Source organism: Edaphobacter dinghuensis (assembly GCF_014640335.1).
Classification (GTDB): Bacteria; Acidobacteriota; Terriglobia; order Terriglobales; family Acidobacteriaceae; genus Edaphobacter; species Edaphobacter dinghuensis.
Genome location: NZ_BMGT01000001.1, coordinates 288357 through 403699, shown reverse-complemented (window position 1 = coordinate 403699; position 115343 = coordinate 288357). Strand labels below are relative to the sequence as shown.

At 57.8% G+C, this 115343-nt stretch carries 95 protein-coding genes, 1 tRNA gene and 1 other RNA gene (2 of these 97 cut by a window edge); 45 read left to right on the top strand and 52 right to left on the bottom strand.

The genetic code is table 11. From position 1 onward, the window contains the following. Both IEW09_RS01550 and IEW09_RS01545 read right to left on the bottom strand, forming a co-directional pair. Window positions 1–320 carry the 5' portion of a YbhB/YbcL family Raf kinase inhibitor-like protein gene (locus IEW09_RS01550; protein WP_188552403.1) on the bottom strand. 247 nt of this gene lie to the left of the window's left edge, so only the first 320 of its 567 coding nucleotides appear in the window; its start codon is at window positions 318–320; its stop codon lies beyond the left edge, outside the window. Window positions 321–378: 58 nt separating this feature from the next. Next, window positions 379–1896 carry a sialate O-acetylesterase gene (locus IEW09_RS01545; RefSeq protein WP_229739111.1) on the bottom strand — a complete coding sequence of 506 codons (1518 nt, stop codon included), beginning with the start codon at window positions 1894–1896 and terminating at the stop codon, window positions 379–381. A gap of 189 nt (window positions 1897–2085) precedes the next feature. On the opposite strand from IEW09_RS01545, the gene IEW09_RS01540 reads away from it, so the two are divergent. The 4 genes from IEW09_RS01540 to ychF all read left to right on the top strand — a co-directional run bounded on the left by IEW09_RS01540 (window position 2086) and on the right by ychF (window position 6533). Next, window positions 2086–2580: a DinB family protein gene (locus tag IEW09_RS01540; RefSeq protein ID WP_188552401.1), complete on the top strand. Its 495-nt coding sequence runs from the start codon at window positions 2086–2088 to the stop codon at window positions 2578–2580. Between the two features lie 248 nt (window positions 2581–2828). Beyond that, window positions 2829–4385 carry a tannase/feruloyl esterase family alpha/beta hydrolase gene (locus IEW09_RS01535; RefSeq protein ID WP_188552400.1) on the top strand — a complete coding sequence of 519 codons (1557 nt, stop codon included), beginning with the start codon at window positions 2829–2831 and terminating at the stop codon, window positions 4383–4385. Window positions 4386–4435: 50 nt separating this feature from the next. Further along, window positions 4436–5308, top strand: coding sequence for an aldo/keto reductase (locus IEW09_RS01530; RefSeq protein WP_188552399.1), 873 nt, complete (start codon window positions 4436–4438; stop codon window positions 5306–5308). Window positions 5309–5432: 124 nt separating this feature from the next. Beyond that, entirely contained in the window at window positions 5433–6533 is a 1101-nt protein-coding gene (gene ychF / locus IEW09_RS01525; protein WP_188552398.1) for a redox-regulated ATPase YchF, read from the top strand. A gap of 85 nt (window positions 6534–6618) precedes the next feature. Here ychF and IEW09_RS01520 read toward each other — a convergent pair whose 3' ends face one another. Continuing rightward, window positions 6619–7998, bottom strand: a complete 1380-nt coding sequence (locus tag IEW09_RS01520; RefSeq protein WP_229739005.1) for a DUF4382 domain-containing protein — start codon at window positions 7996–7998, stop codon at window positions 6619–6621. Between the two features lie 545 nt (window positions 7999–8543). Here IEW09_RS01520 and IEW09_RS01515 point away from each other — a divergent pair. Together IEW09_RS01515 and IEW09_RS01510 are read left to right on the top strand one after the other, a co-directional pair. Further along, window positions 8544–8933: an RNA-binding S4 domain-containing protein gene (locus tag IEW09_RS01515; protein WP_188552396.1), complete on the top strand. Its 390-nt coding sequence runs from the start codon at window positions 8544–8546 to the stop codon at window positions 8931–8933. A gap of 114 nt (window positions 8934–9047) precedes the next feature. Further along, entirely contained in the window at window positions 9048–9740 is a 693-nt protein-coding gene (locus IEW09_RS01510) for a hypothetical protein (protein ID WP_188552395.1), read from the top strand. 23 nt (window positions 9741–9763) lie between these two features. On the opposite strand, the gene IEW09_RS01505 is transcribed toward IEW09_RS01510, so the two are convergent. Continuing rightward, window positions 9764–10825: a glycoside hydrolase family 43 protein gene (locus IEW09_RS01505; protein ID WP_188552394.1), complete on the bottom strand. Its 1062-nt coding sequence runs from the start codon at window positions 10823–10825 to the stop codon at window positions 9764–9766. 145 nt (window positions 10826–10970) lie between these two features. Between IEW09_RS01505 and IEW09_RS01500 the strand changes: the two genes are divergently transcribed. The 9 genes from IEW09_RS01500 to IEW09_RS01460 all read left to right on the top strand — a co-directional run bounded on the left by IEW09_RS01500 (window position 10971) and on the right by IEW09_RS01460 (window position 21653). Next, window positions 10971–13424 (top strand): RelA/SpoT family protein, encoded by a 2454-nt coding sequence (locus tag IEW09_RS01500; RefSeq protein ID WP_188552393.1) that lies wholly within the window; start codon window positions 10971–10973, stop codon window positions 13422–13424. Between the two features lie 65 nt (window positions 13425–13489). Then, on the top strand, window positions 13490–14836 hold the full coding sequence (locus tag IEW09_RS01495; protein WP_229739004.1) for a multicopper oxidase family protein: 1347 nt from the start codon (window positions 13490–13492) through the stop codon (window positions 14834–14836). Next, the gene (locus IEW09_RS01490) at window positions 14829–15668 is read left to right on the top strand and encodes a hypothetical protein (protein ID WP_229739003.1); all 840 of its coding nucleotides are present in this window, start codon (window positions 14829–14831) and stop codon (window positions 15666–15668) included. The genes IEW09_RS01495 and IEW09_RS01490 overlap by 8 nt, the downstream gene beginning before the upstream one ends. 235 nt (window positions 15669–15903) lie before the next feature. Continuing rightward, entirely contained in the window at window positions 15904–17148 is a 1245-nt protein-coding gene (gene trpB / locus IEW09_RS01485) for a tryptophan synthase subunit beta (RefSeq protein ID WP_188552392.1), read from the top strand. Further along, entirely contained in the window at window positions 17132–17890 is a 759-nt protein-coding gene (gene trpA / locus IEW09_RS01480) for a tryptophan synthase subunit alpha (RefSeq protein WP_188552391.1), read from the top strand. The genes trpB and trpA overlap by 17 nt, the downstream gene beginning before the upstream one ends. 130 nt (window positions 17891–18020) lie before the next feature. Then, window positions 18021–18284 (top strand): chorismate mutase, encoded by a 264-nt coding sequence (pheA, locus tag IEW09_RS01475; RefSeq protein ID WP_188552390.1) that lies wholly within the window; start codon window positions 18021–18023, stop codon window positions 18282–18284. A 64-nt stretch (window positions 18285–18348) separates the two neighbouring features. Next, window positions 18349–19368: a 3-deoxy-7-phosphoheptulonate synthase gene (gene aroF, locus IEW09_RS01470; RefSeq protein WP_188552389.1), complete on the top strand. Its 1020-nt coding sequence runs from the start codon at window positions 18349–18351 to the stop codon at window positions 19366–19368. A gap of 17 nt (window positions 19369–19385) precedes the next feature. Continuing rightward, window positions 19386–20240, top strand: a complete 855-nt coding sequence (locus tag IEW09_RS01465; RefSeq protein WP_188552388.1) for a prephenate dehydrogenase — start codon at window positions 19386–19388, stop codon at window positions 20238–20240. Between the two features lie 180 nt (window positions 20241–20420). After that, window positions 20421–21653: a threonine ammonia-lyase gene (locus tag IEW09_RS01460; protein WP_188552387.1), complete on the top strand. Its 1233-nt coding sequence runs from the start codon at window positions 20421–20423 to the stop codon at window positions 21651–21653. A 9-nt stretch (window positions 21654–21662) separates the two neighbouring features. Here IEW09_RS01460 and IEW09_RS01455 read toward each other — a convergent pair whose 3' ends face one another. Together IEW09_RS01455 and IEW09_RS01450 are read right to left on the bottom strand one after the other, a co-directional pair. Beyond that, window positions 21663–22769 carry a D-alanine--D-alanine ligase family protein gene (locus tag IEW09_RS01455; protein ID WP_188552386.1) on the bottom strand — a complete coding sequence of 369 codons (1107 nt, stop codon included), beginning with the start codon at window positions 22767–22769 and terminating at the stop codon, window positions 21663–21665. 162 nt (window positions 22770–22931) lie between these two features. Next, window positions 22932–25817, bottom strand: a complete 2886-nt coding sequence (locus tag IEW09_RS01450; RefSeq protein ID WP_188552385.1) for an aconitate hydratase — start codon at window positions 25815–25817, stop codon at window positions 22932–22934. A gap of 346 nt (window positions 25818–26163) precedes the next feature. On the opposite strand from IEW09_RS01450, the gene IEW09_RS01445 reads away from it, so the two are divergent. Further along, entirely contained in the window at window positions 26164–27183 is a 1020-nt protein-coding gene (locus tag IEW09_RS01445) for a ComEC/Rec2 family competence protein (protein ID WP_188552384.1), read from the top strand. Between the two features lie 140 nt (window positions 27184–27323). After that, the gene (locus IEW09_RS01440) at window positions 27324–28940 is read left to right on the top strand and encodes a YXWGXW repeat-containing protein (RefSeq protein ID WP_188552383.1); all 1617 of its coding nucleotides are present in this window, start codon (window positions 27324–27326) and stop codon (window positions 28938–28940) included. Window positions 28941–29088: 148 nt separating this feature from the next. On the opposite strand, the gene IEW09_RS01435 is transcribed toward IEW09_RS01440, so the two are convergent. From IEW09_RS01435 to IEW09_RS01415, 5 genes are all read right to left on the bottom strand, one after another. Next, window positions 29089–30795, bottom strand: a complete 1707-nt coding sequence (locus tag IEW09_RS01435) for a rhamnogalacturonidase (RefSeq protein ID WP_188552382.1) — start codon at window positions 30793–30795, stop codon at window positions 29089–29091. Between the two features lie 170 nt (window positions 30796–30965). Then, window positions 30966–32423: an efflux transporter outer membrane subunit gene (locus IEW09_RS01430; protein ID WP_188552381.1), complete on the bottom strand. Its 1458-nt coding sequence runs from the start codon at window positions 32421–32423 to the stop codon at window positions 30966–30968. After that, window positions 32423–33652 (bottom strand): efflux RND transporter periplasmic adaptor subunit, encoded by a 1230-nt coding sequence (locus IEW09_RS01425; protein WP_188552380.1) that lies wholly within the window; start codon window positions 33650–33652, stop codon window positions 32423–32425. The genes IEW09_RS01430 and IEW09_RS01425 overlap by 1 nt, the downstream gene beginning before the upstream one ends. Beyond that, complete coding sequence (locus IEW09_RS01420) at window positions 33649–36822, bottom strand: efflux RND transporter permease subunit (RefSeq protein WP_188552379.1); 3174 nt, start codon at window positions 36820–36822, stop codon at window positions 33649–33651. Before IEW09_RS01420 ends, IEW09_RS01425 begins: the two co-directional genes overlap by 4 nt. Window positions 36823–37012: 190 nt before the next feature. Next, window positions 37013–38230 (bottom strand): acyltransferase family protein, encoded by a 1218-nt coding sequence (locus IEW09_RS01415; RefSeq protein WP_188552378.1) that lies wholly within the window; start codon window positions 38228–38230, stop codon window positions 37013–37015. A 345-nt stretch (window positions 38231–38575) separates the two neighbouring features. Between IEW09_RS01415 and gyrB the strand changes: the two genes are divergently transcribed. After that, the gene (gene gyrB / locus IEW09_RS01410) at window positions 38576–41221 is read left to right on the top strand and encodes a DNA topoisomerase (ATP-hydrolyzing) subunit B (protein ID WP_188552377.1); all 2646 of its coding nucleotides are present in this window, start codon (window positions 38576–38578) and stop codon (window positions 41219–41221) included. 102 nt (window positions 41222–41323) lie between these two features. Here the strand turns inward: gyrB and IEW09_RS01405 are convergent, their stop codons facing one another. Beyond that, window positions 41324–42634 carry a hypothetical protein gene (locus tag IEW09_RS01405; protein WP_188552376.1) on the bottom strand — a complete coding sequence of 437 codons (1311 nt, stop codon included), beginning with the start codon at window positions 42632–42634 and terminating at the stop codon, window positions 41324–41326. A gap of 170 nt (window positions 42635–42804) precedes the next feature. Between IEW09_RS01405 and IEW09_RS01400 the strand changes: the two genes are divergently transcribed. Together IEW09_RS01400 and IEW09_RS01395 are read left to right on the top strand one after the other, a co-directional pair. Continuing rightward, window positions 42805–46404 carry a TonB-dependent receptor gene (locus tag IEW09_RS01400; protein ID WP_188552375.1) on the top strand — a complete coding sequence of 1200 codons (3600 nt, stop codon included), beginning with the start codon at window positions 42805–42807 and terminating at the stop codon, window positions 46402–46404. Window positions 46405–46478: 74 nt separating this feature from the next. After that, window positions 46479–47849, top strand: a complete 1371-nt coding sequence (locus IEW09_RS01395; RefSeq protein WP_188552374.1) for an alkaline phosphatase family protein — start codon at window positions 46479–46481, stop codon at window positions 47847–47849. Window positions 47850–47873: 24 nt separating this feature from the next. Here the strand turns inward: IEW09_RS01395 and IEW09_RS01390 are convergent, their stop codons facing one another. Both IEW09_RS01390 and IEW09_RS01385 read right to left on the bottom strand, forming a co-directional pair. Further along, window positions 47874–48782: a metallophosphoesterase family protein gene (locus IEW09_RS01390; RefSeq protein ID WP_229739002.1), complete on the bottom strand. Its 909-nt coding sequence runs from the start codon at window positions 48780–48782 to the stop codon at window positions 47874–47876. A gap of 68 nt (window positions 48783–48850) precedes the next feature. Then, window positions 48851–52240, bottom strand: a complete 3390-nt coding sequence (locus tag IEW09_RS01385; RefSeq protein ID WP_188552372.1) for a TonB-dependent receptor — start codon at window positions 52238–52240, stop codon at window positions 48851–48853. 493 nt (window positions 52241–52733) lie between these two features. On the opposite strand from IEW09_RS01385, the gene IEW09_RS01380 reads away from it, so the two are divergent. Continuing rightward, entirely contained in the window at window positions 52734–54023 is a 1290-nt protein-coding gene (locus IEW09_RS01380; RefSeq protein ID WP_188552371.1) for a hypothetical protein, read from the top strand. Between the two features lie 114 nt (window positions 54024–54137). Here the strand turns inward: IEW09_RS01380 and IEW09_RS01375 are convergent, their stop codons facing one another. Together IEW09_RS01375 and IEW09_RS01370 are read right to left on the bottom strand one after the other, a co-directional pair. Next, a complete protein-coding gene (locus IEW09_RS01375) occupies window positions 54138–54911 on the bottom strand; it encodes a LytR/AlgR family response regulator transcription factor (RefSeq protein ID WP_188552370.1) in 774 nt (257 codons plus the stop codon). Next, complete coding sequence (locus IEW09_RS01370) at window positions 54908–56068, bottom strand: sensor histidine kinase (RefSeq protein WP_188552369.1); 1161 nt, start codon at window positions 56066–56068, stop codon at window positions 54908–54910. The genes IEW09_RS01375 and IEW09_RS01370 overlap by 4 nt, the downstream gene beginning before the upstream one ends. Window positions 56069–56323: 255 nt before the next feature. Here IEW09_RS01370 and IEW09_RS01365 point away from each other — a divergent pair, with 255 nt between their 5' ends. Together IEW09_RS01365 and IEW09_RS01360 are read left to right on the top strand one after the other, a co-directional pair. Continuing rightward, window positions 56324–57607, top strand: coding sequence for an efflux RND transporter periplasmic adaptor subunit (locus IEW09_RS01365; protein WP_188552368.1), 1284 nt, complete (start codon window positions 56324–56326; stop codon window positions 57605–57607). A gap of 37 nt (window positions 57608–57644) precedes the next feature. Continuing rightward, entirely contained in the window at window positions 57645–60731 is a 3087-nt protein-coding gene (locus IEW09_RS01360) for an efflux RND transporter permease subunit (protein ID WP_188552367.1), read from the top strand. A gap of 165 nt (window positions 60732–60896) precedes the next feature. Here the strand turns inward: IEW09_RS01360 and htpG are convergent, their stop codons facing one another. Both htpG and IEW09_RS01350 read right to left on the bottom strand, forming a co-directional pair. Continuing rightward, window positions 60897–62768, bottom strand: coding sequence for a molecular chaperone HtpG (htpG, locus tag IEW09_RS01355; protein ID WP_188552366.1), 1872 nt, complete (start codon window positions 62766–62768; stop codon window positions 60897–60899). A gap of 52 nt (window positions 62769–62820) precedes the next feature. Next, window positions 62821–63552, bottom strand: coding sequence for an SDR family oxidoreductase (locus IEW09_RS01350; RefSeq protein WP_188552365.1), 732 nt, complete (start codon window positions 63550–63552; stop codon window positions 62821–62823). Window positions 63553–63594: 42 nt separating this feature from the next. Between IEW09_RS01350 and IEW09_RS01345 the strand changes: the two genes are divergently transcribed. Genes IEW09_RS01345 through IEW09_RS01330 form a run of 4 tightly spaced genes read left to right on the top strand, consistent with a single transcriptional unit; the run spans window position 63595 to window position 65930 of the window. Next, entirely contained in the window at window positions 63595–64383 is a 789-nt protein-coding gene (locus IEW09_RS01345) for an ATP-binding cassette domain-containing protein (protein WP_188552364.1), read from the top strand. A 47-nt stretch (window positions 64384–64430) separates the two neighbouring features. Then, on the top strand, window positions 64431–65210 hold the full coding sequence (locus IEW09_RS01340) for a sulfite exporter TauE/SafE family protein (RefSeq protein WP_188552363.1): 780 nt from the start codon (window positions 64431–64433) through the stop codon (window positions 65208–65210). A 1-nt stretch (window position 65211) separates the two neighbouring features. After that, a complete protein-coding gene (locus IEW09_RS01335; protein WP_188552362.1) occupies window positions 65212–65502 on the top strand; it encodes a SemiSWEET transporter in 291 nt (96 codons plus the stop codon). Continuing rightward, complete coding sequence (locus IEW09_RS01330; RefSeq protein ID WP_188552361.1) at window positions 65499–65930, top strand: DUF971 domain-containing protein; 432 nt, start codon at window positions 65499–65501, stop codon at window positions 65928–65930. Before IEW09_RS01335 ends, IEW09_RS01330 begins: the two co-directional genes overlap by 4 nt. Here IEW09_RS01330 and IEW09_RS01325 read toward each other — a convergent pair. From IEW09_RS01325 to IEW09_RS01305, 5 genes are all read right to left on the bottom strand, one after another. Further along, window positions 65839–66375 carry an RrF2 family transcriptional regulator gene (locus IEW09_RS01325; protein WP_188552360.1) on the bottom strand — a complete coding sequence of 179 codons (537 nt, stop codon included), beginning with the start codon at window positions 66373–66375 and terminating at the stop codon, window positions 65839–65841. The two genes, IEW09_RS01330 and IEW09_RS01325, sit on opposite strands and share 92 nt — an antisense overlap. A 21-nt stretch (window positions 66376–66396) precedes the next feature. Next, entirely contained in the window at window positions 66397–67635 is a 1239-nt protein-coding gene (gene hmpA / locus IEW09_RS01320) for an NO-inducible flavohemoprotein (protein WP_188552359.1), read from the bottom strand. A 116-nt stretch (window positions 67636–67751) separates the two neighbouring features. Then, the gene (locus IEW09_RS01315; protein ID WP_188552358.1) at window positions 67752–68297 is read right to left on the bottom strand and encodes an LOG family protein; all 546 of its coding nucleotides are present in this window, start codon (window positions 68295–68297) and stop codon (window positions 67752–67754) included. Between the two features lie 109 nt (window positions 68298–68406). Continuing rightward, entirely contained in the window at window positions 68407–68745 is a 339-nt protein-coding gene (locus IEW09_RS01310; protein WP_188552357.1) for a hypothetical protein, read from the bottom strand. A 213-nt stretch (window positions 68746–68958) separates the two neighbouring features. Beyond that, the gene (locus IEW09_RS01305) at window positions 68959–69303 is read right to left on the bottom strand and encodes a hypothetical protein (protein ID WP_188552356.1); all 345 of its coding nucleotides are present in this window, start codon (window positions 69301–69303) and stop codon (window positions 68959–68961) included. Window positions 69304–69591: 288 nt separating this feature from the next. Here IEW09_RS01305 and IEW09_RS01300 point away from each other — a divergent pair, with 288 nt between their 5' ends. The 4 genes from IEW09_RS01300 to add all read left to right on the top strand — a co-directional run bounded on the left by IEW09_RS01300 (window position 69592) and on the right by add (window position 75326). Continuing rightward, window positions 69592–72357: an ATP-dependent helicase gene (locus tag IEW09_RS01300; protein WP_188552355.1), complete on the top strand. Its 2766-nt coding sequence runs from the start codon at window positions 69592–69594 to the stop codon at window positions 72355–72357. A 41-nt stretch (window positions 72358–72398) separates the two neighbouring features. Next, window positions 72399–72554 (top strand): hypothetical protein, encoded by a 156-nt coding sequence (locus IEW09_RS01295; protein ID WP_188552354.1) that lies wholly within the window; start codon window positions 72399–72401, stop codon window positions 72552–72554. Window positions 72555–72749: 195 nt separating this feature from the next. Beyond that, on the top strand, window positions 72750–74228 hold the full coding sequence (locus tag IEW09_RS01290) for an amino acid permease (RefSeq protein ID WP_229739001.1): 1479 nt from the start codon (window positions 72750–72752) through the stop codon (window positions 74226–74228). A gap of 57 nt (window positions 74229–74285) precedes the next feature. Further along, window positions 74286–75326: an adenosine deaminase gene (gene add, locus IEW09_RS01285; RefSeq protein ID WP_188552353.1), complete on the top strand. Its 1041-nt coding sequence runs from the start codon at window positions 74286–74288 to the stop codon at window positions 75324–75326. Window positions 75327–75329: 3 nt separating this feature from the next. On the opposite strand, the gene IEW09_RS01280 is transcribed toward add, so the two are convergent. From IEW09_RS01280 to ssrS, 6 genes are all read right to left on the bottom strand, one after another. Beyond that, complete coding sequence (locus IEW09_RS01280) at window positions 75330–75917, bottom strand: hypothetical protein (protein ID WP_188552352.1); 588 nt, start codon at window positions 75915–75917, stop codon at window positions 75330–75332. A gap of 100 nt (window positions 75918–76017) precedes the next feature. Next, on the bottom strand, window positions 76018–76695 hold the full coding sequence (locus IEW09_RS01275; RefSeq protein ID WP_188552351.1) for an O-methyltransferase: 678 nt from the start codon (window positions 76693–76695) through the stop codon (window positions 76018–76020). Window positions 76696–76720: 25 nt separating this feature from the next. Then, entirely contained in the window at window positions 76721–77800 is a 1080-nt protein-coding gene (locus tag IEW09_RS01270; RefSeq protein ID WP_263369027.1) for a VWA domain-containing protein, read from the bottom strand. Window positions 77801–77805: 5 nt separating this feature from the next. Continuing rightward, entirely contained in the window at window positions 77806–78915 is a 1110-nt protein-coding gene (locus IEW09_RS01265) for an RluA family pseudouridine synthase (RefSeq protein WP_188552350.1), read from the bottom strand. Continuing rightward, window positions 78905–79651 carry a prolipoprotein diacylglyceryl transferase gene (locus IEW09_RS01260; protein ID WP_188552349.1) on the bottom strand — a complete coding sequence of 249 codons (747 nt, stop codon included), beginning with the start codon at window positions 79649–79651 and terminating at the stop codon, window positions 78905–78907. Before IEW09_RS01260 ends, IEW09_RS01265 begins: the two co-directional genes overlap by 11 nt. A gap of 50 nt (window positions 79652–79701) precedes the next feature. After that, window positions 79702–79890: non-coding RNA, 6S RNA (gene ssrS / locus IEW09_RS18925), on the bottom strand. A 189-nt stretch (window positions 79891–80079) separates the two neighbouring features. On the opposite strand from ssrS, the gene IEW09_RS01255 reads away from it, so the two are divergent. Then, window positions 80080–80919, top strand: a complete 840-nt coding sequence (locus tag IEW09_RS01255; RefSeq protein WP_188552348.1) for a hypothetical protein — start codon at window positions 80080–80082, stop codon at window positions 80917–80919. A gap of 26 nt (window positions 80920–80945) precedes the next feature. Here the strand turns inward: IEW09_RS01255 and IEW09_RS01250 are convergent, their stop codons facing one another. The 5 genes from IEW09_RS01250 to IEW09_RS01230 all read right to left on the bottom strand — a co-directional run bounded on the left by IEW09_RS01250 (window position 80946) and on the right by IEW09_RS01230 (window position 85066). Further along, window positions 80946–81581: an FMN-binding negative transcriptional regulator gene (locus tag IEW09_RS01250; RefSeq protein ID WP_188552347.1), complete on the bottom strand. Its 636-nt coding sequence runs from the start codon at window positions 81579–81581 to the stop codon at window positions 80946–80948. Window positions 81582–81611: 30 nt separating this feature from the next. Next, window positions 81612–81962, bottom strand: coding sequence for a cell division protein ZapA (locus tag IEW09_RS01245; protein ID WP_188552346.1), 351 nt, complete (start codon window positions 81960–81962; stop codon window positions 81612–81614). A 22-nt stretch (window positions 81963–81984) separates the two neighbouring features. Continuing rightward, window positions 81985–82242 (bottom strand): hypothetical protein, encoded by a 258-nt coding sequence (locus IEW09_RS01240; RefSeq protein ID WP_188552345.1) that lies wholly within the window; start codon window positions 82240–82242, stop codon window positions 81985–81987. A 123-nt stretch (window positions 82243–82365) separates the two neighbouring features. Next, the gene (pheT, locus tag IEW09_RS01235; RefSeq protein ID WP_188552344.1) at window positions 82366–84450 is read right to left on the bottom strand and encodes a phenylalanine--tRNA ligase subunit beta; all 2085 of its coding nucleotides are present in this window, start codon (window positions 84448–84450) and stop codon (window positions 82366–82368) included. Between the two features lie 49 nt (window positions 84451–84499). Next, entirely contained in the window at window positions 84500–85066 is a 567-nt protein-coding gene (locus tag IEW09_RS01230; RefSeq protein WP_188552343.1) for a pyridoxamine 5'-phosphate oxidase family protein, read from the bottom strand. A 177-nt stretch (window positions 85067–85243) separates the two neighbouring features. Here IEW09_RS01230 and IEW09_RS01225 point away from each other — a divergent pair, with 177 nt between their 5' ends. Both IEW09_RS01225 and IEW09_RS01220 read left to right on the top strand, forming a co-directional pair. Then, window positions 85244–85600 (top strand): phage holin family protein, encoded by a 357-nt coding sequence (locus IEW09_RS01225; protein ID WP_188552342.1) that lies wholly within the window; start codon window positions 85244–85246, stop codon window positions 85598–85600. A 70-nt stretch (window positions 85601–85670) separates the two neighbouring features. Continuing rightward, window positions 85671–86108 carry a universal stress protein gene (locus tag IEW09_RS01220; protein WP_188552341.1) on the top strand — a complete coding sequence of 146 codons (438 nt, stop codon included), beginning with the start codon at window positions 85671–85673 and terminating at the stop codon, window positions 86106–86108. A gap of 79 nt (window positions 86109–86187) precedes the next feature. Here the strand turns inward: IEW09_RS01220 and IEW09_RS01215 are convergent, their stop codons facing one another. From IEW09_RS01215 to IEW09_RS01205, 3 genes are all read right to left on the bottom strand, one after another. After that, a complete protein-coding gene (locus tag IEW09_RS01215) occupies window positions 86188–86817 on the bottom strand; it encodes a PEP-CTERM sorting domain-containing protein (protein WP_188552340.1) in 630 nt (209 codons plus the stop codon). A 302-nt stretch (window positions 86818–87119) separates the two neighbouring features. Continuing rightward, entirely contained in the window at window positions 87120–88235 is a 1116-nt protein-coding gene (gene pheS, locus IEW09_RS01210; RefSeq protein ID WP_188552339.1) for a phenylalanine--tRNA ligase subunit alpha, read from the bottom strand. Between the two features lie 99 nt (window positions 88236–88334). Then, window positions 88335–88421 (bottom strand) — tRNA-Leu (locus IEW09_RS01205). 155 nt (window positions 88422–88576) lie between these two features. Between IEW09_RS01205 and IEW09_RS01200 the strand changes: the two genes are divergently transcribed. Continuing rightward, complete coding sequence (locus IEW09_RS01200; RefSeq protein ID WP_188552338.1) at window positions 88577–88852, top strand: hypothetical protein; 276 nt, start codon at window positions 88577–88579, stop codon at window positions 88850–88852. Between the two features lie 82 nt (window positions 88853–88934). On the opposite strand, the gene IEW09_RS01195 is transcribed toward IEW09_RS01200, so the two are convergent. After that, window positions 88935–89516 (bottom strand): response regulator, encoded by a 582-nt coding sequence (locus IEW09_RS01195; protein ID WP_188552337.1) that lies wholly within the window; start codon window positions 89514–89516, stop codon window positions 88935–88937. 149 nt (window positions 89517–89665) lie between these two features. Here IEW09_RS01195 and infC point away from each other — a divergent pair, with 149 nt between their 5' ends. The 3 genes from infC (at window position 89666) to IEW09_RS01180 (ending at window position 92231) form a co-directional block, all read left to right on the top strand. After that, complete coding sequence (gene infC / locus IEW09_RS01190; protein WP_308420531.1) at window positions 89666–90316, top strand: translation initiation factor IF-3; 651 nt, start codon at window positions 89666–89668, stop codon at window positions 90314–90316. A 711-nt stretch (window positions 90317–91027) separates the two neighbouring features. Next, window positions 91028–91204: a hypothetical protein gene (locus IEW09_RS01185; protein WP_188552336.1), complete on the top strand. Its 177-nt coding sequence runs from the start codon at window positions 91028–91030 to the stop codon at window positions 91202–91204. 118 nt (window positions 91205–91322) lie between these two features. Next, window positions 91323–92231: a hypothetical protein gene (locus IEW09_RS01180; protein ID WP_188552335.1), complete on the top strand. Its 909-nt coding sequence runs from the start codon at window positions 91323–91325 to the stop codon at window positions 92229–92231. A gap of 88 nt (window positions 92232–92319) precedes the next feature. Here IEW09_RS01180 and alaS read toward each other — a convergent pair whose 3' ends face one another. Continuing rightward, complete coding sequence (alaS, locus tag IEW09_RS01175) at window positions 92320–94998, bottom strand: alanine--tRNA ligase (RefSeq protein ID WP_188552334.1); 2679 nt, start codon at window positions 94996–94998, stop codon at window positions 92320–92322. A 15-nt stretch (window positions 94999–95013) separates the two neighbouring features. Continuing rightward, on the bottom strand, window positions 95014–95994 hold the full coding sequence (locus tag IEW09_RS01170; RefSeq protein ID WP_229738999.1) for a DUF429 domain-containing protein: 981 nt from the start codon (window positions 95992–95994) through the stop codon (window positions 95014–95016). 47 nt (window positions 95995–96041) lie between these two features. On the opposite strand from IEW09_RS01170, the gene IEW09_RS01165 reads away from it, so the two are divergent. Continuing rightward, window positions 96042–96233, top strand: coding sequence for a hypothetical protein (locus IEW09_RS01165; RefSeq protein ID WP_188552333.1), 192 nt, complete (start codon window positions 96042–96044; stop codon window positions 96231–96233). 31 nt (window positions 96234–96264) lie between these two features. Here the strand turns inward: IEW09_RS01165 and IEW09_RS01160 are convergent, their stop codons facing one another. Next, complete coding sequence (locus tag IEW09_RS01160; RefSeq protein ID WP_188552332.1) at window positions 96265–96858, bottom strand: regulatory protein RecX; 594 nt, start codon at window positions 96856–96858, stop codon at window positions 96265–96267. A gap of 206 nt (window positions 96859–97064) precedes the next feature. Here IEW09_RS01160 and IEW09_RS18645 point away from each other — a divergent pair, with 206 nt between their 5' ends. Further along, window positions 97065–97661, top strand: a complete 597-nt coding sequence (locus IEW09_RS18645; protein WP_229738998.1) for a PEP-CTERM sorting domain-containing protein — start codon at window positions 97065–97067, stop codon at window positions 97659–97661. Between the two features lie 37 nt (window positions 97662–97698). Here IEW09_RS18645 and IEW09_RS01150 read toward each other — a convergent pair whose 3' ends face one another. Both IEW09_RS01150 and IEW09_RS01145 read right to left on the bottom strand, forming a co-directional pair. Further along, window positions 97699–99924, bottom strand: coding sequence for a S9 family peptidase (locus IEW09_RS01150; RefSeq protein ID WP_188552331.1), 2226 nt, complete (start codon window positions 99922–99924; stop codon window positions 97699–97701). Window positions 99925–99978: 54 nt separating this feature from the next. Continuing rightward, window positions 99979–101328, bottom strand: coding sequence for a sensor histidine kinase (locus IEW09_RS01145; RefSeq protein ID WP_188552330.1), 1350 nt, complete (start codon window positions 101326–101328; stop codon window positions 99979–99981). Window positions 101329–101438: 110 nt separating this feature from the next. Between IEW09_RS01145 and IEW09_RS01140 the strand changes: the two genes are divergently transcribed. After that, window positions 101439–102362, top strand: a complete 924-nt coding sequence (locus IEW09_RS01140) for a LolA-like protein (protein WP_229738997.1) — start codon at window positions 101439–101441, stop codon at window positions 102360–102362. Window positions 102363–102510: 148 nt separating this feature from the next. Here IEW09_RS01140 and IEW09_RS01135 read toward each other — a convergent pair whose 3' ends face one another. The 5 genes from IEW09_RS01135 to IEW09_RS01115 all read right to left on the bottom strand — a co-directional run bounded on the left by IEW09_RS01135 (window position 102511) and on the right by IEW09_RS01115 (window position 106623). Then, window positions 102511–102777, bottom strand: coding sequence for a hypothetical protein (locus tag IEW09_RS01135; protein ID WP_188552329.1), 267 nt, complete (start codon window positions 102775–102777; stop codon window positions 102511–102513). Between the two features lie 240 nt (window positions 102778–103017). Then, a complete protein-coding gene (locus IEW09_RS01130; RefSeq protein ID WP_188552328.1) occupies window positions 103018–104358 on the bottom strand; it encodes a M56 family metallopeptidase in 1341 nt (446 codons plus the stop codon). After that, on the bottom strand, window positions 104355–104744 hold the full coding sequence (locus tag IEW09_RS01125; protein WP_188552327.1) for a BlaI/MecI/CopY family transcriptional regulator: 390 nt from the start codon (window positions 104742–104744) through the stop codon (window positions 104355–104357). The genes IEW09_RS01130 and IEW09_RS01125 overlap by 4 nt, the downstream gene beginning before the upstream one ends. Before the next feature lie 586 nt (window positions 104745–105330). After that, window positions 105331–105990, bottom strand: coding sequence for an HNH endonuclease (locus tag IEW09_RS01120; protein WP_188552326.1), 660 nt, complete (start codon window positions 105988–105990; stop codon window positions 105331–105333). A 27-nt stretch (window positions 105991–106017) separates the two neighbouring features. Continuing rightward, the gene (locus IEW09_RS01115; RefSeq protein ID WP_188552325.1) at window positions 106018–106623 is read right to left on the bottom strand and encodes a ComF family protein; all 606 of its coding nucleotides are present in this window, start codon (window positions 106621–106623) and stop codon (window positions 106018–106020) included. Window positions 106624–106869: 246 nt separating this feature from the next. Between IEW09_RS01115 and tsaA the strand changes: the two genes are divergently transcribed. Continuing rightward, on the top strand, window positions 106870–107577 hold the full coding sequence (gene tsaA / locus IEW09_RS18640) for a tRNA (N6-threonylcarbamoyladenosine(37)-N6)-methyltransferase TrmO (protein ID WP_229738996.1): 708 nt from the start codon (window positions 106870–106872) through the stop codon (window positions 107575–107577). An 85-nt stretch (window positions 107578–107662) separates the two neighbouring features. Continuing rightward, window positions 107663–109945, top strand: a complete 2283-nt coding sequence (locus IEW09_RS01105; protein WP_188552324.1) for an OPT family oligopeptide transporter — start codon at window positions 107663–107665, stop codon at window positions 109943–109945. A gap of 20 nt (window positions 109946–109965) precedes the next feature. On the opposite strand, the gene IEW09_RS01100 is transcribed toward IEW09_RS01105, so the two are convergent. The 4 genes from IEW09_RS01100 to IEW09_RS01085 are packed head-to-tail and all read right to left on the bottom strand — an operon-like array spanning window position 109966 to window position 113326. Next, window positions 109966–110988, bottom strand: a complete 1023-nt coding sequence (locus tag IEW09_RS01100) for a HEAT repeat domain-containing protein (RefSeq protein ID WP_188552323.1) — start codon at window positions 110986–110988, stop codon at window positions 109966–109968. 38 nt (window positions 110989–111026) lie between these two features. After that, entirely contained in the window at window positions 111027–111995 is a 969-nt protein-coding gene (locus tag IEW09_RS01095; RefSeq protein ID WP_229738995.1) for a HEAT repeat domain-containing protein, read from the bottom strand. 9 nt (window positions 111996–112004) lie between these two features. Further along, complete coding sequence (locus IEW09_RS01090; RefSeq protein ID WP_188552322.1) at window positions 112005–112745, bottom strand: hypothetical protein; 741 nt, start codon at window positions 112743–112745, stop codon at window positions 112005–112007. Beyond that, window positions 112742–113326, bottom strand: a complete 585-nt coding sequence (locus IEW09_RS01085; RefSeq protein ID WP_188552321.1) for an RNA polymerase sigma factor — start codon at window positions 113324–113326, stop codon at window positions 112742–112744. Before IEW09_RS01085 ends, IEW09_RS01090 begins: the two co-directional genes overlap by 4 nt. A gap of 185 nt (window positions 113327–113511) precedes the next feature. Here IEW09_RS01085 and IEW09_RS01080 point away from each other — a divergent pair, with 185 nt between their 5' ends. Together IEW09_RS01080 and IEW09_RS01075 are read left to right on the top strand one after the other, a co-directional pair. Beyond that, the gene (locus IEW09_RS01080; RefSeq protein WP_188552320.1) at window positions 113512–115278 is read left to right on the top strand and encodes a metallopeptidase TldD-related protein; all 1767 of its coding nucleotides are present in this window, start codon (window positions 113512–113514) and stop codon (window positions 115276–115278) included. Further along, on the top strand, window positions 115275–115343 hold the start of the coding sequence (locus IEW09_RS01075; RefSeq protein ID WP_188552319.1) for a metallopeptidase TldD-related protein. Its footprint extends 1614 nt past the window's final position; 69 of the gene's 1683 nt are visible here — the first part of the coding sequence; the start codon lies at window positions 115275–115277; its stop codon lies off the right edge, out of view. Before IEW09_RS01080 ends, IEW09_RS01075 begins: the two co-directional genes overlap by 4 nt.

The window sequence follows — 115343 nt, the reverse complement described above, 5'->3', positions numbered from 1 at the left end:
TCCGGCAGCTCGCTGGCGCTCCCCGGAATATTGAAGATCATCCAATGCAGCACCTGGTTCGTCGTCTTCTGCAGCGACGTATCCGGATCGTGCAGAATCAGCGCGAAGCTCACCGTGCCATCCGGTACATGCGTCCACATCAACTTTGGAGAGACAGGAGCCTCGACGGCGCGCGAATATCTATCGGGAATAATCCCGCCATCCTCAAACGCGGAAGAGGTCAGAGTCAGCCCCGGCTTGGCCGCCGCAGGAGCAGCCGGAGTCTGAGCGGTCGCTACGAACGACGACATCAGAACAGCGCACATCAGAATGCTTTTCATTCCTCACTCCCTCAACTTGAGATCAAATCAAAACCCAGCTTCGGCTAAATTTACACCATCACTTACCGGTAAACTCTGCTGCAATCGGTGTCAGAGCATCCCATTTGTCCGTTCGAAACGGAGCCGCCGGAAACCCCGCACCGTTGTATAGATTGCAGCCCTCCGGATAATCGGCCCACGCATATCGCACCGCCACCGGTGCGCTCACCTGCGCACTCGTCACGATGATCTTGTTGCCCTCGATCTTCGCCTCCGCATCCACAAACTTCTGGTCGGCGCCCGCAATCTGAAACCACTTCAGCGGCCCGTTCTTCGCCGTCAGCCCTTTGTCATGCGCAAACTTCAGCTCAATCGCGTTCCCCTTCACCTTCATCGACTCGTACACCGGCCCCGAATACTCCATCTTTCTGCCATAGGTCTTCGCCAGTGCAATCGCTGTCAGCCGCTCTCCCAGCGGCTCCTTGTTCTTCGGATGCACCAGCTTCGGGTCACCGATATCGATCGTCACCGCCATCGCCGTCTTCGGCAGCTTCAGCAACTGAGCCTGCGCCTCACGCACTGCAGGGTTGTTGCTTGCATTTTGTAACGCTGCCAGTTGCACATAGTAAAAGGGCAGTTCGCCCTCGCCCCAAAGCTGGCGCCACTCCTTCACCAGCGTCTCCATCGTGTGCGGATAAAGCTCCACTCCGGCCTTTCCACCCACAATCGACTCTCCCTGGTACCAGAGAACTCCGCGAATCGCATACGGCAGCACCGGCTGAATCATTCCATTGAACAGCACCGTCGGTTGGTGCTGGTCCTGCACCGGATCGCGCATCTTTGCGGGCTTTGCCCCGGCCTTGGCTGGCCGCGCGTTCAACGTCTGTGGCCCCGCTGGCGCGTCCGCATCCAAGCCACCCGGATGCTCTCTGTAATAACTCACCCGCGCATCGAACTTATCCAGCAGCGGCTTCAGCATCGGATCCCCCGCCACCGTCGGCCGCGGCAGCCACGACTCTGCCGTGCTCGCTCCATACGCCTCCAGCACAATGCCCACCGGCACCTTCAGCTCTCGCTGCAGGTCGCGTGCAAACAGATATCCCACGGCAGAAAAGTCGCCCGCAGTCTCCGGACTGCACACCTTCCACTCGCCCACAATGTCGGTCTGTGGCTCATACGCTTTGGTCGCCTTACCGGTAAACATCCGTATCTGCGGATAGTTTGCCGCTGCAATCTCGCCCTCTTCGTCGAGCATCCCCGCCCACGGATTGCTCTTCTTCGACACCGTAAACACCATGTTCGACTGGCCCGACCCCAGCCACACCTCGCCCACCAGAACGTCCTTCACCGTCACCGTGTTCTTCCCGGCGATGGTCATCTCGAAGGGGCCGCCCGCCTTCAACTTCTTCAGCCGCACCATCCATCGGCCATCCGCTCCGGTCGTCGTCGATGCGCTCACCCCGTGCAGCGTCACCGTCACCTTCTCGCCCGGATCAGCCGTTCCCCACACCGGCACTGACATCCCACTCTGCAACACCGCATGATCGCTGAACAACGACGCTGGCTTCACCTCTGCAAAACCCACGGCCGACATCATCAAGCAAATTCCGGCGACTAAAAATACCCTGCGCATAAGCTCCTCTTGAATTTCATGAAAAACGTTACCTGACAGGACGTACCCTAGGCAATTCTCTTTTGAAATAATTTCCAATTCAAGAAAACGCCCTGTTATCCCTCCTCTCACGTCACTCGTAAAATAGAAGGGCTGGAGTTTAGGAGCGATCCAATGAATGAACTCGCCCAGGCCCTCATCGGCGACAGCTATGCAGCAAAACCGGCGCACATCGTCGAGGGTCTCAGCGACGATCTCGTCCACAAGAAGATTCCCAATACCCCTCACACCATCTACGAAGAGCTCTGGCACATCGCCTTCTGGCAGCAGGTCACACTCGACTGGGTCCAAGGCATCGAGACGCCATTCCCCGACAAGCCCTCCGACGGCTTCCCCTCCGAATTAGAGACCGCCTCCGAGACCTGGGACCAACTCTGCAAGCGCTTCCTCCAGACCGCCGAACAAGCCGCCGCCAGTGCCCGGGATACCCGCAGACTAGACGAGCCCATCCGTTGCCCCTCCCGCCCCGGCTCACCCGTTCGCATCATGTCAGTCCGCGATCAACTCATCAGCCTGGCCTCTCACAATGCCTACCACCTCGGCCGCATCGTCGTTCTGCGTCAGCTTAATCAGGCATGGCCTCCGGCCTCGGGTGGCTATTCCTGGTAAAAAATAACAGCTATTTGTCTTGAAAGAACGACAGCTATTTGTCTTGAAATAATCACAGCTATTTGGTCTGTCGAAACTTGACAAACCTGTTCTTCAGAAACCCCGTCCATCGCATGACGGTTGGACAGGTCCCACCGGGGGTATACTCGAAGTCCAGACTTAACCCTCATATCTTGAAGACTTTAGGACTTTAGTCCGGGGAGGGGGGGGTACATGCTCCCGTCCTGCAAAAAATGACAAGGAGAACCGTGCGAAATCCCAAGGCCTCGCTCCCATTCGCAATCTTTCCCATTCTCGCCCTGCTTCTCCTTGCGACGTCACTTCCTGCTCAACAGTCCTGCAAAGACCTCATTAGCCTCCAGCTTCCCGAAACCGTCATCACCTCCGCCACAACTGTTTCGACAGGAACATTCGCCGTGCCCAAAACCACCGCGTCAATCGGCGGCTTGCCACCGTTCTGCCGCGTCGCAGCCACGACCAAGCCTGCGATCCGCTTCGAGGTCTGGATGCCGCTGCACACATGGAACGGCAAGTTTCAGGGCGTCGGAAACGGCGGCACTGCAGGTGTCATCAGCTATCGCGCCATGGCTGCCGCACTAAGACGCGGCTACGCGGTTGTCAGCACTGACACTGGCCACGTCAACAACCCGCCCAGCAACGGCTTCGACTCAACCTGGGCTTTGCATCACCCCGAGCTCGTCGCCGACTTCGGCTACCGCGGTCTGCATCTCGCTACCGTCAACGGCAAGCAGATCACGCAGACCTTCTACGGCAAAGCCTCCGCGCACTCGTACTACGTTGGCTGCTCTAAAGGCGGCGAACAAGGCTTGATGGAAGCCCAGCGCTTCCCCGACGACTACGACGGCCTTCTCGTTGGCGATCCCGCCAATAACTGGACTCGCCACTACGCCGGCGCTCACCTCTGGTACTCCATCGCAACCCTCAAAGATCCGGAGAGCTACATTCCAGCTTCAAAGGTGCCACTGCTGGCCAATGCCGTTGTTGCAGCCTGCGACGCCATCGATGGAGTCGTGGACGGCGTGCTCGACGACCCGCGCAAATGCCACTTCGACCCTGCTGTGCTCACCTGCAAAGAAGGCCAGCCCACGTTCTCCTGCTTTACTCCTAAACAAGTCAAAGCCATCAAAAACATCTGGGGCGGCGCGCATGACTCCCATGGAAATCTCATCTACCCCGGTCTTGTTCCCGGTGGCGAAAACGGCTCCTCGGGCTGGTCAAGCTGGATCACAGGCAACAAACCCTTCGCCGCAACTCATTGGAAGGCTGCCGACGGCTTCTTCCAGAACATGGTCTTTGAAGATCCCCGTTACAACGCTCTTAACTTCAACTACGACACCGACATGAAGATTGCGCTGGCCAGAACCAGCCGCTCGCTCGATGCCGTCGATCCCGATCTGCGGCCCTTGCAGCGGCGTGGCGGCAAGCTGATCCTCTATCACGGTTGGAGCGACCCCGACATCTCGCCGCTCAACACCATCAACTACTACAACCAGGTGCAGGCGACTGTCGGCAGCAGTACGCCGCAGTTCCTGCGTCTCTTCATGGTCCCCGGCATGAACCACTGTGGCGGTGGTCCCGGCCCCACTCATTTTGATGGAGTTACGGCGCTCGAAGAGTGGGTAGAAGACGGAGACGCACCCGAAAAGATCATCGCCTTCCACACCACCGAGGGCGAGATTGACCGCACGCGGCCACTCTGCCCCTACCCGCAGGTGGCCGTTTATAAAGGCAAAGGCAGTACCAACAACGCACACAACTTTGCCTGCAGATTGCCTGCAAAGTAACACCATCGCTTCACAAAATCGGCGTATCCTATCTCGCAAAGGAGTACGCCATGCTGAGAAGAGATTTTCTGCGTCGTACTGCCACCGGATTTGGCGCGGCACTGTTCGCCACGAAGCTTGCTCCGGCGGCCTCCCTCGAAACCGAACCTCTCCCCCGCAAGTTCAACGCGCACGATGAGGTCGTCCTCGGCAAGACTGGCATTCGCACCAGCCGCCTCGCCATGGGCACTGGAACCATCGGCGGCGGCGGAGCCTCCAACCAGACTCGCCTCGGCAACAATCCCTTCGTCAGAATGCTGCTCAACGGCTATAACGACAACGGCCTACGCTTCTTCGATACCGCCGACTCCTACGGCAGCCATCCTTACGTCGCCGAAGCCATCAAGCAGCTCCCGCGTGACAAGGTGACTGTCCTCACGAAATCCGACAATCGCGACCCGGCAGGTTTGCGCAAAGATATCGACCGTTTCCGCAAAGAGCTGGGCACCGACTACATCGATATCCTTCTCGTCCATTGCGTCACCGAAGGCGACTGGACGACGCGTTATCGTGGCGTCATGGACGTTCTCTCCGAGGCCAAGCAGAAGGGAGTTATCCGTGCCCACGGATGTTCCTGTCATACTCTGCCCGCTCTGCGCGCGGCGGCTGCATCGCCGTGGGTCGAGGTCGATCTCGTTCGCCTGAATCCTGTCCAGTCGCACATGGACGCCGATCCGAAGACCGTCATCGGCGTCGTTCAGCAGATGCGTGCCTCGGGCAAAGGCATCGTCGGCATGAAGATTCTGGGACAGGGCGACATGCGCGACCGCCCCTCCGAGGCGATTCGCTACGCGCTCGGGAGCGGTGTCCTCGATGCCTTCACCATCGGGGCCGAGTCGCAGGCCGAACAAAACGACCTCACCCGCCGCATCGCCGCTGCATAACCGGCACTAGTTGGGTGCCCCACGTCCGGCACTTGAGGACGTGGGTGTGGAGCGCCACGAACCTCGGCATCGCTCATCATCCGCATCGGCATGTTTCAATAGAAGGTAAGGACCTCATAGAAAAATGCCTCTCAATTGTGGAATCGTTGGCCTGCCCAACGTCGGAAAAAGCACCATCTTCAACGCGCTCACCTCTGCCAAGGCCCAGGCGGCCAACTATCCGTTCTGCACCATCGACCCCAATACCGGCGTCGTCACGGTGCCCGATGAGCGCCTCGCCAAAATCTCCGCGCTGATCCAGCCCAAGTCGCTTGTTCCCACCACGATGGAGTTCATCGACATCGCCGGTCTGGTCGAAGGCGCGAGCAAAGGCGAAGGCCTCGGCAACCAGTTCCTCGGCCACATCCGCGCCACCGACGCCATCGCGCACGTCGTCCGCTGCTTCGATGACGCCGAGGTCGTCCACGTCGCCGGAGGCGTCAATCCTCTGCACGACATCGACATTATTAACACCGAGCTTCTGCTCGCCGACCTCGACACCGTCGAGAAGCGCTACGCTAAAGTCGAAAAGCTCAACAAGCCCGCCAACGCCGACCATAAGGTCAAAACCGAGTTCGCCGCTCTCACCAAGCTCAAGGACGTCCTCAACGCAGGCAAGCCCGCCCGCACCGCCGACCTGACGGACGAAGAGAGGCTGATCGCCCGCGAGCTGTTCCTTATCACCGCCAAGCCTCAGCTCTACGTCGCCAACGTCGATGACTCCGGCATCATCGATGGCAACGCCTACACCGCCGCTGTCGAAAAGCGCGCCGCAGAAGAGGGCGCACAGGTCGTCCGCATCTGCGGAGCCATGGAATCCGAGATCGCACAGCTAGAACCAGCCGAGCGCGACGAGTTTTTGAAGGACATGGGTCTCTCCGAGCCGGGCCTGAACCGCCTCATCCACTCTGCCTATCGCCTGCTTGATCTCATCACTTATTTCACGGCGGGTGTGCAGGAAGTTCGCGCCTGGACGATCAAGCGCGGTACCAAGGCCCCCGGCGCGGCAGGCGTCATTCATTCCGACTTCGAGAAGGGCTTCATCAAGGCCGACTGCTATGCCTCCGACGACCTCTTCACCTACGGCAGCGAACAGGCGGTCAAGGAAAAGGGCCTGCTCCGCTCCGAAGGCAAGGAGTACATCGTCAAGGACGGCGACATTCTCTTCTTCAAGTTCAACGTATAACGCAGAGAACCTTCAGCCATGCAAAAAAGGCCACCCACAGCGGGCGGCCTTTTTGCTGCTACAACCTTCTCTGAGGCTTTCCAGGCTACTGACATCCTGCAAACGCCAATGTGGAAACCGGCAAAGGAGCTCCGGGAGCCGGCATCACCGCAGTAGCTTTCAACTCATTGGGCGAGCAGTCCAGCGTTCCGCCCGAAGACGGCACAAACGCGATTCCATCCACCGTATACGAGGCTGGAAGCGTGCTCTGCGTCAACGTCGTTCCGCCGGCAGCGAAAGCGCCGACAAAGGGTGCGCCTGCTGAAACGCTCAGGCTGTAGTTTGCGCAGTCAGTATTGGTGGGGCATGCTGAATTGCTTGCCGTGGTAATCGCGGCCACAACGCTTGACTGGGTCGTACTCGGAACGAGAGGCACGGTCACTGTCAGCGTGCTGCTCACAGCTTCCAATGTGCTCAACTGAGCATCAATCCCCGTTGCTGCTGCCGGATTCGCGGCGTTCTGCGAGGTCACCTGTCCCTGCAGCGTCGCTGAACCCACAGAGACGACAGGCAACGCATGTAATGCCACGGTCGATACCGCCGATCCTGTCGAAACTCCCGTAACGACGGTAGGCGAATAAACGACTCCAGAAGTATTCTGCCCCACAATCACCACATCATAAGTTCCCTGTGGCAGTGGACAGAAGACGAAGTGGCCGCTCGCATCCGTCAGCGTGCTCATAAAGACGCGATCGATTCCGCTCGAATCCGGTTGCTCCAATGCGACGGTTACTTCACCATCAATCTGCTTGTTTGTCGCGCTGTCCACCACGGTTCCGTTGATCGACGAAGAGGTCGTGCTCACCTCGCCTGCATGCAGCACGGGCTTCAGTCTGTACTGCCCATTTCCTTGCTCCACAATGGAAACGCAGGTGTTGAAGTCGATATCCAGGTCCTTCGTCTGTCCTGCGGCAATATTGAATCCGCCGCCCTCGATTTGCCCGGAAGGAATCTTGATGCCCGTTTTGGATTCGCTCGAAAGCTGCAAGGTATGTGTGCTGCCATCGCTCAAAACCAAGCAGTTGGCGGAGCTGGTGCAGGCATTGTTCTTAATATTGCTCGTAGCCGAATTGTCCGCCAGAATCACGCGAATCTGCTGATAGTTTCCTGCCTGTAGTTCCAGCGCATCGCCCAGGGTCGCCAGAAAACACTGGTTATTGGCCAGTCCCAGAAGATCAATCTGTTGTGGAGCTCCTGCCAGGCTCGGAGTCAGGTCGACCCAGCTTGAATCGCCATCGCCGGCAGTCGCATTCGTATTTGCCTTGATGTCGGTCACAGTGACATAAACATGTTGATAAGGCCCATTCGGGGCCATACATGTCGACGGATCACTCAGCATCACGGATACCTTTGCTGTGCCGGAGGAGGTGGTTGTTGAAGAACCACCGCTGCTGCAACCCACCACAATGGCCCCGGTCAGAGCCAATGCTATTGCAAGAACTGAGAAAATGACTGGGAGTGGAAATGGTTTTTTCGAGGTACAGCCAGATTGATTACTGTTTGATGACATTGGTGTGTTCCTTCTTTCGGAATAAGGTTGAATGTTTGCGCCTCAAAATGCCGCGCCACCAAAAACACCAAGGCAGTCAGTAAATGCCGGGTAAATCAGATAAAACCTCAAAGTAAGATGCATGAATATGCATCTTCTTGCATAGCAAAAAAATAAAATATTGGGGGCTGGAGCAACGAGACTACGGGCTGACCTTAGTAATTTTTAGGGGAGAAGGAGTAGGAGATTCTCCGGATAAATCGTTCATAATTAGATAGTTGCCGTCACCATTTCTTCGACTAGTTGCAGCAGTTCCTGACCGGGAACCAACCGGCCATCACGCTGTCCCTTCGATGGGGATACCGACAAGCGACTAAGACCGGATGACTTAGAAAACCATTGCTGGGCCCGCGTTGTCCAGAAAGTTCCCTTGTGGCTTCGCAGCATACTTCGGATAGAGAGCCCGTGTATGAAAATGAGTTATGGCAGAGATGCGAATCGACAAGTGGCTCTGGGCGGCGCGGTTCTTCAAGACGCGGGCGCTGGCATCGAAGGCATGCGAACTGGGCAGGATTGAGTCCAACGGCCAGCGCGCCAAGGCCGCGCGCGAGGTGCGCGTCGGCGATATGCTTCGCGTCAAAAACGAAGCTGGGGATTTTCACGTCGAGGTGCTGCTTCTCAGCGAGGTGCGCGGTCCGGCGGCGGTCGCGCAGACGCTGTATCGGGAGACCGAAGAGAGCCAGCAGGCCCGTCTCAAGGCCGCCGAGGAGCGCAAGGAGATGATGCGCATGGGAGCGGTGACCGAGGGCAGGCCCTCGAAGCGCGATCGCCAGGAACTCAAGCGGCTGCGAGGCAGAATCCATCGCTTCTGATTTGCGTTTGCAGTCCGGCAAGTCGCAACATATCCAAAGCAGCATCCAACCTAGAGACCGTTGTCCCTTGCTGAGCTTATCTGGTGGAGAGCGGAATGAAATAAGGGGTCTTCCGTGAAAATAAACGCTATGCGCCACCTTCCCTCTGCTGTTTTTCTTGTGACGATTTGCGCACCGTGTCTTGCATCGGCTGCGCAGCCTCCCGCCGCGCAGCCGCCAGCCGCCATGCAGTCACAGGGGGCCGCCTCTGCGATCATGCAGCCTTCGCTCGATACGCTGACGCAGGCGCTCGAAGTGTTGCGACCGGAAAGATGGAAGGCCCCCGATGCCATCAAGCAGGAGACCGGCTCTAACATCGACTCTATTCACCGTGATATCCAGACGACGCTGCCGCAGTTGCTTGCAACCGCCGATGCAGCACCCAATTCGGTCTCGCAGCTATTGCTCGCCTACCGCAATGTCGAGGCGCTCTACGATGTACTGCTTCGCGTCGCTCAGGTTGCGAACCTCGCCGCTCCGGGGCAGCAAAGCGCAGCGATCGATCACGCCAGGGCGAGCCTCGAAGATGCCAGGCGCACTCTCGGCGATCGGCTAAACTCCGCCGCTCTTGGACAAGACCAGCAGGTACACCGGTTGCAGGCCGCGCTGCGTGCCGTACCTCCACCTGCGGCTCCGGTCGTCTGCCCGACGCCTGCGCCGGTGAAGAAGCCAAGACGCCGCCGCAAGCCCGTGGCCAAGCCAGCCCCCAAGCCTGCAACGTCAACGCAACAGAGCAATCCGCAGAACGGAACGAGTGCTGCACATTAGCGGCAGCACTCGTCTCCACGCTGTTAGTTGTGTGAGGGCTTGCGGATCGCAGTCTCGGTCGAGAGCGGCTTGCCGAAGTTCGGCGTACCGTCTGCATTCCATGTAAAGGGCTGTATCCGCGGCGAGCGCATGCCTCCGCAACCCTCGCCTGAGCCCGGATTCGCGTGATAGATGATCCAGTCTTCTTTGCCGTCCAGCGATTTAAAGAAGCCGTTGTGGCCGGGGCCGAAGACGCCTGCCTCGCGGTCCTGCTTGAAGAAAGGATGGTCGAACTTCGACCATGATGCTGGATCGAGCAGGTTCGAGTTGGCGTTCGCCTTCACCACGCCCAGCTCGTAGTAGTCGGTCCAGCAGGCGGAGCCGGAGTAGACGAGGAAGATGTCCTGTCCATGCTGAAGGATCTCCGGACCTTCATTCACATTGACGTGCGGCATCTCGGGGCGATTGAGAAGGTCGCCGACGTGCTCCCACGGATACTTCGGATAGGAGAGCAGAACGCGCTTTGAGTCGATGGTCCAGGGGTTTTTGAGGTGCGCCAGGTAGATGCGCTGTTCGCCGTCGCTATCGCCCTCCCAGCCTGACCACACGATATATTTCTGGCCCTTGTTCTCGAAGACGGAGGCATCGATTGCCCATTTGTCGGTCGCGTCCGCAACTTTACCCTTGAAGGTGAAGTTGCCATCGAGTGGGTCGGCTGCCGCGTTTTCGACGACGTAGATGCGGTGCGACTCGTTCTGTCCGGCATCTGCGGCGAAGTAGATGTACCACTTGCCATCCATGAAGTGCAGCTCCGGCGCCCAGATGTCGTGCGAGTAGGGACCGGTGGCCGGGGGCGTCCACACGACCTTCTTCTCTGCATGGGCGAGGTCGGTGATGTCGCGTGTCTTCCACACCGTCAGGTTCCCGCCCGTGGTGTTCATGTAGTAATAGAAGCCGCCATAGGTAACCACCCAAGGATCGGGGCCGGTCTTGAGCAGCGGATTATGAAAGGTGTCGGCGTTCTGTGCCGTCTGACCTTGCGCCGTTGGCTGGAAGAACGGCAGCGCAGCCGTCGCGAGGAGAAGGAATCCTGTGAGCAGTTTCATGGCGGTCCTCTGGAGATGCTCGGCAGAATGGAGCGAGATCTCTGGGGTGTATTCGTTTACATAGCATCATCTCATCTCTCGTCGATCCCTTCGAGGCCGTTGGCCGGCGCAAACCGGGACTTGACGACGCAGCCTATAATGTCCTATGGTCACCGCCCATCCAGCCTCTTCAGAGGCTGCCCCGCCAAACAAGCCGAAGAAGCCATCGGAGATACCTGGTACCGATACAGGGATGGAGCTGGAAGCTGCTCTTCCTGTTGGAGTTACAGAAGAGGCTCCGGCTGTCGCTGAGCTGCGCGGCAAGGCGGCGGAGGTCGGGCCGGTAGAACCGTCGGTCTTCGATGAGTCTTCGGCATCTCATTTGGGCGACGTACCAGCGGCGGAGATCGAGACGGTCGACGCCAAGTTTCAAAAGCTGCTCGAGACGGTGCATCAGAACCGTCCCGCCGATGACCTCGACATTATCCGCAAGGCATGGGCGTTCTCTTTGCAGCAGCACGAGGGGCAAAAGCGGGCCTCGGGCGAGCCGTACATCATTCATCCGCTTGAAGTCGGGCAGGTGCTCGCCGAGTTGAAGATGGATTCGACCGCGATTGCAGCCGGTTTGTTGCACGATGCGGTCGAAGATACGGATGTCACCTCAGCCGAGCTGGGCAAACGCTTCGGCGACCAGGTGGCGCACATCGTCGAGGGTGTTACTAAGCTCGACAAGATCAAGTTCGCTAACCGCGAAGACCACCAGGCAGAGAACATCCGCAAGATGCTGCTGGCGATGGTAACCGACGTTCGCGTGGTCATCATCAAGCTGGCCGACCGCCTCCACAATATGCGGACGCTGGAGCACCTGAAGCCGGAGCGGCAACAAAAAATTGCGCGCGAGACGCTCGATATCTACGCTCCGCTGGCGCACCGTCTGGGCATGGGTAAGCTGCGCGGCGAACTCGAAGATCTGGCCTTCCGCTACACCGATCCCTTTGCCTACAAGCAGGTCTCGACCGAAGTGGATTCGTTGCGCGGAGCAGGCGAAGAGTTTCTGCACAAGATCGTCACCGAGCTCGAAGAAAAGCTGCACGAGCACCATATCAAGGGGCGCGTGGAGTGGCGTATCAAGCGTCTCTACTCCATTCAGCAGAAGCTGGAGTCGCAGAAGATTCCCGTCGACCAGGTCTATGACCTGCTCGCGGTGCGCGTCATCTGTCAGACCGTGCAGGACTGTTATGCGGTGCTTGGCCTTCTGCACAGCACATGGCGTCCGGTGCCTGGGCGCATCAAGGACTTCATCGCCATGCCGCGACCCAATCTTTATCAGTCGCTGCATACGACGCTGATTGCTCCGGGCGGTCACCAGTTCGAGGTGCAGATTCGCACCGAAGATATGCACCGTGTTGCGGAAGAGGGAATCGCGGCGCACTGGAAGTACAAGGCTTCCGACAACGTCACGTCGAAGGACGAGCAGCGGCTCGCGTGGATGCGGCAGTTGATGGAGTGGCAGCGCGAGATGCCCGACCCCAACGAGTTCATGTCGACGCTCAAGATCGACCTGTACCCGGAGGAGGTCTACACCTTCACTCCCAAGGGGAAGGTCGTCGTGCTGCCCAAGGACGCAAGCCCGGTAGACTTCGCCTACGCGATCCACACCGAGGTTGGCAATACGACCGTGGGCGCGAAGGTAAACGGCCGCATCGTTCCGCTGCGGACGCGGCTGCGCAACGGCGACATCGTCGAGATTTCGACGCAGACAGGACACGCTCCCAGCCGCGACTGGCTCAGCTTCACCAAAAGCTCGCGCGCGCGCAACAAGATCAAGCACTGGCTCAACGAGCAGCAGCGGGTACGCGCCATCGAGATCGGCAGAAAGCTGCTCGACCGCGAGGCGCGCAAATACAAGCTCTCGCTGGGTAAGTTTGGCGAGGCCGACTACGACAAGGTCGCCGGAGAGTACGGCCTCGGCACACAGGCGGAGCTGCTGGCTGGCGTAGGCTTCGGTAAGTTTTCCGCGCGGCAGGTGCTGAACAAGCTCGAGCCGGGATCGACGATGGCGGCAGAACCGGCACCCACCGAAGGAAGCATCGGCAACACCATCGGACAGATGTCCGATGCCGTGAAGAAGGTCTTCTTTGGCAAAGGGTCGGACTCGCTGCAGGTGGAAGGGCAGGACGATCTGCTGGTCTATCGCGCCCGCTGTTGTAACCCAATTCGTGGTGAAGAGATTATCGGCTACGTCACCCGGGGCAAGGGCGTAGCGGTCCATGCGCGAAGCTGTCCCAACGTGCAGAACCTGTTGTATGAGTCGGACCGGCGCATTCAGGTGGAGTGGGCGCCTTCGCCGGTTGAGCCAGGAACGACCAAAGCCCAGACTTATCCTGTGAAGCTGACCGTGCTCTGCGATGACCGCCCCGGTCTGCTCAAAGAATTTACGGCGATCATCGCCGACGATGGAACCAACATTCGCAGCGTCGACACGAAGGCCACTCCCGAGGGAACGATGGTGGTGGACTTTGTGGTGGAGACGGTGGATGTTCGCCACCTGAACAAGCTGGTGCAGAATCTGCGTAAAGTCCCCGGCGTGCGGGATGTGCATCGCGTTCAGAAGATCTAGCAAGAAGCGCCTGTGCCCATGTGCTTTCTTAAGTTGCGGTTAAGCAATCGTTGTTAGCATGGGGTGTGGTTACTCGACGTCGTTTGCTTCAGTGTTCGACGATGGCCGCCGGGGCTGCGGTGTTTCCCGGTGTCGCGTCTGCCCTTGCGGATGCCGACTATACGATCGATATCGCTCCATACTCGCTTGAGGTTGCGCCGCGACGTTTTATCAAGACCATTGCCTACAACCAACAGGTTCCGGGGCCGCTGCTGCGGCTGAAAGAAGGCGTGCCGGTAACTATCGATGTTGCAAATCACAGCGGCAACGAGGAGGTAGTGCACTGGCATGGCCTGTTCCTTCCCTCCGATGTGGATGGCGCGATGGAAGAGGGAACGCCGGCTGTGCCTCCCGGTAGCAAGGCACGTTATACCTATACGCCGCGCCCCGCGGGGTTTCGCTGGTATCACACGCACACCTTTGCCGGAGGCGACTTCAAGAAGGGGCTCTACACCGGACAGGAGGGCTTTCTGATGATCGAGCCGCGAGAGAACGCTGCCCGCTATGATCAGGAGTTTTTTCTGGCACTGCATGACTTTGGCGCGAACCTCGAAGGCAGCGGCGACGGCTCAATGAATCCCGCCTACGACGTTTCGACGATCAACGGCCGCACGCTCGGTTTCGGAGAGCCATTGCGCGTGAAGCAGGGTCAGCGCGTGCTGCTGCACGTCTTGAATAGCAGCGCGACCGAGCCGCACTGGCTGGCGTTCGCGGGACATCAGCTACGTGTTGTAGCGCTCGATGGGAACAAGGTGCCGCAGCCGAAGGTGGTGCCGATGCTCCGTCTCTCTCCGGCGGAACGCGTCTGTGTTGAGGTGGAGATGGACCGCCCCGGAGTGTGGGTGCTGGGCGAGGTGCGCAAGCATGTCATGGCTGCGGGAATGGGCATTGTGGTGGAGTACGCGGGCAGTAGCGGCAAACCGCAGTGGCAGCAGCCCGAGAAACTGGTCTGGGATTATCTGCAGTTTGGCGCAGCGAGTGACGCTTCGGCAGCAGAGAGCAAGGCCATCGAAGTCCCGTTGGTCTTTCAATCGAAGTTTGCCGGACACGGTGCGATGGACGAGTGGATGATTAATGGAAAGTCGTATCCAAAGACCGACACCGTGGCGCTGACGCGAGGCCAACGATATCGGCTGATGTTTATCAACAAAAGTCAGGATGATCATCCGGTGCATCTGCATCGGCATACGTTCGAGTTGAAGAAGATGGCAGGCCGCGACACCAGCGGCATTCTCAAGGACACGGTTCTGGTTACAGCAGGGACACAGGCTGAAGTTGAATTCACGGCGGACAATCCGGGCCTGACGCTCTTTCACTGCCACCAGCAGAACCACATGGATATGGGTTTTATGATGCTCTTTCGATATGCGTGAATTCTTAGCGAACCTGGGATTATTTCGTCGTCATCCAAAGACGATGCGTATTGCGTTGTCAATTGCCGCGCTTGTCTGCTGCGCGATCTCTGCGCGGGCGCAGGGAAACTACGAGATTCAGGTCTACGGGGCGGACACCGTCGCGCCAAAGAGCACGATGGTAGAGTTGCACTCGAACTTCACCCCTGAGGGACAAAAATATATCGTCGATGGCGTGTATCCGACGAACCACCAGCAGCACGAGACCCTTGAGATTACGCAGGGGTTGACGAGTTGGTCGGAGGTCGGTTTCTATGTCTTTACAAGCTGGCAGGACGGCCACGGTGTGCAGTGGGTGGGCGACCATATCAGGCCGCGTGTGCGTGTGCCCGACTCGTGGCACTGGCCTGTCGGTGTGAGCCTCTCGACCGAGGTCGGCTATCAACGAGCGGTCTATTCGCCGGATACGTGGACTTGGGAAATTCGGCCTATCGTGGATAAGGCGATTGGACGCTGGTACTTCGCCGTGAACCCGGCGCTCGAACGCACGTGGCATGGGCCGGATGTGAAGCAGGGTCTCGGATTTTCGCCCGGAGTGAAAGTTGGATACGACTTCACCAAGCAGATCAGCGGTGGCGTGGAGTACTACGCTGACTACGGAAGACTGGGCGCGTTCGACTCGCTGCATGACCAGCAACAGCAGATCTTTGCCGTCACAGACCTGAACGTCTCGCCGAAGTGGGAGATCAACTTCGGCGTTGGAGTAGGGCCAACAGCGGGCACAGACCATCTGATTGTGAAAGGGATTATCGGGCGGCACTTCAGTTGGGGAAGACAATCTCCTGTCGATTGATTTTTTCTGAAGTAAGAGCGGAATGTTGCACCCGCACCGCAATCCATGTATCTTTGAAATCAAGATGACGACCTTTTCCAGCCGATTTTGGTTTACCTTCCGCTACTGGCACACGGTAGCGGCATCGGCGGAGTAGCATCATCTGACACATCTGTAGAGTTCAGTTGATTCGATATCCACACGAGCCGCGACCCTTACGAGTCGCGGCTTTTTTGCGTAGCAGGGAGAGAAGCTGATGAGTGCAGCACCCACAACGAATTTGCCGAAGTCTGTAGCAGGACGGTTTGGAATATACGGCGGCCGCTATGTGCCGGAGACGCTGATGGCCGCGCTCGAAGAGCTGGAAGCGGCCTATGCGCAGGCCAAGGACGATCCCACCTTTCAGGCGGAGCTCAGCGATCTGCTGCACAACTACTGCGGCCGTCCCACGCCTCTCTACTTTGCCAAGCGCCTGACCGAGCAACTGGGCGGCGCAAAGATCTACCTGAAGCGCGAAGACCTGCTCCACACCGGCGCACACAAGATCAACAACGCCCTCGGCCAGGGACTGCTCGCTCGACGCATGGGCAAGCAGCGCATCATTGCCGAGACTGGTGCAGGCCAGCACGGCGTAGCGACGGCCACGATATGCGCTCTCTTCGGCCTCGAATGCGTCATCTACATGGGCGAAGAGGACATGCGCCGGCAGGAGCTGAACGTCTACCGCATGCGCCTGCTAGGAGCTGAGGTGCGCGGAGTCTCCGCAGGCTCTGCCACGCTGAAGGACGCTATCTCCGAGGCGATGCGCGACTGGGTCACCAACGTCCGCACTACCTATTACATCCTCGGCAGCGCTCTGGGAGCGCATCCTTACCCAACCATGGTGCGCGACTTCCATCGCGTCATCAGCCTTGAAGCCAAGGCGCAGATTCTCGAACAGGAGGGCAAGCTGCCCACCGCAATCGTCGCCTGCGTAGGCGGCGGCTCCAACGCAATCGGCGCTTTCTACGAATTTATTCCCGATGCCAATGTCGAACTCATCGGCGTCGAAGCAGGTGGACGCGGCACCGCGCTCGGGCAGCATGCAGCACGCTTCCAGAAGGTTGGCGGCGGTGTCCCGGGGGTTCTACAGGGAACCTACAGCTACGTTCTGCAGGACGACGCTGGACAGATATCGCTGACGCACAGCGTAAGCGCCGGTCTGGACTACGCCAGCGTAGGCCCGGAGCACGCCATGCTGCATGACTCCGGCCGCGCAAGCTACGTCTCCTGCTCAGACGATGCTGCATTGAAGGCCACGGTGACACTCGCGCGAACAGAAGGAATTCTTCCCGCGCTCGAAAGCGCCCACGCCGTAGCCGAAGCGATCCGTCTGGCTCCGACGATGGCGAAGACGGATGTGCTGATGGTGAACCTCTCCGGTCGAGGCGATAAGGACATGGGGATTCTGTCAAAGGAATTGGATCTGAAGGGAGCAGTGGCGAATGCCGATCGAGTTTAAGAAGAAGCCAGGGATCGTTGCGTATCTGACAGCAGGCGATCCTGACCTCGCCACAACCCGCGACATCGCTCTGGCAGCGATTGATAACGGTGCAGACGTCATCGAGCTGGGCGTTCCATTCAGCGATCCTCTGGCCGATGGCCCGGTGATTCAGCGCGCCAGCGAACGCTCTGTCGCACTTGGAACCACACTGACCGATGTGCTGGGATTAGCAAAAGAACTCCGCGCAGCGCGTCCAGCAGCGGGTCTGGTGTTGTTCTCCTATCTCAATCCGGTCGTGCGCATGGGGATGAAGACCTTCTGCTCGAAGGCAGCCGAAGCAGGCGCGGACGGTGTTCTTCTCACCGACATGATCGTCGAAGAGGCAGGCGAATATCTGGAGGCGATGCACGCGCACAAGCTGGCCCCGGTATTTTTGGCCGCGCCCACCAGTCCTGATGCTCGCCTGAAGGCAATCGCAAATGCCTCCGAAGGATTCGTCTACGCGATCTCCCGCGTCGGCATTACCGGGACGCAGCAGACAATCGCAGGTGATGCAGCAGAGCTGGTCTCCCGCCTGCGAAAGTTCACCAAACTGCCGATTGCCGTAGGCTTCGGCATCTCGAACGCCGAACACGTCAAGGCCGTCGGCGAGTTTGCTGACGCAGCCATCATCGGCAGCGCATTGGTGGCTCTGATTGAAAAAAGCACTCCGGCCGAAGCTCCCGCGGCGGTCGGTCAATTTATCGCGAGGTTACGGTGATGAAGATCGGGAGCGCAGTGAAATCAATCCGAACAAACACCCCCGTTTATCATGGTGCGTACACCAATTCCCCGCAGCGAATGACGCCAGCAAATGCCGGGCACATAACGTTGCAACGTGAGGCTGATGCATGGATATCTCCGACTGGCGAAAAAAGATCGACGAACTGGATGAACAGATTGTTCGTCTCATCAGCCAGCGTGCCGAGGCTGCCAAGGCCATCGGCGAGCTCAAGAAGACTGCAGACCTGCCGGTCTACGAGCCGAAGCGTGAGCAGAATGTCTTCGACCACGTTCGCGCTGCCAACCCCGGTCCATTGGCGGACGCCGAGATTCAGCACGTCTACGAGCGCATCATCGACGTGATGCGAACCTTGCAGCGGCGAGACCAGTAAAGCGCCGGATTCAGTTACAGAACCACAACATTTCAGTGATCTGATAGAGAGCGAAGCGAAGACAATGATCGTAGCGATGCAGGACCATGCAACAGAGGAAGATATCCAACGCGTGATCGAGCGGATGGTCGAGCTCGGCTTCAACGTTCACCGCACCACCGGCGCAGCCCAGACGATTCTGGCCGGCGTAGGAACGCCCGAGCACTTTGATGTCGCCGAGTTCAAGGTATTGGACGGTGTCCACGATGCCTACCGCATCTCCTCGCCCTACAAGCTGGCGGGCCGCAACTTCCGTCCCGAAGGCACGAAGATCAAGTTCCCCAATGGCGTTGTGGTCGGCGGCGAAGAGGTCGTCATCATGTCCGGCCCCTGCTCGGTCGAATCACGCGAACAGATTCTGCTGAGCGCGAAGCAAGTGAAGGCAGCGGGCGCGAAGTTCCTGCGCGGCGGCGCCTACAAGCCTCGCAGCTCGCCGTACAGCTTCCAGGGTATGGGCGTCGAAGGCTTGAAGCTGCTCCGTGAGGTCGCCGACGAGACCGGCCTTCTCGTCATCACCGAGGTTATGGAGATCTCGCAGATCGAAGTCATGCTGCCCTACATCGACTGCTTCCAGATCGGCGCGCGCAACATGCAGAACTTCAACCTGCTCCGCGAGCTGGGCCACGTCCGCAAGCCCTGCCTGCTGAAGCGCGGCATCGCTGCCACCATCGAAGAGGTTCTGCTCAGTGCGGAGTACATTCTCTCCGGAGGCAACTACGACCTCATTCTCTGCGAGCGCGGCATCCGCACCTACGAGACCTACACCCGTAACACGATGGACATCTCGGCAATCCCCGTCCTCAAGAAGTTGACTCACCTGCCCGTCTTCGGCGATCCCTCGCACGGCGTCGGCATCCGCGACCTGGTACCGTCCATGGCGCTGGCCAGTGTCGCTGCCGGGGCCGATGGCCTGCTGATGGAGATGCATCCCAATCCGGATAAGGCCATGAGCGACGGCGCGCAGAGCCTCTACCCTGAGCAGTTGGAGAAGCTGGTGGCACAATTGCGGCAGCTTGCACCGGTCGTCGGGCGTAAGATCGCTTAGCTATGCATGTCGGAGCAATGGAACGCGTTCTCATCATCGGTACAGGGCTGATCGGTGCTTCGACCGGTCTTGCGCTGCGGTCGGCGGGGTTTGCCGGACGGATCGACGGGTGGGATGGAAGTTCGCTGGAGCGGACGGCGGCAGTGCAGATGGGTGCCATCGACGCTGCCGCTGCTACGGCCGAGGACGCACTGGAGTTGGCGCGCAAAGCGAATGTGATCGTGCTCGCCGTGCCGGTACTGGCAGTCAAGGACTGGATGCAGCGCCTCGCCTCGGTCACCCGCTCCGGGCAACTGATTACAGATGTGGGCAGCACCAAGCTCGAGATCACCGAACTAGGAAAGACGCTGTTTACTGCCCCCGATGCGGCGAGGTTTTTACCGGGCCATCCGATGGCTGGCAAAGAATCCGGCGGAGCCATGCTGGCCGAAGCTGCTCTCTTTGATAACGCCATGTGGCTTTTTACCCCAGCCGCATCTGAACCTACCCCGATAGAAACGGAGTGGCGCAACTGGGTCGGCTTCTTCGGCGCACGCACGCTGGATATGGATGCCGCGCGTCACGACGAGCTTTGCGCTTGGGTCAGCCATCTGCCTCAGATGCTATCGACCGCGCTGGCCGCTCTGCTCGAAGACAAGTTCGGCGACGCTCCCGAGATCGGTGCGATCGGCGGCCGGGCATTGCGCGAGACCACGCGTCTCGGAGCCAGCCCCTACAGCATGTGGCGCGATGTTGCCATGACCAACACCGGCCCGATTGCGGACACGCTATTCGCCCTGGAGCAGCGGCTGGCCCATGTCCGTGAAAACCTCCGCACGCCGGAGCTGCGCGACGAGTTTGCCCTGGCCAACAAGTTCCGTCAGCGCAGATAGGCAATCTCCTACCACCAAAGCACGCCATCACTCCTGGCCCTAAAAGCACGTCATCTCGACCGGAGCGAAGCGGAGTGGAGAGACCCCTGTATTTGCCTTCTCTCTCAGCAGCACCCACTCTGCCGTGAAAATGCATAAACCTGTGCTCTGCCATTGCCCATCGGGTAACATCGGTACAGAGTGAGCAAATCCATCAACACCCCTAGCATCAGCCTCGCCGACGTGCAGGCCGCCCGTGAGCGGCTTCGCGGATCGATCTACTATTCGCCCTGCCCCCACTCGCAGATGCTCTCCGCGCTGACCGGCCAGCAGATCTATCTCAAACTCGAAAACCTGCAGATGACCGGCGCCTTCAAAGAGCGCGGTGCACTCAACCGCATTGCGACGCTCACGCCCGAACAGGCCGCTCGCGGCGTTGTTGCGGCCAGCGCAGGCAACCATGCGCAAGGTGTCGCCTACCACGCCACCAAGCGCGGAATCCGCAGCGTCATCGTCATGCCGCTGGCAACGCCGCTGGTCAAGGTAACCGCGACGCGCAACTTCGGTGCGCACATCGTGCTGCACGGAGCCAACTACGACGAGGCATACGAAGAGGCCAAGCGCATCTGCACAGAAGAGGGAATGACCTTCATCCACCCCTTCGACGACCCCCTCGTCATGGCTGGCCAGGGAACCATCGGCCTTGAGCTGCTGGAGCAGGTGCCCGAGCTGCAAGCAGTGGTCGTTCCCATCGGCGGCGGCGGCCTGATCGGCGGAATCGCCTGTGCCATCAAGGAATCGCGCCCCGACATCCGCGTGATCGGCGTGCAGACCTCGCGTCTGCCCTCGATGGCCGAAGCCGTCCGTCAGCATCATCCCGTCACGCTCGGTTCGGCAACCACCATCGCCGACGGCATTGCCGTGCGCCGCGCCGGAGAAGTAACCTTCCCCGTCATTGAAAAATATGTCGACGAGATCGTCACCGTCGACGAGGACGAGATCGCCTCCGCGATCCTTGTGCTTCTCGAACGCGAAAAGACGCTGGCCGAAGGCGCAGGAGCAACAGCGCTGGCGGCACTCATCCAGAAGAAGACCACGCTCAAAGAGCAGCACACAGCAGTCATCGTCAGCGCAGGCAACATCGACGTCACGCTGCTCTCGCGCATTATCGAGCGCGGCCTCGTGCAGGATGGCCGCCTCATTCGCCTGCGCATCCATCTGCTCGACAAGCCCGGAGCGCTGGCCGAACTGACGCGCCTGATCGCCGATCACCGCGCCAACATTGTGGATACGCTGCACAACCGCGCCTACTACGGCGTCAACCTCGGCGACACCGTGATCGACATCACGATGGAGACTCGAGGCCGCGAACAGGTAGAAGAGCTACTCGCAGCTCTGACCGCAGAGGGCTACAAGCACAGCCGCGTGATCTAGCTTCGTGAGCTAGTCGCGGCTGAAGCTAGTCTGCTGCTTTTCTTTCTGGCGTTCGACCGCCAGCGCGATCAGGCGGTCGATCAGCTTCTTATACGGAAGCCCGCTCGCCTCCCACAGCTTGGGATACATGCTGATGCTGGTGAACCCCGGCATCGTATTGATCTCGTTCAAGTAGATGCGCGCCTTCTTGCCCTTCCGCGCAGGCTCCATCAAAAAGTCGACCCGCGCCAGCCCGGCGCAATCGCAGGCGCGAAAGGCGGCAACCGCCATTGCGCGAATCTCTTTGACCTCGGCTGCCGTCAGCTTGGCAGGAATAATCGGCACGCTCGGATCGTCAGGCGAGTCGGCATACTTCGACTCGTAGTCGTAGAACTCCTTGTTCGGAACGATCTCGCCCACAACCGAAGCCTCGGGCGAATCGTTGCCCAGCACTGCCACCTCAAGCTCACGCGGCTTCGCCCCCGGCCCACCCACTCCTTGCTCGATGACGAGCTTGCGGTCGAAGCCTGCAGCAAGATCCATCGCCGCAGCAAGCTCCGAGCGGTCATGCACCTTCGAGATGCCGACGCTCGACCCCAGATTCGCGGGCTTTACGAACACCGGATATTGCAGCGCCTTCTCAATCAGTCGCGTGCAACGCTTCGGATCAGCCTTCCACTCGCTGCGAGTCAACGCGAGATGTGGTGTCTGAGGTAAGCCAGCAGCCGCAAACAACTTTTTCATCACATCCTTGTCCATGCCAGCGGCGGAGCCAAGAACGCCGGAGCCAACATAGGCGATATCAGCCAGCTCAAACAGCCCTTGAATCGTGCCGTCCTCGCCAAACGTTCCATGCAGCACCGGAAAGACAACATCGACAGTCTGCGTGAGATTACCGCTCTGATGAACAAGGTCCGCACCCGCGCTGAGCTGAAGCGGCTGCTTCGATTCACCCGCCAGCAAAGCCTGCGCGCCGCCAGCACTAAGCCACTGACCCTGCTTCGTAATTCCGATAGGCAGCACATCATATTTCTTTTTGTCGATGGCCTTGAGGATCGAAGCAGCAGAACGGAGGGAGACTTCGTGCTCGCCGGAGCGGCCGCCGAAGAGAATGCCAATACGTTGTTTTTTCTTCATGTCGTCTTTCAATTTTCCTACTCTAGTCTCCGACAGAATCGCGGCCATCTGCGACGGATCGTCTCCTCTTGAACCAAGGCTGCTACGGGTGTTCGCTCCAATACGGCATAAACAGCTCAGGCCCGGCATCATCGCCGGGCCTGAGCTGTTTGCAAAAGAGAATTACTTACCCGCCAACTGCCGCAGAACATACTGCAAAATACCGCCGTTCTGATAGTAGAGAATCTCCTGCGGCGTATCGATGCGCACGGTCACGGTGAACTCGATGGTCTTGCCGAGGTCCGACTCCGCAACGACAGTGATCTCCTTGCCATCGGCAAACTTCCCGTCGAGCATGGCCTTCAACGCTCCCGGAGTATCGCCGATCGCATAGACCTCTTCGCCCGTCAGGTGCAGCGATTCGGCGTTCTGTCCCGGCAGAAACTGCAAGGGCAGAATGCCCATGCCTACCAGGTTCGACCGGTGAATGCGCTCATAGCTTTCCGCAATCACAAAGCGCACGCCCAGCAGTAGCGGCCCCTTGGCAGCCCAGTCACGCGACGAGCCCGAACCGTACTCCTTACCCGCGAGGATCGCCAGCGGCGTTCCGCGCTCGGCATACTTTACCGAGGCATCATAGATCGACATCGGAACATCCTCAGGCAGCAAACGCGTCACGCCGCCCTCGGTCCCGGGGGCGAGCTTGTTACGCAACCGCACATTGGCAAACGTTCCGCGAACCATCACCTCATGGTTGCCGCGCCGCGAGCCGTAGCTGTTGAAGTCCGCAGGCTTCACCCCATGCTCGGTTAGATACTTTCCAGCCGGGCCATCCTTCTTGATCGAGCCAGCCGGAGAGATATGGTCCGTGGTCACGCTATCGCCCAATACTGCGAGCACACGCGCACCGTGAATATCCTTCACCGGCTCAGGCTGCGCGCCCATGCCGTCGAAGTAAGGAGCCTTGCGGATGTAAGTCGAATCCGGCTCCCATCCATAGGTGTTGCCCTCTGGAAACTTCAGGTGCTGCCAGTTCTGGTCGCCATCGCTGACGGTGCCATACTCATGGCGGAACATCTCAGAGTCAATCGACGAAGCAACCGTCGACGCAACCTCTTCCTGCGTCGGCCAGATGTCCTTCAGATAAACCGGCTGGCCGTCCTTGCCCTTACCCAGCGGCTCGGTGTCGAAGTTGTGTTTGATGTGTCCAGCCAGCGCATATGCGACCACCAGCGGAGGGCTCATCAGGTAGTTTGCACGAACCTCAGGCGAGATGCGCCCCTCGAAGTTGCGATTTCCCGACAGCACCGACACGGCGACCAGCCCATGATCTTCAATGGCCTTCGAGACATCCGTCGGCAGCGGCCCCGAGTTGCCGATGCAGGTGGTGCAGCCATAGCCGACCGTCTGGAAGCGCAGCGCATCGAGATAAGGCATCAACCCAGCCTTCACGAAGTAGTCCGTCACCACACGCGATCCCGGAGCCAACGAAGTCTTCACCCAAGGCGGCGTCGAAAGCCCCTTCTCCACAGCCTTTTTCGCCAACAAGCCAGCAGCGATCATCACATAAGGATTCGATGTATTCGTGCAGGACGTAATCGCTGCAATCACAATCGAGCCATGATCGAGATATTTATCGGGGTCGATGCCAAATCGGTTCTGGATAGAGACCGACGGCGCTTCCATCACCGCTGTTCCACCACCCTGTTCGACCGAGACTGTGGCCGAAGCAACCACCGGAGCCGGAGCGCCATTCGCACTGTTGACATCGCCGCCAGCGCTCGGATGCCCGCCCTCACCCTCCCAGCGAACCAATTGGCGCACGCCATTGGCATTCGCATTGGGTCCAAGCAGCGAGGGAAGCTGTTGCTGGAACGATGCTCCCACCTCGGGCAGCAGCACGCGGTCCTGCGGACGCTTCGGTCCGGCCACGCTTGGCCGCACCGTGCTCAGATCGAGCGAGGTCGTCACCGAATACACCGCCTCAGGCGCGTCGGGAGTGTGGAACAGGCCCTGCTCACGGTAGTAAGCCTCTACCAGCGCAATCTGCTCCTCGCTGCGTCCGGTCAGCCGCAGATAGTTCAGCGTCTCTGCATCCACTGGGAAGATGCCGCAGGTCGCGCCATACTCAGGAGCCATGTTGGCGATGGTCGCGCGATTGGCCAGCGGCAGCTCGGAGACACCCGAGCCATAGAACTCAACAAACTTGCCCACAACACCCAGCTTGCGAAGCTGCTCGGTCACCGTCAGCACCAGATCGGTGGCCGTAGTTCCTTCCTTCAGCTTGCCGGTCAGTTTGAAGCCCACCACCTGCGGCACCAGCATCGAAACCGGCTGGCCCAGCATGGCTGCCTCGGCTTCGATACCGCCGACGCCCCAACCCAACACGCCCAGGCCATTAATCATCGTCGTGTGTGAGTCGGTGCCGACCAGCGTATCGGGATACGCCGTGACCTTTCCATCGGCATCCGGCTGGGTCGTGAAGACTACGCGAGCCAGATACTCCAGGTTCACCTGATGGCAGATGCCCATGCCCGGCGGCACAGCCGAGAAGTTGCGGAAGGCCGTCTGTCCCCACTTCAAAAACGCATAGCGCTCGCGATTGCGCTGAAATTCCATCGCGGCGTTCAGGTCATAGGCGCGCACCGTGCCGAACTCGTCGACCTGCACCGAGTGGTCGATGACCAGCTCCGCAGGCTGCAAAGGATTGATCTTCTCCGGATCGCCGCCCAGCGTCCGCATGGCATCGCGCATTGCCGCCAGATCGACCACGGCAGGGACGCCGGTGAAGTCCTGCATCAGCACGCGAGCAGGCATGTAAGCAATCTCGCGCGAAGGCTCGGCGCTCGCGTCCCAGTTGGCGAGGAACTTGATGTCGTCGGCGGTAACGGTGCGGCCATCTTCGTGACGCAACAGGTTCTCAAGCAGGATGCGCAACGAAAAGGGAAGCCGCGTCAGCTTGACGCCGGCATCCTCCAGCGCGCGCAGGCGAAAGATGCGGTAGTCGGTCGAACCGGAGCGAAGGGTGGATTGACTCTTGAAGGAATCAGGGTGGGATTGGGTCGGCATGGTCTCTTCTCCAGAGAAGCGCTTCTTTCGTCTTTATCAGGAAGCGCGAAGTAAGGGCCGCAAGCGCGAAGGTCAACGCGAACGACAACGGTGGAAGCCTATCAAATATCGGTGAATTTCTGCGAAAGGAGGTAGCTAGCAGCGCCCGCGGTCAGGACGACCGTGGCGAAAGCGCTTCGTGCATGGAAGACAGCCAGCCATCGCCTCCATTTTACTTCGATTCGCTCCAATCGCGGAAGCCCGCGTCAGCGACCCAGTTTAATTCTTCCGACCTGCCCCATCTGTGCAATCATTTCCAGTGCCAGCCGGAATGCCCTGGCCAAGTTTTGATTTTCAGGAGAATGAAATGAAGCGTTTACTCGCCGCCGCTCTGCTCATGGCAACTCCCCTTGCCTTTGCCCAGAAAAAGTCCGGTGACCTCAAGGTCTACTTTGTCGACGTCGAAGGCGGTCAGGCCACGCTCTTTGTCCCGCCTACCGGAGAAAATCTGCTCGTTGACGCAGGCTGGCCCGGCGCCGCCAACGCCGACAAGATCGTCGCTATCGCTAAAGTCGCCGGTGTCAGCAAGATCGATAACCTGCTCATCACCCACTACCACATCGACCACGTCGGCGGTGTCCCCGATGTAGCCGCCCGCATTCCCGTAGGCAGATTCATCGACCACGGCATCAACCGCGAGACCAACGACAAGGCAACCGAGACCAGCTACCAGAACTACCAGAAGCTGCTGGCCAACGGTCACTACGCTCATCTCACCGCGAAGCCCGGCGTGATCCTTCCCCTCACCGGAATGCACGTCGAAGTCGTCAGCGCCGACGGCAACGTCATCGACAAGCCGCTCGCCGGAGCAGGCGCCACCAATGCAGCCTGCGCAGCCAGCCCTCTCAAGGACGCTGAGAACACAGAGAACGACCGCTCCATCGGCATGATGATCACCTTTGCCAGGCTGCGCATCGCCGACCTCGGCGATCTCACCTGGAACAAGGAGCGCCTGCTCATGTGCCCGGTCAACAAGCTCGGTAAGGTGGACGTCTATATCGTGTCGCATCACGGCTTCGACCGCAGCTCCAGCCCGGCGCTGCTCAACGCCATCGCCCCGCGTGTGGCCATTATGGACAATGGAGCCGTCAAGGGAGCCGAGGCCGGAGCATGGGACATCGTTGACCACTCGCCTCGCCTGAAAGACCTGTGGCAGCTCCACACCGCCATTCACACCGACGCCGCACACAACAGCAATGACTCCCGCATCGCCAACCTGCCCGGCCCCGATGCCTTCCACTATCTCGTTCTCACCGTGCATCCCAGTGGCAGCTTCGCCGTCACCAACTCTCGCACCAACCAGACGGTGGAATATCCGGCACGCTAGTTCACGCCTCAGATGCAAGATTGACGCAATTGGGATGCCTCCGATTGCGTCAATTTCGTTGGCTTTAAGCTGGCTTAAAATCGCATCATACACAGCAAGTCTGGGTTAAGACCGTAGCAGTAACAAGGAGATTGTGCGCGATGTCTACGCTTATCAAGAGAAGATCAGGTCGCAGCCGTTGGCTGGGATTCGTAGTGGGTGTCGCAATGGTTGCAGGCATGGCAGGCTTTTCGGGATGTCATCGACAGGTGGCAGGCCAGACGGCAAGTGACTCCGGCGCTGACCCCGCAGATGCCAACATGGCTCCCGTAGATAACAGCCAGCCGCAGGCAGCGGTACAGCCTCCGGCGCAAGGGCAGCCTATCGAGAACGAGAGCCAGCAACAGGCCCAACAGTATCAGCAAAACGGGGCCGCCCCGGTCGCTCAACAGCCCGAGCAGCAGGACCAGTCCTACGCTAACGATCAAAATAACGGTCAGGACTACCAAAATAACGATCAGGACTACGCCGACCAGAACAATCAGAACTATGACGATCAGGTCGATGCCGGACAGGAGGCTGTTGAAGATGCAGAGCAACCGCCACCGGCGCTGCCCACCTACGAGCAGCCCGAGGCCCCGGGCCCTAACTACATCTGGACCCCCGGCTACTGGAGCTATGCTCCTGTCGGCTACTATTGGGTGCCCGGCGCGTGGGTGATGGCGCCTTATTATGGTGCGCTCTGGACCCCCGGCTATTGGGGCTTCTACGGCGGACGCTACCGCTTCTATCGTGGCTATTGGGGCCTGCACATCGGCTTCTATGGCGGCGTGAACTATGGCTACGGATATACGGGCTACGGTTATCACGGCGGTTATTGGAACGGCAACAACTTCTACTACAACCGCTCCGTGAACCGGATCAACGTGACCCGGATCACCAACGTCTATAACCGCACCGTCATCGTCAACAACTACAACAACACCCGCGTCTCCTATAACGGCGGAAGAGGCGGCATCCAGGTGCAGCCGCGGCCCGCGGAGATGGTTGCCATGCGCGGCCCCAAGACGCGTCCGATGACGGCGCAGATTCAGAACCAGCGCCAGGCATCGCAGAACCGGCAACAGTTCTATAGCCAGAACCGTGGCCGCCCTGCCACTGTCGTCGCTCGTCCGATGGTCGCCGACAGAGGCATTCAGCGCCCGGTAGCCCGTCCTGTCCAACAGCAGCAGCAACGCCCGCAGCAGGTTCGTCCCGGCCAGCCTAACCAGGCCCGCCCGCAGAACATGCCTCAGAACCAGAACCGTGGACCGGCGCAGTTCCAGAACCGGCCCAACAACCAGCAGGTAAGGCCAAATCAGCCTGAGGCCAGACCGGTTCAACCGCAACAGGCGCGCCCGAACAACCAACTTCAGCAACAGCAGTTGCAGCAAAGACAGCAACAGCAAAGAGAAGTTCAGCAGAGACAACAACAGCAGGTCCAACAGCAGCAAAGACAACAACTGCAACAGAGACAGGCGCAAGAACAACGGCAGGTCCAACAACAGCAGCAACAACAGCGAGTGCAGGAACAACAGCGAGTGCAGCAACAGCAACGAGCGCAGCAACAGCAGTTGCAGCAAAGGCAGCAACAGCAAAGAGCACAGCAGCAGCAGCAACAACAGCAGAGAGCGCAGCAGCAGAGGCAGGTTCAGCAGCAAAGACAGGCGGCTCGACCTGCCCCTCAGGCTCCTCGGCCTGAGAACCGTGGCGGCAGCAACAACGACAACCGCCGCTGAAGCAGCTAACATCGCAAAACAAAAGCCCCTTCCATCGCAAGCAATGGAAGGGGCTTTTATTTACGACCAAAACAGCTTTATCGCTTATCTCCACGACTACTGCCGTTGCTTGTTCTGAGCTTGTTCAAGCACGGCAGAATACAGGTTCTTACAGCGTCTTATCGTCGGCGCTATCCACCTGCGTATCCTTTGCCGCACGGCTCAACAGAATGCGCAGATCGGTGACCTTATTCAGATGAAACGCCGGTGGGTTAGTCGGCGCAGTCACAGCGATGAAGTCGGCGCGATTGACCTCCTGCAATGAGAAGGACGGTCGCGGGTCGGCTTTCATCGGAGAGACTTCGACGTGGCTCAGTTCCAGGTTGTTGACGTGACGGAAGAAGAATCCCTGCGCAGGCATCGGTCCGAACATGCCGGGGTCCGGATACTTCTCTACCTCTTCCGGTGGAACGATGTTGACTTGGCTCGCATAATCTCCGCCCTGATGCTGGATGTAGATGTTCGAGAGCTTGATGTCCTTGATCGCGTAGCCGGGGATGCCGCTAAGGATCGAGCACACCTTGGAGTCATTGTTATAGCTGACGAAGTTGTCGACGAGGACACGCTGCAGCGTGCCGACGACCGTGCTCTGATTGCCCGTGCCCTTCGGTCCGCGTAAACGAGCGCCCAGACGGAAGAAGATTGGCGACTCGTAGACATCGCGCTGCGTGATGTTGGTGATGGTGATGTCTTCACAGAGAGCGCCGTCTTCAGACTCAAGTGCAAGACCGTGGCAGCCCTCGAAGACGCAGTTCGAGATGGTGATGTTCTTGAAGCCGCCGTTCGACTCGGTGCCGCACTTGATGCGTCCGGTGCGATAGACGTGGGCGTCGTCGGCGAACTTCTTCCAGGTGCCGTCAAGCACGGTGCCCAACTCGTAGGTTCCGGTGACGAAGCAGTTGGTGATGGTGAGGTTTTCGGTCGCGCGGTTGTAGCCGAGCGCAAAGCTCGACTTGGGGCAGATGCCGTCGTCCCACGGCGAGTTGACGGTGCAGTTGGAGACGCGAACGTTCTTGCAGCAGTCGATGTCCATGCCGTCGCGGTCGGTGTCGATCTTGAGATTGTCGATGGTCAGGTTATCGACACCGGTCAGCAGAAGGCCGAAGTGGCCGCCCTTAAGGATGGAGAAGTCGCGGAAGATTACGTTGCGGCAGTTCTTCAGCGCGATGGCCTTGTTGCCGACGCCAGCCTGCTCTGCCTGATACATCGGATAGTCGCCGCGCTTGCGGGGCACATACGCTCTGGGAACGACTCCAGCGGGACGAGGCGGTGCGCCGGGAGGACGGCCGGGGCCAGCGCCGAAGCTGAGCCCTTTGCCATAAATAAGGCCGGGGCCGGTGATGCTGAAGTCGTGAATGTCTTCGCCCCAGATGAGCGAATTGTGCCAGTGATTGTGGCCGTAGTCCTGAAAGGCGTCGTAGCTGGTCTTCGGCTCTGCCGCATCGTAGGTGCCGCCGTTGTAGCCCGTGGTCTGGCCGGGCAGCGGCGAGTCGGCAGCGAGGATCGTTGCGCCTTGTGAGAGGAAGAGATCGACGTAGCTCTTAAGATGGATCGAGAAACAGAGGTACGTTCCGGCAGGAAAAATCACTGTGCCTCCGCCTGCGGCCGCTGCGGCTTCGATGGCGCGGTTGATGGCAGGAGTATCTACAGTTTTTCCGTCTCCCGTTGCTCCATAGGTGCGAACGTCGAAGACGCCGGAGCTGCTGTGCAGCGTGGGTTTTGTAGCAGCGTAGGAAGGCAGGGTGGCAGCAGCGGCGGCTAATCCCATGCCGCCAAACTTGAGGAGATCGCGACGGGCAGAGCTGAAGGTGTCCATAGGTCAGCAATGCTAGCAGAAAATTGGTCTGACCAGAAAGGGGCTTCTCGACGATTACCGAACGTCTATAAGAAGTAGGGGGATGTAACCGTTTATTTAGCCTTTTACCGGTTACATGCAGTAGCGTGTAACCGGTAAAAGATGCTTTCAGTGGTTACAAGGGCCTTTGGTCAGAGTTTCGGCAGGTTTGTCGTGTTCCAGCCTCCGCCAAGCGCCTTGATAAGCAGGACGCTGGCGTCCATTTGGCGGCGCATGATGTCGATGTCGTTGCGCTCGTTAATGAGCGCGGTTGTCTGTGCAGTGACCACTTGAAGATAGGTGTCGATGCCGCCGACGTAGCGGTTGTTGAAGATCTGCTGCGCCGACTGCGCCGATTGCGTGGCCTGATGCTGGTGCGCCGCTTCCTGATTGAGAACGCGGAGAGCAGTCAGGTTATCTTCGACCTGTTGAAAGGCAGTGAGCGAGGTCTGGCGATAGTTGGCGACGGTCTCGTCATAAGAGGCAAGGGCCTGCTCGGATGCAGAGCGGCGGCGGCCTGCGTCGAAGAAAGTCTCAGAGAGCGTGGGGCCGACTGCCCAGAGGAAGCTGGAGCGGCTGAGGAGGTTCGACAGCGCGGTGGACTCGTAGCCTACGGCACCGTTGAGCGAGAGCGTGGGAAAGTAGGCGGCGCGGGCAATGCCGATGCGGTCGTTGGCCTCGGCGACGCGGCGCTCGGCGGCAGCAATGTCGGGGCGGCGCTCGAGAAGCTCCGAGGGAAGGCTGACGGGAATGGCCGGAGGACGCGCGTGGAGCGGAGTTGCTGCAAGCGAGAAGGTCGCGGGCGGCTGGCCGATGAGGACGGCGATGGCGTGCTCGTACTGGGCGCGCTGCAAGGTAACGTCGCTGACTTCGACGCGGGCGGCTTCTAGCTGGGTGCGGGCCTGATCGACGTCGGATTGCGGAGCCACGCCGCCTTCAAAACGATTATTAGTGATGCGATAGGCGTCTTCGTAGTCCTTAACGGTGTCCTGGAGCAGCTTCTCTTCGGCGTCGGCACTGCGGGCCTCGAAGTAGTCGATGGCCAACTCGGCTTGGAGGCTGAGCATGGCCGTCTGCATGTCGGCGGCGCTGGCCTGGGCCTCTTCGCGAGCGGCATTGACGCCATGACGGATGCGTCCCCAGAGGTCGATCTCGTAGTTGAGGTCGAGCGGGAGCTGGAGGTTGGCTTCGCCGTTGTTGGCGTTAGCGGCGTTGAAGTATGGCTGGTTCGCAGAGTCGCGAACGCCTGTCGCGGAGGGTGCAACGCCGATGGTTGGCGAGAGGTTCGAGCGGTTGTACTGGATCAGCGCACGGGCCTGGCGGAAGCGGGCCTCGGCCGCCTTGAGGTCCTGATTTTCGGCGGCTACCTTCGGCTCCAGCTCATTGAGCTGGGGGTCGTTGAAGATCGTCCACCAGTCGCCGCGCAGCACAGTGTCGGCAGGCTGTGCGGGCTGCCAGTCGGCGTCTTCCTTGAAGTTGATGGTCGCGGCAGTCGACTCTTTGTAGTTGGGCGCGAGCGGAACATTCGGCTTGGTGTATTTGGGGCCGACCATGCAGCCGGAGAGCAGTAGCGCGGCGAGCGTGGATGTCGCGATGAGGTAACGGCTCATTACTCACCCGCCTGTTTCTGCTGACTAACTGGAGTGACTTGGGCGACATGGACCTGTTGGCCTTCAATGAGAGAGTCGGAGGGATCGAGGATGACGTCGTCGCTGGGCTTGAGGTCGGAGGCGGCGATCTCGACGACCTGACCGGCATCGTGCGTGATGGTGATGGGAACAAGGATGACTTTGCTGTCGCGAACGACGCCGACGCGCAGACCCTCGCTGCGGAAGAGGAGCGTGTTCGAGGGGATGGTGAGGTTGGCGATGCGTTCAGGCACCTTGAAGTGGACGAAGACGTAGGCGCCGGGCAAGAGCTGGCCCTTGGGGTTATCGACATCGACCTCGACGTTCAGGGTGCGCGAGGCGGCGTCGATCATGTTGGAGTTACGAGCGATCGTTCCCTTGAAGACCTGACCTGGGTATTGGTCGAGCGTGAGGGTTGCGGTGCCGCCGTTTTTGATATCGCCCGCGTAGGCTTCGGGTACAGGAACGAAGACGCGAATCTTTTCGATAGATGCGAGGTGGAAGAGCTCCTTCGGCGTGGTGTTGGAGCCTGCGTCGATCAGTGCGCCTACATCGACGTTACGCACGGTGACGATGCCGTCGAAGGGAGCGTAGATCTTTTCGAACGACTGCAACTGCTGCAGGCGGCGAACGTTGGCCATGGCCGCATCGACAGCGGCTTTCTTTGCGGCGGCGTCGCCGGTGGCCTGATCGGTCTCCTGCTTGGAGACGGAGTTGGTCTTGAGCAGGTTGATGTAGCGGGCAGCGGTGGTGTTGGCGAGATCGAGGTTGGCTTGCGTGCTCTTGAGATCGGCCTCGGCGACTTGCAACTGCTGGTCAAGCTCGGGGGTCTCAATGGTAGCCATCAACTGGCCTTTGCGGACGCGGGCGCCGATGTCGAAGTACCAGTGCTTGAGATAGCCGTTGGTGCGGGCATAGATCGGTGTGTCGATGTAGGCCTGGGTGTTGCCGGGCAGCGAGATCTCAGGCGTCAGCGGAGCCGCCGAGGGATGGATGACGTTGACCGAAAGAATCGCCGCGGCCTCGGTGTGCTTTTCAAGAGCACGCTCGGCGGCGTTGCGTGAGGCGATGCCGTAGAGGATGACGGCCAGAAGGACGATGGCGACTACGGTCAGAGCGATCCAGACGCCCGCGGAGAAGCCGCGCTTCTCAGACTCGTTAGGCGGGTAGTGCGACGGGCTTGTCGTCTCGGTGTTCATTGCGCTGCTCATACTAGCTCCTGAAATTCTTGTCCGGTGATTGGCTTCGGGTTTCGTTTACGGCGGCCATGAAGAAGAGCAAAGACTGCGGGAACGAAGATCAGGGTGGCGACGGTGGCGCAGGAGAGGCCGCCGATGACGGCGCGGCCCAGGGGCGCGTTCTGTTCGCCGCCATCGCCGAGGCCGAGCGCCATGGGGATCATGCCGATGATCATCGCCAGCGCCGTCATAATGACCGGACGGAAGCGCGTTGCTCCTGATTCGAGTGCAGCGGTGACCGCATCGCCATGCTGCTCGAGGCGTTCTTTTGCGAAGGAGACGACGAGAATACTGTTCGCCGTGGCCACGCCCATGCACATGATGGCGCCCATCAGTGCGGGAACGCTGAGCGTTGTATGGGTAATGAAGAGGAAGAGCACGATTCCGGCCAGCGCCGCAGGCAGCGCGGTGATGATGATGAAAGGATCGAGCCACGACTGGAAGTTGACGACGATCAGCAGGTAGACCAGCACAATGGCGAAGCCAAGGCCCGAGAGCAGGCCGATGTACGAGCTGCGCATGGTCTCAACCTGGCCGCGGACACGGATGAAGCTGCCGCGCGGCAGCGACTTTTTGCTGGAGGCGACGATCTTGTCGATCTGACGCGAGACGGAGCCGAGGTCGCGGTCCTGCACGCCGCCGTAGATATCGAGCACGCGGCGCAGGTTGTAGTGGTTGACGACTGCCATCTCGGTGCCGCGATGAATGTTGGCGACGTCAGCGAGGATCTCTGGCGTCTTCATCGTTGGCGACGTGATGGGGATGTTGCGCAGATCGCTGAGCGACTGGATATCGTACTGCGGAGCCTGGGCGACGATGCTGTAGTTAACGCCGTTCTTCGTATTGAGGAAGAACATGGGACTGAGCTGCGAGCTTCCGCTGAGGATGTTGACGATGCTGCCGCCCACGTCGCGCTCGGTGTAGCCGCCCTGCGAGGCCTTGGTGCGGTCAACGCTGATGTTGAGCGTGGGGTAGTCGTCGGGCTGCTGGATGCGCAGGTCGACGAGGCCGGGCACCTGCCGCAACTGGCGCAGGATGTCGTTGGCGACCTTGCGGTTGCCGTCGATATCTGCTCCCTCCAACTGCACGTCGATTGGGGAAGGCAGACCGAAGTTGAGGATCTGGGTGACGATGTCTGACGGCAGGAAGTAGAAGATGGTGCCGGGGAACTCGCGGGAGAGCTTGTCGCGAAGGGCAGCGACGTACTTTTCGGTGGGGTGGTGATCTTCTTTGAGAGAGACGAGGATGTCGGCGTCACCGGGGCCGATGAGGCCGGAGGTGGCGTGCTGGAAGTTCATCGGGCTGTAGGGAAGGCCGATGTTGTCGAGGATGTTGTCAAGCTCGGAGGCGGGCACGGTGCGGCGAATGGACTGCTCGACGAGATCGCAGAGGCGGGCCGTCTCCTCAATACGGGTGCCGCTCTTGGCGCGCAGATGCAGGATGAACGAGCCGTTGTCGGTGTTGGGAAAGAAGTTCTGGCCGAGGAATGGAAGCAGGATGAAGGCACAGAGGCAGAGCACGATGAAGAGCGGAACAAAGAAGAGCCGCACTTCAACCAGGCGCTCGAGGACGCCCTGGTAGGTCACGCGGATACGCTCGAAGACGCGCTCGAAGGCACGCTGGAAGCGGGCGAAGGGATTTCGCGAGGGGGCGCCATGGCTATCGTGCGCTTTGAGCAGATACATCGCCATGGTGGGCACGAGGGTTCGCGACAGAACGTACGACGCGAGCATGGCGAAGACGACGGCCTCAGCCAGCGGAACGAACAGGAAGCGCGAGACGCCGCTTAGAAAGAACATCGGCAGAAAGACGATGCAGATGCAGAGCGTGGAGACGAGCGCCGGAACTGAGATCTGGGCGGCACCGTTGAGGATGGCTTCGTGGAGGGCCTGGCCCTCTTCGAGATAACGCTCGATGTTTTCGATGGTGACGGTGGCGTCGTCGACGAGGATGCCGACCGCGAGCGCAAGGCCGCCCAGCGTCATGATGTTAATCGTTTCGCCGAGCAGGCTGAGAACGATGATCGAGGTGAGAATCGACAACGGAATGGAGATGGCGATGATGACCGTGCTGCGCCAGCTTCCGAGGAAGAGCAGAATCATGAGGCCGGTTAGCACGGCAGCGATAATGGCTTCGCGAATAACGCCCTGAATGGAGGCGCGGACGAAGATCGATTGGTCGCCGATCAGCCTGATTTTGAGTTGAGGCGGCAAGGTCGTTTCAAGCTGAGGCAGCATGGCCTGGATTCCGCCGACCACGCTGAGCGTTGAGGCTTTGCCTGACTTCAGGACGCTGAGAAGGACGCCGCGGTGGCCATCCTGCCGGACGACGTTGGTCTGCGGAATACTGCCGTCGGTGACGGTGGCAACGTCGCGTATGTAGACCGTAGCTCCGTTGATCTGACGCACCGGGAGATTGCTGATGCCCTCAATGGTTAACGGAGAAGAGTTGAGGATGACGTCGTACTCGTCCATGCCGATCTTGGCCGTGCCGCCGGGCTGGACGACGTTTTGCTGCGACATGGCGGTGAGGACATCGGTGGGCGATAGTCCCTTGGACTGCAATAGCTTGGGGTTGAGCTCGATCATGATCGAGCGCTGCTTTCCGCCGTAGACGTTGGGCACGATGGCGCCGGGAATGGTGATGAGCTGGGGACGGACGAAGTTGAGACCGACATCGTTCAACTGCTGCTCCGACATGCCCTCTCCGGAGAGGCCGAGCTGAAGGATGGGAACGCTGGAGGCACTGAAGTCGATGATCTCCGGGGGGAGAATGCCGGGGGGGAGGGACTTCAGCATGTACTCGGAGACGGCGCTGACCTGGGCATTGGCGGTGTCGAGGCTGGCTCCGGGCTGGAGATAGATTTTGACGACGACCCAGCCGTTGATGGTGGTCGATTCGATGTGCTGGACGTTGTCGACGAGCGCGGTAACGGCCTTCTCAAAGGGAGTGGTGACGCGGCCTTCAAGCTCTTCGGGGTTGAGGCCGGTGTAGGCCCACGCGCAGGAGACGACCGGGATATCAATGTTGGGGAAGATGTCGGTCGGCGTGCGCAGGATGACGACAGGAGCTGCGATAAGGATGAGGATCGCCAGCACAATGAAGGTGTAGGGCCGATTTAGGGCTAGTTTTACGATCCACATTCAGGGAAGCCTCTTACGCTCGCAGGGGCAGCGTCACTTAGATAGAGTAAGCCAGCTTCGGCATACGGAGATTAGACACGGTACAAGAAGAGAAATATGCAGACTGCGCGATATTCGCATTTTTTGTGCGGATATCGTGGAATGGAACTCGTGCTCAGCTTTCTTTTTGGCCCGGGTAAGCGGGAATCAGCTAAGTACTGGAAACTGCCTTGCGAGCCGCAGCCGTTTCTGTTTTTGAAGCGGCGTGGCTTGGGCGGGAATACTCGAAATAACGCTTGAGCCCAAGAAATCGCTTCTCATACAGGTTGTAACTGAGGTAAGCCGCAGGGACGGAGAGAAGAAAGATGACTACGGCGCCACCGAGCACACCGATGATCTTATGGCCCGTATGCTGGTCGATCCATTCGCGAACGGGCGCAAGGACCAGCGAGAGAATGATGAGGTGGAGAACGTAGAGTCCGTAACTGTATTTGCCGAAGAACCGCAGCACGGGACGCTCGAAGAGAGCGCGCGGTACAGAGGAGGGCCGCAGGCACCAGGCGATGAGCGCAGCGCTGCCGAAGGCAAAAAGTGTATAGCGAAGCGCAAGATAGCTTGCGTCGAAGGGGAAGAGCCAATCCGGGTGCCGCTCGATGGCGATGCGTAGGAGATTGAGCCCTGCCGTGATTGCGACGGTCCACAAAAAAACAGGACGAGCATAGCGCAGAACGACATCGTGGAGAGAGCCGCGCAAGAGAATTGCGAGCATTGCGCCGATGAGCAAAGAATCAGCCCGGCAGGGGGTGGTGCGATTGATGACGTGGAAGATGGTGTGATGAAAGGCCAGAGATAACCGTAGAAGCAGTGCTGCCACGGACAAGGTCACGCTGGCCCAAAGGATCTTCTTTCGGCTCCTAAGCAAAAAGACGGCAAGCGGCCATACCAGATAAAACTGCTCTTCGACCGCGAGCGACCAGAAATGGTCGATCGAGACGCGACCAGCATGCCAGCGATAAAGAGGCATGACGGCGTTCGTGTTCTGGAGATAGAAGAGAAGCGACCACTGCATATGCTGCCAGTGGATGCGAAGCCAGGGCGTGAACACGAAGAGCACAATCAGGACGCCGTAGTAGAGCGGGAAGATGCGGAGGCAGCGTCGGGCGTAGAACTTGCGAAAGTAGCCGGTGTCGGAGAGCGAGTCGTAGAGGATGCCGGTAATCAGGAATCCGGAGAGAACAAAAAAGAGGTCGACTCCTGTAGCCCCAAATCGGAGGGATGACCCGATAGAACGAAGAAAGAAGCCACGGTCCGCCGTTGTTCCAGGGAAGAGGTGGGAGGCCATGACCGCGAGAACGGCCATGCCGCGCAACCCGTCGAGTGAACGAACGTGGCGAGAGTAGGGGCCCGCCTCCCGTTTGGAGATATCCATACTAGAAGGGTTTGACACTGGTTACTAAAGTTTAACCGATGTGGCTTATCGGTGTGAGAAGTGAGTGTGAAATAGAGATTTGGCGAGGGGCATCCAGATTGAAATCAAGGGCTTGTCCCGATTTTGGAAGCAGCGGCATAAGTAGCTAATTATCAGATGGATAGATTGCCTTTTCGGTTGCTCCTCTCCGCGCCCGAAAAAGCACTGTGCGTGGTATACTTGAGATATCGAAAACCACGTTTGAACGTGACGAAAACGCTGGATTGACGCGGCTTTTGCGAGTTTGCGGGCAGCATTGTTCCAAGCGGTTTTTCAAGCATCTCAGCTACGGCTGCATGGAGTTACATGGCAACGACGGCTATCCCCACCGACACCGAACTTTCTGCACTTCAATCCGATACAGCAACCCCCGCTCCTAAAAAGGAGAGTGGCGGATATTCTGCTGAAAACATCACGGTTCTGGAAGGTCTGGCGGCTGTACGCCTGCGTCCGGCGATGTATATCGGTTCGACCGGCGAGCAGGGGCTGCATCACCTGGTCTATGAAGTCGTTGATAATTCAGTCGATGAGGCGCTGGGCGGACATGCGACCCGGATCGATGTGACGATTCACGTCGATAACTCGATCACGGTGACCGATGACGGGCGTGGTATTCCGGTGGACGATAAGGTCATCAACGGAGAGAAGATGCCGGCGGTGCAGGTGGTTCTGACCATGTTGCATGCAGGTGGCAAGTTCGATGCCTCCAACTACAAAGTTTCGGGTGGACTGCACGGCGTCGGCGTGAGCTGCGTGAACGCGCTGAGCGAGGAGTTCGACGTCGAGATCTGGCGCGACGGCCATGCGTGGGAGCAGGATTATTCCAAGGGCGCGCCTACCAGCACGCTGCGCAAGATGGGGCCGAGCAAGCGCAAGGGAACGAAGATCCACTTCCTGCCGGACAAGAGCATCTTTACCGTCACCGAGTTCAGCTACGACACGCTGGCGCAGCGGCTGCGTGAGCTTGCCTTTTTGAATAAGGGGCTTGAGATTCACCTGACCGACGAGCGCACAACGGATGCGAAGACGGGCGAGAGCAAGCACCAGGAGTTCAAGTACGTTGGCGGCATCGCGGAGTTCATCAAGCTGCTGAACAAGGGCAAAACGGTACTGCACGAGAAGCCGATCTACATGGAGGCCGAGCGCGACAACGTGGCCATGGAGATTGGGCTGCAATATAACGACGCCTACTCCGAGACCGTGTTTACGTTTGCGAATAACATCAACACGATCGACGGCGGAACGCATCTCTCGGGCTTCAAGACTGCGCTGACGAGGACCATCAATGCGGCTGGGCAGTCACTTGGCTTGTTCAAAGACGTGAAGGAGAACCTGAGCGGCGATGACGTTCGCGAGGGGCTGGTGGTTGTTATCAGCGTGAAGCTTTCGCAGCCGCAGTTTGAAGGGCAGACGAAGGGCAAGCTGAACTCCGATATCGCTGGAACGGTGCAGGCATTTGTGAACGAGCGTCTGGGTGGCTTCCTGGAACAGAATCCTTCGGTCGCGAAGAAGATCATCAACAAGGCGATTGATGCTGCCCGTGCGCGTGAGGCTGCGCGCAAGGCCCGTGACCTGACTCGGCGCAAGGGTGCGCTCGATGGCGGTGGATTGCCGGGCAAGCTGGCGGACTGCTCGGAGCGGCAGCCTGATCGTTGCGAACTTTACCTCGTTGAGGGAGAGAGCGCAGGCGGCACGGCCAAGCAGGGACGCGACCGTAAGTTCCAGGCGATCCTTCCGTTGAAGGGTAAGATCCTCAACGTCGAAAAGGCGCGTTACGACAAGATGCTGGGCCATGAAGAAATTCGCGCCATGATTACAGCGCTTGGCTGCGGTATCGGCAAGGACGACTTCGACGCCAGCAAGCTGCGTTACGGCAAGCTGATTCTGATGACCGATGCCGACGTCGATGGATCGCACATTCGTACGCTGCTGCTGACCTTCTTCTTCCGGCATATGACGGAGCTGATTAAGCGCGGGCATGTGTACATTGCGCAGCCGCCGCTCTATCGCATCAAGAAGGGCAAGTTCGAGCAGTACATTAAGGACGACCGCGAGTATGTAAGCGTCATGGTCAAGCGCGCCTCCGACGGCATGGTGATTCGCTATGGCGAGGGCGGAGCGACGCTCGAAGGCTCGGCGCTGACCAAGTTCATGACGCAGTTGAACGACTACCTCGGCTTCTTCGATAAGGTGCAGAAGCGGTTGCGCAACGAAGAGGTGACGCAGGCATTTGCGGAGATCTTTGCGAACGAAGGCAAAGATTCGGCGCGGCGTGTGGACTTTGAATCTCCGGCGAAGCTGGAGGCGATGCATGCGCGGTTGCAGGCTGTGGCCAAGACGTACCAGTTCAAGCATGTGGGTGACGTGGTGCTGGATGAAGAGCACCGGATGTACTCGGTGAACTTCACCGATGCCCAGGGCGCGGTGCGGTCGATCGACTGGACGCTGGCTTCTACGGCGGAGAGCCGCCAGATGCTGGGCAAGCATGCGCAGATTCGCGAACAGTTGAAGGGGCCGTTCTTCATCGAGTACTCGGCCAAGACCAAGAAGGAAGCGGCCGCCGAAGAGGCAGAAGAGGCGGCGTCGGAAGAGGGCGTGGCCGAGACTGCGGCTGCTCCTGGCACCGCGCTTGAGGCCAAGCCGGGCAAGCGGGCGAGCAAGGCTTCGCACGATCCGGTGGAGAAGCAGACAGCGCGCGAGGTGTTCGAGTACGTTATTGAGCAGGGACGGAAAGAGTATCAGGTGCAGCGGTATAAGGGACTGGGCGAGATGACGGCTCCGCAGCTATGGGAGACGACGATGGACCCGGAACGGCGTACCCTGCTTCAGGTGAAGCTCGAAGATCTGGCTGCCTGCGAGGAGATATTTACCACGCTGATGGGCGAGGACGTCGAGAGCCGTCGCAAGTTCATCGAAGAGAATGCGCTGGATGTGAAGAATCTTGATATTTAGATTTTGATATTTGACGCACGAACGTCATATTTACAACTTTGCTTCTGCATCTCGGAGTTCGATTGATCTGAATGAAGGTGCTTCCTGGCTTCCGGTAGAAGTTCAAGGAAGGATGCGCCACGCAACTACGCTGTTTGTGGATGCGTCCCCACCTAGATTGCTTGTCCTTAACAGAACCTCGAAATGGGGAATATGTCGCACTGATTGTTCGGCCCGTCGCAAGAACTGGTTCATCTGGGTGCCATTGGAAAGGAATTCCCAGGCGCAGTCTGTACCGGCCATCGAGGTTCCTTCCAAGAGGAGAACGTTGCCTTCGCCAGCGCTGTTTGGAAGATAAGTCACCTTGCAGTACACGGTATGGAGTTGGCTAACGGGGTCAGAACTCCATGAGGCAGGCTCTCCCGTCGCAGGCTTGCGATTCTCAATCGTGTAGGTCGTACTGTCCTGATTCTTTCTCAGGATGAAATTCATCGGTGCCTCGAACATCTGAATCCATGGATTTGTTTCGGCGCTTCCGATCAAAATCACATTACTGTGCTTCAGATCATTCGGACGCACATCGCGCGCAAAGCGGACCAGGGGTGCAGTATTCAGGCCACTGGCTATTGCCGAAAGTTTCTGGACGATATCCAGATCGACCATCGAGGTGTAGCGTCGGGAGAGCAGCATATTGGAGGCTTTTAGTTCGACCTCGGAGCCTCGAGTTTCTTTTGCGAAGTTTCCCGAAAGATATTCGGAAAGATTAACGTTTCTTCTCTGCATCTCCTCCCACATCACCAGACTGCTATCTCCCGGCACGATAAGCGTCTGCCGAGAATCCGTGAACATTTCTTTCCATATTGAGGGTCGGAGAGATCTTTGTTTCCAGGTTCTGTAACCTGCTATGCCCGCGGCTACAGTGAGCAATAAAACGGTGACAGCGACTATCCATCTCCGTGGCTGCTTTGTTGCTTGATTCACTTTCACTGCCACCGTTCCGGGTATCTCTTGCCGGACTGCAGAGTCGGGTTCGTCTTCTGGTGCGGCTTCAAGCGATGTCGTCTGCTCCGGAATTGGATCTTGAGGGGACCCTCCCACTTCGAAGTGCGGTTGGTAGCCTCCTCGGGGGATGGAAACGCGCACCGTCTCCCTGCAACCTTCGCGCAGGTAATACAGTTCCAGCTTGCGGCGCAGGCGACTTGCATGAGATCGCACAATTCCGTCGATGCTTGGATCGAAATCCTCAGGGAGCTGAAAGACGTTGCGGCCAATATCGCGTTCGTTGAGCTCGGATGTCCGTCCCTCTATCTCCAACTCGCAAATATGCAAAAGAATGCTTGAGAGGCGAGATGATTTTTGGAAGTGTTTCGACGCAATGATTCGATGAATCGCTTCCCGCTTTACAAGCGGCGAAACAATCTCCTCTGACTGCATGGATGCGTCCCTTCCTCAAATGCGGATCGATCTCATCCTATGAGGCCTCCGTGAATAGAGTGCAAATACATTAAGGCTCGATGTTTATCTTCTCCGTTTAACATCACCGATCTATTTGAAAAGACAAAACCGTTCTTTTGTTTCGGTGAATTGTCTGGATGCTGCCGGTAATGTCTGGCTACTCTCTCTTCAACTACCGCGGCAAATCTTTCATTCTCTTCTGCAACATGTCTGCGGAGGATGAAGGAACTCTATATGTCGTTGGTGCAGACACTCTCGCTTTTCCTAAGACCAAGACCAAGGTGACTTCGATGCTGTTTCGATCCATTCGCAGAACTGTTATCGTTCTCTGTCTTCTCGCACTCTCCCATCATTCTCTTCTGAGTCAGGAGTTTCGCGGCTCCGTCTCAGGCAAAGTGACTGACACCGGCGGCTACTCCCTCTCTCAGGCGGAGGTTCAGGTTCATTCACACCAGGACGCAACCGATCAGACAGTCATGAGCAACACGGAAGGTCTTTATCGTGTGCCGTTCCTCAACCCAGGAACCTATGACATAACCATCAGCAAAGGTGGATTTAACACCACCAAGATGGTGAACGTTGTGGTTTCGCTTGCCCAGAATACTGAGGTCAACGCGATTCTGTCGCCGGCCACTGTCTCGCAGGAGATCGTTGTCTCTTCATCGCAGACTCTAGTCGATACGGAGTCGGCGGACCGCGGTATGACGGTGGAGCATACACGCGTGGATAACACGCCATTGCAAGGACAAAATATCTTCGCCCAAGCATGGTCAGCGCCGGGCGTCGCCGTGACATCGGCAGCGCAGCGCCTGCGCCCCTTTGACGTTAGCGGATCGACCAATATGTCTATCAACGGAGGGCAGCCCGGTGGTAACGAAGTACTTGTAGACGGCACATCTGCGCTTTCGCAGTCCAGCACGGTGGCGTATGTGCCGCCGGTCTCGGCCACGGACGAGTTCCGCGTGCAGACTTCGGTCTACGACGCGCAATACGGATGGACCAGCGGTGGCGTAGTCAATGTGGTCACCAAGTCCGGTACCAACCAGTTCCACGGCTCGGCCTATGAGTTGCTACAGAACACCGTTCTGGATGCCAATACCTACAACTCAAACTACACTGGTCAGCCCCGCGGATCTTCTCACATTAATACCTTTGGAGGTTCGATCGGCGGGCCAGTCTTCAAGAACCGTGTCTTCGGCTTCTTCGCATATGAGGAGCTGCGCCAGTTTATCCCCGATCCCTTTACTACCTCTGTTCCTACTCCGCTGGAACGCATTGGCGATTTCTCTCAAAGCTATTACGGAACTGACGGCAGCGGCAATAAGCTGCTCCGGACCATCTACAACCCCTATTCCACAAGACTCAATCCTGCGACGAACAAGTACGTTCGTGATCCTTTTCCCGGCAATGTCATCCCGAAGAGCATGATGAGCCAGGTTGCATTGAATGTACTTGCAGGGCTGCCTGCGGGCAATGTCGCCGGTAACTCCGTCACAAATCTCAACAATCTGGTCAACGGTCCCAACTCCCGGAAGTTCACAGACCTGTTTGATAACTGGGTCGCGCGTGGCGACTATGTGCTGTCTCCTTCCACACGCTTCTTCACACGATATTCGCGTAACAAGCTTACCGAGGCACGCGGCTTCATCTATTCCAGCAACAACAACATTAATCCCTTCGACACGACGAAGAATTCGCGGTACAACCGCGAGAACCACAATGCCACGGTGCAGTTCACCCACGTGCTGAATTCTCGAATGACCCTGGATCTGCGGACAGGCTTTGAGCGCTTTCTGCTGCGCAATGGCGCCTTTCAGGGTTTGAACTATGGGCTGCAGAAGCTGGGTTTCAGCAGTGACTTCGCTAACCTGGTTCCGGATAATATTCCTGCTTTCAATCTAGCGGGTTATGGCGGCGCTGGCGCTCAACCGCAGGGGATCAGTCCTATCTCGCAGGGAAATGCCTTCCAGGGGCTTTTGTATATGCAGGCTGGACGTCATACATTCCGCATTGGAGGCGAGGTGTATTTGAATCGCGTCTATTCCATCAACCCTGGCTTTAGTTCCGGCAACTTCAATTTCAATACGATTTTCACGGGCAGCGATCCGAACACCGCCAACTCCTTTTCCGGCAGTTCGGTTGCGTCCTTCCTTCTGGGCGCGCCGCAGTCAGGGTATGTCGACGTCAACACTACATCAGCCCGGCAGCAGTTGCTGAATTCTCTTTTCGTGCAGGATGACATTCATGTTTCAGACCGGTTGGTCATGAACGCCGGCCTCCGCTGGGATGTGATGACGCCTATGACCGATCGGCACAATGCAGTTGCCCGGGGGTTCGATTTCAATGCGACCAGCCCGCTAAGCGTTCCTGGTCTCACACTCAAGGGTGGGCTGCTCTATGCCGGTGTCAACGGCCAGCCACGAGGCATCTACAATCCCGACTGGACCAACTTCGGGCCACGGGCGGGCGCGGCATTCCGTATCAATGACAAGACTGTGCTGCGAGGTGGTTACGGCCTCGTCTATTCGCAGACCTTTGATGACCCCGGCAACGCTCCCGGCTTCAGCCAGGAGACGGCCATGGTTACATCAGTTGTCGCTGGAATACCCGCGAATACGCTGGACAATCCGTTTCCAAACGGCATTCAAAAGCCGATCGGCGCTGCGCTTGGACTTTCTGCAAACCTGGGTCAGAGCCTGACTTTCGCGGACCCGAACCGGCGCGTTCCATGGACACAGCAATATTCAGTAGAACTGCAACGAGAGCTTCCGCAGAAGGTACTGTTCACACTCGGCTATGTGGGAAGCCATACCTCCAGTCTGGGCATCACACGTTCCATCAACGAGATCTCAGCAGCTTCGCTGGCAATGGGGACTGCATATCTCTCGACCAGTGTTTCGAATCCGTTTGCAGGCCTGTTGCCAGGAACCTCGCTCAACTCTGCCACGGTGCAGCGACGTCAACTCCTTCGCCCTTATCCACAGTTTCTTTCCATCAGCGAAATGGCGAGCTCTGTTGGTAGATCCACCTACAACGGTATGCAGACGCTGCTACAGAAGCGTATGAGCAATGGTTCCAGCGTCAGCTTCTCATACACCTATTCGAAGACGCTCGGACAAAACTCGTTTGCAAATCCGCAGGATGCCCATCCGGAAAAGGTTGTGGCTTCGTGGGATGTGGCGAACAGCATTCAGATCAATGGTGTCTATAACCTTCCCGTCGGCCGTGGCCAGCGTTGGGGGGCAGATACTCCATCTGCCGTACGTGCTGTTATCAGTGGATGGCGTATCAGCGCGCTTTCCAGAATCCAGTCGGGCTTTCCGCTCACCACACCGACAAGCGTTGTGCCAACGGGTGTTTCTGCCAAACTCGCCCATCCCACACTGAATCGGTGGTTCAATACCTGCACACGGCTCAGTACGGGTGCGCTGCAAAACTGCCAGGGGGGAGAATCGCCTGTGTGGGCCACAAGGGCCTCGGATACGTTGCAGACGTGGAGCACGCGGCTTAGCTACGTGCGTAATCCTCCCATCCGTAATCTTGATGCCAGCATCATGCAGGAGACACCTATTCGTGACGGCCTAGCCCTAACGCTACGTGTAGACTTCCTCAATTTGATGAACACGCCACAATGGTTCAACGGACCGGTGACAGACTCAACCAGCAGCAACTTCGGCCAAATTGCTGGAGTGTCAGACCAATCGAATCTGCCGCGCGTGATTCAGCTTTCAGCGAAGTTCCTTTTCTAACCCAGCTCAAGAGGTTACCGAATGGAGAGAAACCCATACGGTAGCCTAAGCACGTTTTTCTATAAGGATCAAGAATGTTTAAATCGCTCATTCACGAATCTCGCCCGTACTGTCGCTCTATCGCCTCCGCTGCCTTCGTCTTCGCTGGATGTCTCTCGATGCATGCACAGGTGCGCCGGCCGGTACTCATGATTTCGATTGACGCACTCAATCCACATTACGTACTCAAGGCAGGTGATCGCGCCGGGGAAATTCCATTTCTGCGCAGTCTTCTGACGAATGGGGTGTATGCAGAGAGTGTCCTCAATGTTGTTCCGACCATCACGAATCCGAACCACGTTACGCTGATCACGGGAACGTGGCCAGAACGGCACGGAATTTTTAACAACATGCTTCAGGATCCCATTGCTAATACCCAAGGTCTGCAGATGGAGTACGGCAATGCAATCCGCGTGCGGACGCTTTGGCAGGCGGCCAAAGCCGCTGGACTGACAACAGCGAGCGTGGATTGGCCGGTGAGCCTCGGTGCGTACGGCATCGACTACAACATCCCATCCATCACGCTACCGCAAGCTCCGGAGGCTCACTACCTGCTCGAAGCCGTATCGCGCCCTGATGGCTTCCTGGAACATGTGGAGAAGGAGATCGGAACCTATTCGCCGACTGAGGACGAGGATAACTTCACAACGCACGCCGCACAGACGATCATCCGCGAGCAGCGGCCTTATTTCTTCACGGTCCATTTATCCGGCCTGGACGAAGCGCAACACCGTAGCGGTCCTGATACGCCCGATGCTTACCAGGCATTGGCGAGGATCGATGGGCTTGTTCATCAGCTTGTCGACGATGAGCGCAAGGTCTACCCGGATGCCGACATCGTCATCGTATCTGACCACGGTTTCTTCCCTGTCTCCCACGTTCTCAATCTAAACTCAGAATTCGTGCGACATGGGTTGATCACCATCTCGCAGACACCCTCGGAGCACATTGCATCCTGGAAGGCGTTCACCTGGACAGGCGGCGGAAGCGCTGTGATCCTGCTTCATGACTCGTCTGACACGGCAACGCGCGACAAGGTGGCAAATATTCTTGCTGACCTGCAAAAGAATCCCGCTAATGGGATTGCTCGCGTTCTGTCAAAGAAAGAAGCAGCGTCCTTCGGTGGCACACCACAGGCGGAATTTCTCATTGACTGCAGGCCGGGTTTCTATATTGGCCGAGGCCTCACTACGCCATTAATTACTAGCGCCAAGCAGAAGGGTACGCATGGCTTTCTGCCAACGCATCCTGAGTTACAGTCAGCCTTCTTCATGTTGGGACCAGGCGTAATAAGAGGCAAGAATCTTGGTGTAGTGGATATGCGGCAGATTGCACCCACAGTAGCAAAAGAGCTTAATGCCAATCTCCCAGAGGCGGAAGAACCACCGCTTTCCATTCGAAATTAATCGTGTTCTTACTCCCTGAAAATCTCAGGAGCGGAGGTTCCCGTGATATGGCTTACTATAGTGCGTTGACCACTCGACCAGGTCGGCATTGATGAATCGCCATGTCTGGCTGTGGGTATCAACTTCCATCAACATATATGCATTCGGGTCATATCGCGTTGCAGCCATGACATAGTGTGGAGGCCCAAAGGTGTGGGCGAAATCAACCCACTTATGCCAATGTCCTGTAACAACAAGTTGAATGGTCTCTCGATATCTCTGCAGGAGCGGATGCAGTCCATAATCTTTCATTTCTATTGGAGCGCACTGCCAAAGAGGAAAATGAGTAAAGACAAAGGTTGGCTTGTGTTCCCGCAGTTGGCTCTCAAACCAATTAAGTTGTTCTTCGCCAAATGAACCCATATCCAGGTCATAGTCTTTGGAAGTGGGCGACCAGGTATTGCCCAGAGCATTATTAAGGTGAATGAACTTCCATCCCTTGTGATCGACTGCATAGTAAGGCCTGAGCTGAAATTTTTCTGCAAATAGCCTGTGGCTCATCTCACGAGATATGTCAGGAACAGAATAATCGTGGTTCCCAAAGCCAACATGTACTGGCATCGCGAAACCATCTGTCAGATCTTTGGCGTAGTCCAGTCTGGTCTTGTTCCGAAAATAAAAGTCGTAGTCCTTCGATGGATAATCATGAAAGTAGTCGCCCACCAGGAAGACCCGCTCGATCTTCGGATGAAGGCTATTGATCAGCTCGCGCGCTGAAGTTAGTCTCTCCGCTGTGTGAAAGATGCTCTCCGTATCTTCGGGGCTATTTTCAGGCCCTTTATAGAACGGATCGATAATGTGTGTATCTGCGAGAACGGCAAAGTAAAAATACCGCCCGGTAGAGACAACCTGTGTCTCGCTAGCCCAAAGTTGTTGGGTCAATGCGGCGCCCATAGCTGCTGCGCCAAGCGAACTGAATTGACGTCGATTCATATACAGATTGCCTCTGCCGGAAGTAGTTGTTAGAAAACGAAACGAGCCACGATCTGCGCGACACGGCCGCCGCGATCCGCATTAAGAACTCCGAAGTTAGAGTTCCCAAGCCAGAACCCAGTGGGACTCGTCGTACCGCTGTCGACCAGGAAGTTCGTAGTATTGGTGGCGTTGAAGGCCTCCAGCCGGAGTTGCAGTTTTGCGCTATCGGTGAACGACACCTGCTTGGCGAGCGAGGCGTCGAACTGACGATGAGCTGGTCCGACGACGGAATTTCGGCGGGAATTGCCGACCGTGCCGTTTGCTGCGAACTGAAACGCATTGACGTTGAACCAATGTACCGCGGTGTTTGTCGGATCAACCTTTCGCGGTCCTTTATTCGGGTTTTGTCCAGGAACGACGTCGGGGCGCTGCCTGCAGGTGCCGCAGAAACTTCCCAGACCATTGTTGGCGCTATCGAAGTTTTGATTGACGGTGTACCAGTTACCACTCTCTACGGTGAGGATTCCTCCCAGTTGCCAACCTCCGATGAACGCATCCGCCATCCGGTTGATATTGCTGCCGAAGGTCTTGCCGTGGCCGAACGGTAGTTCATAGTGGAACGCTGTCACCCATCGATTTGTGATGTTCCAGTCTGAATTGCCTCTCTGGGCATTTTGATTCCAGGGATAATTACCGCGCCCGTTGTTGCCGACGCTTAAGCCAGAGTTGGTGATGTTGTCGATATCGTGAGCCCAGGTATAAGAGCTGATCATCGATAGGCCGTTCCTCATGTGGCTCTGGAACTTGAGGCCGAGAGCATTGTAGGTGCCCATGCCGTCGTTAGATGGCCCTTGAATCGCCGCTCCAGGCTGAAGATTGCCGTTCGCGTCGACGTCCGGAAAGGGTTGCCGTTGTGCGTATGGAACAGAGTTGTTGAGGGCAATGGCGGGAATGTTCCAGTCCATCGTCGTATACATTGCGGTGGTCTTTGACCCCATATACGCAATATCCAACGAAGTGTTTTCTGAGAGCTGCTGCTGAATCGTCGTATTCCACTGACCGAAATAGGGCGTTCGCAGATTGAGTTGAGTTGCGAACAGTGTGGTGCCAGTCGGGTTTGTCAATGCTGAGGAGGGGAAGCCAGTATCCATGGTCACCGGATTGAGCGTACCTGTGGAACTGTTGGCTGGTGCATAGGTGGCCTGTGCCAGGAACGGAGTTGAGAATCCGGGGCTGGGTTCGCCGAAAGGTCCGAGCTGCTCCGGTCCAAAGAACAGCCCATAGCCTGCGCTGAATACCGTTGTCGGGGTCACGAGGTAACTAAATCCAACACGTGGAGCGAAGTCGTGGCGATCTGGCTGAACGCCGAAATAACGGTTGGCATTGTTGTTCACCGTGAAGATTCCTGCGTTGATCTGACGCTGCGTCGAGTCAGGGAAAGCGCCCGTGTAATGGTCGAGATTAAGAACCCTGGTGTTGGGGTCGAGGATTGCACCATGATTATGTTGCTCCCAGACGGGGGTGACATAGTCCCACCGAAGTCCCATATTGAGAGTCAGCTTGGCTGTAGCTTTATACGTATCCTGCACAAACAGAGAATAGGCACGGCGCTGATAATCATTCGTATGAATGGCTGAAAGTCGCGACTGGTTCGGCAGATCCAGAAGGAAATCTGCGAAGGGATTGCCGACAGATGTTCCACCACCAGTGTAGTGACCGTCGAAGTCGAATTCGCCATTTGGGGCAAAGGAGCTAGCGGCACTCAAAAAGGCGATACGACGATATGTTCCACCCATTTTGAGCGCGTGTCGTCCTTTCATCCAGGTCACTGTATCTGAGACCTGGTAGGTGCCATTGAGGTCCTGCTCAGAGTAGGAACCGCCAAAACTGCTAAGACCGTTGCTAAAAGTGATGGAAGCGAGGCCGCCTGCAAGACCGCCTTGGACCGGCACCCCACCGATACCTACTTGCTCGTTTACATTTGTTGAATTGGCTGGGGAGTTCAACCAGTTGAGTCGTGTCCAGCCGAATCGTGCATCGTTAATTAAGTTGGCGCTGAGGGTGTGGATCCAATTTCCAACCACGCCCTGAGCATCGGCAGTGTTATTGTCGTCGCCTGTGAGGATCGTTCCCGCGAAGAGTCCCACCTGGGGCTGGTTCTGGTGTTGATACTGATAACGACCGAAGATCGTGTCTCGTTGGGTGAGCTGATGGTCGATGCGTACAGCAACGCGGTTATCGTCCGTATTCTGTGCGCCGCTGTGAAGATAATTGTTCGCCCCTGACAGATTTGGAGTCGGGATGGCAGCGGCAATCTTCGAGGCAATCGTGCTGATACGGTTTGTCGGAATCTTGTTGCCAGGGAAGGGCTTCCCCGTTGTGGGATCGTAGATGGTCGCGTCGCTGCTGAAATCTCCGGAGGCCTCTGCCGGCGTAGGTATCAGTCCTTTGTTGACGGCTCCTGGAGAACGGTACGGCTGCATCTCGAAGTCGGCAAAGAAGAATGTTTTGTCATGGCCGTTGTAGACCTTCGGTATCCAAACAGGCCCTCCCAGAGAAGCGCCGAAGATGTTCTTCTTATAGTCCGGCTTTGCAATCTTCAGTGCGTTGTTGAAGAAGTCATTGGTGTTTAGGGAACTGTTCTGAAGATACTCGTAAGCGGAGCCGTGAAAGTGATTTGAGCCCGCTTTTGTAATGACATTGATGACGGCTCCGCCATCCCTGCCGAACTCGGCGGAGTAGGAGTTGGTCTGGACTCTGAATTCGGCGATAGCGTCAAGGGAAGGTTCGATGGCCCATGTCCGGCCCTCGTTCACGTTCTGGTCGTAGCTGTTGTTGTCAGTTCCATCAAGGATGTAGTTGTTCTGATATTGACTAACACCGTTGGCAGAAAATCCGGTTCCACTGTCACGAGGCCCGGAAGGAGTTGTCATATTGACGCCGATGGTGAGTGGCGCAAGGTGGTTAAAGCTGCGATCAATGACCGGCAGGTTGTCTTTTAGAACAGCGTCGATCGTCTGGCCGACAGAGGTATCTTCCGTCTGCAATATAGGTAGCTGGGTCGTCACAACCGTCTCTTCTGCAACATTTCCAACCGCAAGAATGATGGGAACCCGCGTGTTCTGTTGAAGCTGAACCGTAACATGCGAGACGATCGTCCGGGAGAAGCCCTGTTTTTCGACAATGATCTGGTAGTCGCCGACAGGAAGCGGAGTAACAAGTACCGAACCAAGAGAGTTGGTCATAACGTTGAAGTGGGCGCTTGTGCCGTTGTTTGTGACAGCAATGTGCGCGTTAGGCAGCATTGCCGCTCCGGGGTCAGTCACCGTAACGACAATTCCTCCAGAGTCCTGCTGAGCCTGGGCAGCGGTACATATAAATAGGATCACTATTGCCAGCCATGATCCTCGATGACGATTGAACTTTCTGGTGGGCACTGGTCTATCTCCTCTAAAGTTGAACCTTTTGTCTTCCATTCAGATTGGCGCACTGCCCCATTGCCGACTCGAATAGGCGTAACTTCCTATTCATATTTCGCACCTAAAATCGGACTATTCGCGGGATCAGGTACCAGTGAATGAAGCAATACTAGGAGAAGGTTTCCTGCTTGAAAGGTGCATTAACCGTTGAAACCTGTAAACCAGGTGTTAAATGGTGAAGTCATTGATTTCAAAAGAGACAATGCATGGTAAAGCAAGCGATTGTATCCGCTGCAGCAAAGGAACCGAGGGTTTATAAACGGTTTATTCCATGTTTAGAGCTACCCCTGCCGGCGCAGTATTGCTCTCTCGGTCACAGAGAGGGCATCAAGATGCCGATCGGTTCGATTGAAGCGGGGTGTTTATGAGTGTTGCAGCGGAGAGCTCTCAAAGAAGGGAGCCCAGCGAATCCGATCCCACGGTGCCTCTATCCGAGATTGACTGTCGGGATTTGATTCGACGCATTGCAACGAGTGAACACTTCTCGAAGTCGGAGTTCCTGCCAAAATTTCTGTTGTATATCTGCGATCGCGAACTTCGAGGGATGACTGAGGCAATCACGGAGCAGCAAATTGGCGTCCAGGTGTTCAATCGTCCTGCCGATTACAATCCTGGCGACGACAATATCGTCCGCAACTATGCTGGACAGCTTCGAAAGCGCCTCGACTTATACTTTGCACGTGAAGGAGCAAATGAACGAATAAGGATCAAGATTCCGCGCGGAGGCTATGTTCCGGTCTTTCAAATGGCAGGGCTTCCCACCTCGGCCATCCATTCGCAGTCGCGGGCTCCGACCAGTCCAGAGGAGTCCAGGCAGAGAGAAACATCTGATCCAACTACAGAAGGAGGGGTCGTCGTTTCTGCTCTACCATCTCCTCGAACCCCGGATTGGAGGATGTTCCTGTTGGGAGCCGGGGGCTGTGTCTTACTATTTTGTGCGATGCTATTGCTGTTCAATCGCATCCGCGCGCTTTTTCCAAGTGCGCAACCGGCCACCCGTCCACTTTGGTCGGAGATATTCTCAAGAGACCAGGACACATTTATCGTTCCAGCAGACAGCGGTCTGGGTATATTGCAGAACCTCTCCAAACAACCAGCAACTCTCGCTGATTATGTGAGCGGAAAATATCTCTCTGAAGTAAATATCAAGGGTATCGATCTGGCGAACGTTGAGGATTTGCGTACTCAAAAATATAGCAGCATAGCTGATATCGATATCATTACAAAGTTGAGCCGTCTACCCGAAGTAGTCCCGGATCGTTTTGTTGTTCGATTCGCCCGCGACCTGCGAATGGATGATCTGCGAGATGGCAATGCCATTTTGCTGGGAGCAATTCACACTGATCCCTGGATCTATCTGCTCCAAAAGCAGCTCAATTTCCAATTCGTTTGCGAATCAAATGTTAACCATTGCTCCATCCTCAACTCACACCCCGCAAAAGGTGAGCGGTCGGTATATGAGAATGAATCGCAGCAACTATCGCATCAAACTTTTGGAGTGGTCGCATTTATTCCGAACCTGAACCGAACCGGACGAATACTACTCATTGAGGGGTTGAACATGGCTGCAACCCAAGCTGCTGCGGATACGATTCTGGACGAAGCCAGCATGCGTCCAATTATTCAGCGGGCTACCCTGCCGAATGGAACTGTCGGTCCCTTCGAAATCTTGATTGAGACGACAAGTCTTGATGCAGCACCGCTTCCGTCCCGGATTATTGCAACTCGATTTAGCCATTGATTCTCGAAACGCCGACGCATACTTGTATGACTCTGGGTTACGCTGATGCTGCTGAGAAATAACTGAATTGAAGTGGTGACAACACGGTGACGCGCACTGCTGTAGGAAGGGAGATCAGCTGCGTGTAACGACAAGCAGTTGCTGCCACCCGGCCCTGCTCATTTTTAGCCGTTGTCCGTTCGTCAAACTTACGAAGCCTTCGCTGCGTCCCTCGCGAAAGATTTCCTGGACTCTATCGACATTCACGATGATGGAGCGGTGGATACGCACGAACTTCTCGGGATCGAGGATTTCCGCGAGTTGTTTGATCGTCTCTCGCAGCATGAGGTTCTTAGACCCGACATGCAGACAACAGTAGTAGTCCGCGGCCTCGATCCATTCGATTTCGTCGACGTTGACGAAAGAATCTCTTCTGCCGCCGGGTATGAGCAGCCGTCTAGGATAGTCTCTTCTTGCTTTGGCGCCATTCCCAAGGCTTTGCAGAGCGGACTTCAGTTGCTCTTGATTAGACAGCGCGGCACTCGACGCAAGACGCTCCTTTACTCGTGCCAGAGTTGCCTGCAAGCGCTCTGGTTCAACCGGCTTGGTTAGGTAATCCAGCGCCTGGACCTCGAATGCCTTGACCGCGTGTTGATTGTGCGCCGTCACAAAGACTGTAACCGGCATGTGCGCGAGGCCGACCTGCTCGATAACTTCGAACCCTCCTCTGCCCGGCATCTGAATGTCGAGAAAAAGCACATCAATCCGCCGCTCCTTGAGTGCCGTGACGACTTCTCTTCCGTTTCGGCACTCGCCGACGACACAGATTTCTTCGTCGCTGGACAAAAGAAACCTCAGGCGCTCACGCGCCAGCGGCTCGTCGTCGGCGATGATGGTTGTTAGCTTCATCTTAGGCAGCGTTCGTAGGGGATAGAGATAGCTACCTCGAATCCTCCGGATTCTACGGGCTGCGCTTTCATCGAGTAACCGTCGCGATAGAAATGCGCAAGTCTGTCTCGCGTGTTATTGAGGCCAATACCGTGGCCATTTTGCGGCGACATCCTAAGACCGCTTCCTGAGTCGCGCACGCGGAGCAGCAATATAGCCCCATCGCGCCGCGCCGAGGCCTCCACCACTCCTTCGCTCTCACAGTTCGCAATCCCATGCCGGATGGCGTTCTCGACGATTGGCTGAAGCAGAAAACACGGGACGAGCCCGTCCAGGGCGCCCGGCTCTACTTTGATCTCGATGCGAAGACGATCGGCAAAGCGGACCTGTTCAATGGCGAGATAGTTTTCCATCATCTCCAACTCTTGTGAGAGCGGAACCTTCTCCGGAGTTGTTCTCTGCAGCGTGCTTCGCAGCATTGCGTTAAGGTGAGAGAGCGTCGCCAACGCTTCCTTTTGCCTTCCAAACTCTACCAGCGTGGTAATCGCATTCAGCGTATTGAAGAGGAAATGCGGCTCCAGCTGCATTTGCAACGCGCGTAGATGCGCGGCGGAGAGTTGCTTTCGCAACTCCATCGATTTCAGGGCATCTTGCTGCGCGCGAATCTGGAACTGAACGATGCCAATGATGCCGAAGAGAAAACCGTAGAGCAATACTTCTATGCCAAAGCGATTGATGTTGAGCAGGCTCGTCCATATCGAGAGCGCAGATGCATGCGCTCGCCAAGCTGAGTTCGTGAACCCGACGCTTCCCAACAGCAGCAGATGGACAATGCCGAGCGCCGAACCCGCAAACAGCTGAATTGAAATTGTCTTCAACGAGAAGTTTGAAGCAAACGGCAGCCGCGTGCTCAGCTTCCACATTCCGCTTGCAATGCAGCCCCACCAAAGCCAAAGCACTGCTCCATAAAGCAGCGAAGGAAGGTAAGTGATCGAATGGCATTCGGCGGCAGTGGTGAGACCGAGAAAAGTAGCCGCGGAAAAGATCACTGCGTGACCATTAAGACGCAGGCCTGTAAGCAGGCCGGCATCTACTTCCATGTCAGTGCTGTTCCCGCTGAACGGCGTCGTGATCGCATCGTTGCTGGGCATTGCCAGCGATAAGTCTGGTGCGTTCATATGCTTCCTTCCATCTGCCTTTCGTGCCTCGACAGGAATTTCGATGCTTCCAGAATCGTACTCCGGGGGTGCCATCGCCAGATCTTTGCAGGGAAGAGCGTCTTTTCTGCAGCAAGAATGCTAAATGCCAGCCGTGGTTCGAGTAGTTTGCGTCGGCTGCTTATTTTCAGGCCCTCGCTGCATTTAGATCCACTTCGGCTGCATGTCGATGGCTGCGCGCGAAAAAGACGCAGATGCTGACCCTGAGGTGTTGCGATGGTGAAGCTCCGCGGAATTTTGCCGTTTTTCCCATTGGCATGGCTCGCAGCACTGTTCTGTCTTCCATTGACATCCTGCACTCGCGTGGCGGCCAAGACAAACACTACGGCAACCGAGGCCATACCGGTTCGCGCTGTCCGTGCAGTTCGAGAAGACGTTCCTCTGGAAATTGAGGCCGTCGGTAATGTCGAAGCGATTGACAGCGTCGATGTGAAGTCGCGCATTGCAGGGCAGATCAATCGCGTCGCCTTCGCGGAAGGACAGAGCGTAAGCAAGGGCCAGCTTCTGTTCAGTATTGATCGCGAGACGCTTGAACGTCAGATGGGGGAAGAGCAGGCCAATCTGGAACGCGATGCCGCGATGGAGCAGCAGGCGCGTGCCGTGGTCGCGCGGGATGCGGCGGCAGAAAAACAGAGTCAGTCGGAGGCCGATGTCGCACGGCAACTCGGAACGCTGGGAGTGATCTCCAGACAGCGCGTAAGCCAGCTGATTACCACCAGCGACACATCTCAAGCGGCCCTGCACGCCGATCAGTCAGCAGTCGAGGCTGCTGCCGGTTCCACCAAGGCCGACCGCGCGCGCCTTGCCGAGACCCAGCTGCAACTTCGCTTCACCGATGTCGTCGCTCCCATCAGCGGGCGGGCTGGAGCGGTAATGGTGAAGGCGGGCAACATGGTGCGAGACAACGATACCACTCTCGTGACTCTACGGCAGTTGGCTCCTATCTACATCACCTTCGGGATTCCCGAGCAGAGTTTGGCCGAGGTTCGGCGTCTCAATGCGGCAGGACAGCTTACGGTGGACGCAAGCACTGACTCGACCAACGTCAGCGGCTCCGAAAGCGCCGATGGCCTGGTGAGGGGTGGTCATCTCGTGTTCATCGATAACACTGTAGATGCAACCACTGGCACGATCAGACTCAAAGCTATTTTTCCGAATACCAACAATGCACTCTGGCCAGGCGAGTTCGTTAACGTGCGCCTGCAACTAGGCATGGAAACCGGCAGAACGGTGGTCCCGGAGTCTTCAGTTCAGGATAGCCTGGACGGCAAATACGTCTGGCTAATCCAGTCCGGCTCGGCTTCCACTGCGTCCGTCACCGTCCTGCGCACTTACAGGCCGTCAAGCGGCCCCGAACAAGCAATCATCGGCAGCGGCATCAAGTCCGGCGACATGGTGGTGACTGAGGGGCAGCTCCGGCTAACAGATGGTGTGACCGTCACGCTCCTGAGTACGCCGGGCACTAAGCTATCCCACTCAAACCCGACTCTCACCCCGTGAGGGCATATGTCGCCAATGTAACGCAAGGTGCTAGTCTATGCGCTTTACCGATTTTTTCATCCATCGCGCGACCACTACCACGCTGCTGATCGCGGCCATCGCCGGCTTCGGGATTTTGAGTTATTGGTCGCTGCCCGTCAGTAACCTGCCCGAGGTCGAGTATCCGACCATCCGCGTCCAGGCCGAGCTTCCCGGCGCGAATCCCGACGCCATGGGATCGACGGTTGCTACTCCGCTTGAGAGCGAGTTCTCAACCATCCCCGGCATCGAGCACATGACCTCCACCAGCCAGTTGGGCGAAACCAATATTACATTGCAATTCGACCTGAACCGAGGTGTGGATGCGGCTGCGCAGGATGTCCAGGCCGCGATCTCGCGTGCTGCCGGCACGCTGCCGGCCAGCATGCCCTCTCCGCCTTCCTATTCGAAAGTGAATCCGGCACAAAACCCCATTCTGTGGCTCGAAATGTCCTCGAAGACTATTGCGCTTGACGATTTCGAAAAATACGCCAACCAGGTCTTCGCCAAGCGCGTCTCCATGGTGAGCGGGGTCTCCCAGGTCGAGGTGTATGGTCCCGAAGCACCTGCAATTCGGGTGCAGGCCGACCCGGCAAGACTGGCAGCTTACGGGCTCGATCTAGAGCAGCTTCGTACAGCGCTGACTAGCAACAGCGCCAACCTGCCATCGGGCACATTATATGGCGACAACAAAGACTTCTCGCTGCAGGCCAATAGCCAGCTCAGCTCAGCCGGGGAATATTCCCAAATGGTTGTTGCCTATCGCGACGGCTCTCCCATCCGTCTCAATCAGGTTGCCAACGTCTTCAATAGTTCAAGGAATGACAGAAGCCGATTCTGGATCAATGGGCGACGAAGCATTATCTTGGCAGTGCGCAAACAACCGGGCGCCAATACGATTGAAGTCGCCGACAAAGTAAAAGCGGTCATCCTGTCGCTGCGTAACTCCATGCCTCCTGGAGTCTCCTTCGGAAAAGTCGCCGACGATGCCGACCTGGTTCGCGATTCTATCTCTGAGGTCAACCGTACCCTTATCATCACAATCGGTCTCGTGGTGCTGGTCATATTTTTATTTTTGGGGACGGTCTCTTCAACAATCATCGCCAGCGCAACCATTCCTGTATCGATCCTCGGATCGTTCCTTGTGATGCGGTTGCTCGGCTATTCCGTAGATATGTTTTCGATGATGGCGATCACTCTCTCGGTGGGCTTCATTGTCGACGATGCCATTGTCATGATCGAGAACATTGTGCGTCATCGCGAGATGGGCAAGATACCTATGCAAGCTGCGCTCGACGGCGCCAATGAGGTTGGCTTCACAATTATTTCGATGACACTCTCGCTGGTCGCAGTCTTTCTGCCCATCGTCTTTCTCAACGGAGTTCTAGGGCGTTTGCTCCGCGAGTTCGCAGTGACGATCTCCGTATCGATATTGCTCTCCGGTCTTACTGCCCTGACACTCACACCGATGCTTTGTAGTCGCTTCCTCAGCTCGCGGGAGACAATGTCTAATTGGTTCCAGCAGCATACAGAAAGCTTCTATGCGAATGTGCAGGAGGCTTATCGTCGTTCGCTCGATACCGTTTTGCGTCATAGGCGATCGACCATTCTCGTCAGTATCGCCATGACCGCCCTCACCTTGTATCTCTTCTTCATCGTACCCAAGAGCTTTCTGCCCGCGGTAGATGTCCCGAACTTTCAGGGGACCCTGGAAGCTGCTCAGGACAATTCCTTCAACCGCATGGTTGCTTATGGCGAGGAAGTAAACAAAATTTTGGCGACAGTTCCAGGGATGCAAAGCAATCTGTCGGGTGTCGGATCGCAAAATGTCGGATGGTTCTGGGTCAATCTCGTTTCAGACAAACGCAGGCCAAATGTTAAAACGATCATTGCCGATCTGCAGAAACGGCTGGACAAAATCCCCGGACTCAATGTCTATATGCGTCCCGGTGACTACGTCGACCTAGGCCAAAATGAAGGCCGTTCGCAATACTCGGCTTCGATTGAGAGTCCCGACGCAGAAGAGTTGTACCGCTGGGCGCCGCTTCTGAAGGCAAAGATGCAGGCCCTTCCGGAATTGGTGCACGTCTCGAGCGACTTGCAGATGAGCGCCCCGCGGGTGAACGTCGACATCCGCCGTGATCTCGCTATGTCGCTCGATGTCGACCCAGAAAAGATTGCCAATACCCTTTACGATGCCTACGGAAACCGGCGCGCCAATACGATCACGTTGTCTTCTGAACGCTATGACGTGATTCTGGAGGTCGAGCGACAGTATCAACGAGATCCTGCAGCGCTGGCCGACTTGTACATCCGATCAAACAGCGGGCGGCTGGTACCGCTCGCTGCGGTTACAACGCTTACCCAGACAGTTGCGCCATTAACTGTTAACCACATAGGCCAATTTCCCGCAGTTACTTTTGATTTCGATCTCAAGCCTGGAGTCTCACTCAGCGCCGCAACCGAGATTGTTCGCAGAGCTGCCGAAGAGATCGGGATGCCGGCGACGATCAGCTTCGCGTTTCAAGGTACTGCAGCGCAGTTCCAGAGCTCGCTCAAAGGTCTCGGAGTTCTGCTGGTGATTGCGGTCCTTGTGATCTATCTGGTCCTTGGAGTGCTCTACGAGAGCTTCATCCATCCAATCACGATCTTGTCCGGCCTGCCATCGGCGGCTATTGGCGCTCTGCTAATTCTGCTGGCATGCGGCGAAGACCTGAACCTCTACTCATTCCTGGGCGTGATTCTGCTGATTGGCATTGTGAAGAAGAACGCAATCATGATCGTAGATTTTGCGCTCGATGCCGAACGTAACTCTGGTCTTAGCCCCGCGGCCGCCATCTATCAGGGTTGCCTGCAACGCTTTCGTCCGATCATGATGACCACCATGGCCGCGCTTCTTGGTGCACTTCCGATCGTCTTCGGAAGAGGTGTAAGCGGCGAAGCGCGCCGCCCCCTTGGCATAGCGGTCGTCGGAGGGCTCCTGCTTTCGCAATCGCTGACCCTCTACATTACGCCTGTTATCTACCTCTACCTTCATCGTTTTCAACAAAGGCGCACCAATCACGCCGAGAGCGAGATTTCCTTGCTGAGAACCGGGGTTACATAATCGGGCAGGGCAGGAGAATCGACGGAAGCGCATTTCGCGGTACTGAAACGCGGACAGAGAGTCCGGGAACTCCCCATCTAACCATTGCGCCTGGGATCTTGACTTCCCACGCGGAATAGAAGGGGCTGCGTGTGTGCGCAGCCCCTTCTTTAGTCTTGCTTATTTTTATATCGATAGATTCAGGACACGGTTGAGGCGCTGGACGAAGGCGGCGGGGTCCTGCAAGGTAACGCCTTCCATCAGCAGTGCCTGATCGAAGAGCATCCACGCTGCATCCTGTGTGACTGCGTCGTCGGAACGCGCAAGCAGCTTCTTGACGATCTCGTGATCAGGGTTGATCTCGAGCGTGGGCTTGGGTGCAGGGATGTCTTTCTGCCCCATGGCACGCAGCATCTGCTGCATCTGCAGCGAGGGGTCATCCTCGTCGGAGACGATGCAGGAGGGGCTGTCGGCGAGACGCACAGAGGCGCGCACATCTTTGACGCGGTCTCCGAGTGTGGCCTTCAGCTTGTCGAGTAGAGGCTTCAATGCTTCGGCTTTATCTGTCTCGGGTTCAGCTTCGTCCTTCAGGTCATCGCCGGTCGATGCCTTGTTAACGGCCTTGAGGTCGATGTCGCCGTACTTGTCGACACCGGAGAAGACGATCTCATCGACATCGTCGTCGAGGATGAGAACTTCGAGGTCTTTCTTCTTGTAGATCTCGAGCAGAGGCGATGTCCGCAGCAAGGATTCGGAGCCGCCGGTGATGTAGTAGATGCTCTTCTGACCTTCCTTCATGCGCGACTTGATCTCAGCGAGGCTGGTGAGGCCATCTGCCTTGGTTGTCTTGAAGCGAATGAGGTCGAGCAGCGTCTCGCGGTTGGCGTAGTCGCTGTAGAGGCCTTCTTTGAGCGGACGGTTGTACTGGGTGATGAACTCCAGATACTTTTCGGGCTGAGAGGATGCGACGTTCTTCAGTTCGGAGAGGATCTTTTTGACGCTGGCGGTACGGATGCTGGTGAGCACGCGGTTCTGCTGGAGAATCTCGCGGCTGACGTTGAGAGGGAGGTCTTCGCTGTCGATGATGCCGCGAACGAAGCGCAGATACTGGGGGAGAAGCTCCCGGGCATCGTCCATGATGAAGACGCGCTTTACATAGAGCTTTACGCCGACCTTGTATTCGGCCTGGTAGAGATCGAGCGGGGCCTTTGCAGGGATGTAGAAGAGCGTAGTGTAGTCCAGTGTTCCTTCTGCGCGGGTGTGGAACCAGAAGAGTGGGTCCTGCGAATCGCCGGAGATGGATTTGTACAGCTCTTTGTAATCCTCGTCGGTGAGCTCGTTTTTGGGGCGACGCCAGAGGGCGCTGGCGGCGTTGACCTGCTCGGTGGTACGGACCTTCTCCGACTTCTTTTCGGCTTCGTTCCACTCGCTCTTGTCGTAGGTCAGGAAGATGGGGAAGGCGATGTGGTTGGAGTACTTCTTGACGATCTCCCGCAGACGCCAGCTATTGGCGTATTGCTTGCCTTCTTCGTTGAAGTGAAGAAGGATCGTGGTGCCAGCGACGGAGCGCTCGGCGGGTTCGATCTCGAAGCCGGTCTTGCCGTCGCTCACCCAGCGCCAGGCCTGCTCTTCACCTGCCTTGCGGGAGACGACTTCGATGCGGTCGGCGACCATGAAGGCGCTGTAGAAGCCTACGCCGAACTGGCCGATGAGATTGGAGTCTTTCTTTGCGTCGCCGGAGAGCTGGGCGAGGAAGTTCTTCGTTCCAGAGCGGGCGATGGTGCCGAGGTGGGAGACGAGGTCTTCCTCGTTCATGCCGATGCCGGTGTCGGCGATGGTGAGGGTGCCTTTTTCTTCATCGAGCTCGAGGTCGATACGAGGAGTGAAAGGGAGCGCTTTGTAGGTGTCGTCGACAAGTGTCAGGTGGCGCAGCTTATCAAGCGCATCGGAGGAGTTGGAGATGAGCTCGCGGAGGAATATCTCTGGATGCGAGTAGAGAGAGTGGATGATGAGCTGGAGGAGTTGACTGACTTCGGTCTGAAATTCACGCTTCGACATGACTTGATTATAAAAAATAGAAACGAGAAAAATTTGCCGCTCGTTGGCGAAATCAGCCCATGTGGCGGACGGTCATCTGCGGGATGCGCAGGTTGGGGGGCTGGAGGCAGGCGAAGACGATGGCTTCGGCGACTTCGTGCGGCTCCATCATGTGCGAGCTACGAACGTAGTCTTCGGTGCGGCCGTGGCCTACGGCAAACTCGGTTTTCATGCCTCCGGGGCAGATGACTCCTACCTTGATGCCGTGTTTGCGAAGCTCGGCGTCGAGCGACTGCGCGAAGCCTACCTGAGCGAATTTGCTGGCAGAGTAGACGGCTTCGCCAGCGACACCCTGTAAACCGGAGACGGACGAGATGAAGAGGATTGTGCCTTGCTTCTGCTCGATCATGTGCGGGACCGCGTGGCGGGAGAAGAGGAAGCCTGACCTTACATTGGCATTCATCAGGGCGTCGTACTCCTCGGCTGAGGTGTCGATGAGGTTCTTGTAGTTTCCTGCTCCGGCGTTGTTGATGAGGATATCGAGGTGGCCGAAGGTAGCGACGGCGAGCGCGATGGTTTGTTGCGCGGTGGCTTCTGCGGCGGCGTCTCCGGCAAAGAAGACGGCCTTTGTGCCGGTAGACTCGATCTCTGCGCAGAGCTGGCGGAGGCGCTCTTCGCGGCGGGCGGTAACGACGATGTTCGCTCCATGGTGGGCAAGCGCCACCGCAGTTGCCCAGCCCAGCCCGGAGCTGGCTCCCGTAACGAGGGCGGTTTTTCCGGCGAGGGAGATGGGGGATATCGTCATTGCGCTGAGCACGCTCCTGAATTTCGATGCTACCATCCGGCTATGTCGACGGATGCTGCGGTGCTGGTGGAGGCGCGAGGGCTGGTGAAAGAGTATGCGCGTGGTGGCGACTCGGTGCGCGTGGTCGACGATGTCTCGCTTGCGATTCACCGGGGCGAGACGATGGGGCTGGTTGGTGAGTCCGGTTCAGGCAAGAGCACGGTGGCGAGAATGTTGCTGCGCCTGATTGAGACTACGGCGGGGAGCATCGAGTACGACGGCGTGGATCTGCTTGCGGCCGGAGCCCATGAGCTGCGGGCGATGCGACGGCGGATGCAGATCGTCTTTCAGGACCCTTATGCTGCACTGAATCCGCGCATGACCGTCAGGCAAATTTTGGCAGAGCCATTCGCGATCCATGGCGAGCAGGCGTCTGCTTCGACGGAGCATTTGGCAGAGATGTTGCACCAGGTCGGGCTGGATGCTTCTGTGCTCGAACGGTATCCGCACGAGTTCAGCGGTGGACAGCGGCAGCGCGTCAATATTGCGCGTGCGTTGGCGCTGCGGCCTGAGTTTCTGGTGCTGGACGAGCCGGTCAGCGCGCTGGATGTTTCGGTGGGGGCGCAGGTAGTGAACCTGCTGCGCGAGTTGCAGAGAAAGTATGGGCTCACTTATCTGTTCATCTCGCATTCGATGCCGCTGGTGCGGTATCTGTGCGACCGGGTTGCGGTGATGCAGCGAGGACGGCTGGTGGAATATGGGGACTGCGAGCAGGTCTGCGAGTCTCCGCGGCACGAGTACACCCGCGGGCTGATTGCAGCTACGCCGGAGATACCCGTCTTTGTTGAGTAACGACTTCGCCGAGCGGAGACATAGCCAGCAAATACAATTGAAGATGGATGCTCTCCGGTTTTAGCTCGCATTGGCACTATCTGTGGCTGGTCACAGCCTCGTCGATCGCTGGCGTCATGAATGCGATGGCGGGCGGCGGCTCGTTTTTGTCGTTTCCGGCGATGCTGTCGATGGGAGTGCTGCCGGTTCAGGCGAATGCGACGAACACGGTGGCTCTGTGGCCGGGGCAGTTGACCTCGCTGGCGACGTTGAAGTCGGATGTACGCAAAGACTTGCTGCCGGTTGTCGTGCTCGCTTCAGTTCTTGGAGGGTTGACCGGCGCAGAGGTCTTGTTGAGGACGCGGCAGGTCACGTTTCTCTATCTCATTCCGTGGCTGTTGTTGATGGGAGCGGTGATCTTCGGTATCAGCGGGCCGGTATCGCGCTGGCTGCGCGCACGCTCTGCAGTGCCTCATGCGGAACGCCCTCCGCAGTACCTGCTGTTGTTTTGCTCGTTGTTTCCGATCTGCTTCTACATCGGATACTTCGGCGCCGGTGGCGGATTTCTGGTGATGACCGTGTTGGCTTTGTTTGGGGTAGAGGAGATGCACTCCCTCAATGCCATGAAGATCGTAGCCGCCTGTCTGTCGAACTTTGTGGCCATTATCACCTTTATCGTGCGTGGAGCGGTGCTGTGGCACTATTGCCTGATCTCGATGGTGTTTGCCGCCATGGGAGGGTATATCGGCGCTCGCTATGCGCGGCGCATGAACCCCGAGGTTCTGCGTATGATCGTGGTAATCACAGGATGCGTTATTTCGGCCTATTTCTTCTGGAGGCAGCACTAAAATGCAGCAGAATACCATCGACTTTATCGGCTACGTTGCAGCTACGTGCACCACGCTATCGTTTCTGCCGCAGTTGATCCGCGTGGTGCGGCTGCGCTCGGCACGTGAGATCTCGCTGGGTATGTTCCTGATCTTCTCGGTAGGAACGGCGTTGTGGCTGGCATACGGTGTGCTGGTACATTCCAAGCCGGTGATCGTAGCCAATGCCGTGACATTTGTGCTCGCGATGAGCATCCTGATGTTTAAGCTGCGCTTCGATCGCGACGCACTGAAGGAGGTAAAAGGGGTATGAGCCACGAAGGAATTCGGATTGTGAGTGCGGACGAGGCCCTGCGTGAGGCGGCTGAAGAAAAACAATTGCACGCGGACGCCGTCACTCCGAAAAAAGTGCGCGTGATGAAGACCGAGGGAACGGGCGTCGAGATCGACTGGAAGGATGGTCACCACAGCGCCTGGAACTTTGTGTGGCTGCGCAATGCCTGCCCCTGCGCGACCTGTCACGAAGAGCGCGAAAAGAGCGGGCGTAAGCCGGGTGTGGCCAAGCCCAAGGCACAGGTGCTGCTCGCGATGTACGAAGCGCCTGCGCGGCCGATCGAAGTGACTCCAGTAGGCAAGTATGCGTTGAAATTTAAGTGGAACGACGGGCACGAGTCCGGGATTTACTCGTGGGATTACCTGCGGCGCGTTTGCCAGTGCGCGGAGTGCGCGGCGAAGGGCTGACGCTCTTGACCTGTGGCTTGAGGTAGACCAGCTTTTGCAGACGCGGTGTGCGTGCGACTGCGGCGAGCGAGTATTCGTCGAGCTTGTCGAGGAAGGCGGCGTAGGCGCTATCGAGCGCGCCCTTAAGCAGACAGGCTCCGGCAAGGGGGCAGGGCTGCGAGTGGCAGTCGACGACGGAGTCTCCCGGTTCGACGACGCGCAGAATTTCGCCGACCGAGATCGACTCGGCGGCGCGCGCCAGGCGCAATCCTCCGCCTGCTCCTTTGGTGGTGATGAGAAAGCCCTGCTGTCCTAGTTGATACGCCACCTTCACCAGATGGTCGTAGGGAACGTTAAACATAACAGCCGCGGCGCGGACGGTGACCGTGGCCTGCATCGGCTCGGGGCGGCTGCTGAGGTACATCAGCAGCCGCAGGGCCAGGTCGGAAAAACGGTTGATGTGCATGAAAAAAGCAGCTCCGATAGTTTAGGCGTTCGCCAGCTCCGTCACGAAAGACGGATCAGGAGCGAATGCTTCACTATAACGGTCGGAGAGCGGAACGTTCAGCTCATCGAGAACGTTTTCGACGGCTGCCATGAAGCCAACGGGGCCACAGTAGTAGTAATCCGTTGCCTGCTCAAAAAGATGTGGGCGAAGTGAGTCGATCGTGATACGGCCTTCAAGATCGTAGTCACGGCCCTGCACGTCGGCAGGCGAGACCTTCTCGTAGTAGACCAGAGCGCGGGTATGGGGATAGGCAGCGGCAAGCGCGCGAACCTCGTCGCGGAAGGCATGATGCCTGCGCTGCGTGGTGGCATGAACAAAGAGTACAGGGCGCGAGTTGGAGTTGCGTGCAAGGTGCTCGGCCATGCAGATGGCCGGAGTGATGCCGACGCCTCCACTGAGTAGCACGACTGGCTTGCTGTTGTCGCGCAGGACGAAGTCGCCTTGCGGCACATGCGCCAGGATGGTGTCGCCCTCGTGTACCGATCGGTGAAGATGATTGGAGATGAGCCCGTTCTCCGCTGCCGCAATGTGCGGCGGTGCGGATTCGCGCTTGACGCTGATGCGGTAAGTGGTGCCGTTGGCAGCCTGCGAGAGACTGTACTGGCGGGTCTGCGTGAAGGCGGAGTCGGGAACCTGCGCTTTGACAGCAAGATACTGTCCCGGCAGAAACGAAGGCAGCGGCGCGCCTGTGGGCGATGCAAGATGGAACGACGTGATGGTCTCGCTCTCCACTACCTTGCGCTCGACCCTGAGCGGAGCGTATCCGGCCCATCCGCCGGGCTGCTCGCGGCCTTCGGTGTAGAGCTTCTGCTCCACGCCGGTCATGATCTCCGCGAGCTGGCCATACGCTGCGCCCCAGGCGTCGATCACTGCAGGCGTAGCCGCCTCGCCAAGCACGGTGCGGATGGCGCGCAGCAGATGGTCGCCGACGATGGGATAGTGTTCGGGCTGCACTTCGAGGCTGGCATGTTTGTGCGTGATGCGATTGACCATGCCGCCAAGCTGATCGAGCTTATCGATGTGGGCCGCATAGGCAAGAATGGAGGCCGCGAGGCTGCGCGCCTGGCCGCCGTTCTGCTGGTTTGCGGGATTGAAGATGTTGAAGAGCGAGGGATTTTCCTCGAAGAGCGTGCGGTAGAACTCCGTGGTAATCGTCTCGCCATGCTGCTGAAGAACGGGGACGGTAGCCTGAACGATTTCCTTGTGTTGTTGGAGCATAAATTTTTCTCCCTTTTAAATATGTATTTCAAATACATATTTATCTTCGAGATATAGCTCATTAAACGCAAGGAATAGGCGATAACCGCGCGCATTGAGGAAATTTATAGAGTCTATTATTCGATGTTCAGGGCAACGAGCGCTTCTTCGACACTGTTGGCGACGAGTAGGATCTGGTGGCTCTTCTGCTTCAGCATTCCCTCAGCGACAGCGTGGTCGAGAAAGCTCAGCAGCTGGTTGTAGAAACCGTTGATATTCAACAGGACGATCGGCTTGTTGTGCAGCTTGAGTGTTTGCCAGGCAAGCACTTCAAACATCTCTTCGAGTGTTCCAAAGCCGCCGGGCATGATAATGAACGCATCGGATTTCTCGCCCATCAGCGCTTTGCGCGTGTGCATGGTGTCAACGACGTGTAATTCGGTGACGCCGTGGTGCGCTACTTCGAGATCGACGAGCACCTCGGGAATGACGCCAACGACGCGTCCTCCATGTGTCAACGCAGATTCTGCAACAGCGCACATGAGACCTACCTTGGCTCCACCATAGATGACACCGATATCGTGCGCGGCCAGAGCTTCGCCCAGATCGTCGGCAGCTTTTTGATAGGCAGGGTCGGCACCGCTGGCTGAGGCACAGAAGACGGCAATATTGTGGATGGACATGCTTCCAGCATATCGTCCGCAAGCGAGCGAACGATAAATTACAAAGGCTGGAGTGATGAGGAAGGGCAGGGAAAGGCTACCTGCCCTGATGAAAATACCATGAAGAAAATTAGTTAAGGGTAACGGTCGAACCGTCGAACCCGGTTGAAACTTCAAGCACAAGGGTTCCGGCGGGGTGAGTAGCGGATGCCGAGTTGGTGACGATTCGTGTGCCGGCAGCCAGGTCGAGGCGAATGGTCTCGCCCGCCTTCAGCGTTACGATTTTATCGCCGGCCTTAAGTTCCATCGGTGAAGAGGAACCGTTGTGAAGCTGAAACTTCACTGTCTTCGATCGAGCGAACATGGCGTTGGCTGGAGCGATGATGTTGATCGGTGAAGCATACACAGCCTGCGATGCAACCAAGCAAGCTAAGGCGATCGGCGCGACAAAAAGTGAACGGCGAATCATAAGGACACTCCTGTTGATACGTCTGGATACGTTGGTGTGGCGATGTTTGAGAGACGAGGCCGCCCGTACGCGCGAGGAGCGCGGTTTAGCGTTAGCATGCGGAGAACTTCTCGCAGGCCGGACGTTTTAAGGCAAAGTACGAGTTAAGGCAAAGTACGAGCTACGCCCATCAGGATTGGGGTTTCGGAGACGCGGGGCCGAGTGAGCAGAAGCTTAGTCGACGTTGATAGTCTGGTTGGGGTGGCTCGCGTCCACGACCACAAGAACGTCACCGGGGTTATGAGTCTTCATGCTGCTGTAGACGGTGACAGTCGTTCCGGCCGGGATGGCGAGATGCGTGACCTTGTGCGAAGCGAGGGTTTTGACCTTCGAGCCCACTTTGATCTGGCGTGGATATTCCGCGGTGTTGTTGAAATCGACCGTGACATCCGCTGCGCTATTGCTTGCCGTCGCGGTGCTCTTATCTTTGTGGAAGATGCTGCCGAACGGCGCAGCGTAGAGCATCGTGGACGAGCAGGCGGCAGTGAGAACGAGGACGAGTGCTTTCTGACGGAACATGAGTTTCCCCCTAATGCTCGATTACGACGGGATCTCGCTGCCATGGAATCAGGAAACTCGTCGTTGTGTTGGTTACGCAGTTTGGATGTGGGTTGTTCCGAGTTCGATGAAAAAAAATTGTGCGATGCATCATAAAGATGAATCGGAGTTTGCTGGAATTATTCCGATAAATAGATCCACATCATGTGTCGTCAATGATCCACATCACATGTCGTCAATGTCGCGATGCATGCACGTAAAATCGAAGTTGGAGTCTTTTTAGAAATGCCATCGGAGTTGGTTGCAAATATGAACCCGCAGCAACGGGAGGGCGTCGAAGCCGTCGACGGCCCGGTGTTGCTGCTGGCAGGAGCGGGCAGCGGCAAGACCCGCGTGATTACACATCGCATCGCCTATCTCATTAAGGAGAGAGGAGTTTCGGCGGACTCGATCCTCGCCGTAACTTTTACGAATAAAGCCGCAAAGGAGATGGCCGAGCGTGTCGACAAGATTCTCGGGCACACTTCGCTCGCCAAGCCGATGCTGGCGACGTTTCACTCGTTCTGTGTCCGTGTGCTTCGTCGCGACATCGAGGCCATGCGCGTCAACGGCGTCGGACTGACGAAGACCTTCGCCATCTACGACGAGACCGACCAGCAGGCAGTTGTTAAACAAGCGTTAAAACGGTTAGCTATCGATGACAAGGCGCTTAAGCCGCGTGTGGCGCTGGGGCGCATCTCTTGGGCGAAGAACCACATGATCGACCCGCAGGAGTATTTTCTGGCGAGCGCAAACCCGATGGAAGAGAAGATTGCGCACGTCTTCGAGATCTATCGCAAGGAGTTGTTCAAGGCCAATGCACTGGACTTCGATGACCTGCTGCTAGAGACGGTGCGCCTGCTGAAATCTTCGAGCGAGGTAAGAGAGAGGTACAACCGCCGCTATCGCTATTTGATGATCGATGAGTACCAGGACACGAACCGTCCGCAGTACGAACTGATGAAGTTGCTAGCTGGGCCGGAAGGAAATGTCTGCGTCGTTGGTGATGAGGACCAGTCTATCTATAGCTGGCGCGGCGCAGACATTCGTAACATTCTGGAGTTCGAAAAAGATTTCCCCAAAGTCCAGACCATCCGGTTGGAGCAGAACTATCGCTCGACGCAGGTGATTCTCGAAGGAGCGTCGGCGGTCGTTGCGCAGAACACGCAGCGTAAGGGCAAAAATCTCTGGACCTCGCGCGAGGGCGGCTCGTTGATTGGTTACTACGAGGCTCCCGATGGTGAGAATGAAGCGCTGTTCATCGCGGACCGTATTCAGAAATATCTTCGCGAGGCTGGCGGTCAGGAAGATGCGCCGCGATGCGCTGTGCTCTACCGCACGAACTCGCAATCGCGATTGGTGGAAGAGGCGCTGCGGCGATATCAGATTCAGTACCACATGGTTGGAGGCTTCAGCTTTTACGACCGTGCCGAAGTGAAAGACATCATCAGCTATATGAAGCTGGTGCAGAATGTGCACGACTCTATCGCGCTGAGCCGTGTGGTCAATTCGCCGCCACGGGGCATCGGCAAGACGACGATGGAGACGCTGGAGCGCATGGCGCTCTCTTCAGGCATGAGTACATGGGACGCAATCGGCGTCGCCATTGAGGACAAGCTGCTGCCGCAGCGAGCGTTGATTGCGCTGGGTGGCTTTCGGCGTCTCATCGAAGATGCGCGAGCGATGCTCGGCCCGGGATTTGCCGAGAAGCTGGCTGCGGACGTGGAAGAACAGCAATCAGCCGACGAAGACGCCTCGTTCGATGTTGAAGAGCTGGAGGCTGCTCCCGCGGTTGACGAGGAGGCTGACACCTCGTTCGATACCAGCTTTAACTTCGGATTCGATTTCGGCCCCAGCGAGGAGATTTCTACCATTGCGCCGGAGAACGCTGTCGATTCCGATGCCGCTCACGAGATTGATGCAGTTTCGTTCAACCCTTTTGCGCCAGTGGTGTTGAAGAAGTCGGCTGCTGGGTCGCGCGGCAAAGCTGCCGCAGCGGCAAAGAGCGAAGTTGCTATACCTGAAGCGACAGAGGAGAAGCCTGCGTTTCGCAAGCCCGGCGATGCAGCTACCTTGCCTGAGTTGATCAAATTTCTGAATGATCGCAGTGGCTACATCCGTGCGCTTGAAGATGAAGCGACGCCAGAGTCCTTTTCGCGAATTGAGAACCTGAAGGAACTTGCCAACGCTGCGCAGGACGCGCAGGAGCGCGGAGAGACACTGCATGAGTTTCTCGATCATGCAGCGTTGGTAAGCGACGCTGACTCATATTCTGCCGACGCTCGCGTGACGCTGATGACGCTACATGCTGCCAAGGGATTGGAGTTTCCGCTGGTCTTTCTGGCGGGCATGGAGGAGGGCCTCTTTCCGCACTCGCGCACCTTTACCGACCCAACCGGCCTGGAAGAAGAGCGCCGCCTCTGCTATGTGGGCATGACCCGCGCGATGGATACGCTGGTGATGACGCGTGCCCGTTATCGTCGCCGTTATGGCAGCGATATGCCGGAGGCGAGCATTGCCTCGCGCTTTCTCGAAGAGGTTCCGTCGCGGCTGGTCGAAGACCTCGGCAGCCCTCCGGCTCGTCCGCAGTTCTCAGGTTCGGATTACGGAAATGTCTATGCGACGCCCTACCCCAGGGCGAATCGGTTTGGTGGCGGTGGCGCGGATTTCGGTGAACGCCATTACAGCTACGAAGACGAAGACCAGAGCGCCTCACGAGCGGGATCGGGCAGTGGCGCGACGAATGCCGGTCGCTCGAAGTTCAGCAGAACTGCCGCTCCGGGGCAGTCGATCGATAACATTGCCAGCTTTTTTGCAGCTCGCGGGCAGAAGATCGCACGGCCAAAGCTGGAGGTTGCCGAGGCTGCCGGAAAGACCGGTCTGAAGCAGGGAACCCGCGTCCGGCACCCGAAGTATGGCGAAGGAACCGTCTTTCGCCGCGAAGGTGATGGGGATGACGCGAAGATTACAGTACAATTTCAACAGCATGGCGTGAAGAAGCTGGTGGAGAAGTTCGCCCAGTTGGAGCGCCTCTAAAGTTCTGAAAATCGCATTTATAGAAAGATTGGCACCGAAACATGGCAAATACCAAGAACATTACCGATACCGAAGAGCGCAAGAAGGTAAAGCGCGCAGCACGTAAGAAGGCCGCCCCCAAGGGCAAGCGCACCGGCGCTCGCGGCGAGAACAAGGCCAAGGTCAAGAAGGCTTCACGCGGTCAGAGCAAGCGGTAACGGCACGAAGCTCTAAGCGGAACCGATAACGTGGCCCATGCGGCCCGGGGTTCCGTTTAGAGCAAGTTCCATTGGATAAGTATCGAGCTGCTCCAGATCAATTCTGTTTGAGGAGCAATCCCGCTGGCCAGACAGATATTTCGTACCAAATCGATCGACAAGCTGATCTCTGAATCGGAGAGGCCAGAGCACGCGTTGAAGAAGACGCTTGGTCCGGTCTCTTTGACTGCGCTTGGCATCGGCGCGGTGATCGGGTCGGGCATCTTTACGGTCATCGGCGTTGCGATTGGCGGAAACCCCGCTGCGCTTGCATCGTGGGCTGATTCGCCTGTCATCGATCTGATCCTGCATCATGGGGCCATCGCTGGACGCCCCGGCGCTGGACCGGCGCTGGCAATCTCGCTGGTGCTGGTGGCAATCGTCTGTGCGCTGACCGGGCTTTGTTATGCAGAACTGGCATCGATGATCCCCATTGCGGGGTCGGCCTACACCTACACCTACGCTACGCTCGGCGAGTTGGTGGCGTGGATCATTGGTTGGGATCTCATCCTCGAATACGCCTTCAGCAACATGAGTGTCAGCGTTGGCTTCGCGGCGCATGTGGTGGCGTTGCTCGATTGGATGGGACTGCATATCTCGCCAAAGTGGCTCTCACCCGCGTATCTGCCGCTGGGGTTGCAGGACCTTCAGGGGCACGACATCTACACCCCCGGATGGCATGCAGGCTTCAACATCCCCGCATTTCTGATCGTGCTGCTGCTGACAGTGGTGCTGGTGCGCGGCATCCGCGAATCGGCGCGTACAAACAACATCATGGTACTGGTGAAGATCGCGGCCATCCTGCTGTTCGTCTTCTTCGGCCTCAGCTTCATTCATCCGGCAAACTACACACCATTTTCGCCCAACGGCTGGAGCGGCATTCTCGCGGGCGGCTCCATCATCTTCTTCACCTACATCGGCTTCGACTCTATCTCTACGGCGAGCGAGGAGTGTAAAAATCCCCGCCGCGATGTCCCCATAGGAATCATCGCAACGCTGGTGATCTGCACCATCCTCTACATCGGTGTGGCTGCTGTGCTGACGGGGTTGGTCCCCTGGCAGTCCGTGGCTGGTGACGGCGCTCCCGTCGTCAATGCGCTTAAGAAGGTCGCCATGACCGCGCCCGGCGGTCACAGGCTGCATTGGGTCAGGCTTGGAGTATTGATCGGCGCGTTGGTTGGCATGATCTCGTCCATCCTGGTCTTCCAATTGGGACAGGCGCGCGTCTGGTTTGCGATGTCGCGCGACCGGCTGCTGCCCGATGTCTTCAGCCGTGTCCATCCCAGGTTCCGGACACCTGCCTTTGCTACCTGGGTCGCGGGAATTCTCGTGGCCATTCCGGCTGGCCTCTTCGATGTGGGCACCTTCGCCGAGATGTCGAACATCGGGACACTGTTCGCTTTTGTGCTCGTCTCGATCGGTGTGATCGTGTTGCGCGTCAAGCAGCCGGAGCGCCCCCGCGGATTTCGCGTCCCCTTTGGACCGATCATTCCAGTGCTATCGGTGTTTTTCTGCATCTTGCTGATGGCGGGGCTGCCAGCCAAGACATGGATTCGTTTCTTTGTCTGGCTGATTATCGGCCTGGTGGTCTACCTCTTCTACAGCCGCAAGCGCAGCGAGTTTTATAAGAGTTGAGCACCTTTGCCTCTCCTGCAAACAGAACTACAAGCGGCAGGACCTAAACTGGTAAGAATGGCGAAACGAACTACAAAGCGAGACGCAGAGATCGACGTCGTCGACTGGCTGCGCAAACTCCCCAAGGCGGAGCTGCACCTGCACCTTGAAGGCACTATCCTGCCGGAGACCCTGGTCGAGCTGAGCCGACGCCACGACGCCGAGCCTCTCACCCTCGAATCCGCTCGCGAGCTTTACAGGTACGAGAACTTCCTCGGCTTCCTCATGTCCTTCAAGGCTGTCACCGAGCGTCTGCGCGGGCCAGAGGACTACGAGCTGATCACCTACAACATGGTTCGTGAGCTGGCTGCTCAGGGCGTCGTTCACGCTGAGGTCTACATCTCCTTCGGCATCATCTTCTACTGGAAGAAGACCGAAGTTGAGCCTTATGTCGAGGCCATCGAGCGCGCGCGTATTCGCGGCGAGCAGGATTTCGGCACCACGGTTCTCTGGATCATTGACGCTGTTCGTCACTTCGGGGCGGACGAGGCAGCAAAGGTATTTCGCAAAGCAGCGGAGCTGCAGCCGAAGTATCCCAGCATCATCGGCATCGGTATCGGCGGCGATGAGGCACGCGGTGGTGCTGACCTCTTCCGCGAGCTATATGCAGAGGCAAAACAGGCTGGCCTGCGCCTCACCGCGCATGCAGGAGAATCGGTGGGCCCCGAGAGCATCTGGTCGGCGATCAACATCGGCGCCGAACGTGTGGGTCACGCTCTATCGGCACAACACGATCCTGAATTAATCGAGATCCTGGCCGAGAAGCAAATTCCGCTTGAGATTAACGTGACCAGCAATATCCGAACGGGCTGTTGCTCGAGCTTCGATGAGCATCCCTTGCGGCAATACTTCGACTCCGGCCTGATGGTAACGCTCAACTCCGACGATCCGCCGATGTTCGGCAGCAATCTGCTCGAGGAGTATGTTCTGGCACAGGAGCGTTACGGCTTCTCGCTGGAGCAGATGCGCGAGTTTGCAGCGAATTCCGTGGAGGCGAGCTTTCTGCCTCCGGAGCGAAAGCTGGAGCTACTGCGGCAAGTTGAGCAATACGGCTGGTAGAAGCTATCTTCCGTCAGGAGCTGGCTCCATCACGGCATTGGGATCGACCTTCGGGATACCGAAGTGGCCGCTGAGGTGGACGAGGTCGAGCGGGCGCAGATCACAGGTGATCTGGATAACGCTCATATCGCGTGGAGAGCGTGTGAGCACGACAACGCCACTGATATTCGGGCCGGAGTTATGCAGCCAGAGATCGGTGATAGGACCGCGAGGCTGCGCCGAAGACGCCGGTGACTGGTTGGCATTGACCAGATGCTTCCAGCCCGCTGCATGATAGCTGGCGATGATGCTGCTCATCACCTCGGGCGTATAGAAAGCAGGTTCCGAGTAGTGATAATTGTCCACAGCAATGCCGGTCAGTGCTGCGGCAGCGCGTTCCGGGGCCATTCCGCCGGACTGTAACAACGCCTGCGCAACCTGCATCATGGTGCGGTCGAAGCTAAAAGCAGTGTGGCTCGCAGGCTGATTTGCCAGCTCCGTCCATGCATTCTGGATTCCCGCAGGCTGCTGCGCGGATGCAAGCAGTGACGCACAAGCCGTAACGGCGAGCAAAGCGAAGGTGGGCAGTGCAAGGCGCAAACGCATATTCATGGGAGTTCTCCCTGCGTAGTTAGACACCGATGCAACCCGAGAGTTTCCTGTTTGGCCGCATAATTTCGCAGCAGGCAGAACTGGGGGAGACCGTCTGTTTCTACTCGACGACGACCGCCATAGCAAAGCCGTCATGGCCTTTGCTACCAATAGTTTGCAGCGCTGTAGCCTGCAGCCGCGGCTCCCGCTTCAGCGCGTCGAAGAGCTGTCGTGCGCCTTGCACATTCGGATCTTCGCTGGATGCGTCGATGACCTCACCGTCGCGGATAACATTGTCAACGAGGATGAGCGTCCCTTTGCGGGAGAGCTTCAAGGACCATGCCAGATAATTTGCGAGATTCTTTTTATCCGCATCGATGAATATAAGGTCGAACGGCCCCGCACCTTCTTTGACGAGAACCGGCAGCGTATCGAGCGCAGCTCCCAGCTGCACCGTAACCACTTTATCCAGCCCTGCACGAGCAATGTTCTTGCGAGCCACCTCGGCATGCTTTGCATCGAATTCGAGCGTCACCAGGCGGCCATCTTCAGGCAGCGCCCTTGCCAACCATGTGGTGCTGTAGCCGCCCAGTGTTCCGATCTCGAGAATCTTCTTTGCCCCCGCAATTCGCGCCAGCAGATGCAACAGCTTTCCCTGGTTCGGTGCGACATCGATGGTCGGCAATCCAGCAGCTGCATTGGCCGCCTGCGCTTCTTCGAGAATCGGATCGGCAGGAATCAAACGATCAGTGATGTACTGATCGACCTGTTTCCACAACTCTTCTGCGTCTTTAGCCATAGCTCGTGTTTCTCCAGCTTCTAAGTTATTGTGGCGGCTTCGGCGCGAAGTAGCCCTTCTGCGCGCGAACGTGATATCGCGGGTCCAACGCCTGCAGGTAAATGGTGCGGAAGGAGCCATCCTGCCTGAAGTCTGCCGGACGATAGACCAGCGAGTACTGGCTGCGCAGCTCCTGCTCGATATTGCGGAAGCCGAGAGCAACGTCTTCGATCTTGGTGGGATAGAAGGCCTGCCCGCCGGTCGCCTCCGAGATGGCCTTCAACACGTCGTCGCCCTTGTCGCGGCTGGGGCTGACGTTGGTGCTGATGGCATACACGATGGTGTTGGCGCGCTGGCACATCTTGATTGCATCGCTCTCCTGCGCCCGGCTGTAGTTATCGTCGCCGTCGGAGACAAGAATCAAGGCGCGCCGCACCGAACCCGGTTCCGGCAGATCCAGCATCTGGTCGCGGCAGGTCTTGTACAGTGCGTCATAAAGAGCAGTACCGCCGCCCGGCCGCAGCTTGCGAATTCCCTGGTTCAGCAGATCGACGTTGTTGGTGAAGCCCTGCGCTACGTCGGTCGAGATGTCGAATCCTTCGACGAACGCTCTGTCATTGAGGTGCAGTATCTGGAGCAGGAACTCGATCGCGGAGTCCTGCTCGAACTGGAAGCGCTGACGGATCGAACTGCTGGTGTCCAGCATGATGCCGACACGAAGCGGCAGGTTGGTCTGCTGCGTAAAGCCGAGAACCGCTTCCGGTGGACGCTGATCGTCGAGCAGGCCGAAGTTCTGGCGCTGCAGCCCGGTGATGAAACGGCCTTTCTTATCGGTCACGGTGAAGATCAGGTTAACTTCATTAACCTGTACCTGAATGGTTGTAATCGGCTCTTCCTGCGATGAAGGCTGGCCCGGGGTCGTCGTAGTCGGGGGCGTGGTCTTGGACGCCGCCGGTTGCTGTGCGGTGGGAGAGGTCTGCGATCCAGCAGTGGCTGCTGAGGCGGCGGGGGACGTCGCTTTTGTCTGCGCATACAAGGGCGCAGCGGCAAACGCAACTGGGAGCAGCAAAGCAAAGGTCAACAACCCGGGCCTACGATGGGTACGGTTAAGTGCAGTCACAAGCATTGATTTTACTCAACTCCGCCAAAACCCGTCCGAATCTTTGCCAGAAAGGTCTCCAATTCGATAGGAAGAGGAGCCTGTATGTCCATTGCCTTCTTACTTTGAGGGTGGGTAAAGGCCAGATGCGCCGCGTGAAGAAAATTTCGCTCCAACGATAGCGCGGTCTCGCCACCGCCAATGCGGTGCGGTGCGCCATAGAGGCTGTCGCCCACCACCGGATGCCCCAGCGACTGCATATGGACGCGAATCTGGTGCGTCCGCCCGGTCTCGATGCGCACCTCGACCAGCGTGAACAGCCCGTAGTCTGACTTGATGCGCTCCACCACCTTTACATGCGAGACAGCCGGGCGTCCATCCGCTCGCCGTGTCGTCATCCGTATGCGGCGAACCAGATCCCGAGCAATCGGCAGATTCACGGTCGTCTCGTCCTTCGCAAGGTTGCCGTGAACCAGAGCGATGTAGGTCTTGGCAACCTGGCGCTCGGAGAACATCTCTCCCAGCTTGCGATGGGTGCTGTCATCCTTCGCCACAACGATAATGCCACTGGTCTGTTTGTCCAGCCGGTGCACGATGCCGGGCCGCAGTTCGCCGCCTATGTCTGAGAGCTTTGCAAAGTGAAAGAGCAGGGCATTGACCAGCGTGCCGCGATTCCGCGCGTCCTCACTTGCACCCGAACCTGCATGGACCATCATGCCCGCTGGTTTATTGATGACTGCCAGATACTTGTCTTCGTACAACACATCCAGCGGAATATCTTCAGGAATCGCATGAAGCGGCGGAGGATGCGGTGCGCCATCGATCTCGATGGACTCGCCGCCATGCAATTTGTGCTTTGGTTTGGCGGCCTGCCCGTCGACGCGCACTTGGCCATTGTCGATAAGAAGCTGCACTCGCGCCCGACTGATGTCGGGAATCGCCTGCGCCAGATACTGGTCAAGCCGCAGTCCCGCGGCTGCTACGTCTGCCGTGAAGGTGCGAATGCCATCCTCGGCCTCATCTTCGATGTCGAGCATCGGCACCGGTGGCGGTGCAACCTCTTCGACGCCGCGTGTGGCCCGGTACTCCGCTTTGACGGAGCGCCGCCGTTGGCCTTTTGGCAACATATGTTTAGACGGCATCGAATACCAGCTTTCTTGGCCACAGCCAGATGATTCCAGCCGCGACGATCATTCCTATGGCAACCCATTGAATCGGATCGAGAAGATTGCCGAGCGTCTCGACCGAAGGATCAGGCTGGCGTAGAAACGTCAGCAAAAACTGTGCAATCCCTACGGCAGCCAGCGCAAAAGCAGCCGTATCGCCGCGCCTGCGCCGTCGTCGCAGATGGAGCAAAAGCACCCCCGTCAGCAACACCGCCACCATCGCAGCATACAAGGCCACCGGATGGAGAGGAATTCCTCCCGCGATCATCGGCCTGCCCCACGGCAGCTTAGTTACCAGTCCGGGATCGCTGCCCTCGGCAAAGTGTCCCAGCGCAAGAAACGCCCAGACCAGCGTAGCGCATGGAGCCCACGCATCCAGCGTCGCCAGCAGCGGAAGCCGTCGTACCCGCAGATACAGCACCGTGACGATACCCGTCAGCAGTATCCCCAGAGGGGTAAGCGACGGCACTGCCAGCAAAAGAATAGGGTAGGTCAGGAACGCGTGCAGGTACAGCACGATGAGCAACACCCGCGAGAGCACGAACGCTGAAAGCAGCACGAAGAGCCCCGCGTTCCAAAGCCGGTCAGGGCTAAGCCCTGCAGACACCGCTGTACGCAGGCTGAGCGCCAACCCGGCCATTAGCCCCAGAGCGGCTAGAACGCCGAAGGTTGGGAGAGTAATGTGGCCGAAGTGGAGAAGGGTGGGATGCACGTCTGAAATTCAGGCAAAGAAAAACTGCCAATAATTAAAACAAAAAAGAAGACCGACCCGCGGGGCCGTGCGTCGAAGCGCTGGTGAACCCGTCCTAAGACGGCGGGACCCTGCCGTGGCTCTTTAGGCATTCCGGACTGGCGGACGTTGCACACCGAGCCATGTATACGAGTCAAAGCCCCTGTTCAATGAATGTTGGTTCAACCAGCGTAGATCGCGCACCTGCTTAGCAGGCCGGTTTCTAGGTTGGATGCTATATGCGGAGGCGTGGATTAGCAAGTTGACAGCCCGGCGTAGGATAGATGCGCATTTCCCTTTGCTTTCCTCCTCTGCGCCGCGGATCGCCGAAGTGAGCTTTTTCGCGTAAACCAACCCATTCAGATACTTGATTGCCTATGATGGTTGCGCGGCAAAATGTGCGATTCGATATGACCTTTAGAACATCCGCTGCGGCCATCTCGCTTGTTGCATTGCTTGGGTTTTCGTCTGCGCTAAGTGCACAGCAGGCGAAGACGCCTTCGCTCGAAGAGATTCTCGAGCGGCTGGATGCGAATCTGAACCACTATGACGCCAGTGTCCCCAGCTTCTTCTGCGATGAGCATGTCGTCTCGCAGGTGGAACATGGTTCGCGGACCGAGGACACCACCGTCACGGATTCCATCTTTCGCCTCAGGCGCACCCTCGACCCTGACAATACGACAGCGCTGGTAGAGTCACGCCAGATTAAGACCGTTAACGACAAGTCGCCGACATCGCAGAAGATGGACGGCCCCACCATGCTGAGCGGAGCGTTCGAGGGAGGTCTCGCCGTTGTCTCGCTCAAGCAGGCGGCCTGCACGAACTACAAGCTGCAGCGGGTACATAAGAAACGTCCGGCCGATCCTTACGTTGTCAGCTTTGCCACCGTTCTCATGCCCCAGAACACCGCCCGCTGTCTTTTAAAGGAGAACAGCAAAGGCCGCGTCTTTATTGACCCGGCATCCATGCAGATTACGCACCTGGAGCTGACCACCCCGCACCACGTCATCACCCCGGGGGACATATACAGATCGCCCTTCATCGGCGAGCGCGTCATCACCGTCGACTATGCGCCTGTCCTGCTCGGCGGCGAGACCTTCTGGATGCCTTCGACGATCGATCTGCGTGTCACCAGCGGCGCCGGAACCTTCCACAAGAGTATCTGGTCATTCCGGGCTGCCTATCGCAACTACCACAAGCTGGAAGTGAAGTCGCGCATTCTTCCCGGCTTTAAGAAGCCTGCCCGCTGACTTGGCAATCAAAAATGGCGTACGGTTTACTCTTTTGCGGCGGCTATAAGCGCCTTCATCGCGAGACTCTCAGAGGTCCCCAGCCGCTCCAGCCCATCGATGACCCCAGCGCGGTTGCTCTCAGGTTGGTTCTGGCTGGCCTTCCACTTGCCCTCGATGCGCTCGATAGGAAGCTCCAGCCCGACAATTCCTTTCAGCAGCGATGCAACATAATCCGCAGGCGCATCGCCGACCTGCCAAGGCTCAGGGAATGCAGATTCATTAGCTGTAGTCAGCGCGTTGAGATGCTCAAGGAGCCACGCCGGGTCTTCAATCACCTTCAGACGCCCATAGACATGGACAACGGCATAGTTCCACGTAGGCACAACCTTGCCGGTCTCTTTCTTCTCCGGATACCACGATGGGCTGATGTAATGCTCCGGGCCGCAGAAGATTGCCAGCGCCTCGACCTCAGGCCGAAAGTCCTGCCACTGCTTGTTTGCCCGCGAGAGATGCGCCTTCAGCAATCCATGCGTCGCCGATTTGCGTTCCAGCACCATCGGCAAATGCGAAGCAAATAAACCGGATGGCCCAATCGTCACCAGCGATGCCAGGGGATGCGACTCGATCAGGTCGTGCAGAACCTCGAGCCTGTTCTCTTCATTAGCCCTGGGGATGTACACGCAGACTCCTTCTTCGAGGAAATGTGCAGGTTAGCCGGCCTTGCGCTCTTCCAATACCTCGTCCAGCAGTCCCGCCAGCGACCCGGCGCGCGAGCGCATCGACACCTGCGACTGCGACAGGCTTCCGGCGAGCACGTCCTGGCGCTGCCGTGCGGTGCACAGCTCGTCGGCAATGTTCAGTGCTGCCAGCACCGCCACACGCAGGCTATCGACCGTGCCGCCGTGCGCGCAGACGGCGCGCATCTTGGCGTCGACCATATGGGCCAGTCGCTCGATGTACGCGGGGTCGGTTCCACGCAGATTGTAGATCTGATCGTAGATCTCGACGGCGATGGACTGAACTTCGGCCTGCTGTTCCGGGACTTCGACTGTCTGTTCCATCGCTGCTCCTTGTCAGATTCAGTTAGAGGAGTTCGTCCATCTGTTGCAGCATCTTTTCAACGCGCTGGCGCACTGCATCGCGTTCCTTGGTCAAGGTAGTGAGCTGCGCTTCAACCGCAATCTGGGCAGATAACTGACTCTCAAGCTGATCATTAAGGGAGGCGACCTGTGCCTCGGCAGCAGCGCGGGCCTCGCGCTCGCGCTTTACGATCTCGACGGCACGAATAACTTTTTGCTCAAGCGCCTGGAACTCATCGACGCTGATGGTGGATGTACTCATATGCTTCAAGTATAGACGGCAGCAGCGTGGATTTTGTTGGGGAAAAACTGTGTGGAATCTATGTGGATGCCTGCCTCTTTCACTGCAAACACTTGCAGCGGTGATGGAAAAATGCTTCGCCCTTTAAAGCCCTGGAGCGCGAATCGTTCCGCCCAGCTTGGTCAGTGCCGCGATAATATCGCTCCACCATGTCGTCAGCTCATCCTCCCGCAGCGTGCGCTCGTTCGACTGGAAGACGCACTTCAACAGGATTGCGTAGAAACCCGGAGGTACTGACTTGCCCTTGGCATCCCGGAAGATCTCGGTCGGAGCGAGCTTCTGCAACTCGGGAATCCCCAGCGCGCGGATCGCCGCGGCGATCGTCTGCCACTGCATCGAGTCGGGAAAGGTAAACGAGAAGTCGCGCTCCACGGCCTGAAACCGCGAGATCTCCCGTGCTGTTACCTGTCGCAGCGGAAGCGTATACAGCTTTGCGAGGTCGATCTGCGCTAGATAGACCGGCTGCCGCAGCTTGCGTCGGGCCATCTCCGAAGCGGCGAGTTCTCCAAACTGAGCCACAGGTTGACCATCAAGCAACGCCGTAGCGCTGCGTCCCGCTTGCAACCAATTCGGTGCGTCTGCCGCAAACGCAACCTCGCCGCCTGCAAACAGCGAGAGCAGGGACTCAATCGCGCCCTTCAGCTCAAATATGGGGGTGTCAGCCGCCGTGTGTAACGAACTCGCGCCAGACGCTCCCGTCAGCCCCAACGAAAGCGAGGCTGACTCGGCAACTTCTTTCGTGCCTCCGGTAAAGATCGCGCCCTGTTCAAACAACCTCACCGTCGGCACATCGCGGTTCAGATTATGCGCCAGCATGGTCAACATGCCCGGTACCAACGAAGGCCGCAGCAGCGCTGCCTCTTCGGACAGAGGATTTTCCATCGCGACCGTGCCTTTACCGGCCGTGCCAAACAAATCGCTATCCGTCTGCGAGGCAAACGTGCTCGAGATCGACTCGCTGAAGCCCAGCGCCAGCAGCCGCTCGCGCACCGCGGCCTCCGCAGCAGCGGTAGGATGCGCAATCACAATACCCGGAGTTGGCAGAGTATTCGCAAACCCGTTGTAGCCGTAAACCCGCGCTACCTCTTCGATCAGGTCGATCTCACGCTCCAGATCGAGTCGCCAACTCGGCAGCTTTGCCGCAAACGCATCGTCAGACGTCGCCGTCAGCTCACAGCCGAGCGCCGCCAGATACCGTGCCACAATCTCCTTCGTGATTCCCTCGGGAGCGATCGTCGTTCCCAGATGCCGCTGCACCTGACTGACCGAAAGCGCAATCGGCGCACGATCAACGGTCTTCGCCGCAGCCGCTGGAACCACCACATCAACCAACTCGCCCTCAACTTGTCCGCCGCTCTCGAGAATCAGCCGCGACACAAGCGCATTCGCCACAGGAGCGGCATTGAAGTCCGCGCCCCTCTCAAACCGGTGTGAGGCATCGGTGTGCAGCATATGCCGCCGAGAGCTGCGCCGAATGCTCGCCGGATCGAACCACGCTGCCTCCACCAGAATGTTCTTCGTCTCCGCCGTAATCATGGAGTCCCAGCCGCCCATCACGCCTGCCAGCGCGAGCGCCTTCTTCTCATCGGCCACGACCAGATCGTCGGCCTCGAGCGTCCGCTCGGTTCCGTCCAGCAGCCGCAGCTTCTCGCCCTTGTGCGCCAGACGAACCACGATGCCGCCCTCAATCTTGTCCAGATCGAAAGCATGGGTGGGATGCCCCATCCCCAGCAGCACGAAGTTGCTCGCGTCCACAGCATTCGAGATCTGCTTCTGCCCCAGCAGGTTGAAGTATTCTGCGATTCGGCCTGCGCTCGGAGCAATAGTCACACCGCGCAGCACCCGAGCTGTAAATCGTCCGCAAAGCTCCGGCGCCTCAATCCGCACTGGAAAAGCCTTCGCGCCTGCCGTCGCAGCAGGCAGCGCCGTCTCCAGCGGAGCCAGCGGCAGGTTGTAGATCGTCGCTGCCTCTCGCGCGATGCCATAGTGGTTCATTGCATCGACGCGGTTGGTCGTGATGTCCATCTCGAACAGATGGCCATTGCCTTCGCCAAGGTCATGTACGCCTTCGACAGCGATACCGCGAAGCGTCAGGTCATCGGCCAGTTGCCGGTCAGAGACCGAAAGTGAGGGCAGGTAAGAGCGGAGCCAGCTTGTAAGAATCTTCATGGTGGACGCTCTCTAGTCTAAATGTTGAGCGGTCCCTGCCATATCCGGACTACCGGGAAGGTGTCTCCTCAAATAGCCCGGTCGGAAACCCGTCGATGCTGCGCTCATTTTTCAGGTGCCAGTACTCCTCAAGCCCCTCTTCACCCTTGGCCTCAGCCCAGCTGGTGAGCTGGTCGCGTTCGCCCACGTAGTCGTATAGCGGTACTCCGAAGCCGCATGAGGTCTGCACCAGATCGACATCCAACCAAACCATCTGCCGCGTTCCCGGCGGCTCTGTGTTCTCAAACTCAGAGGCCAGCAGATCGGCATACTCCGTGCTGCGGCGCGGCACGATGCGTCCTTGCCCATACAGCCGAAGAATCAGCGGCGGCCCTTCAAACGCGCAGAACATCAACGTCAGCCGGCCGTTGGCTAACAGGTGAGCGGCAGTCTCATTGCCGCTGCCCGTGCGGTCGAGATAGACCACAGTGTTGGTCGTCAGGACGCGGAGGGCCGCATTATCCCGCGGCGAGACGTTGACATGCCCTTCCGCCGCAGCCGAGGCATTGAAGAAGATCCGCTGCCTTTCGATGAATTGGCGGTGGAGCAGTTCGATCCGCTCAAACTGTTTCGCCACAGTGGTAGTCCTCCTCAAGAGTGATGTCCCGTCTGATAGTTAGACATTCTGAAAAGTACGCGCGACTCATCAAAACCGCGAATCGCTTTGAAGAAGATAAGGTATGCTTTTTCTGTCAACAGGCTCGACCGGAGAGTTCAGAACTCAACTTCAAGCTGAAAAAGAGGGAAACCGATTATGCTCCGATTATTTCTGCACTGGATATTGAATGCCGTTGCCCTGCTGATCGTCTCGCACTTCGTCGAGGGATTTCACGTTAGCAGCTTCATCTCCGCGCTCATCGCAGTTATTGTCATCGGCCTCTTCAACGCGACGCTGGGACTCTTTCTCAAGATCATCACACTGCCGCTGGGCATTCTCACCTTCGGCATCTTCTTCCTGATCATCAATGCGGTGATTCTCTGGTTCTCCAGCAAGTTCGTGCCGGGCTTTGCCGTGACCACCTTCGGCGCAGCATTTTGGGGCGCGCTCGCTCTCGCCGTGCTGCACCTGCTGTTCGGTTTCATCGGCCTCTCCAGGAAAAAGCCCTCCTAGCATTTAAAAGGTCGACATCACAGTCTGAAACATCACTAATCAGCAGATCTGCAAGCTGGGGAGAGATGCGATGTTCAAGAAGATTGCAGTTGCATTCGATGAATCACCGGAGGCGGAACACGCCTTTCGTTCGGCACTCGATCTGGCCAAACTCGTCGCCGGAGAGCTTTATCTCATCACTGTCATCGAGAACCCGCCCGCCTATATGAGCTACGTCTCTGCCGTCGCTCCCGACGTTCCGCCGCTGATCAAAAGCCAGAAGCGGGCCTTCTACGAGGACCTGCATAGCAAAGCCCGAGCGGCGGCAGAGCGGGCAGGCATCAGCCTTCATTCAGAGCTGATCGAAGGAAACGAGATCGATGCCCTGCTTCAGGGGATCGATCGGCTGCTGCCGGAGCTTCTGGTCGTCGGCCTTCGCCGCGACCCCGGAGGGGTCAGCCGTTACCTGGGCGGTACGGCCCACCAGTTGGCACTGCACGCGAAGTGCGATGTGCTGGGAGTTCGATAGAATTACCCGCGCTAAAAAGCCTTCCGGCCCGTTGTAAAACAGGGCCGGAAGGCTTTAGAAAGCAGATTTGAGACAGGTCCTAGGCAGTGAGGCGTCGCCGGAGAGCTCCAGCAGCACCAAGAATGCCTGTGCCGAGCAGAATCAGGGAAGACGGCTCAGGAACCGCGCTCATTGTGCCCGGGTTGTTGATGCCGGATTCGCCCGTTTTCCCGGCGCTGTTCATGATGTCTGCTGCGAAGTAATATCCGTTGCTGTTCGCGACAAAATCGCTATACGAGATTCCCGAAGCATTATTGATCGTAAAGACAAGAGGGCCATCATTGGCTGCGTTCGCCCCATTGCCCGGGTTGGTGATGAAATAGTCGAATGTTCCCATGGCAGGACCATTCGTTCCTGTAGAAGTAAGGTTCACATCTCCCGAGACCCAGGGCGAGCTCAACCCCGAGATAGAGATGGTGGGAGCGTTAAGAAGGTTGAACGCGAACCCCGGATGATTTCCCGAACCGGTATTGACGAAATACTGAGCGCCATCCGTCAAACTTACAGTTACCTGCATATCGTTCGCGTCGAGTTGCTGCAGATCGACGTTGAAGCAGCAGAGGCCATTTTGAGAGCCTACGAAGAGTTCATCCGCTCTTGCACCTGAAGCGGTAAGGACTGTCACACCCAACGCGAGACAGAGATGGAGAAAAGCCTTTTTGGTAAACATAAAATCCCTTTCAATTCGAGTTTGACCGTCAGGTGCTTAGGCAATCGATCTAAGATCCGGAGGCAGCAAACTGCTTCTGCGTATCTTGAAAGCAATTGGATGACCAAAGTTGCCCCTAGAAGGGATTTGTAGGTAAGTTATTTAGATACAATTGCTTAGATATATGGGGTTGCCGCGAATCAGTGAAGCGATATCTAGGTGGGAAAATATTTTGCATGCCTAGTGGCATTAAGTTTCTTCAGGGTAATGGAGAGCTTTTGTCGAGCGGCAGTCCTTTCCATTGCGTGGCTTGCCACTTATGCTTAGGCGAATTGCTCCAGAAAGCGCATATCTCCCGAATAGAACTGCCCAATATCGGAGATGCCATGCTGAATCATGGCAATGCGCTCGACACCCATGCCGAAGGCAAAGCCGGTGATGCGATCCGGGTTGTAGGCATCATCATCGAGACCTAGTTTGCGGCGCTCTTCCGTTACCGAGGCAAAGACGGCCGGATCAACCATCCCGCAACCCAGCAGCTCAATCCAGCCCGAGTGCTTGCACTTGCGGCAGCCCTTGCCGCCGCAGAAGATGCACGAGATCTGCACATCGGCCGACGGCTCCGTGAACGGGAAGAAGCTCGGGAAGAACCTTGTCTTGACGTTCGAGCCGAACAGCGCCTTCATTGCATGGTCCAGCGTCCCCTTCAGGTCGGAGAAGGTGATATTTGTATCCACGCACAGCCCCTCGACCTGGTGAAAGATCGGCGAGTGCGTTGCGTCTGCGGCATCGTTGCGATGAACCTTGCCCGGAATGACGATGCGGATCGGGGGGGCCTGCGCCACCATCGTCCGTATCTGTACCGGCGAGGTGTGCGTGCGCATCAACAGCCGGTCGCGGCTCGCCTTCGATCCCTGATCGGCGATCTGCAACGTATCCTGCGTATCCCGCGCCGGATGATTCTGGGGAAAGTTCAGCGCCTCGAAGTTATAGAAGTCGCTCTCCACCTGCGGCCCCAGGTTGGTCGAGTAGCCAAGATGGTGGAAGACCCGCACGATCTCCTGCATCGTCTGCAGCAGCGGATGAGCGATGCCCGGCTGACGGACCGTTCCCGGCAGGGTGATGTCGATTCCACGCACGGTGGTCGTTCCAGTCGCGGTCACAGGGGCCTCAAGCGCCGCTTCGATCTCCTGCTTGAGCTGATTGAAGCGAATGCCCAGTGGCTTACGCGCCTCTGCCGGAGCCGACTTCAGCCACGCCTCGCTGATCAGCTTCAGCCGGCCCTGCTTCCGCCCCAGCCAGTGCAGCCTAAAGGCCTCTTGCGCGTCAGGGGTCTCAAGCGCCGAGGTTCCACTGCGAACCTCTTCGGCAACGGCGGCAAAGGCGCTGTCGAGCGCGGCTTCATCGTAAGTCAATAGCTGAGGGATGGCATCGTTCATGGTGGACAGTGATAAGAATAAACGACGCTGGATTTGCCAGGCTCAAAACGAGGGGCAAAACAGAATGAGCACCCCGAAAGGTGCTCATTCTTATGATCTTGGTGCCGAAGGGGGGACTCGAACCCCCACACCCTTGCGAGTACATGGACCTGAACCATGCGCGTCTGCCAATTCCGCCACTACGGCCCGGTGTAAACATTCCAGCTAGAACCGGAACTGCTAAACCGCGAGTGTTCAGTCTTACAAACACTGCGCCGCATGTCAATTCCACCGCTGCGTTAGTGACCCTTCCTTCGATCTGGCATCTCATTACCAACGAGACTACGAAGCAGGATTTAATTATGACTGATCAGATCTCCCGGCCCGGCACCCAACCCTCCCAGAATGACAACAGTCAGTCTCAAATCCCGGAAGACCTCGCTGTTGAGATCCGCAAGCTTGCCCACGACCTCAGCAACGCTCTTGAGATCATCGTGCAGACGAGCTATCTGCTTAGCACCACCGAGATGAAAGAGCCTGCCTCTGACTGGCTGCGCATGTTAGATGGTGGCGTCCAGAAGGCGCTCGACCTCAACATCTCTCTTCGCAACTACATTAAAGCTCACAGTCCCACCTAGAAAAAGGCCTCACCTGAACCTCATTAAATTGAAACCGCCCATGCAAAGCATGGACGGTAGAGTCGCACGAAAAGCCGGTAAATCAGCTTTGCTTCTTGCCTGAGCTCTTTTTCGCAGCTGGCTTTTTCTTTGCTGCTGCCTTTACGAGAGTCTTCTTCGCGGCGGTACTTTTGGCCTGAGCTTTCTTTGCCGGGATCTTCTGGGCTGCGGCCTTCTTCACAGGCACCTTCTTTGCCGGGGCCTCCTTGGTCGTCTTCTTGGTTGCCGCCTTCTGCCCATTCGCTTTCTTTGCCAGCTTACTTTCATGCGAGATCAGAAGCTTTTCAAGCTGCTCCAGCAGGACGCGCGTGTGCATCGGCTTCACCAGCATCTTGTCCGCGCCCATCTCCTGCCAGTCTTCGTCCGCTGCCGGGAACGCCGTCAACAGCGCCACTGCAGGCTGATACGCAGCCGCTCGCGCCGCTTTGATGACCTCCAGACCGGCGGCATCGCTCTCCATCCGCATATCTGTAATGACCATCTGGTACTCATGCGTATGCAACTTCGACCGGCCTTCTTTCGCCGAAGCCGCCGTATCCACTTCAAATCCACTGATCTCGAGCACTGCCTTCAAAGTCAGCAGTACGGCTACCTCATCATCGACCAGTAAAATGCGACGTTTCATCGGGTTCCTTTCACTATCGGAGCATACACACAGTATCCGTTATTTTGCTCCCAAGGCAAGCTGTCGCGCCTGCATCCAGGTAGTGGCAACAGAAGTGCTATACTTCACGTTGCGACGCAACCTTTAATCCCAAAGGTGCGCCTAACCCTATACAAACGCATAGCGAGCCGCAAAGCGCGCTGTGGAGGCGACTTATTCCACCGATTGATAAACGTTCCGCTAAGTCTTTCATCCGCACCAACGAACGTATCCGCGCACGCGAAGTTCGCGTCATCGACGAGAACGGCGAACAACTTGGCGTCATGGCTCCCTTCGAAGCCCTCAAGATGGCCCGCGAGCGTTCTCTCGATCTCGTAGAGATTTCTCCCAACGCCGTCCCCCCGGTCTGCAAGATCCAGGACTACGGCAAGTTCCTCTACGAGAAGGACAAAAGCGACCGCGCCGCCCGTAAGAAGCAGAAGATCATTACCATCAAAGAAGTTAAGTTCTCCGTCACCGTCGACGAGCACGACTACCAGACCAAGAAGAATCAGGCAGTCCGCTTCCTCGGCGAAGGCGATAAGGTCAAGGCGTCACTCCGTTTCAAGGGCCGCCAGATGGCCCACCGCGACCTCGGTTATAAGATCATTAACCGTCTTATCGTCGATATCGGAGACGCCGGCCAGGTTGAATTTATGCCTCGCATGGAAGGCACAACGCTGCACGCGATCCTTGCCCCATCTAAAAAGGAAGCCGCACCGGCAAAGAAGCCAGCCCCGGTCGCGCCAGTCCCCTCTGAATCTGCTCCAGTACAGGCCTGATTCGAATCTCCCGCCCAGTGCACCGCATATCTTTTGACGTGATGCCGGACGGGAGACCTCCATTCCCCGCGATTTTGATCTAAGCCAATCTATATCAATGACTTGCGCGCGATACTCTCCTATCGCTGCCGTCAACCCTATAGTTACCCTAAAGAGCTCACACTTTTGTGAGCTCTTCCATCCTTTAAAAGCAGATAGTTGGGGAGGATGGTCTCAACTATCTCAATAGGATTAGGAAACTGACAGGCCCCGGTTCCCATCCCCTCCCCATTTCGGCAGAATCTCGCTAAAGCTTCATTGAGGAAGGGTAGTAGGGAAGAGGAGCGGGATTCTTTATTACCCTTCAGCCTCGTCCGAAGCCACCTCGAGGTGGTGTTTACCAGAGATACAACGGGTGCCGAAGAGGGAGGTGAATTCGCCTCCAGGAGCAGGGGCAAAGTAGTTACTCACAACACTCAAAATCTTCCCAATTTGGAGTATTTCTCCCAGCGTCGGCTGAAAAGGGAACTGAACTTCCACTTCAACGAGAGCGAACAAGCATACTTTTGCGCATGCAAAAAGCGACGGTTACGTTAGTCACTTTTTGCGTTTCATATTTAAGTATGTATTTGATTCTATTGGACTTACTTCCAAAACGATCCTAATCTCTATCTATCGAATCTGTCCAGCAAAATCGGCGGATAGAATCTACAACTTTTGGGGTATCCAGTCATGAAAAACATCGTCCGCGCTTTCGTCGTCGTCCTCGCCCTCACCGGTGCAGCAGCAACCACCCAGACCTCCTCCGCCTCCTCCAAGGCCACGATCACCGCAAAGGTCAGCGCTTCGCCTATTCCGATGTGCCCTCCGAACTCGCCCAATGCTTGCAACATTAATGGTGGCTGGTAATTACTGGCTTTCGTTCTTGCTTCGCTAGTCGCGCAAAATAATGCGTAGTTTGCTGATTTATATGTTGTGTGCCCCCGTGGAATAGACTAGGCTTTTATTAGTCTCACGGGGCGGCAAGATGAACGAAGCTTGGCTAATATCGTTTTTCACATATCTCGAACCTTTGCTATGTGCAGGTGCGCTCGTCTTTCTTTTGCGCTCGACCATTTCACATAACTACCGATGGCTTATAGCGCTTTTATCGGTTAGGTTCTTGTCAAGTCTGGCTTGCTTAAGTTTGATTCGCTTAAGCGTTGTTGCTCTTATTGAGCCGCATCTTGCTTATCGGATTTACTTTTATGTCTATTGGGGTTCCTATGCTCTAGAGGCGATTCTTTCGCTTCTTGTCGTCTATAGCATCTTCAAGCTATCGATGGCTCCACTGAAAGGACTTCAAACATTAGGAATGCTGATATTCCGCTGGGTGGCGGCAATATCAGTGGCTGTGTCTGTGGGGGTTGCCATGGCACCTCACCATTCAGGCCTGGAATTCGTTATTGGGTTGGTTACGCAGGTTCAGCAGACTTCGAGCATTCTTACGCTCTGCCTGCTTCTCTTTGTCTGCTTCGCCATCCGTCCGATGGGCCTTTCTTATCGTAGCCGGATCTTCGGTGTTAGCTTAGGGCTTGGTCTCATGGCTACGGTGAGCTTGGTTGATGCTGCATGGCTATCACACAATCTGAACATGCAATCCACCGTCAACGTAATCAATGGCTTGGCTATCTGCGCCACTCTTGCAATCTGGACAGCATACTTTGCCTTCCCGGAGCCCAAGCGTCGCCTCATTGTTCTGCCAACAACGTCGCCCTTCCTGCGTTGGAACCAGATATCGATGGCTCTTGGCGACGAACCGGGCTATGTTGCAGTAGGCGGCATTGCTCCCGAGCTCTTTGCTCCTGCTGAGATTGAGATCATGAAGCGGGCCTCGGCGATGATGCCTGCGAAGCAGATCGATACGCAGTCCAACCTCCGCTCCATCTCTGCATAACTCGATTCAATCCGGACTGGATACACAAAGAAGAACGGCAACAGCGAAGGCTATTGCCGTTCTTCTTTTTCCTGTTGACCGCAGTGGTTTACAACAAGCCCTCAACAACCGAAGCCGCCTTTGCAAGTGCGCCATCCAGCGCAGCGACATCGCTTCCACCAGCCTCTGCCAGATCAGGGCGCCCTCCGCCTTTGCCTCCCACCATCCCTGCCAGCGCACCGACGATCTTTCCTGCCTGCACCTTCGCGGTCAGATCCTTGGTGACGCCGACGATCAACGAGACCTTGCCGTCCACACCGGCGCCGAGAACCACAACGCCGCTACCGAGTTTCGTGCGCAGACTATCGACCAGCGTCCTCATCTGACCTTTATCCAGTGCATCTACCCGCTGCGCCAACACCTTGACGCCCTTTACTTCGACCGCAGCGGAAGCTGCATCCGAGACAGAGGCCGAAGCCGACTTCATGCGAACCTGGTCCAGTTCGCGCCGCAGCTTCTTCATCTCCTCTTCCTGTGCGGAGATCCTGTGCCGCAGCGCATCAGCCGGAGCCGTATCCGTAACCCCAATCATCTGCCCTACGACGCGTGCGACGTCGAACCCGCGCCGGAACTCGCTCAAAGCTCCAGTTCCGCTCACCGCTTCGACACGGCGCACGCCCGATGAAACCGAACCCTCGCCAACCAGCTTGATCAGGCCAATCTCTCCCGTCGCTCCTGTATGAGTTCCGCCGCAGAGCTCGGTCGAGAAGTCGCCGATCTTGACAACGCGCACGCGGTCGCCATACTTCTCGCCAAACAGCGCCATCGCACCCAGCTCATTCACCGCAACATCGATGGGCACATCAACCAGCGTCTGTACAGCAGCGTTCCCCAGCACCTGCCGGTTCACAATGTCCTCAATCTGCTGCAACTCTTCCTCAGCAACGCCGGTGAAGTGCGAAAAGTCGAACCGCAGCCGCGAAGCGTTCACCAGCGAACCAGCCTGCTTCACATGCTTGCCCAAAACTTCGCGCAACGCGGCGTGCAAAAGATGCGTCCCGGTGTGGTTGCGCTCTGTGGCCCGGCGATTCTCCACATCGACCACCGTATCCACCACATCGCCCACAGCCAGAGTCTGCCGCGCCACTACCTTATGCGCGAACACTCCCTGCACCGGCTTGGTCGCTCCGCTGACATCGGCAACGACCGTATTGTGGTCGCCCGAATACAGCCAGCCAATATCGCCCACCTGTCCGCCCGAGTCCGCATAGAAGCTGGTCGCATCGAGCACGACCTCTCCCTGCTCCCCGGCCTTCAGCTCCGGCACGCCGACGCCATCCTTCACCAGCGCAAGCACCCGTGCGCCATCCACCCGCAGCGCCGAGTAGCCCTCAAACTCTGTCTTCGCCAACTCCCGATAGACCGGCGCCGCCGACTTCTGCGATCCGCCCTTCCACGAAGCCCGAGCCCGCTGCTGCTCCTCTTCCTTCGCCGCATCGAAACCGGCCATATCAAATGCAATGCCAGCATCCCGCGCTGCATCGACCATGAAGTCAAGCGGCATGCCGAACGTCTCATACAGCCGAAACGCCAGAGCACCTGACCGCAGCGTCTCTTCATTCATCTGCCGCAGACCAAGCTCCAGCGTCCGCGCAAACTGCTGCTCCTCGGCCAGCACCACCTTCGCCACCCGCTCCGCCGACTCCTTCAACTCCGGATAAGCCACGCCCATCTCATCGCGAACGGCAAACACCATCTCGTGCATAAACGGCTTCTCCTGCCCCAGCAGCCGTCCATGCCGAATCCCGCGCCGCAGAATCTTTCGCAGCACATAGCCTCTGCCCTCATTCGCTGGCAATACACCATCCGAGATCAAAAATGTAGCTGCCCGCGCATGGTCGGCGATAATCCGCAACGAAGCACGCGAGCGATCATCCACCTCGTGGTCCGCCTCAACCTTATGTCCGGTCAGCTGCTCCGCCCGCTTAATCAGCGGAGTAAACAAGTCCGTCTCGAAGTTCGACAGCACACCCTGCAATACCGCTGAAACCCGTTCCAGCCCCATGCCCGTATCAATCGAAGGCTTGGGCAACGGAGCCAGCACCGGCCCATTGGCTGTAACCGAGCGGTCGAACTGCATGAACACCAGGTTCCAGATCTCGACATAACGCTGCTCGTCCTTGGGGAATGGCAGGTCCTCACCCGTCTCCGAAGCCGCAATACCAAGGTCGTAATAAATCTCCGAGCACGGCCCGCACGGCCCGGTATCGCCCATCGCCCAGAAGTTATCTGCCGCGCCCATCTCGAAGATGCGCTCCGCAGGAACGCCCACATCGAGCCAGAACTGATACGCCTCCGCATCTCGCGGCACGGCGGCGTCGCCCTCAAAGATCGTCACATACAGCTTCGCCTTATCGATGCCGAACCACTCCGGCGAGGTGAGCAGCTCCCACGCATAGGCAATGGCGTCCTTCTTGAAGTAGTCTCCAAAGCTGAAGTTGCCCAGCATCTCGAAGAAGGTATGGTGCCGCCGCGTGAAGCCGACGTTCTCCAGATCGTTATGCTTGCCGCCCGCGCGCACGCACTTCTGCGAGCTTGCCGCCCGCGAGTATTCGCGCTTCTCGGCACCCAGAAAGACGTCCTTGAACTGGTTCATCCCCGCATTGGTAAACAGCAGCGTAGGATCGTTCGCCGGCACCAGCGAAGAAGAGTGCACGCGGCGGTGCCCCTTAGTCTCAAAAAACCGCAAAAAATCTTCCCGAATCTGGCTTCCCGAACGATATTCCATATGGCTAAAAGTTTATCAGCCTGATTCGCCCTCAAGCGTGCCCAGCCTCAACCCCTCCTGCACCCCAGGCCGCCAGGTAATCCCCTCCAGCCGCAACGCTGCATCCTTCGTAGCCTTCAGCCCAGCAAACTCACCCTGCCAGCGCACCATCTCCATCGCACACACCAGAGCATCAAAAGCATCCTCGCTACCCAATGCCTTCGCCATCACCCCACGCGACAACCCGACATAAGCCTCATCCGTCTTTTTCTTCGCCGCCAGATAAGCCTTCCGCGCCGCAGGATTACTCTTCGCCACCGCGCCCGTCAGCAGTCGCGTATACATCTCCACCAGCAGCGGTTGCGGCTTCTTCGTGCCCAGTGCAGCATCTTCATACGGCCACACCCGAAACCCCGCCTCCCGCAGCTTCAGCAAAAACGGCATCGCCCGTAACGATCCCGTCCCCACGCTGCCCGAGCCCCCAATCTGAAACGGCGATTTCGGCGTAATCCCCTTCACCTTTGCCGCACGCTCCGGATCTCGGGTCAGCAGCTCCGGAGCAAACTTGTTATCCATATCCGTCCACCGCATCGACCGGTGCAGCCCCGCGCCGCAAAACTGTGCTGGCCGTTTATGCGGCTTGCCCCAGAACCGCTCATCGCGCTTCACATCCTCGCACTCCCGCGCCAGCCAACGCTCGCCATGCCCTGCCGCAACATGCTGCCAGAAGTCGAAGACCGTGGCGCACCCATGCTCCTTGAGAAACCACGCCGGAAAGCTGAAGCAGCAATCGATCCCCACTACCATCCGCGGAGTCTCCCGCGCCATCTCCACCAGCCACTCCATCAACTCCTCACGCGTGCGCCCGGCCTCCAGCGTCACCACACCGCGCGTCCACACCCCGGCCCAGATATGCCGCCGCTGCCCCGCGGCATCCACCCGCCCCGACCAGTCCACCGCGACCACGCGTTCTAGCGACTCTGCCCGTTTCTCCATCTGTCCGGAACCTTTGCCCACCTTTCAGCGTAACCTTCTATGCGCCATCGTGCGCAACCGGAGACGTCATGCTCAAACTCCTTCTCTTTTGCCTCCTCCTTGTTGTCTGCTGGCCGCTCGCGCTTCTTGCCCTCATCCTCTATCCATTTATCTGGCTGTGCCTGCTGCCGTTCCGCTTAGTGGGCATCGTTGTCGAAGGCGCCTTCGCACTCATCGCCGCCATCTTCTTTCTTCCGGCAAAGGCTCTCCGCGCTATCTAGCTGCGAGTTCGCAGCGATAAGAGTTGACTCACTAGAACTCCGGCAGATCCTCATCCCGTTCCGCATACGAGTCCGAATCCCGCCCACCCTCTTCGATGCCTTCCAGCGCTTCCTCAGGCAGATGCCACTCCCGCAGCACCTTGAAGATGGCCGAAGAAGAGAAACCCGCCCGCATCAGCCTCCCCATGATCCGCGTCGTCTGCTTCTGCGCGTCGGGACCGCTCGGCTGCTTGATTCGCTTCCGTGCAACATACGCTCGAGCCAGAGCCACCTCATCCACATCGTCATACGCCTGCGCCAGCGTAGAAGCCACCAGATCTTTGTGGACGCCCTTCTGCATCAGGTCCTGCTGCACCCGCCGCCGCCCATGCTTCTCATTCTCCTTGCGCAGCCGCGTGTAGTCGGCGGCAAACCGCGTATCGCTGAGATACTTCAGCTCCGTTAGCCGAACGATCACAGCATCCATCGCCCGCTCCCCGGCCTCACCTTCTTCGGCGCGGTTCTTCATTAACCGGCGCAGATCGCGCACCGTCCGCATCCTGCGTGCAAGCACGCCCACGGCATACTCAAACAGGCCAGCTTCTCCCACAGGCTCGCGCTTTTTTTTCGTTCTATTAAAAGTCATCGCGTATTTCGTCCTGTTGACTCACTGTCTCAATTTCCACCGTCGCAGAAAGCATAAAGAAAGATAACTTGACTCCTATATGCTGCAAAATTTTGCAAAGTGATAAAGACAACGAGACCTTATAGGTAAGTATTTGCACACAAAAGTTTGGAGCTTCAAATGCAAACGTTTCGTTCCGTCAATAACTTTGTTTGAGGAACATGTCCATGAGAATTGTGAACCTTTGCTCAAAGGGAATAGGCATTGCCACTGCTATCGTTATCCTGTTCGCAGCGGTAAAGCCTGCATCTGCTGACACCTATCAGATATTCAATCTGAGCAGCGATCAAGGTTACCTTTTCTACGGGATGGATGACTCCGGCAACGTCGTGATCAATAATCTTGAGCACGATCGCTACCAGACCTTTGTTGATGGCATAAGCACAGGTTACTCTTCTTCGACGCCGACCATCGTCGCCGACAGCGGAACTCCATGCACCCCAGCCGTTCCCTCCGGTAGCGTCGTTTTGAACGGAGTCTGTAATGGCGATCATGAAGCATTTACCGGAAAGCTCACCCCTGACCAATTTTTTGCGGCTGTCTATATCGGTGCTGCTCCTGTACCCGATCTTCTCAGTGGAAGCGGCGGAGGATCGATCTTTATGGACGGTTCAGGAGACATCGTGTGGGACGATATCTACTCGGAGAACTGGTTTGAGGCAGTCGACCAGACCTCCGCTGTTCCAGAACCCAGCAGTCTCCTGCTTTTCGGCACCGGTGTACTTGCCGCGATGGGAGCAGTGCGTCGCCGCCTGCTCCAGTAGTTTGTTCTATAGTCTTTGCATGCAAACCTTGCGCTAGTTATCTGCTTAGGTCAGACGCATAGGCTCCGCTATGCGTCCACCGATCGCACCAGTCATTCACGGTCTTGTACCAAAGCTCGGAGTTCTGCGGCTTCAACACCCAGTGTCCCTCATCCGGGAAGTAGAGCATCTTGCTCGGCACATGCAATTGCTGCAAAGCTGTAAACAACTGGAACCCCTCCGACACATCCAGCCGATAATCCTTCTGCGAGTGAATGATCAGCGTAGGCGTCTTCGCATTCTCGATCGACAGCATCGGCGACCATTTCCTGAACGGATCGTCCGCCACCGGCCCCGAAGCATACTTCCACGGCTGCCCCGGCCCAGTCGTTCCTGGCCGCTTGAACTCCCACTCGTTGAACCAAAGCTCCTCGGTGGTTCCATACGCGCTCTGCGGGTTGTACATACCGTCGTGCGTCACAATGCACTTAAAGCGGTCGGTGTGAGTCAGCACCCAGTCGGCCATATATCCGCCATAGCTCGCACCCAGCGCGCACTCCCGCGTCTTATCGATAAAGGGGTACTGCTTCTCCGCATAGTCCAGCCCCTTCATCAGATCGACATAGGCCTTACCGCCCCAGTCGCCGCTCACCTCATCGACAAACTTCTGCCCATACCCGGTCGAGCCGCGCCGATTGATCATCACGACTACATATCCGTCGGCGGCAAACAGCTCTGCGTTCCAGCGATAGCTCCACGCATCGCCCCACGCCGTCTGTGGCCCGCCATGCATCAGGAACTTCAGCGGATACTTCTTTGCCGGATCAAACTTCGGCGGCCGAATAATAAATCCCTGCACCGATGTATTTCCCGCGCCGGGAAAGATGAAGCTCTCCATCCTCGGCAGGTCCAGCGATCTCAGCAACGCATCATTCAGGTGAGTCAAACGCACCACCGGAGCGCCACCACCGCCCGCCGCATTCAACGCAATCGAGGCAACCGCCGCAGGGTGCCGCACTGTCTGCACCATTGCAACCAGCGTTCTTCCGTTCGGCGAGACCTGCAACCCGCCATACTCTGCCTTGTTCGCTACCGCCGTCGCCTCCGGCAGCCCCACCTGCGTCGACAGGATGTTCTCCTCGCCCATCTCTTCGCTGGCAAAGTAGATGGTCTGCGAGTTCGGGGCCCACGTGAACTCGTCCACCCAGTTGTCGAACTTCGGCAGCATCTCCGTAATCGTCTTCGCTTGCCGGTCAAACAGCATCAGCCGAAAACGGTCGCTCTCAAACCCTGCCCGCGCCTGCGACCGAAATGCAATGTACTTTCCGTCCGGCGAATAGGCGGGAGCGTCGTCGCTTCCAGGCGAGGTCGAAATCTTCACCGCCCGCGCGCCGGGATCGTCCAGTCGCAACGTGATCACGTCGTTGTTCGTGCTCGCTGCCGGAACCGGGTCAAGGTTCGTTACATACGCAATCTCCTTCGAGTCGGGAGCCCACGCATAGTCCACCGGCCCACCCAACGAAAACACCGGAGCCTCGGTGTCGCCGATCTCCCGCCGCGGCGTAAGGTCGCGCACCGCATTGCCATCCGTTGTGTTCACCACCAGCACATGGCTGCGCTTGTCACCGATGTAGTGGTCCCAGTGCCGGTACAACAGGTGCGTAAAGATCATCGCCTTCACCGGACTCGCTGCCGCCGCATCGTCCTTCCGCTTGTCGCAGGCATCCTCTTCGACCCACGACTCCTCATCACTGCACTCTGGATAGACCCGCGACACAAACAAGATTCTCTGCGAGTCTGGCGACCACACCGGTCCATCAGCCTCGGTGCTTATATTGGTCAGCAGCTTCGGTGTTCCCAGCGTTCCCGCGGCCCCGTCCCACGACGCCAGAAATATTTGAGAGTGTCCGGTCGCGGTATCGGTCGCCACAAACGCCACCTGCTTACCGTCAGGCGAAAAACGGCCTTCGCTCTCGCCCTCCTTCCAAAAGGTCAGCTGTCTCTCCTGACCACCCTTCAGCGGTACCACCCAAAGATGGCTCACCTTGGTATTCGCTGCAAGGTCGACATCCGTCGCTGCAAACATCACCCACTTGCCGCTCGGCGAAACCTGCGGATCGTCGAGGCGCTTCATTCGTTGTAAATCGGCAAACGTCATCGGATGTTCGTTTAAAACTGATCCCGCATCTGCCACTGAGGCTTCGGTCGAAGCTATCCCCGCACCGTACGCTAAAGTCACCCCGCCTAAGAGCGATCCCAGAACCAACCCCGCAAGCATCTTCATCGCGCCAGTCTACTCCCGTAGCCCTCTCTCAAGCCCCGAAAATTGTGTTGCCTTCTAAGCGACCTCGCGCGCTGCACTGGAGTAGTTCTGCGTGGAGACCTCTCCTAAAGGCAGCTCCACCATCACCGCAGCCCCATACGGGTGAAGGTTGAATGCGCTGATCTCTCCGCCATGTGCATGCACGATCCCGTAGCAGATCCCAAGTCCCATCCCTGCGCCTGACCCAAACGGATCGAAGATGCGCCCCGGCTCCGCAAAGCCCGGCCCGGTATCGCTCACAATCATTTGTATCGAGTTCGCATCATGGCTCACCGAAACACGTATCTCTCGCTCCCGCTCGGCGTCCTCGCTAATTGACTGGCTAATCGAATCGATCGCCTGCGCGGAGTTGTTCAGCAGATGCTCCAATACCTGACGCAACGCATCCTCATCTCCCCGCACCGCGGGCACATTGTCCTCGGCATCCACTACCAGGTGAACGCCTCGGCTCTCCAGCTTCTCCTCGCACTCAACCGCCAGCTCCCGCAGCAACCCTACGATCTCGACCGGCTCATCGATACGGGCCTCGGAGTGTCCGAACTTCACCAGCCCTTGCACCGTCTGCTGCATCCGCAGCGCCTCGTTGACGATCGTCTCCGCATCGGACCGTATGCGGCTGTCCTCGGCTGTCTCGGCAATCTGTTCTGCAAACTCCAGCACCGCCGTCAGCGGATCGCTCAACTCGTGCGCAACCCCATTGGCCAGCATGCCAAAGCCTGCCAGCTTCTCTGCCTGTTGCAGCTGTTCCACCGTCTCGGCGTTTTCGATGGCTCGCCCCAGCTTCACTGCGAGCGCCTCCAGCGGCGAAATCGTCTCTTCCACCGTCTGCCGCCGCAGGCTCATCAGCCCATCCGCACAGACTGCCAGCGCGCCCTGTACCTTTCCCATCGACGTCTGCAACGGAATGAGGATCGCCCGTCCACATCCTGCATCGGTGGCATCTTTGCCCAGCACCACCGCAAAGCTCCTCTCACCCAGATGCATCCCCACTGTGTCGGGCGTAGGTTCTTCGCCGTTCGCTTCTTCCATGCAGCACTCGCTGCACACTTGAAGCTCCTGAACGGTCAGTTCATCGATGCCCACGCTGCCCACCACCTGCATCTGTCCTTCGGCATCCTGCGTCAGCATGGCGACTCGCTGAAACGCGCTCTTTTTGGACACCAGCCGGCACACCCGCCTGGCCAGCCCATGCAGGTCTTCTCCGTGCAAAGCGGCATCAAGAGCGGCGTAAGCCTCGAACTCCTCACGGATCCTGCGATCCCGCCGACGTTCCTTGGCATGAAGACGTTGATCATGTGCCATCAACAACACCGCTCCCGCCAGGCCCGCGATGCCGATAACGCATCCCCAATGAAGAGCCCACATATTACTAACCCAGCCCAACATCACCAACCCTCACTTTTAGCGTCTATTCTTTAGATAGAGGATGGGGGAGGTACCGTTGCCCCGCCCTTTTTATTGGAGTCCCAGCAAAAATGACGAAGCTTATCCGCCTTCGCGCCTCGGCCAGTCTCTTCGCGGCGTCGCTCCTGCCGCTGCTGGCCGTGTCCTGCCTCACCTTAGCCGCCATCACCACGCCCCCGGCAGCCATAGCGCAGGAACCCGCAGGCTTCGGACCGCTCGACCCCACTCCTCCTAAAGACATGACCCCGCAGCAGATCATCACCAAATTTGCCGCTCGCGAGTCCGTCTTCAACACCGCCCGCCAGAACTACACCTTCCGCCAGACGGTAAAGGTCGACACCATCGATGACGACACCAACAAAGTCGATGGCCAATACCTCCAGGTCACCGATATCCTCTTTGATTCCAACGGTAAACGCGATGAGCACGTCGTCTTCGCCCCCCAAAACACCCTCGAGCGCGTCATGATGTCCCCCTCCGACTTTCAGGACATCGAGCACCGCCTCCCCTTCGTTCTCACCACCGAAGACCTGCCCCAGTACGACATAACCTACCTCGGCCGCCAGCACATCGACGAGATCGACACTTACGTCTTCGACGCCAAGCCCAAGGTCCTCGAAAAAGGGAAGCGCTACTTCCAGGGCAAGGTCTGGGTCGATCAGCAAGACTTCCAGATCGTCCTCATCAACGGCAGGTCAGTCCCCGATGACAAGCGCAAGGGCCACGAAGACCTCTCCCCGCCCTACACCACCTACTATCAACAGGTTGACGGAAAATATTGGTTCCCCACCTACACCAAGGCCGAAGGCACCCTGCACTTCGATGCACAACAGGGTGCTTTAAGCGAAGACGTTCACCTGCGCACCGTCGTCAAATACACCGACTACAAGCAGTTCCGCGCCACCAGCCGCATCATCTACAACGGTCAGGACATCACCGACAACAAGGCCCCCGACGACAACAAGCAGCAACCGCCGCCGGCATCCAAACCCTGATCTTCCTCTCGATCTCGCCGCCTTGATAAAGCGGCTTTAACCCGCTGTAGCTGCTTCCTCTCAGTCGTGGCTTCCTTTTGGTTGTCATTCCCGAAGGGAATCTGCGTTTTGCTCGATTCACCAAAGCTACATCAGGAGGGCAACCGCCCTAGACAGACTCGCAGTGCGCGCTGGGGTCTTCGTGCTGCGCTGTCATCCAGCGGTCGATCAGGGTGCCTGCACAGCGCGCGCCGCACAGATGCTTCACCCCTTCTTCATGGGCCTGCCGCTGCTGCCATCGCGTCAGCTTGATCAGCGGCTGGTCGTCACCCGGGCTGATGCCCTCGAAGCAATCGGTCCACGCCAGCCACCAAAGATCATTGTGATTTTTCTGGCTACCACATACATCGCACTGAAAACTTTCGCTTCGCGCCATTCAGGAACTCTCCTGCCGCTGAAATTATCACACTTGCAGAACGTCCTATACGACAACAAAGTGTTAGTCGGCCAACCGACACTCTTGCACCACTCAACTCACGTCATCTCGACCGAAGCGAAGCGCAGTGGAGAGACCCCTGTATTTCATCTCTTTCCGGTTGCATTGAAAGCAGAGTGGCCGGCAATCTGACTCGCCAGCCACTCTGCTTTCAATGCAGCACTATCTTGTTGAGGTTTTCTAACCACCAATGGAGTAATTAATATTAATCGTCGTCTGCACTGCTACTGGCTCTCCATTCAGTAGATACGGTTTATATCGCCAGGTCTTCACCGCAGTAAGAGCGCTCTCGTCATAGTCTTTGCGGAGGCTCTTCACCACACGCAGACGGGTGATATATCCCTCTTTGTTGATCGTGGCCTGCAGAGTGCATGTGCCATCCACGGTGTTCTTTTCAGCCCTAGCCTTCGCTGGATATACCGGGTTTTCCCCTCCGATCTTGCTCCCGGCCATAATCGCGCCTTGTACCTTCACAGGATGGTCATGGGTCGCAGCCGCAACAGCAGGTGCAGGCGGCTCACTCACATCCAGCCGCAGCGCCAGCGCCGATCCGCAGGTAGCGACTCCCACTGCAACGCATACCGCCGCAAAGCCAATCCGCAACAGTCCTCTCGTCTCTCTCGGTTTCGTCATCAGATTCATAACTCTCCTCTCCAGAATGTTGGCATCGAAGATTCCGATGGCGTGAATGTTTACGGTCTGCGTCTGGTTCAGCATCATCGACGCCAACCGCAATAGCGATCGTGCATAGAGTTCTCTCGTGGTTACAAATTCCGCTGCCATCGCATCGCACACCAGCTCACGGCTCTGCCTGATCTGCGACTTCAGCCATCGCGTCATCGGGTGATAACTTACCGGCAGCGAGATCAGTTCGTAGAACAGGTTCTTGGCGAAGTCGCGCCTCTGCATGTGCGCCAGCTCATGCCCCAGCGCAGCTTCCACATCGTTTGCCTCCGCAGTCTCCAGAAAATCAGAAGGCACCAACAGCGTTCGCCACCGAAACCCAACCGTCATCGGGCCTGTGATCCTCGGCGTACTCGCAATCTCCACATTGGTTACATCGAAGACGCAGCAGCACCGCTCCCACATGTTCTGCCACTCGCCGGTAAGCTCCAGCCGCCGCGATCCCCGGCGCAGGCCCACGCTTTGGATGACTCCCCAAATAAGCCGTCCACAGAAGAAAATCACCAGCCCCATATACAGGAGCGCGGCTCCATGACGCAGCCCCGTCGGCAGATGCAGCGCCGTGCCTGTGATCTGCGTGAATCTTCCCATCTCAACCTGTACCGATCCGGCAGCCGAAGCGCTCGTGCCAAAGCCATGCGGCAGCCATGCTCCGGTCCCGGCACAGGCCGGTAAGACTGCCGCAATCAGCAACGCCGTCACCCACACCCTGTGCTCCGCCTGCGGCCCCATCCGACGCACCAGCCGTGCGCAGCCGTATGCGGCCACGCAGATCAGCGGAACCTGCCACAGCGAGTTCACCAGATACCCCAACACGAACGATTCGAGTCCGTTCATCGCTCGCCTCCGCTCTCTTCCGCTTCTTCCAGCCTGCGGCTCAGCTCCGCAATCTTCTTCGCGTCGATCTGCTTGTTCTTGATCAGACTCATCACCAGCTCTTCGCTCGATCCGCCGAACATGCGATCCACCACATCGCGCAGCGCATGGCTCAAAGCCTTGGCCTCAGTCACGGTGGCGCTGTACTCATACGCCCGCCCCTGCAGCTTCCGCTTCAGCTTCCCTTTGCGGTGCAGAATATTCAGCATCGTCTGCACGGTTGTGTAGGCCAGTTGCTGCTCCAGCCCCTCCTGCACCTCGCCCACATTGCTCGTACCCCGCCGCCAGATCACCTGCATGATCTGCAACTCCAGCTTCGTCAAACCCTCTTTGTCCTGCTCGCCCATGGCTTATCTCCTAACGAGTTAGGACATTACGCCGCAGCTTCGGTTCGTGTCAACTAAAAACTTAGGAGATAGATTCAAGATCTTTCACAATCCATCCACGAAGACCCAATTCCCATAGAACCCTCAGAAGCTACCGTCTTTGTTTCCAGGGTCAGCACAGGATTCCAGAATTAGCGTAGGGTCCATGATTAGCAGGTCCCAGGATTGTCGTAGGACTTTAGCATCAGCGTAGGGTTCAGGATTAGCGTAGGGCTTTAGCCCTACGAAGCTTGTCGAAAAACGCAAAAGGGGCTTTAGCCCCGGGCCTTTCTTTTCCTGTGCCACATCTGCGCCATTTAGACGAGATGTAAAAGCTGTCAAGCTCTAAATTGCACAACTCTTTTCAAATCAATAACATAAGATTGCAAAAGAGTTACACCAGCGTTGCTACAATTAAATCAGCAATCAACACAAAGCCCGGGCCAACGCCGGGCTTTTGCACTTAACCGAGGTCACTCGAGGTCCAGACTTAAGTCTCTTCTTTCGAAGACTTTAGGACTTAAGTACAGGGGGTACCTCTTAGACCGGTGAATGGCAAATAGGCAAGCTAAGCCGCGTCACCCGCCTCAAAGTACAGGTACTTCCGCCAAGCCGCATCGGCGCTGCCGATCATCCGCATAATATGTCGCGAGGTATGCAGGCTGAACGGCCTTGGCTCCCGCTGCAGCTTCATGTCTGTCAGCTCGTGCAGCAACTGATTGCCCTTGCGCCGGTTGCAGTCATGGCAGCACGCTACAAGATTCTCCCAGGTCGAAAGCCCTCCCCGCGACCGTGGAATCACATGATCCAGCGTCAGCTCGCTGGCCGTCAGTACAACCGAGCAATACTGGCAGCTATTCCGGTCTCGCAGCAAAATGTTCTTTCGCGAGAGCGCCCTTGTCTGGTGAGGAATCCGACGATACTCCAGCAATCGGATCACGCTCGGCATCGCCACATTCACTCGCGCCGCATGCAGAATCGCGCCTTGCTCCTCCTCGGTGCGCGCTACGCCCTTCAACACCAGCACCAGCGCACGTCGCGCTCCGCAGATATTGATCGGCTCATAGCTCGCATTCAACACCAGCACCGGTGTCTGCATCGCTGGCTGCCGGAACACTCCAATCCGGACGTCCACATCCGACAGCAGTCTCCCGCTCGCATGCGAGCTTCCATGTCCTGCGTGCCGATTTCCAGTCAGTCTCTGCTTCCGCGTCTTGCCCGATTGCATCGTCCTGCCCTCCGGTTCAAATCATCATTAGCGCAATGCCGTATCTTTGAAGCTCCCTTGTTCCTGTTCTGCATCCCAGAACTCAACCATCTCTCGCTGCGCCCGCGCCAGCGTAGCGACCCAAACTTTCGCCGCTCCAGCTCGTCGCAAAACCCGCGCGCACTCCCGAGCCGTCGCTCCAGTCGTATAAATGTCGTCTACTAGCAGAACCTCGCGTCCTGCGAGCGTAGCGCCATCCCGCACCGCAAATGCGCCCTTCAGGTTCCGTCTGCGGCCATGCGTTGTCAGCGCAAACTGGCTCTCCGTATCGCGCACCCGGCGAATGACGCTGTGCGCCGCCCGCAGCTTCCACTCCGGCTGCGTTTCCTTCAACTTAGCCAGCGCCGCATCCGCAAGCAAAACCGCCTGGTTATAGCCCCGCTGCCTCTCTTTGGACGGAAACAGCGGCACCGCAACGACCATCAACTCTGCGCCAATCTGCCCGTTCAGCATCTCGATCGCGCAAGCCAGCATTCTTCCCAGCGGACGTGCGACAGCGCTCATCCGCTCGTACTTCAGCAGATGCACCATCTCCCGCAGTCCATCCTGATAAACCCCATAAGCGACAGCTCGCTCAAACTCCGGCGAAACCATCCGGCAAGGCGAGCACAGCAAACCCTCGGCAGGAAACTGCCCGGCAAACCGAACTCCTTCCAGATCAAGAGCTTCCCCGCAGCGCCTGCACAACATCGCCGTCTGTGCGGCAACTGCGCCTAAACATGTTTCGCAAACAGGAGAAAGGCCAGCCCGAAGCAACGGTCCACCACAAACCCTGCAATCGGCGGGAAACAAAGTTGTTACTAAATCGTCGACAACAGCCCGGATCACCCATCCCGGCTTTTGAAGCAAGCGCGTCGTCGCGCCACTGTCGGCCCCTCTGGCATCGAAACCAGGCGGCGCGCTGGAACCCGCACCCGGCGGACCCCCGGTTCTACTCCCGAGCGCATTGTCGTTCCAGCATTCGCTGAAGACTCACCTCACTCGCCGGCGCTCCAGGTCGGTCGGACCGCGCCATGCCCGCAGTATAGTCCCAACCTCAACGGCAGCGCCAATCAATTCCCAGTGAATCGGCACGCCGCCTGCACCTTTCGTGATTCCTGCGACGGCACCTTTGTGCCTCGCATCAATAACTTACACATGACCGATCCAGTCACTTATACCCTCGAACCCATCGGCTTTGTCCATTCCCAGCTTCGCCGCCGCGAAGACGCACCGCGTCAGGGCAATGAAGATGCCCCGGAGGCGTGGCTGCACCTGTCGATCCCCTTTCTTCCAGCGCTCAAGGGGCTTCAGACGGGCGCGGAGATCGTCGTCCTGACCTGGCTGCATCTTGCCGACCGTGGATCTCTCGAGGTGCATCCGCGGAACGATGCGCATACTCCACTCACCGGCGTCTTTGCCACTCGCTCGCCCGACCGCCCGAATCCGATCGGACTGCACCGCGTCACGGTGCTTGAGATTGATCCTGGGACGGGTCTGCGCGTTCAACCGCTCGAAGCTGTCGACGGAACGCCCATTCTGGATATCAAACCTGTTTGGAACGACTAATTTTCAGACGTTAGTCAGCCGAGAGATGCCTTGATACACTCATCCCGCCGCGGGCAAAAACCGGGCGCCGGGAGAGAATCGAAGAATGGCAACGCCTACCATCACCAAAACTACCTACCAGCCTTTCGTAGGCGCAGGCGAATCCCGCCGCGAACTCACTCCCCGCGCGCTTATTCTCGGCAGTCTCTTCGGTGTTCTCTTCGGAGCGGTAACTGTCTATGTCGGTCTCCGCGCCGGTCTCACCGTAGCGGCGTCGATCCCCATTTCGGTGCTCTCCATCAGCATTCTGCGCGCCTTCGGACGAGCCAGCATTCTTGAGAACAACATCGTCCAGACCACCGGAAACGCCGGCCAGTCCATTGCTTCAGGCGTTATCTTCACGTTGCCTGCGCTCATCTTTTTAGGCTTCGATCTTGAATCCACCCGCATCTTCGCGCTCGCACTCTTCGGAGGCTGGCTCGGCGTCCTCTTCATGATTCCGTTGCGCCGCCAGCTCATCGTCGAAGAGCACGGTTCCTTAACTTATCCCGAAGGCACCGCCTGCGCCGACGTCCTCGAGGCTGGTGAGCGCGGCGGCTCTTTTGCCAGCCGGGTCTTCCTCGGCCTTGGTCTCGGCGGCCTCTATACCCTCTTCCAGAACGACAACCTCTTCTCCCTCTGGCCCTCGCAGCCCGACTACCAGCCCAACCTCGGCGCGCAGCATCTGCTCAAAGGCTCGGCCATCCGCGCCGACTGCACGTCGGAGTATCTCGGAGTCGGCTACATCATCGGCGTCCGCGTCTCCGCCATCATGCTCGCCGGTGGCGTCTTCTCGTGGCTTGTCTTGATGCCGGCGATTTATTTCTTTGGCTCCCACCTCACCAGCCCGATCTATCCCGGCACCACGCTCATCAGCAACATGACGCCCTCCGATCTCTGGAGCACCTACGTCCGCCCCATGGGTGCGGGAGCCGTCGCCGCTTCGGGCCTCATCACGCTCCTCCGCACCGCGCCGACAATCCTTTCCGCGCTTACTGAAGGACTCGGCAGCATGGGCAAAAATCGCGCAGGCAAGCAATCCGCTCAAACCATCCGCACCGAACGCGACATTCCCATGTCGATCGTCCTCGGCGGCAGCGCTCTGCTGATCGTCCTGATGTGGGCCTTCCTGCAGTTCCACCCCGTCCCCGGAGCGCAGGTCGGTGCCCTTGCCAACCTCGCCGCCGCGCTGCTCGTCATCGTCTTCGGATTTTTATTCGTCACCGTCTCCGCCCGCATCGTGGGCATCGTCGGCAGCAGCGCCTCGCCGGTCTCCGGCATGACTATTGCAACGCTCATGGCCACCGCCGCCATCTTTCTCGTCCGCGGCTGGACGGCTCCGGCCTTCGGAGCGCTGGCCATCACCATCGGCGGCATCGTCTGCATCGCCGCGTCCAACGCAGGCGACACCTCGCAAGACCTCAAGACCGGCTTCCTCATCGGAGCCACGCCGTGGAAGCAGCAGCTCGCCATCATGATCGGCGTCATCGTCTCCGTCTTCTCCATCGGAGCCACGCTCAACGCCATGAACACCGGCCTCGAGACCTTCCAGCGCATGCAGAAGCCCATCGTCTTCTCGCTCAACGCGCTACCCGACGGCGTACAGAACGAAGGCAACTTCAAGCGCGATCATCTCCAGCTCAGCTCGCACAACACCGACAACCCCACCCACGAAGAGGTCTCGAACGCCCGCCAGTTCATCCTGCTCAACTCCATCGGCTCCTCGACACTCGAAGACGGCAAGTACCTCTACAACCCGCAGACGGGAGAGATCGAGATCCAGTGGATACAGGGCATCGGCAGCGAAAAGGCCGCCGCTCCGCAAGGCCGTCTCATGGCCACCGTCATCAACGGCATCCTTACGCGCAAACTGCCCTGGGGATTAGTCCTGCTCGGAGTCGCCCTCGTCATCTGCATCGAGATGCTCGGCATCCGCAGCCTCACCTTCGCAGTGGGAGCCTATCTCTCCATCGCCACGACGCTGGCTATCTTCATCGGCGGCCTCATGCGCTGGATGGTGGATCGCACCCTCGCAAAACGCGCTGCGACGAACCCCGAAGAGATCGATCCTGATACCGGGCTGCCTGTTCCTACCAGCGTCACGCCTGCACTCGATTCAGAATCAGAGATCAGCTCCGGCTCACTCTATGCCTCCGGGCTTATTGCGGCAGGCGGCATCGTCGGTTTGATGGGAGTAGGCGTGCGGCTCTACGAAGCGGCTACCGACAAGATGTTTCCACGCTTCAGCGACCACAACCCCTTCTACCACGATTGGATCAGCGTCATTATGTTCGCTCTGCTGGCCTTCTCGCTCTACTACTTCGCCCGCAAGCCGCTGGAGAAGAAGTAGAGCGAGCGATCACAGCCGGACTATTGCTTGAGCAGCTTGGTGAGGTAATCGAGCGCGCGGGGATCGCGTGACTGACCGAGCCAGAAGACAGCCTGTTTGCGTACGGCAGGATCTTTGCTGGTGTTGGCAACTTGGATAAGCTGTGTAGCCGCTTCGTCTCCGGGCAGGCGCGAGAGCGCGAAGACCGCCGATTTGCGGAGCTGCGTATCCGGATCGTTTTCGCTGATCTCGCGAAGATCGCCCGCAACAACTTTGCCGCCCTTCATCGCCATCCAGAACTGGGCCTGTTTCCGCACCTGCGGAGAGGAGTCCTCATGGGCCATGCGAATCAGCTCGCCAATCGCTCCGGGGTCTTTCGTAAGGGTGAAATCGAAAGCCAGCTTTTCGCGGAAGCCTGCATCAGGATCTTCGCGGGCAAAGCGCTTCAGTGCAGCGAAGCCCTCAGCGCCGTGCTGATTGGCAAGCCAGAAAGCGGCCTGCTCACGCAGTTGCAGGTCATTCGTAGGAGATGCAAGGCTGATAAGGGCGGGAACAGTGGCCGGAGACTGATGGATCGAGATGGCGAAGACAGCACTGTCGCGGAGCTTCTTTGCGTCGCTTTGAAGCGCTAGCGATTTCAGATTAGCGATGCTTTCATCGGGTGTGACATTGGTGAGCCACACCACCCGAAGGTCGCCTGCATCGAGCTGACGGTCGGGATTGTCCACATGTATCTTCACGATGCTGTGGTCGGCGATGCGAAAGAGAATAACGGCGTGGTCGTAGGAGCGATTGGAGTTTAAGGTGTTGTCATTCACGTTCGGATGATCGCCCTCAAGGTAGCTGATACGCGAGTCCCAGCTAGAGAAGCTTTTTTCCACCACAGGGACACTATAGCCGACCCACAGCGGCGTTGCTTCGCCTTTGAGCGTATCGAGTTCGGCATTGAGACCATGGGCGGCAACGGTAGTGAGGCGCGCATGGACGAACTGCGGTTGTTGTGCCAGGACTGTGGCAGCAGAAAAGACAGCGATAGCGGCGAGAGTGCGGGCAAGATGGCGCATGTTCTTTCTCCTGATCGATTCGATTGAGCCGAGGTGAATCACTTGAGAAGTTCCATCATGTAGTCGGTCGCAGCCTTGTCGTGCATGATCGCAAGCTGCGAGACGATGGAGCGCTTCAACTCCATGTCCTTCTCGCTGCGGGCCAGCTCTACAAGATGCGGGGCATCCTGCGTAATGAATAAAGCGGAGATGACCGATCGCTTAATCTGGCGGTCTGACGTGGTGCGGTAAATCTCGGCGAGCGTATCGTTGTCCCGCTTGCCCTGAAAGATTGCCATCATCATGATGGCTTGGCGTTGAAGCTCGGGATCCATCTTGCCGGTGACGGCATCGTGCAGTATGGCCTGGGCTTCGGGAGACTTGCTTTGGGCGAGCACAAAGATGGCATGCTTCTTCACTCCGATAGGCTGATTTCCATTGAGAATGTCGCGCAGGACCGGGATCGCCTTGGCGGGGTCCTGATTGAGCATGGAGTTGAGAGCAAGGATCTTGATATCAGGATTGTTCTTAATATCGACATTGATATTGGGGATGGTGATGGGATCAATGTGAACATCGGGATGGACGTGAATGTTCAGGCTTTGATTGATATCGCCGAGATCGATGTTGATGTTGGGATTGTCGATGGAGAGCGCATCGCAGTCCTTATTCCAGGGGCTGTCGGCATACTGCGCATGCAGTGTGTTGCAGATCGCCGCCGCATCGGAGTGGCGCTGCAGCTTATTGAGCGAGTACGCCTTCCAATAGAGGGCGGCATCCGAGCGCTTCTCTTTCGCCGCAATCACCTTGTCGAATGAGCGAATGGCATCCTGCCAGCGATGCTCATTCATGGCGCGGGTTCCATCGGCGTAAGGGCTGTTATCGTTAGCTGCTGCGGCGGGAAGAGGCTCCGGCGAGAAGATCATTCCGTACAGCGGTTGCGCAGCCGCGAGGACGAGCAGAAGTGCCGGAGAGAGAAGTTTGCTGCCGATTCGTTTTGTCGTAGTTGTAGTCATTGCGTTGGTCATGGCTGGTCCTTATTGAGCGGTCTGGTTCTGGCGGAGGATGCGAATGTCGAGCAGCAGGCCGGAGGTATTCATCTCGAGGCGAAGCTGCAATGTGCTATGTGGCGAAGAGGGTTCGTTGTCGAGCGTGGTCAGGACGCGGCCCAGATCGTCGAGCACCGCTGCCTGCGCCAGGTCGCCGTGGTCGCGCGCGGTGCGCACATACACGGCGTTGCTGAGTAGCAGGTCATGCGCCTGCGCACGCGTTGCCGGATCGAGCGCGCCGGAGGTGTGGTTGACCTCCGTCAGCAGGCGCTCGGCGGCATCAAGGTGATTGGCCACGCCAGGGTCGGTGGGCTCGGAGGTAAGTGGACCATGTCCGTTAATCGCAGTGTTGGTATGGTTGACACGATTGAGGGCAGGCAGCAACGCGGCGATGTGGTCGCGGTCGCGGGTAACGTGAACGCCGACGAAGACCACGAGAAGCAATGCTGCAGCCGCCAAACCTGCTCCCGACCACAGCGCGAAGCGTGGAAAGAAGCTGCGTCGCGGCTCGGCGGAGAGAACCGAGAGGTTGCCGCGCAGTCGCCGCCAGTTACGATCGAGGTCTGGCGTGGGAACCGGGTCGGAGGAGAAGACGCGCAGGGTCTCGGCAATGGACTCCGATAGCGCAGCGCACTGGGCACATTGCTCGACATGGCGCTGGATGGCAGCTTCGTCAGGGCTTTCATGAAGCTGATAGGCAATCAGTTCTTCTTCAGAGAAGTGGGTCATGACTGGCCTCCTGCAATAGGGGCAAGGGAGCGCCGCAGTTTGCCGACGGCACGAAAGACGGCCTGTTTGGCAGAATTCGCAGGCACGTTCAGCGCTGCGGCGATCTCGGCGATGGGAAGGTCTTCCATGTGGCGCAGCGTAAAGGCGGTCCGCTCCATGTGGGTAAGGTCGGCCAGAGCCCGCTGGCGAAGCGAGGCAGCTTCATGGTCGAGCAGCTGCCGTTCCGGATCGGGTTGCGTTCCGGCCAACTGCACGGTCTGTTCAGCCGGCGAGGGAGTATCGGCGATGCGAAGGCCGTTCTGTGAGAGATCGCGGCCGCGGCGTTCGACGAGATTGAAGGCGGTATTCATAACAATTCGCGTAATCCAGGTGGAAAAAGAGGCGTCCTGACGGAAGCCCGGAAGCTTGTTGTAGGCGCGGAGAAACGCCTCCTGCGCGGCTTCTTCCGCGTCGGCCTCGTTGCCGGTGATGCGGAAGGCGATGCGATGCACGGTGCAGAAGTGACGGTCCATCAGGACGCGGTAGGCGTCTCGATCTCCGGACAGGATCTGCTGAATCGCTTCTGCGTCGACTTTGTTCATCCGCCCGATTAGACAACAGCCCCGGGCCGCGGTTAGGTACGAAATTTGGTTTATTTTTGGCCCGGTCGAGGGGCTTCCGGCCAGCATGGCGGCAGGCTTTTGTATTGGCGAAGCCGAAGGGAAGATATTTCCGCTACACTCTGCTTCAGTTGAATTTTTTGTACGTGAATCGAGTTTTCTTTCCAATGACAAGACAAAGAGTTGTAGTTGCCGGTGTCGGGCTGGCGGTTTTGGGGCTGGCAGGGGTGGCCCTTCCGGGGCGAGTGGTTCGAGCGGCGGAAGCGCATCCGCAGGCAGGACAGACCTCCAGCATCCTCGTAGATGCGATGGAGTCGGAGTTGCACCGCGCCATGAACTCGCTGGGTAGTGCAAGCCCGACAGCGCAGCAGCCGAAGCCTTACTTCCTCAGCTATTCGATCGCCGATGGTGAACAGGTCAGCATCGCCGCCCAGTTTGGCGCGATCACCAATTCGAACCAGAGCCGTCGCAGGTTTGCCGACGTGCAGGTCCGCATCGGTTCTCCCGCCGAAGACAACACCCACGGCGACCATCGCAACAGCGCGCTGACAACCATCCCCATGCCGCTGACCGACGACAACAACGCCATCGCGCGCAGCCTCTGGTTTGCGACCAATCGCGGCTATGGCAAAGCGCTCGACGGCTATCTCAAAGTCAAGACGGACCAGGAGGTTCGGGCGAAGGAAGAGGATGCGTCGCCGGATTTTTCGACCGAAGATCCGAAGGTTGCCCTGCTGCCGCCCGCTCCTGCGCTCAAGGTCGACACCGCACAGTGGGAGCAGCGCCTGCGTGATCTCTCCGGTCTGTTCAAGCAATATCCCGATGTCTTCTATAACACCGTGGCGCTCGAGGCCAGCTCCGAGACCGACTACTTCGTCTCGTCGGAGGGCGCGAAGACTGCCACGCCGAACCACGTTGCCCGCCTGGTCATTCTGGGCCGAACACGGGCCGCCGACGGCATGGACATGTTCCGCGCCGAGACGTTCGAGGCCGATGAGACCGGGCATCTGCCCGACCAGAAGGTGCTTGCCGCAAAGATCACCGAGATGGGCAAGAATCTCGAAGCATTGCGCGTAGCTCCGGTGACCGATCCGTACAACGGCCCCGCGATTCTAAGCGGACGAGCAGCGGCGGTCTTCTTTCACGAGGTTCTCGGCCATCGCCTCGAAGGCCAGCGGCAGCGCGGCGACGACGAGGGCCAGACGTTTACCAAACTGATGGGCAAGCAGATTCTTCCATCCTTTATGAGTGTCTCCGACGATCCCACGCTCGAAAAATTTGACGGAACGTGGCTAAGCGGGCACTACGACTATGACGACGAAGGCCAGCAGGCCAGGCGTGTCGACCTGATCCAAAACGGCATTCTGAAGACCTTTCTGATGTCCCGTCAGCCGGTCGCCGGCTTTGCTCACAGTAACGCGCACGGACGCGCCGAGGTTGGCCACATGCCCACCGGCCGTCAGGGAAATCTGATTGTCAGCTCGTCGAAGACGGTCAGCGATGCCGAGCTGCGGCAGATGCTGATCGCCGAAGCGAAGAAGCAGGGCAAAGCCTACGGTCTTTACTTCGAAGACATCTCCTCCGGATTCGCTGTAACAACGCGCCGCTCGCCGCAGGCCTTTCAGGTCATCCCCTTGGTCGTCTATCGCGTGTATGTGGACGGGCGTCCCGATGAACTGGTGCGCGGCGTGAGCATCGTAGGCACGCCGCAGGCGGCTCTGGCCCGAATCGTCGCAACCGACGATAAGCCCGAGGTCTTCAACGGAATTTGCGGTGCCGAATCCGGCAGCATCCCGGTCAGCGCGGTCGCGCCGGCGATGCTGGTCAGCGAGATCGAGACGCAGAAGCAGGCACAGGGTACGGCCAGGCCGCCTATCCTTCCCCCTCCCAACGCCGATGACGCGACGAACGCTACCGGAAAGGCTGGCCAATGAACAACCGATCCTTCTTCTCTCGCCGCCTCCGCAACTCCTCGCTGCTTACCGTCGCATCCTGTGTC

Coding starts and splice junctions, on each gene's coding strand:
- IEW09_RS01545 (WP_229739111.1), bottom strand. CDS start 1,896: ATGATGTCGGCCGTGGGTTTTGCAGAGGTGAAGCCAGCGTCGTTGTTC.
- IEW09_RS01540 (WP_188552401.1), top strand. CDS start 2,086: ATGAATGAACTCGCCCAGGCCCTCATCGGCGACAGCTATGCAGCAAAA.
- IEW09_RS01530 (WP_188552399.1), top strand. CDS start 4,436: ATGCTGAGAAGAGATTTTCTGCGTCGTACTGCCACCGGATTTGGCGCG.
- ychF (WP_188552398.1), top strand. CDS start 5,433: ATGCCTCTCAATTGTGGAATCGTTGGCCTGCCCAACGTCGGAAAAAGC.
- IEW09_RS01515 (WP_188552396.1), top strand. CDS start 8,544: ATGGCAGAGATGCGAATCGACAAGTGGCTCTGGGCGGCGCGGTTCTTC.
- IEW09_RS01505 (WP_188552394.1), bottom strand. CDS start 10,825: ATGAAACTGCTCACAGGATTCCTTCTCCTCGCGACGGCTGCGCTGCCG.
- IEW09_RS01500 (WP_188552393.1), top strand. CDS start 10,971: ATGGTCACCGCCCATCCAGCCTCTTCAGAGGCTGCCCCGCCAAACAAG.
- IEW09_RS01490 (WP_229739003.1), top strand. CDS start 14,829: ATGCGTGAATTCTTAGCGAACCTGGGATTATTTCGTCGTCATCCAAAG.
- trpB (WP_188552392.1), top strand. CDS start 15,904: ATGAGTGCAGCACCCACAACGAATTTGCCGAAGTCTGTAGCAGGACGG.
- trpA (WP_188552391.1), top strand. CDS start 17,132: ATGCCGATCGAGTTTAAGAAGAAGCCAGGGATCGTTGCGTATCTGACA.
- pheA (WP_188552390.1), top strand. CDS start 18,021: ATGGATATCTCCGACTGGCGAAAAAAGATCGACGAACTGGATGAACAG.
- aroF (WP_188552389.1), top strand. CDS start 18,349: ATGATCGTAGCGATGCAGGACCATGCAACAGAGGAAGATATCCAACGC.
- IEW09_RS01465 (WP_188552388.1), top strand. CDS start 19,386: ATGGAACGCGTTCTCATCATCGGTACAGGGCTGATCGGTGCTTCGACC.
- IEW09_RS01455 (WP_188552386.1), bottom strand. CDS start 22,769: ATGAAGAAAAAACAACGTATTGGCATTCTCTTCGGCGGCCGCTCCGGC.
- IEW09_RS01450 (WP_188552385.1), bottom strand. CDS start 25,817: ATGCCGACCCAATCCCACCCTGATTCCTTCAAGAGTCAATCCACCCTT.
- IEW09_RS01445 (WP_188552384.1), top strand. CDS start 26,164: ATGAAGCGTTTACTCGCCGCCGCTCTGCTCATGGCAACTCCCCTTGCC.
- IEW09_RS01440 (WP_188552383.1), top strand. CDS start 27,324: ATGTCTACGCTTATCAAGAGAAGATCAGGTCGCAGCCGTTGGCTGGGA.
- IEW09_RS01435 (WP_188552382.1), bottom strand. CDS start 30,795: ATGGACACCTTCAGCTCTGCCCGTCGCGATCTCCTCAAGTTTGGCGGC.
- IEW09_RS01430 (WP_188552381.1), bottom strand. CDS start 32,423: ATGAGCCGTTACCTCATCGCGACATCCACGCTCGCCGCGCTACTGCTC.
- IEW09_RS01425 (WP_188552380.1), bottom strand. CDS start 33,652: ATGAGCAGCGCAATGAACACCGAGACGACAAGCCCGTCGCACTACCCG.
- IEW09_RS01420 (WP_188552379.1), bottom strand. CDS start 36,822: ATGTGGATCGTAAAACTAGCCCTAAATCGGCCCTACACCTTCATTGTG.
- IEW09_RS01415 (WP_188552378.1), bottom strand. CDS start 38,230: ATGGATATCTCCAAACGGGAGGCGGGCCCCTACTCTCGCCACGTTCGT.
- gyrB (WP_188552377.1), top strand. CDS start 38,576: ATGGCAACGACGGCTATCCCCACCGACACCGAACTTTCTGCACTTCAA.
- IEW09_RS01405 (WP_188552376.1), bottom strand. CDS start 42,634: ATGCAGTCAGAGGAGATTGTTTCGCCGCTTGTAAAGCGGGAAGCGATT.
- IEW09_RS01400 (WP_188552375.1), top strand. CDS start 42,805: ATGTCTGGCTACTCTCTCTTCAACTACCGCGGCAAATCTTTCATTCTC.
- IEW09_RS01395 (WP_188552374.1), top strand. CDS start 46,479: ATGTTTAAATCGCTCATTCACGAATCTCGCCCGTACTGTCGCTCTATC.
- IEW09_RS01390 (WP_229739002.1), bottom strand. CDS start 48,782: ATGGGCGCCGCATTGACCCAACAACTTTGGGCTAGCGAGACACAGGTT.
- IEW09_RS01375 (WP_188552370.1), bottom strand. CDS start 54,911: ATGAAGCTAACAACCATCATCGCCGACGACGAGCCGCTGGCGCGTGAG.
- IEW09_RS01370 (WP_188552369.1), bottom strand. CDS start 56,068: ATGAACGCACCAGACTTATCGCTGGCAATGCCCAGCAACGATGCGATC.
- IEW09_RS01365 (WP_188552368.1), top strand. CDS start 56,324: ATGGTGAAGCTCCGCGGAATTTTGCCGTTTTTCCCATTGGCATGGCTC.
- IEW09_RS01360 (WP_188552367.1), top strand. CDS start 57,645: ATGCGCTTTACCGATTTTTTCATCCATCGCGCGACCACTACCACGCTG.
- htpG (WP_188552366.1), bottom strand. CDS start 62,768: ATGTCGAAGCGTGAATTTCAGACCGAAGTCAGTCAACTCCTCCAGCTC.
- IEW09_RS01350 (WP_188552365.1), bottom strand. CDS start 63,552: ATGACGATATCCCCCATCTCCCTCGCCGGAAAAACCGCCCTCGTTACG.
- IEW09_RS01345 (WP_188552364.1), top strand. CDS start 63,595: ATGTCGACGGATGCTGCGGTGCTGGTGGAGGCGCGAGGGCTGGTGAAA.
- IEW09_RS01340 (WP_188552363.1), top strand. CDS start 64,431: ATGCTCTCCGGTTTTAGCTCGCATTGGCACTATCTGTGGCTGGTCACA.
- IEW09_RS01335 (WP_188552362.1), top strand. CDS start 65,212: ATGCAGCAGAATACCATCGACTTTATCGGCTACGTTGCAGCTACGTGC.
- IEW09_RS01330 (WP_188552361.1), top strand. CDS start 65,499: ATGAGCCACGAAGGAATTCGGATTGTGAGTGCGGACGAGGCCCTGCGT.
- IEW09_RS01325 (WP_188552360.1), bottom strand. CDS start 66,375: ATGCACATCAACCGTTTTTCCGACCTGGCCCTGCGGCTGCTGATGTAC.
- hmpA (WP_188552359.1), bottom strand. CDS start 67,635: ATGCTCCAACAACACAAGGAAATCGTTCAGGCTACCGTCCCCGTTCTT.
- IEW09_RS01315 (WP_188552358.1), bottom strand. CDS start 68,297: ATGTCCATCCACAATATTGCCGTCTTCTGTGCCTCAGCCAGCGGTGCC.
- IEW09_RS01310 (WP_188552357.1), bottom strand. CDS start 68,745: ATGATTCGCCGTTCACTTTTTGTCGCGCCGATCGCCTTAGCTTGCTTG.
- IEW09_RS01305 (WP_188552356.1), bottom strand. CDS start 69,303: ATGTTCCGTCAGAAAGCACTCGTCCTCGTTCTCACTGCCGCCTGCTCG.
- IEW09_RS01300 (WP_188552355.1), top strand. CDS start 69,592: ATGAACCCGCAGCAACGGGAGGGCGTCGAAGCCGTCGACGGCCCGGTG.
- IEW09_RS01295 (WP_188552354.1), top strand. CDS start 72,399: ATGGCAAATACCAAGAACATTACCGATACCGAAGAGCGCAAGAAGGTA.
- add (WP_188552353.1), top strand. CDS start 74,286: ATGGCGAAACGAACTACAAAGCGAGACGCAGAGATCGACGTCGTCGAC.
- IEW09_RS01280 (WP_188552352.1), bottom strand. CDS start 75,917: ATGAATATGCGTTTGCGCCTTGCACTGCCCACCTTCGCTTTGCTCGCC.
- IEW09_RS01275 (WP_188552351.1), bottom strand. CDS start 76,695: ATGGCTAAAGACGCAGAAGAGTTGTGGAAACAGGTCGATCAGTACATC.
- IEW09_RS01270 (WP_263369027.1), bottom strand. CDS start 77,800: ATGCTTGTGACTGCACTTAACCGTACCCATCGTAGGCCCGGGTTGTTG.
- IEW09_RS01265 (WP_188552350.1), bottom strand. CDS start 78,915: ATGCCGTCTAAACATATGTTGCCAAAAGGCCAACGGCGGCGCTCCGTC.
- IEW09_RS01255 (WP_188552348.1), top strand. CDS start 80,080: ATGACCTTTAGAACATCCGCTGCGGCCATCTCGCTTGTTGCATTGCTT.
- IEW09_RS01245 (WP_188552346.1), bottom strand. CDS start 81,962: ATGGAACAGACAGTCGAAGTCCCGGAACAGCAGGCCGAAGTTCAGTCC.
- IEW09_RS01240 (WP_188552345.1), bottom strand. CDS start 82,242: ATGAGTACATCCACCATCAGCGTCGATGAGTTCCAGGCGCTTGAGCAA.
- pheT (WP_188552344.1), bottom strand. CDS start 84,450: ATGAAGATTCTTACAAGCTGGCTCCGCTCTTACCTGCCCTCACTTTCG.
- IEW09_RS01225 (WP_188552342.1), top strand. CDS start 85,244: ATGCTCCGATTATTTCTGCACTGGATATTGAATGCCGTTGCCCTGCTG.
- IEW09_RS01220 (WP_188552341.1), top strand. CDS start 85,671: ATGTTCAAGAAGATTGCAGTTGCATTCGATGAATCACCGGAGGCGGAA.
- IEW09_RS01215 (WP_188552340.1), bottom strand. CDS start 86,817: ATGTTTACCAAAAAGGCTTTTCTCCATCTCTGTCTCGCGTTGGGTGTG.
- pheS (WP_188552339.1), bottom strand. CDS start 88,235: ATGAACGATGCCATCCCTCAGCTATTGACTTACGATGAAGCCGCGCTC.
- IEW09_RS01200 (WP_188552338.1), top strand. CDS start 88,577: ATGACTGATCAGATCTCCCGGCCCGGCACCCAACCCTCCCAGAATGAC.
- IEW09_RS01195 (WP_188552337.1), bottom strand. CDS start 89,516: ATGAAACGTCGCATTTTACTGGTCGATGATGAGGTAGCCGTACTGCTG.
- IEW09_RS01185 (WP_188552336.1), top strand. CDS start 91,028: ATGAAAAACATCGTCCGCGCTTTCGTCGTCGTCCTCGCCCTCACCGGT.
- IEW09_RS01180 (WP_188552335.1), top strand. CDS start 91,323: ATGAACGAAGCTTGGCTAATATCGTTTTTCACATATCTCGAACCTTTG.
- alaS (WP_188552334.1), bottom strand. CDS start 94,998: ATGGAATATCGTTCGGGAAGCCAGATTCGGGAAGATTTTTTGCGGTTT.
- IEW09_RS01165 (WP_188552333.1), top strand. CDS start 96,042: ATGCTCAAACTCCTTCTCTTTTGCCTCCTCCTTGTTGTCTGCTGGCCG.
- IEW09_RS01160 (WP_188552332.1), bottom strand. CDS start 96,858: ATGACTTTTAATAGAACGAAAAAAAAGCGCGAGCCTGTGGGAGAAGCT.
- IEW09_RS18645 (WP_229738998.1), top strand. CDS start 97,065: ATGAGAATTGTGAACCTTTGCTCAAAGGGAATAGGCATTGCCACTGCT.
- IEW09_RS01150 (WP_188552331.1), bottom strand. CDS start 99,924: ATGAAGATGCTTGCGGGGTTGGTTCTGGGATCGCTCTTAGGCGGGGTG.
- IEW09_RS01145 (WP_188552330.1), bottom strand. CDS start 101,328: ATGTGGGCTCTTCATTGGGGATGCGTTATCGGCATCGCGGGCCTGGCG.
- IEW09_RS01140 (WP_229738997.1), top strand. CDS start 101,439: ATGACGAAGCTTATCCGCCTTCGCGCCTCGGCCAGTCTCTTCGCGGCG.
- IEW09_RS01135 (WP_188552329.1), bottom strand. CDS start 102,777: ATGGCGCGAAGCGAAAGTTTTCAGTGCGATGTATGTGGTAGCCAGAAA.
- IEW09_RS01130 (WP_188552328.1), bottom strand. CDS start 104,358: ATGAACGGACTCGAATCGTTCGTGTTGGGGTATCTGGTGAACTCGCTG.
- IEW09_RS01125 (WP_188552327.1), bottom strand. CDS start 104,744: ATGGGCGAGCAGGACAAAGAGGGTTTGACGAAGCTGGAGTTGCAGATC.
- IEW09_RS01120 (WP_188552326.1), bottom strand. CDS start 105,990: ATGCAATCGGGCAAGACGCGGAAGCAGAGACTGACTGGAAATCGGCAC.
- IEW09_RS01115 (WP_188552325.1), bottom strand. CDS start 106,623: ATGGTTTCGCCGGAGTTTGAGCGAGCTGTCGCTTATGGGGTTTATCAG.
- IEW09_RS01105 (WP_188552324.1), top strand. CDS start 107,663: ATGGCAACGCCTACCATCACCAAAACTACCTACCAGCCTTTCGTAGGC.
- IEW09_RS01100 (WP_188552323.1), bottom strand. CDS start 110,988: ATGCGCCATCTTGCCCGCACTCTCGCCGCTATCGCTGTCTTTTCTGCT.
- IEW09_RS01095 (WP_229738995.1), bottom strand. CDS start 111,995: ATGACCAACGCAATGACTACAACTACGACAAAACGAATCGGCAGCAAA.
- IEW09_RS01090 (WP_188552322.1), bottom strand. CDS start 112,745: ATGACCCACTTCTCTGAAGAAGAACTGATTGCCTATCAGCTTCATGAA.
- IEW09_RS01085 (WP_188552321.1), bottom strand. CDS start 113,326: ATGAACAAAGTCGACGCAGAAGCGATTCAGCAGATCCTGTCCGGAGAT.
- IEW09_RS01080 (WP_188552320.1), top strand. CDS start 113,512: ATGACAAGACAAAGAGTTGTAGTTGCCGGTGTCGGGCTGGCGGTTTTG.